This is a genomic window from Pseudomonas sp. Lb2C2 (assembly GCF_052112205.1).
GTDB lineage: Bacteria > Pseudomonadota > Gammaproteobacteria > Pseudomonadales > Pseudomonadaceae > Aquipseudomonas > Aquipseudomonas kilonensis.
Genome location: NZ_JAUTYW010000008.1, coordinates 111,944 through 227,286 on the forward strand (window position 1 = coordinate 111,944; position 115,343 = coordinate 227,286).

At 62.3% G+C, this 115,343-nt stretch carries 94 protein-coding genes and 1 pseudogene (2 of these 95 running past the window's edge); 42 read left to right on the top strand and 53 right to left on the bottom strand.

Annotated features, from left to right (window positions below):
* The 9 genes from iolD to Q7F16_RS23725 all read left to right on the top strand — a co-directional run.
* On the top strand, positions 1 to 109 hold the end of the coding sequence (iolD, locus tag Q7F16_RS23685; protein WP_409556573.1) for a 3D-(3,5/4)-trihydroxycyclohexane-1,2-dione acylhydrolase (decyclizing). 1,823 nt of this gene lie to the left of the window's left edge; only the last 109 of its 1,932 coding nucleotides appear in the window; its start codon lies beyond the left edge, outside the window; the stop codon is at positions 107 to 109.
* Between the two features lie 32 nt (positions 110 to 141).
* Positions 142 to 1,152, top strand: coding sequence for a Gfo/Idh/MocA family protein (locus Q7F16_RS23690; RefSeq protein ID WP_409556574.1), 1,011 nt, complete (start codon positions 142 to 144; stop codon positions 1,150 to 1,152).
* A 151-nt stretch (positions 1,153 to 1,303) separates the two neighbouring features.
* The gene (locus Q7F16_RS23695) at positions 1,304 to 2,356 is read left to right on the top strand and encodes a Gfo/Idh/MocA family protein (protein ID WP_409556575.1); all 1,053 of its coding nucleotides are present in this window, start codon (positions 1,304 to 1,306) and stop codon (positions 2,354 to 2,356) included.
* Positions 2,357 to 2,499: 143 nt separating this feature from the next.
* The gene (locus tag Q7F16_RS23700) at positions 2,500 to 2,652 is read left to right on the top strand and encodes a hypothetical protein (RefSeq protein WP_172436103.1); all 153 of its coding nucleotides are present in this window, start codon (positions 2,500 to 2,502) and stop codon (positions 2,650 to 2,652) included.
* Between the two features lie 51 nt (positions 2,653 to 2,703).
* Positions 2,704 to 3,630 carry a sugar ABC transporter substrate-binding protein gene (locus Q7F16_RS23705; RefSeq protein ID WP_014337876.1) on the top strand — a complete coding sequence of 309 codons (927 nt, stop codon included), beginning with the start codon at positions 2,704 to 2,706 and terminating at the stop codon, positions 3,628 to 3,630.
* 70 nt (positions 3,631 to 3,700) lie between these two features.
* Complete coding sequence (locus Q7F16_RS23710) at positions 3,701 to 5,254, top strand: sugar ABC transporter ATP-binding protein (RefSeq protein ID WP_095963240.1); 1,554 nt, start codon at positions 3,701 to 3,703, stop codon at positions 5,252 to 5,254.
* Between the two features lie 34 nt (positions 5,255 to 5,288).
* Positions 5,289 to 6,311 carry an ABC transporter permease gene (locus tag Q7F16_RS23715; RefSeq protein ID WP_014337878.1) on the top strand — a complete coding sequence of 341 codons (1,023 nt, stop codon included), beginning with the start codon at positions 5,289 to 5,291 and terminating at the stop codon, positions 6,309 to 6,311.
* Between the two features lie 470 nt (positions 6,312 to 6,781).
* On the top strand, positions 6,782 to 7,186 hold the full coding sequence (locus Q7F16_RS23720) for a TraR/DksA family transcriptional regulator (protein ID WP_003180518.1): 405 nt from the start codon (positions 6,782 to 6,784) through the stop codon (positions 7,184 to 7,186).
* A gap of 560 nt (positions 7,187 to 7,746) precedes the next feature.
* Positions 7,747 to 8,970 (top strand): methyl-accepting chemotaxis protein, encoded by a 1,224-nt coding sequence (locus Q7F16_RS23725; RefSeq protein ID WP_409556655.1) that lies wholly within the window; start codon positions 7,747 to 7,749, stop codon positions 8,968 to 8,970.
* A gap of 231 nt (positions 8,971 to 9,201) precedes the next feature.
* On the opposite strand, the gene Q7F16_RS23730 is transcribed toward Q7F16_RS23725, so the two are convergent.
* The 3 genes from Q7F16_RS23730 to Q7F16_RS23740 all read right to left on the bottom strand — a co-directional run bounded on the left by Q7F16_RS23730 (position 9,202) and on the right by Q7F16_RS23740 (position 10,124).
* Positions 9,202 to 9,438, bottom strand: a complete 237-nt coding sequence (locus tag Q7F16_RS23730) for a DUF2789 family protein (RefSeq protein ID WP_014337880.1) — start codon at positions 9,436 to 9,438, stop codon at positions 9,202 to 9,204.
* 87 nt (positions 9,439 to 9,525) lie between these two features.
* Positions 9,526 to 9,756 (bottom strand): hypothetical protein, encoded by a 231-nt coding sequence (locus tag Q7F16_RS23735; protein ID WP_003202853.1) that lies wholly within the window; start codon positions 9,754 to 9,756, stop codon positions 9,526 to 9,528.
* 131 nt (positions 9,757 to 9,887) lie between these two features.
* Positions 9,888 to 10,124, bottom strand: a complete 237-nt coding sequence (locus Q7F16_RS23740) for a hypothetical protein (protein ID WP_409556576.1) — start codon at positions 10,122 to 10,124, stop codon at positions 9,888 to 9,890.
* Between the two features lie 428 nt (positions 10,125 to 10,552).
* On the opposite strand from Q7F16_RS23740, the gene Q7F16_RS23745 reads away from it, so the two are divergent.
* From Q7F16_RS23745 to Q7F16_RS23755, 3 genes are all read left to right on the top strand, one after another.
* Positions 10,553 to 11,002: a hypothetical protein gene (locus Q7F16_RS23745; RefSeq protein WP_003202850.1), complete on the top strand. Its 450-nt coding sequence runs from the start codon at positions 10,553 to 10,555 to the stop codon at positions 11,000 to 11,002.
* Positions 11,003 to 11,188: 186 nt separating this feature from the next.
* Positions 11,189 to 12,199 (top strand): ABC transporter substrate-binding protein, encoded by a 1,011-nt coding sequence (locus tag Q7F16_RS23750; protein WP_014337882.1) that lies wholly within the window; start codon positions 11,189 to 11,191, stop codon positions 12,197 to 12,199.
* Between the two features lie 139 nt (positions 12,200 to 12,338).
* The gene (locus Q7F16_RS23755) at positions 12,339 to 12,776 is read left to right on the top strand and encodes a DUF3995 domain-containing protein (RefSeq protein WP_046063994.1); all 438 of its coding nucleotides are present in this window, start codon (positions 12,339 to 12,341) and stop codon (positions 12,774 to 12,776) included.
* A 180-nt stretch (positions 12,777 to 12,956) separates the two neighbouring features.
* Here the strand turns inward: Q7F16_RS23755 and Q7F16_RS23760 are convergent, their stop codons facing one another.
* The 7 genes from Q7F16_RS23760 to Q7F16_RS23790 form a co-directional block, all read right to left on the bottom strand.
* Positions 12,957 to 13,310, bottom strand: coding sequence for a Na+/H+ antiporter subunit G (locus tag Q7F16_RS23760; RefSeq protein ID WP_409556577.1), 354 nt, complete (start codon positions 13,308 to 13,310; stop codon positions 12,957 to 12,959).
* Positions 13,307 to 13,585: a K+/H+ antiporter subunit F gene (locus Q7F16_RS23765; RefSeq protein WP_003202841.1), complete on the bottom strand. Its 279-nt coding sequence runs from the start codon at positions 13,583 to 13,585 to the stop codon at positions 13,307 to 13,309. The genes Q7F16_RS23760 and Q7F16_RS23765 overlap by 4 nt, the downstream gene beginning before the upstream one ends.
* Positions 13,582 to 14,070, bottom strand: coding sequence for a Na+/H+ antiporter subunit E (locus Q7F16_RS23770; protein ID WP_409556578.1), 489 nt, complete (start codon positions 14,068 to 14,070; stop codon positions 13,582 to 13,584). The genes Q7F16_RS23765 and Q7F16_RS23770 overlap by 4 nt, the downstream gene beginning before the upstream one ends.
* Complete coding sequence (locus Q7F16_RS23775; protein WP_409556579.1) at positions 14,067 to 15,752, bottom strand: monovalent cation/H+ antiporter subunit D; 1,686 nt, start codon at positions 15,750 to 15,752, stop codon at positions 14,067 to 14,069. The genes Q7F16_RS23770 and Q7F16_RS23775 overlap by 4 nt, the downstream gene beginning before the upstream one ends.
* Positions 15,749 to 16,093, bottom strand: coding sequence for a Na+/H+ antiporter subunit C (locus tag Q7F16_RS23780; protein WP_003202835.1), 345 nt, complete (start codon positions 16,091 to 16,093; stop codon positions 15,749 to 15,751). Before Q7F16_RS23780 ends, Q7F16_RS23775 begins: the two co-directional genes overlap by 4 nt.
* Positions 16,093 to 19,017: a monovalent cation/H+ antiporter subunit A gene (locus Q7F16_RS23785; protein WP_409556580.1), complete on the bottom strand. Its 2,925-nt coding sequence runs from the start codon at positions 19,015 to 19,017 to the stop codon at positions 16,093 to 16,095. The genes Q7F16_RS23780 and Q7F16_RS23785 overlap by 1 nt, the downstream gene beginning before the upstream one ends.
* Positions 19,018 to 19,305: 288 nt before the next feature.
* Positions 19,306 to 20,310 (bottom strand): DMT family transporter, encoded by a 1,005-nt coding sequence (locus tag Q7F16_RS23790; protein ID WP_409556656.1) that lies wholly within the window; start codon positions 20,308 to 20,310, stop codon positions 19,306 to 19,308.
* Between the two features lie 12 nt (positions 20,311 to 20,322).
* Here Q7F16_RS23790 and Q7F16_RS23795 point away from each other — a divergent pair, with 12 nt between their 5' ends.
* The gene (locus Q7F16_RS23795) at positions 20,323 to 20,886 is read left to right on the top strand and encodes a helix-turn-helix domain-containing protein (RefSeq protein ID WP_079302325.1); all 564 of its coding nucleotides are present in this window, start codon (positions 20,323 to 20,325) and stop codon (positions 20,884 to 20,886) included.
* Positions 20,887 to 20,901: 15 nt separating this feature from the next.
* The gene (locus Q7F16_RS23800) at positions 20,902 to 22,341 is read left to right on the top strand and encodes an FAD/NAD(P)-binding protein (RefSeq protein WP_409556581.1); all 1,440 of its coding nucleotides are present in this window, start codon (positions 20,902 to 20,904) and stop codon (positions 22,339 to 22,341) included.
* 110 nt (positions 22,342 to 22,451) lie between these two features.
* On the opposite strand, the gene Q7F16_RS23805 is transcribed toward Q7F16_RS23800, so the two are convergent.
* From Q7F16_RS23805 to Q7F16_RS23825, 5 genes are all read right to left on the bottom strand, one after another.
* Complete coding sequence (locus Q7F16_RS23805) at positions 22,452 to 25,256, bottom strand: RHS repeat-associated core domain-containing protein (protein WP_409556582.1); 2,805 nt, start codon at positions 25,254 to 25,256, stop codon at positions 22,452 to 22,454.
* Between the two features lie 3 nt (positions 25,257 to 25,259).
* Positions 25,260 to 29,564 (bottom strand): SpvB/TcaC N-terminal domain-containing protein, encoded by a 4,305-nt coding sequence (locus Q7F16_RS23810; RefSeq protein ID WP_409556583.1) that lies wholly within the window; start codon positions 29,562 to 29,564, stop codon positions 25,260 to 25,262.
* Positions 29,565 to 29,718: 154 nt separating this feature from the next.
* Positions 29,719 to 30,834 carry a Gfo/Idh/MocA family protein gene (locus tag Q7F16_RS23815; protein ID WP_409556584.1) on the bottom strand — a complete coding sequence of 372 codons (1,116 nt, stop codon included), beginning with the start codon at positions 30,832 to 30,834 and terminating at the stop codon, positions 29,719 to 29,721.
* A 223-nt stretch (positions 30,835 to 31,057) separates the two neighbouring features.
* The gene (locus Q7F16_RS23820) at positions 31,058 to 31,825 is read right to left on the bottom strand and encodes an SDR family oxidoreductase (RefSeq protein ID WP_003180553.1); all 768 of its coding nucleotides are present in this window, start codon (positions 31,823 to 31,825) and stop codon (positions 31,058 to 31,060) included.
* 24 nt (positions 31,826 to 31,849) lie between these two features.
* Entirely contained in the window at positions 31,850 to 32,917 is a 1,068-nt protein-coding gene (locus Q7F16_RS23825) for a phosphotransferase family protein (protein ID WP_409556585.1), read from the bottom strand.
* 198 nt (positions 32,918 to 33,115) lie between these two features.
* On the opposite strand from Q7F16_RS23825, the gene Q7F16_RS23830 reads away from it, so the two are divergent.
* Positions 33,116 to 33,511, top strand: coding sequence for a DUF4280 domain-containing protein (locus Q7F16_RS23830; RefSeq protein WP_003202818.1), 396 nt, complete (start codon positions 33,116 to 33,118; stop codon positions 33,509 to 33,511).
* A 272-nt stretch (positions 33,512 to 33,783) separates the two neighbouring features.
* On the opposite strand, the gene Q7F16_RS23835 is transcribed toward Q7F16_RS23830, so the two are convergent.
* The 10 genes from Q7F16_RS23835 to tssB all read right to left on the bottom strand — a co-directional run bounded on the left by Q7F16_RS23835 (position 33,784) and on the right by tssB (position 45,637).
* Positions 33,784 to 34,326 (bottom strand): toxin-antitoxin system YwqK family antitoxin, encoded by a 543-nt coding sequence (locus Q7F16_RS23835; protein WP_046063985.1) that lies wholly within the window; start codon positions 34,324 to 34,326, stop codon positions 33,784 to 33,786.
* Positions 34,327 to 34,339: 13 nt separating this feature from the next.
* Entirely contained in the window at positions 34,340 to 36,349 is a 2,010-nt protein-coding gene (tssI, locus tag Q7F16_RS23840; RefSeq protein ID WP_409556586.1) for a type VI secretion system Vgr family protein, read from the bottom strand.
* Positions 36,350 to 36,360: 11 nt separating this feature from the next.
* Positions 36,361 to 36,927 (bottom strand): hypothetical protein, encoded by a 567-nt coding sequence (locus Q7F16_RS23845; RefSeq protein WP_014337900.1) that lies wholly within the window; start codon positions 36,925 to 36,927, stop codon positions 36,361 to 36,363.
* Positions 36,928 to 37,052: 125 nt separating this feature from the next.
* Positions 37,053 to 39,596, bottom strand: a complete 2,544-nt coding sequence (gene tssH, locus Q7F16_RS23850) for a type VI secretion system ATPase TssH (protein WP_409556587.1) — start codon at positions 39,594 to 39,596, stop codon at positions 37,053 to 37,055.
* Between the two features lies 1 nt (position 39,597).
* Entirely contained in the window at positions 39,598 to 40,623 is a 1,026-nt protein-coding gene (gene tssG, locus Q7F16_RS23855) for a type VI secretion system baseplate subunit TssG (RefSeq protein WP_079302319.1), read from the bottom strand.
* Positions 40,587 to 42,377 (bottom strand): type VI secretion system baseplate subunit TssF, encoded by a 1,791-nt coding sequence (tssF, locus tag Q7F16_RS23860; RefSeq protein WP_409556588.1) that lies wholly within the window; start codon positions 42,375 to 42,377, stop codon positions 40,587 to 40,589. The genes tssG and tssF overlap by 37 nt, the downstream gene beginning before the upstream one ends.
* Positions 42,361 to 42,804: a type VI secretion system baseplate subunit TssE gene (gene tssE / locus Q7F16_RS23865; RefSeq protein WP_003202805.1), complete on the bottom strand. Its 444-nt coding sequence runs from the start codon at positions 42,802 to 42,804 to the stop codon at positions 42,361 to 42,363. Before tssE ends, tssF begins: the two co-directional genes overlap by 17 nt.
* Positions 42,805 to 42,817: 13 nt before the next feature.
* Positions 42,818 to 43,315: an Hcp family type VI secretion system effector gene (locus Q7F16_RS23870; RefSeq protein ID WP_046063980.1), complete on the bottom strand. Its 498-nt coding sequence runs from the start codon at positions 43,313 to 43,315 to the stop codon at positions 42,818 to 42,820.
* Positions 43,316 to 43,564: 249 nt separating this feature from the next.
* Entirely contained in the window at positions 43,565 to 45,046 is a 1,482-nt protein-coding gene (gene tssC / locus Q7F16_RS23875) for a type VI secretion system contractile sheath large subunit (protein WP_014337906.1), read from the bottom strand.
* Between the two features lie 30 nt (positions 45,047 to 45,076).
* Positions 45,077 to 45,637, bottom strand: coding sequence for a type VI secretion system contractile sheath small subunit (tssB, locus tag Q7F16_RS23880; protein WP_014337907.1), 561 nt, complete (start codon positions 45,635 to 45,637; stop codon positions 45,077 to 45,079).
* Positions 45,638 to 45,861: 224 nt separating this feature from the next.
* Between tssB and Q7F16_RS23885 the strand changes: the two genes are divergently transcribed.
* The 5 genes from Q7F16_RS23885 (at position 45,862) to tssA (ending at position 53,390) form a co-directional block, all read left to right on the top strand.
* On the top strand, positions 45,862 to 46,311 hold the full coding sequence (locus Q7F16_RS23885; protein ID WP_014337908.1) for a hypothetical protein: 450 nt from the start codon (positions 45,862 to 45,864) through the stop codon (positions 46,309 to 46,311).
* A gap of 64 nt (positions 46,312 to 46,375) precedes the next feature.
* Positions 46,376 to 47,707, top strand: a complete 1,332-nt coding sequence (tssK, locus tag Q7F16_RS23890; protein ID WP_046063979.1) for a type VI secretion system baseplate subunit TssK — start codon at positions 46,376 to 46,378, stop codon at positions 47,705 to 47,707.
* A gap of 18 nt (positions 47,708 to 47,725) precedes the next feature.
* Entirely contained in the window at positions 47,726 to 48,490 is a 765-nt protein-coding gene (locus Q7F16_RS23895) for a DotU family type IV/VI secretion system protein (RefSeq protein ID WP_046063978.1), read from the top strand.
* Complete coding sequence (locus tag Q7F16_RS23900) at positions 48,487 to 52,311, top strand: type VI secretion system protein (protein ID WP_409556589.1); 3,825 nt, start codon at positions 48,487 to 48,489, stop codon at positions 52,309 to 52,311. Before Q7F16_RS23895 ends, Q7F16_RS23900 begins: the two co-directional genes overlap by 4 nt.
* Positions 52,308 to 53,390 (top strand): type VI secretion system protein TssA, encoded by a 1,083-nt coding sequence (gene tssA, locus Q7F16_RS23905; protein ID WP_046063976.1) that lies wholly within the window; start codon positions 52,308 to 52,310, stop codon positions 53,388 to 53,390. Before Q7F16_RS23900 ends, tssA begins: the two co-directional genes overlap by 4 nt.
* On the opposite strand, the gene Q7F16_RS23910 is transcribed toward tssA, so the two are convergent.
* Complete coding sequence (locus Q7F16_RS23910) at positions 53,387 to 54,340, bottom strand: 2-hydroxyacid dehydrogenase (protein WP_024617964.1); 954 nt, start codon at positions 54,338 to 54,340, stop codon at positions 53,387 to 53,389. The genes tssA and Q7F16_RS23910 overlap by 4 nt on opposite strands.
* 640 nt (positions 54,341 to 54,980) lie before the next feature.
* On the opposite strand from Q7F16_RS23910, the gene Q7F16_RS23915 reads away from it, so the two are divergent.
* Positions 54,981 to 56,261 carry a serine/threonine transporter gene (locus Q7F16_RS23915; protein ID WP_046063975.1) on the top strand — a complete coding sequence of 427 codons (1,281 nt, stop codon included), beginning with the start codon at positions 54,981 to 54,983 and terminating at the stop codon, positions 56,259 to 56,261.
* A 933-nt stretch (positions 56,262 to 57,194) separates the two neighbouring features.
* On the opposite strand, the gene acnB is transcribed toward Q7F16_RS23915, so the two are convergent.
* The gene (gene acnB, locus Q7F16_RS23920) at positions 57,195 to 59,804 is read right to left on the bottom strand and encodes a bifunctional aconitate hydratase 2/2-methylisocitrate dehydratase (RefSeq protein ID WP_079305615.1); all 2,610 of its coding nucleotides are present in this window, start codon (positions 59,802 to 59,804) and stop codon (positions 57,195 to 57,197) included.
* A gap of 408 nt (positions 59,805 to 60,212) precedes the next feature.
* Between acnB and Q7F16_RS23925 the strand changes: the two genes are divergently transcribed.
* Positions 60,213 to 60,683, top strand: coding sequence for a DUF1289 domain-containing protein (locus Q7F16_RS23925; RefSeq protein ID WP_003202781.1), 471 nt, complete (start codon positions 60,213 to 60,215; stop codon positions 60,681 to 60,683).
* 163 nt (positions 60,684 to 60,846) lie between these two features.
* Here the strand turns inward: Q7F16_RS23925 and Q7F16_RS23930 are convergent, their stop codons facing one another.
* Positions 60,847 to 61,710 (bottom strand): universal stress protein, encoded by an 864-nt coding sequence (locus Q7F16_RS23930; RefSeq protein ID WP_046063973.1) that lies wholly within the window; start codon positions 61,708 to 61,710, stop codon positions 60,847 to 60,849.
* Between the two features lie 178 nt (positions 61,711 to 61,888).
* Between Q7F16_RS23930 and Q7F16_RS23935 the strand changes: the two genes are divergently transcribed.
* The 3 genes from Q7F16_RS23935 to Q7F16_RS23945 all read left to right on the top strand — a co-directional run bounded on the left by Q7F16_RS23935 (position 61,889) and on the right by Q7F16_RS23945 (position 64,632).
* Positions 61,889 to 62,497, top strand: a complete 609-nt coding sequence (locus tag Q7F16_RS23935; protein ID WP_014337917.1) for a tRNA-(ms[2]io[6]A)-hydroxylase — start codon at positions 61,889 to 61,891, stop codon at positions 62,495 to 62,497.
* 140 nt (positions 62,498 to 62,637) lie between these two features.
* On the top strand, positions 62,638 to 63,345 hold the full coding sequence (locus Q7F16_RS23940; protein WP_046063972.1) for a winged helix-turn-helix domain-containing protein: 708 nt from the start codon (positions 62,638 to 62,640) through the stop codon (positions 63,343 to 63,345).
* Positions 63,346 to 64,632, top strand: coding sequence for an ATP-binding protein (locus Q7F16_RS23945; protein ID WP_046063971.1), 1,287 nt, complete (start codon positions 63,346 to 63,348; stop codon positions 64,630 to 64,632). It begins immediately after the preceding gene.
* 30 nt (positions 64,633 to 64,662) lie between these two features.
* Here the strand turns inward: Q7F16_RS23945 and Q7F16_RS23950 are convergent, their stop codons facing one another.
* The 4 genes from Q7F16_RS23950 to Q7F16_RS23965 all read right to left on the bottom strand — a co-directional run bounded on the left by Q7F16_RS23950 (position 64,663) and on the right by Q7F16_RS23965 (position 67,963).
* Positions 64,663 to 65,451 (bottom strand): MipA/OmpV family protein, encoded by a 789-nt coding sequence (locus Q7F16_RS23950; protein WP_409556590.1) that lies wholly within the window; start codon positions 65,449 to 65,451, stop codon positions 64,663 to 64,665.
* Positions 65,452 to 65,552: 101 nt separating this feature from the next.
* Positions 65,553 to 66,041, bottom strand: a complete 489-nt coding sequence (locus Q7F16_RS23955; protein WP_046063970.1) for a GFA family protein — start codon at positions 66,039 to 66,041, stop codon at positions 65,553 to 65,555.
* Between the two features lie 198 nt (positions 66,042 to 66,239).
* Entirely contained in the window at positions 66,240 to 66,857 is a 618-nt protein-coding gene (locus tag Q7F16_RS23960) for a DNA-3-methyladenine glycosylase family protein (protein ID WP_046064038.1), read from the bottom strand.
* 23 nt (positions 66,858 to 66,880) lie between these two features.
* Positions 66,881 to 67,963, bottom strand: coding sequence for a bifunctional transcriptional activator/DNA repair enzyme AdaA (locus Q7F16_RS23965; protein WP_046063969.1), 1,083 nt, complete (start codon positions 67,961 to 67,963; stop codon positions 66,881 to 66,883).
* Positions 67,964 to 68,109: 146 nt separating this feature from the next.
* Here Q7F16_RS23965 and Q7F16_RS23970 point away from each other — a divergent pair, with 146 nt between their 5' ends.
* Positions 68,110 to 68,592, top strand: coding sequence for a hypothetical protein (locus Q7F16_RS23970; RefSeq protein ID WP_046063968.1), 483 nt, complete (start codon positions 68,110 to 68,112; stop codon positions 68,590 to 68,592).
* 77 nt (positions 68,593 to 68,669) lie between these two features.
* Here Q7F16_RS23970 and Q7F16_RS23975 read toward each other — a convergent pair whose 3' ends face one another.
* Positions 68,670 to 70,124, bottom strand: a complete 1,455-nt coding sequence (locus Q7F16_RS23975) for a TrkH family potassium uptake protein (RefSeq protein WP_409556591.1) — start codon at positions 70,122 to 70,124, stop codon at positions 68,670 to 68,672.
* 174 nt (positions 70,125 to 70,298) lie between these two features.
* Between Q7F16_RS23975 and Q7F16_RS23980 the strand changes: the two genes are divergently transcribed.
* The gene (locus Q7F16_RS23980; protein ID WP_046063966.1) at positions 70,299 to 70,886 is read left to right on the top strand and encodes a LysE family translocator; all 588 of its coding nucleotides are present in this window, start codon (positions 70,299 to 70,301) and stop codon (positions 70,884 to 70,886) included.
* A gap of 179 nt (positions 70,887 to 71,065) precedes the next feature.
* Here Q7F16_RS23980 and Q7F16_RS23985 read toward each other — a convergent pair whose 3' ends face one another.
* Positions 71,066 to 71,890 carry a helix-turn-helix transcriptional regulator gene (locus tag Q7F16_RS23985; protein ID WP_046063965.1) on the bottom strand — a complete coding sequence of 275 codons (825 nt, stop codon included), beginning with the start codon at positions 71,888 to 71,890 and terminating at the stop codon, positions 71,066 to 71,068.
* Positions 71,891 to 72,028: 138 nt separating this feature from the next.
* Between Q7F16_RS23985 and Q7F16_RS23990 the strand changes: the two genes are divergently transcribed.
* Positions 72,029 to 73,003, top strand: a complete 975-nt coding sequence (locus Q7F16_RS23990; RefSeq protein WP_409556592.1) for a GGDEF domain-containing protein — start codon at positions 72,029 to 72,031, stop codon at positions 73,001 to 73,003.
* 24 nt (positions 73,004 to 73,027) lie between these two features.
* Here Q7F16_RS23990 and Q7F16_RS23995 read toward each other — a convergent pair whose 3' ends face one another.
* From Q7F16_RS23995 to Q7F16_RS24040, 10 genes are all read right to left on the bottom strand, one after another.
* Positions 73,028 to 74,371, bottom strand: a complete 1,344-nt coding sequence (locus tag Q7F16_RS23995) for a sensor histidine kinase (protein WP_409556593.1) — start codon at positions 74,369 to 74,371, stop codon at positions 73,028 to 73,030.
* A 13-nt stretch (positions 74,372 to 74,384) separates the two neighbouring features.
* On the bottom strand, positions 74,385 to 75,071 hold the full coding sequence (locus Q7F16_RS24000) for a response regulator transcription factor (RefSeq protein WP_409556594.1): 687 nt from the start codon (positions 75,069 to 75,071) through the stop codon (positions 74,385 to 74,387).
* The gene (locus Q7F16_RS24005) at positions 75,071 to 75,388 is read right to left on the bottom strand and encodes a MipA/OmpV family protein (protein WP_409556595.1); all 318 of its coding nucleotides are present in this window, start codon (positions 75,386 to 75,388) and stop codon (positions 75,071 to 75,073) included. Before Q7F16_RS24005 ends, Q7F16_RS24000 begins: the two co-directional genes overlap by 1 nt.
* 91 nt (positions 75,389 to 75,479) lie before the next feature.
* Complete coding sequence (locus Q7F16_RS24010; RefSeq protein WP_409556596.1) at positions 75,480 to 76,235, bottom strand: ABC transporter ATP-binding protein; 756 nt, start codon at positions 76,233 to 76,235, stop codon at positions 75,480 to 75,482.
* The gene (locus Q7F16_RS24015) at positions 76,229 to 77,290 is read right to left on the bottom strand and encodes a FecCD family ABC transporter permease (protein ID WP_409556597.1); all 1,062 of its coding nucleotides are present in this window, start codon (positions 77,288 to 77,290) and stop codon (positions 76,229 to 76,231) included. Before Q7F16_RS24015 ends, Q7F16_RS24010 begins: the two co-directional genes overlap by 7 nt.
* Positions 77,287 to 78,474, bottom strand: coding sequence for an ABC transporter substrate-binding protein (locus Q7F16_RS24020; RefSeq protein ID WP_409556598.1), 1,188 nt, complete (start codon positions 78,472 to 78,474; stop codon positions 77,287 to 77,289). The genes Q7F16_RS24015 and Q7F16_RS24020 overlap by 4 nt, the downstream gene beginning before the upstream one ends.
* Before the next feature lie 64 nt (positions 78,475 to 78,538).
* Positions 78,539 to 80,950 (bottom strand): TonB-dependent siderophore receptor, encoded by a 2,412-nt coding sequence (locus Q7F16_RS24025; protein ID WP_409556599.1) that lies wholly within the window; start codon positions 80,948 to 80,950, stop codon positions 78,539 to 78,541.
* 99 nt (positions 80,951 to 81,049) lie between these two features.
* Positions 81,050 to 82,027, bottom strand: a complete 978-nt coding sequence (locus tag Q7F16_RS24030; protein ID WP_409556600.1) for a FecR domain-containing protein — start codon at positions 82,025 to 82,027, stop codon at positions 81,050 to 81,052.
* The gene (locus Q7F16_RS24035; RefSeq protein ID WP_018600473.1) at positions 82,028 to 82,543 is read right to left on the bottom strand and encodes a sigma-70 family RNA polymerase sigma factor; all 516 of its coding nucleotides are present in this window, start codon (positions 82,541 to 82,543) and stop codon (positions 82,028 to 82,030) included.
* A gap of 85 nt (positions 82,544 to 82,628) precedes the next feature.
* Positions 82,629 to 83,855, bottom strand: a complete 1,227-nt coding sequence (locus tag Q7F16_RS24040) for an MFS transporter (RefSeq protein ID WP_409556601.1) — start codon at positions 83,853 to 83,855, stop codon at positions 82,629 to 82,631.
* Between the two features lie 245 nt (positions 83,856 to 84,100).
* On the opposite strand from Q7F16_RS24040, the gene Q7F16_RS24045 reads away from it, so the two are divergent.
* Complete coding sequence (locus tag Q7F16_RS24045; protein WP_409556602.1) at positions 84,101 to 86,326, top strand: TonB-dependent receptor; 2,226 nt, start codon at positions 84,101 to 84,103, stop codon at positions 86,324 to 86,326.
* 60 nt (positions 86,327 to 86,386) lie between these two features.
* On the opposite strand, the gene Q7F16_RS24050 is transcribed toward Q7F16_RS24045, so the two are convergent.
* From Q7F16_RS24050 to Q7F16_RS24065, 4 genes are all read right to left on the bottom strand, one after another.
* On the bottom strand, positions 86,387 to 86,890 hold the full coding sequence (locus Q7F16_RS24050; protein ID WP_409556603.1) for a DoxX family protein: 504 nt from the start codon (positions 86,888 to 86,890) through the stop codon (positions 86,387 to 86,389).
* 41 nt (positions 86,891 to 86,931) lie between these two features.
* Complete coding sequence (locus Q7F16_RS24055) at positions 86,932 to 87,150, bottom strand: tautomerase family protein (RefSeq protein ID WP_079304175.1); 219 nt, start codon at positions 87,148 to 87,150, stop codon at positions 86,932 to 86,934.
* A gap of 138 nt (positions 87,151 to 87,288) precedes the next feature.
* Positions 87,289 to 89,073: an IlvD/Edd family dehydratase gene (locus Q7F16_RS24060; protein WP_409556604.1), complete on the bottom strand. Its 1,785-nt coding sequence runs from the start codon at positions 89,071 to 89,073 to the stop codon at positions 87,289 to 87,291.
* Between the two features lie 49 nt (positions 89,074 to 89,122).
* Positions 89,123 to 90,304, bottom strand: coding sequence for a fumarylacetoacetate hydrolase family protein (locus tag Q7F16_RS24065; protein ID WP_409556605.1), 1,182 nt, complete (start codon positions 90,302 to 90,304; stop codon positions 89,123 to 89,125).
* 113 nt (positions 90,305 to 90,417) lie between these two features.
* Between Q7F16_RS24065 and Q7F16_RS24070 the strand changes: the two genes are divergently transcribed.
* The 4 genes from Q7F16_RS24070 (at position 90,418) to Q7F16_RS24085 (ending at position 94,642) form a co-directional block, all read left to right on the top strand.
* Positions 90,418 to 91,368, top strand: a complete 951-nt coding sequence (locus tag Q7F16_RS24070; RefSeq protein WP_409556606.1) for a LysR family transcriptional regulator — start codon at positions 90,418 to 90,420, stop codon at positions 91,366 to 91,368.
* A gap of 274 nt (positions 91,369 to 91,642) precedes the next feature.
* Complete coding sequence (locus Q7F16_RS24075) at positions 91,643 to 93,025, top strand: MFS transporter (RefSeq protein WP_409556607.1); 1,383 nt, start codon at positions 91,643 to 91,645, stop codon at positions 93,023 to 93,025.
* On the top strand, positions 93,022 to 93,762 hold the full coding sequence (locus Q7F16_RS24080) for an SDR family oxidoreductase (RefSeq protein WP_057447996.1): 741 nt from the start codon (positions 93,022 to 93,024) through the stop codon (positions 93,760 to 93,762). Before Q7F16_RS24075 ends, Q7F16_RS24080 begins: the two co-directional genes overlap by 4 nt.
* Before the next feature lie 31 nt (positions 93,763 to 93,793).
* Positions 93,794 to 94,642, top strand: coding sequence for an ureidoglycolate lyase (locus Q7F16_RS24085; protein ID WP_409556608.1), 849 nt, complete (start codon positions 93,794 to 93,796; stop codon positions 94,640 to 94,642).
* 131 nt (positions 94,643 to 94,773) lie between these two features.
* Here Q7F16_RS24085 and Q7F16_RS24090 read toward each other — a convergent pair whose 3' ends face one another.
* The 4 genes and pseudogenes from Q7F16_RS24090 to Q7F16_RS24105 all read right to left on the bottom strand — a co-directional run.
* Positions 94,774 to 97,872 (bottom strand): multidrug efflux RND transporter permease subunit, encoded by a 3,099-nt coding sequence (locus Q7F16_RS24090; protein WP_409556609.1) that lies wholly within the window; start codon positions 97,870 to 97,872, stop codon positions 94,774 to 94,776.
* A gap of 3 nt (positions 97,873 to 97,875) precedes the next feature.
* A complete protein-coding gene (locus Q7F16_RS24095; protein WP_409556610.1) occupies positions 97,876 to 99,045 on the bottom strand; it encodes an efflux RND transporter periplasmic adaptor subunit in 1,170 nt (389 codons plus the stop codon).
* A gap of 95 nt (positions 99,046 to 99,140) precedes the next feature.
* Positions 99,141 to 99,896 carry a methyl-accepting chemotaxis protein gene (locus tag Q7F16_RS24100; protein ID WP_409556657.1) on the bottom strand — a complete coding sequence of 252 codons (756 nt, stop codon included), beginning with the start codon at positions 99,894 to 99,896 and terminating at the stop codon, positions 99,141 to 99,143.
* A gap of 102 nt (positions 99,897 to 99,998) precedes the next feature.
* Positions 99,999 to 101,192 (bottom strand): annotated as a pseudogene (locus Q7F16_RS24105) (PDC sensor domain-containing protein); the annotation flags it as partial.
* 473 nt (positions 101,193 to 101,665) lie between these two features.
* Between Q7F16_RS24105 and Q7F16_RS24110 the strand changes: the two are divergent.
* The 5 genes from Q7F16_RS24110 (at position 101,666) to Q7F16_RS24130 (ending at position 109,456) form a co-directional block, all read left to right on the top strand.
* On the top strand, positions 101,666 to 103,114 hold the full coding sequence (locus tag Q7F16_RS24110; protein WP_046063953.1) for an APC family permease: 1,449 nt from the start codon (positions 101,666 to 101,668) through the stop codon (positions 103,112 to 103,114).
* An 84-nt stretch (positions 103,115 to 103,198) separates the two neighbouring features.
* Complete coding sequence (locus Q7F16_RS24115) at positions 103,199 to 104,620, top strand: aldehyde dehydrogenase family protein (protein ID WP_409556611.1); 1,422 nt, start codon at positions 103,199 to 103,201, stop codon at positions 104,618 to 104,620.
* Positions 104,621 to 104,631: 11 nt separating this feature from the next.
* Entirely contained in the window at positions 104,632 to 105,981 is a 1,350-nt protein-coding gene (locus tag Q7F16_RS24120) for an aminotransferase class III-fold pyridoxal phosphate-dependent enzyme (RefSeq protein WP_046063951.1), read from the top strand.
* Between the two features lie 82 nt (positions 105,982 to 106,063).
* Entirely contained in the window at positions 106,064 to 107,389 is a 1,326-nt protein-coding gene (locus Q7F16_RS24125; protein ID WP_409556612.1) for a hypothetical protein, read from the top strand.
* 174 nt (positions 107,390 to 107,563) lie between these two features.
* Entirely contained in the window at positions 107,564 to 109,456 is a 1,893-nt protein-coding gene (locus Q7F16_RS24130; protein ID WP_409556613.1) for a trypsin-like serine peptidase, read from the top strand.
* Positions 109,457 to 109,516: 60 nt separating this feature from the next.
* Here Q7F16_RS24130 and Q7F16_RS24135 read toward each other — a convergent pair whose 3' ends face one another.
* The gene (locus Q7F16_RS24135; RefSeq protein WP_046063948.1) at positions 109,517 to 110,251 is read right to left on the bottom strand and encodes an IclR family transcriptional regulator; all 735 of its coding nucleotides are present in this window, start codon (positions 110,249 to 110,251) and stop codon (positions 109,517 to 109,519) included.
* Positions 110,252 to 110,526: 275 nt separating this feature from the next.
* On the opposite strand from Q7F16_RS24135, the gene Q7F16_RS24140 reads away from it, so the two are divergent.
* The 4 genes in view from Q7F16_RS24140 to Q7F16_RS24155 are tightly spaced (at most 26 nt apart) and all read left to right on the top strand, a layout consistent with a single transcriptional unit that may run on beyond the window.
* Entirely contained in the window at positions 110,527 to 112,068 is a 1,542-nt protein-coding gene (locus Q7F16_RS24140) for an acetolactate synthase large subunit (protein WP_409556614.1), read from the top strand.
* Between the two features lie 10 nt (positions 112,069 to 112,078).
* Positions 112,079 to 113,569 carry an aldehyde dehydrogenase family protein gene (locus tag Q7F16_RS24145; protein ID WP_079304203.1) on the top strand — a complete coding sequence of 497 codons (1,491 nt, stop codon included), beginning with the start codon at positions 112,079 to 112,081 and terminating at the stop codon, positions 113,567 to 113,569.
* A 26-nt stretch (positions 113,570 to 113,595) separates the two neighbouring features.
* Positions 113,596 to 114,390: an SDR family NAD(P)-dependent oxidoreductase gene (locus tag Q7F16_RS24150; RefSeq protein WP_046063945.1), complete on the top strand. Its 795-nt coding sequence runs from the start codon at positions 113,596 to 113,598 to the stop codon at positions 114,388 to 114,390.
* Between the two features lie 12 nt (positions 114,391 to 114,402).
* Positions 114,403 to 115,343, top strand: the 5' portion of a protein-coding gene (locus tag Q7F16_RS24155; RefSeq protein ID WP_046063944.1) for a VPS10 domain-containing protein. The gene runs 100 nt beyond the window's last position; the window shows 941 of its 1,041 coding nt (coding positions 1-941); the start codon lies at positions 114,403 to 114,405; its stop codon lies beyond the right edge, outside the window.

Genomic DNA, 115,343 nt, shown 5'->3' on the forward strand with positions numbered 1-115,343 from the left:
GTACCTGTCGTGGTGGCGGGTCGGCGTGGCGCAAGTCTCCACCAGCGCCCGCACCGACGCCGTCGCCAAGACCCTCAATGAACGACTGGCCAAGGCCCGTCAATACTGATTGCCCCCAACACTACGAAAGGAGTTCTCTACATGTCTTTGAAGCTGGGCGTCATCGGCACCGGGGCCATCGGCCAGGACCATATCCGTCGTTGCAGCCAGACCTTGCTCAACAGCCAGGTGGTGGCGGTGACCGACATCAACCTGCAACAAGCGGCCAAGGTCGTTGCCGATCTGAAGTTGACCGCCGAGGTCTACCCCGACGGTCATGCATTGATCAAGGCGCCGGACGTGGAAGCGATCCTCGTCACCTCCTGGGGCCCGAGCCACGAAGAATTCGTGCTGGCGGCGATTGCGGCGGGCAAACCGGTGTTCTGTGAAAAGCCCCTGGCGGTCACGGCCGAAGGTTGCCGCAAGATCGTCGAGGCTGAAATCGCCCACGGCAAGCGCCTGGTGCAGGTCGGCTTCATGCGCCCTTACGATGAAGGCTATCGCGCGCTCAAGGCGGTGATCGACAGCGGCCAGATCGGCGAACCGCTGATGCTGCACTGCGCTCACCGCAACCCGAGCGTAGGCGAAAACTACAAGACCGACATGGCGATCACCGACACCTTGATCCATGAGCTGGATGTGTTGCGCTGGCTGCTGGCCGATGACTATGTGTCGGTGCAGGTGGTGTTTCCGCGCAAGACCAGCAAGGCCCTGGCCCACTTGCGCGACCCGCAGATCGTCCTGCTGGAAACCGCCCGGGGCACGCGCATCGACGTGGAAGTGTTCGTCAACTGCCAGTACGGCTACGACATCCAATGCGAAGTGGTGGGGGAGACCGGCATCGCCAAGCTCCCGGAACCGTCCCAGGTGCAATTGCGCAGTGGCGCCAAGTTGTCCAATGCGATCCTGATGGACTGGAAGGACCGTTTCATCGCGGCCTACGACGTCGAATTGCAGGCCTTCATCGACGGCGTGCGCGCCGGGCAGGTGGGCGGGCCGTCGGCCTGGGACGGCTTCGCCGCAGCGGTGGCGGCGGATGCCTGTGTGGCAGCGCAGCAGAGTGGGCAGATCGTCAAGATCGAACTGCCTGAGCGGCCGCGTTTCTACGGCTAACCACATTCCCCTGTGGGTATGCAGTCAAATTGTGGGAGCTTGCTCGCGATAGCGGTGGGTCAGTCAACATAATCCAGGCTGATCCGACGCCATCGCGAGCAAGCTCGCTCCCACAAGGGGACGTTTATCCAATGACTTTCAAGGAGCTTTCATGCGAATCGGACTAGTCGGCTACGGCAAGGGCGGGCGGTTCTTTCACGCGCCGCTGATCAGCAGTCTGCCCGGGGCTACGTTCGTCGGCGTGGTGACCCGGTCTGCCGAGCGGCGCCAGCAACTGGCGATTGATTATCCGCACGTTCAAGCCTTTGACTCCCTCGAACAATTGGTCGCAGCGGGCGTCGATGCGGTGGTGGTGTCCACGCCGCTGGACGGTCGCCCGGAGGTGGTGATGCAAGCCATCGACCTCGGCGTGGCGGTGGTCAGCGACAAGCCTTTTGCCTGGGATGCAGCACAGGCCGAAGCGATGGTGATGGCCGCCGAACAACACAACGTGCCGTTGAGCGTGTACCAGAACCGTCGCTGGGATTCGGATTTCCTGACCCTGCGCAAGCTGCTGGTGTCCGGCGCCCTGGGGCAGGTCATTCGTTTTGAATCCAGCGTCGAGCGCTATTCGCCGACCTCGGTCGGCAAAGGCAGCGGTGGCGGGTTCCTGCGCGACTTGGGCAGCCACCTGGTGGACCAGGCGCTGCAACTGTTCGGGCCGGTGGAGCGGGTCTACGCCGAGCTGGACTACCGCCAACCCGGCCAGGCGTTCGACAACGGCTTCTTCATGTCCTTGACCCATGCTAGCGGCGTGATTTCCCACTTGAGCGGCAATTGCGTGCAAAACGCAGCGCGCCCGCGCTTTCGGGTCAACGGCACCCAGGGCTGCTATACCGTCGACGGCCTGGACGGGCAAGAAGCCCAGGCGCTGGCGGGCCTGAGCCCGGCGACCGAGGGCGAACGCTGGGGGGCTGAAGAACATCGGCGCTGGGGCTGGTTCGAACACGGCACCGAGCGCGAGCGGGTGACCTCGGAGCGTGGCTGCTGGCTGGCGTTCTACCAACACCTGCAAACCGCGTTGCAGGGAGCTGGCCCGTTGCCGGTGGAGGCCCGTGATGCACTGGCGACCACACGTATCCTCGACGCTGCCCGGCAGAGTGCCGAGCAGGGCGAAGTGGTGCGGTTGTCCACGCCTGTCGGTCATGGAATAAAAAACGAATAAAATTCTAAAATGAGTTGATATGGAAAATATTTTCCAATAAAGTCGATTCCAGGTTACCGACAATCCTGTCTGTCTCCCCGCCAAGCCAGCCTTGAACGGATGACAGACGAAACAAAAACAAGAAACACAGCTAGGTACCGTCGATGAAAACCTTCAGCCGCTCTGCGTTTCACCTGCCACATCTGCTGCGCCTGTCTGCAGTCCTTCCCCTGTTCGAATCCCTGTGTATCCAGCGCAAGGGCGCCGTGGTGTGTTGCATGCCCGGCGCGCCCATCGTGCGCTTGCCCCGTTCCTGATCCGTCACGCCTTATCCATAAAACCAACAAAAAAGTGGAGAAAGACCGTTCATGAAGACCAAGACCCGTATCGCCTCGCTGGCCCTGTCGTTGATGCTCACCAGCGGCGCTGCCCTGGCGGACCTGAAGATCGGCGTCAGCATGTCCCAGTTCGATGACACCTGGTTGACGTACCTGCGCGAGTCCATGGACAAGAAAGCCAAGTCCCTGCCAGACGGCGTCACCCTGCAGTTCGAAGACGCGCGCAGTGACGTGGTCAAGCAACTGAGCCAGGTGGAAAGCTTCATCAGCCAGAAGGTCGACGCGCTCATCGTCAACCCGGTGGATACCGCCGCGACCCAGCGCATCACCAAGGCCGCCGTGGCCGCCGGTATCCCACTGGTGTACGTCAACCGCCGTCCGGATGATCCGAAGTTGCCAGAAGGCGTGGTCACCGTGGCCTCCGATGACCTGGAAGCCGGCCGCATGCAGATGCAATACCTGGCCGACAAGATGGGCGGCAAGGGCGACATCGTGATCCTGCTGGGCGACCTCGCCAATAACTCCACCACCAACCGCACCAAGGGCGTCAAAGAGGTGCTGGCCAAATACCCTGACATCAAGATCGAGCAGGAGCAGACCGGCATCTGGTCCCGTGACAAGGGCATGACCCTGGTCAACGACTGGCTGACCCAGGGCCGCGACTTCCAGGCCGTGGTGTCCAACAACGACGAGATGGCCATCGGCGCTGCCATGGCCCTCAAACAGGCGGGCACCAAGAAGGGTAGCGTGTTGATTGCCGGGGTCGATGGCACGCCGGACGGCTTGAACGCCATCAAGAAAGGCGACATGGCGGTCTCGGTGTTCCAGGACGCCAAGGGCCAGGCCGACGGCTCGATCGACACAGCGGTGAAAATGGTCAAGAAACAGCCGGTGGAGCAGGCCGTGTGGGTGCCGTATCGCCTGATCACGCCGGAAAACGTCGACCAGTTCAAGTGACGTTCCACCATCACAACAACAATAAGCAGGCAAGGTTGCAACGCCGACCTTGCCGAGGGAGTACCTGATCATGTTCGCTTCAGCGACTGCTTCGAGCGCCCCGGCGATGGCTTTCCCGCCGGACGTATTACTTGATGAGCCGTACCTGCTGGAAGTCGTCAATGTCAGCAAGGGCTTTCCCGGCGTGGTGGCCCTGTCCGATGTTCAATTGCGGGTACGCCCCGGTTCCGTATTGGCCCTGATGGGCGAGAACGGTGCGGGTAAATCCACCTTGATGAAGATTGTCGCCGGTATCTACCAGCCGGACGCCGGCGAACTGCGCTTGCGCGGCAAACCGGTAAAATTCGACACACCCCTGGCGGCCCTGCAGGCCGGCATCGCGATGATCCATCAGGAACTGAACCTGATGCCCCACATGAGCATCGCCGAGAACATCTGGATCGGCCGCGAGCAGCTCAACGGCCTGCACATGGTCGACCATGGCGAAATGCATCGCTGCACTGCCCGGCTGTTGGAGCGCCTGCGCATCAACCTCGACCCCGAGGAGCAAGTGGGCAACCTGAGCATCGCCGAGCGGCAGATGGTCGAAATTGCCAAGGCCGTGTCCTATGACTCCGACATCCTGATCATGGACGAGCCGACCTCGGCCATTACCGAGACCGAAGTCGCCCATCTCTTCTCGATCATTGCCGACCTCAAGTCCCAGGGGAAAGGCATCATCTACATCACCCACAAGATGAACGAAGTGTTCGCCATCGCTGATGAAGTGGCGGTGTTTCGCGACGGCGCCTACATCGGCCTGCAACGGGCCGACAGCATGGACGGCGACAGCCTGATTTCGATGATGGTCGGGCGCGAACTGAGCCAGTTGTTCCCGGTGCGCGAGCAACCCATCGGTGAATTGGTGCTGTCGGTGCGCGACCTGAGCCTGGACGGCATCTTCAAAGGCGTGTCCTTCGACCTGCATGCCGGGGAGATCCTGGGCATCGCCGGGTTGATGGGCTCGGGCCGGACCAACGTGGCCGAGGCGATTTTCGGCGTGACCCCGAGTACCGGCGGCGAAATCCTGCTGGACGGCCAACCGGTGCGCATCAGCGACCCGCACATGGCCATCGAGAAAGGCTTCGCGCTGTTGACCGAGGACCGCAAGCTCAGTGGCCTGTTCCCGTGCCTGTCGGTGCTGGAGAACATGGAGATGGCCGTGCTGCCCCATTACGTGGGCAACGGCTTCATCCAGCAGAAAGCCCTGCGCGCCTTGTGTGAGGACATGTGCAAGAAGCTGCGGGTCAAGACCCCGTCGCTGGAGCAGTGCATCGACACTTTGTCTGGCGGCAACCAGCAGAAAGCGCTGTTGGCCCGCTGGCTGATGACCAACCCGCGGATCCTGATCCTCGATGAACCGACCCGCGGCATCGACGTCGGCGCCAAGGCCGAGATCTATCGGCTGATTGCCTTCCTCGCCAGCGAAGGCATGGCAGTGATCATGATTTCCTCGGAACTGCCGGAGGTATTGGGCATGAGCGACCGAGTCATGGTGATGCATGAAGGTGACCTGATGGGCACCCTCGACCGCAGCGAAGCGACCCAGGAACGAGTGATGCAACTGGCTTCGGGCTTGTCCTGATGCTCGTCAGTCCAGACAAAAAAGGTAAGTGGTTATGAACGCGATACTGGAAAACAAACCCGCGGCGGCACCGGCCAGGACGCGGCGGCGGCTGCCGACGGAACTGAGTATCTTCCTGGTGCTGATCGGCATCGGCCTGGTGTTCGAAATGTTCGGCTGGATCATGCGCGACCAGAGTTTCCTGATGAACTCCCAGCGCCTGGTGCTGATGATCCTGCAAGTGTCGATCATCGGCCTGCTGGCCATCGGCGTGACCCAGGTGATCATCACCACCGGCATCGATTTGTCGTCCGGCTCGGTGCTGGCGCTGTCGGCGATGATTGCCGCCAGCCTGGCCCAGACCTCGGACTTCGCCCGGGCGGTGTTTCCCTCCTTGACGGACTTGCCGGTGTGGATACCGGTGGTGGCGGGGCTCGGGGTAGGGCTGCTGGCCGGGGCGATCAACGGCAGCATCATCGCCATTACCGGTATTCCACCGTTCATTGCCACCCTCGGCATGATGGTCTCGGCCCGTGGCCTGGCGCGCTACTACACCGAAGGCCAACCGGTGAGCATGCTGTCCGATTCCTATACCGCCATTGGGCATGGCGCGATGCCGGTGATCATCTTCCTGGTGGTAGCAGTGATCTTCCACATCGCCCTGCGCTACACCAAGTATGGCAAGTACACCTACGCCATCGGCGGCAACATGCAGGCGGCGCGTACCTCGGGCATCAACGTCAAGCGCCACCTGGTGATCGTCTACAGCATCGCCGGGTTGCTGGCGGGGTTGGCCGGCGTGGTGGCCTCGGCGCGGGCGGCGACCGGGCAGGCGGGCATGGGCATGTCCTATGAACTGGACGCGATTGCCGCGGCCGTGATCGGCGGCACCAGCCTGGCAGGCGGGGTGGGGCGCATTACCGGCACCGTGATCGGCGCGCTGATCCTTGGGGTGATGGCCAGCGGCTTTACCTTCGTCGGTGTCGATGCCTATATCCAGGACATCATCAAAGGGTTGATCATTGTGGTGGCGGTGGTCATCGACCAGTACCGCAACAAGCGCAAACTCAAGCGCTGATCCCCGGGAAGTTGTGACAAAGCGCCACGCCTGACTCGCGTGGCGTTGCCATTTGTCTTCTTAATACAGCTATTGCACCGAATTTCTTGTTATAAACGCACTCCGATGACTGCCAAAAGCCTGTCAGAGAACATTTGAAGGGGTTGTCGGACATTTTCCCTATGTTTTCAGTTGCTGAGGCCTCGACTCGGCCTTAGACTGCCGCCCCTCGTAAATTGAGTGCCGGGTGGCGCTTGGAAAAGACGGCGCCTTCCTGATGAGCGCGGCAGCTTAGGGTTTGTACGAGAAGTCGCCGAGCGGCGATCAGGCAAGGCGAAAACAGGCGAGGAAGCGCAGTTGACTGGTTGTCAATGAGCATTCCGAGCCTGTTTTCAACGCAGCCTGATCGTCGCGCAGGCACTTATCGTACAAAGCCTAGTGCGGGACGCTCCATAATTCGCCTTAATGCACGTTTTTTTATAGAGATATCAATGACAAAGGAAAAGTTGCTGGCCATGCCGGCGGATGACTACATGAATGCCGAGCAGCTGGCTTTCTTCACCAAGCTGTTGCAGAACATGAAAGTCGAAACCCACGAGCGCATCGAACAGAACCGAATCGCCATTGAGAGCCTGGACACCCCGGCTGACCCGGCGGACGCTGCTTCCGTAGAAGAAGAGCGTACCTGGCTGGTCAATGCCATCGATCGCGACCAGCGCATGCTGCCTCAGTTGGAGCAAGCCCTGGACCGCATCAACGACGACAGCTTCGGCTGGTGCGACGACAGTGGCGAGGCTATTGGCCTCAAACGCCTGCTGATCAGCCCGACCACCAAGTACTGCATCGAAGCCCAGGAACGTCACGAACAGATCGACAAGCACCAGCGTCAGGCCTGATTCGCGTTTTCCAACAAAAGATCGCGACCTTTTGACGAAGGCCGCGATCTTTTGCTTTCGCCCGTGCTCGTTCGTCTACTCCCGTTGATCTGCTGCAAGAACGCGACTAATGGACCATGGATAATGGCTCTGTAGTGGCGTTTAATGCGCTCATAACAACGAGAGTGTGGGTGACGAACATGGCGACAGACGGAACGCTGACGGGTGCGGTGCCGGCCTCGGTACCTGAGACAAAAAGCACGGCGCGCTGGCTGACGCCGACCTTGCAGAGTCTCGCCCTGGCATTGCTGTTGTGCGGCATGGCCCTGGGCGGCTGGTCGCTGTACCTGGGCCTGCCGCTGGTCATGCTCATCGTCTGGTTGCCGCGCCTGCGTTCGCGCGTGACGGCGGCGCCCGCACCCGCGACCGACACATTGGCCGAGCTGACCCGCGATCTGTCCTACACCACCAGCCATAACGCGCTGTCAGCGGCCGGTGTCGCCTATTCGGTCAAGCAACTGGCCGGCAAGGTCCAGTCCCAACTCGACGCGGCGGCGCAGATCGTCAGCAATGCCGAATCGATGATCGCTACCGAGCAAGCCACTTCGCAACTCAGCCAGCAAGCCCTGGGCGCCGCCAGCGAGGCTCATCGCAGCAGTGTGGCCGGGCGCAGCGAGCTGGTGGAATCCATCAGCCGCATGCACCAGCTCAGCCAGCGCGCAAACGACAGCCGCGAGTTGATCGAGGCCTTGAGCGTGCGCAGCGATGAAATCCAGCGGGTCAGCCTGGTGATCCAATCGATCGCCAGCCAGACCAACCTGCTGGCGCTGAACGCGGCCATCGAGGCGGCACGGGCCGGTGAGCATGGCCGTGGGTTCGCGGTGGTGGCCGATGAAGTCCGTGGCCTGGCCGGGCGCACGGCTGCGGCGACCGGCGAGGTCGGGGTGATGGTGGCCGATATCCAGCAGCGCACCGCCCAGGTGGTGGAGCAGATCCGTCAACTGGCCGCTGACCTGGACATTGGCGTGCAGCAGGTCGAGCACACCGGCCAGCATCTGGAAAACATCGCCCGGCTCGCCGCCGGCGTCGAAACCCAGGTCAGCGCCATCGCCGAAGGCACCGACACCAATCGCGAACAACTCGATAGCCTGTTCCACGCCATCGAGCAGATGCGCAGCGACCTGTCCATCAGTGACCAGCAGACCCAGCGCCTGGCCGAGGCGGCGGTGCAAATGGAAGGCCAGGCCGAAACCATCAGCGAACGCCTGGCCGAGGTGGGCCTCGACGATTATCACCAACGGGTCTACGACCTGGCGCGCGAAGGGGCGAGCCAGATCGCTGCGCAGTTCGAAGCCGATATCGAGCAGGGCCGTGTCAGCCTGGAGGACCTGTTCGACCGCAACTACCAGCCGATCCCCAATACCCAGCCAGCCAAATTCCAGACCCGTTTCGACCGCTACACCGACCAGGTACTGCCGGCGATCCAAGAGCCTTTGCTTGCCCGGCATGAGGGCCTGGTGTTTGCGATTGCCTGCACCCAGCAGGGCTACGTGCCGACCCATAACAAGGTCTTCAGCCAGCCGCTGACCGGCGATCCCCAGGTGGACACGCTGAACAATCGCACCAAGCGCAAATTCTCCGATCGCACCGGGATCCGCTGCGGCAGCCACCAGCAGCCGGTGCTGCTCCAGACCTACACCCGCGACACGGGTGAGTTGATGCACGATCTCTCGGTCCCGATCATGCTCAAGGGGCGTCACTGGGGTGGTTTGCGCCTGGGCTACAAACCCGAGAAGCCGCGCTAGGCCTGATTACAGGTGGTGGGATTTTCAGCCCACCACAATCCCTGGTGATTGAGTTTTCCAGCCAGCCACAACCCTGTGGCGAGGGAGCTTGCTCCCGCTGGGCTGCGCAGCAGCCCCAAAAGGCTGAACCCCATCAACCTGACCCACCAAGGTGACAGGTCTCAGGGCTGCTTCGCACCCCAGCGGGAGCAAGCTCCCTCGCCACAAAAGCGATGGTGTATTTAGTCCATTCTATTTGCCGTCGTGCAGGCGCACGTTCAGTTGATCCACCAGCACCGCCTCTTCGCCGTCGGCGAGCAGCCATTCCCGGAGCAGGTCTTTCTGCTGGTTCGACCAGAAATCGGCCTCCACCAGCTTGATCTCCGGGGCCAGCGGGTGGGCGATGATGAAGTCGTCAATGGCCTTGTCGTCGGAGGGCAGGCCCAGTTGGTCGAACAGGGTCTTGAGTTCGTGGGAAGGTTGTTCCATGGGAGTCTCCTTTGGGTGGGGCGCCGTCGTGACGCCTCGGTGCTTCCCTTTATCTGAGGCAAGCGCTCATCAGGAGTTCGATCGGGCTCAGGCTTTCAAGGCCCCTTCATCCACGGCGGCCTTCAACGCCTTGGCCGCTTCCCTGGCGGCCTCGGCAGCGATCTCCGCGGTCTTGAACCAGCGATCCTTCTCCACTTGGTGGCAACTGACGGTGGTCAAGGGTGGCTTGGCGCGCATAACGATGACGGCCTGGAACTCGCCTTCGACTTCTCTGGCTTCGCCCCGGATAAAAAATTCGCCGATATCAAATTCCGTCACGTCGCGCCTTCTCCTCGAAGTCATGCTATGGGTGCGCGATCCGTCGATGGGCGACGGCTTCGCTGGGCGGGCAGTATGGCAGCAGTTGCCCGTCGGCGGCTGAGTTAAGTCATGGACGGGCATATATAGGCTCAGGCGCTGCGTTCGAGACGCCTGGCCAGGTAGCAGGCTTCGTTATGGTCGGTTCGGAAACCTCTTACACGTCCGGTCGATGTTTCCTCAATGTGAAAAAAACACTTGCCGGCCAAAACGACTCGATAACGCGGTTGTATCAACGAAATGGGCAGGTAATCGCTCCCGTCAAAGGTGTCATCTGTATCAACGATGCAAGGGGCAATGGGGTGGGGCAGGGTCGTGAAAGTGGCCATGTGAATTCCTTTTCTATGGTTTACCGACGAATTGTCGGGTACTTCGAGTAGTCTCCACGCCATCGGCTGCTCTAGAATCGGCAGTGTCGTGTGGACGGTTGCGCCTATCTAAAGCAATTTTTTTTGGGCTCGATGTCAGAAAAATGCTTTTTTAAGTGAGAAATTTCCCTAAAGTTAGTAGTCCCATCTTTTCCGATGCTCAGAGTGGCTTTTTCCTTCAGCCTCTGGCGACCCCCCGGGAAAGACGGCGAGAGCGGCAACCTTTAGTCTGCTCTCGGCCCGGGACAGGGCGCTCCGTTCACTTCGAACTTCAGTTACAGGTCCATTACGACACTACAGTCGGTACGGGTTCTCGTGGTCCGTCCTTTGTGCAGGGCGGGCCTTTTTCAAATGATGGGGATGTTTCCTTGGCAGTAAGTAATCTCGACATGCATGCGTTATTCGTACTTGGTGACCTGCGGGCAAAACTGGTCAAACTCTTCCAGTCACGTTTCGTCTACATCACCGAGCAGACCGCCGAAGGTATCTATGTCGCCGAAATCGACACCGAGTCGGCCCTGGTGGTCGATGACAAGCCCAGGCTGGAGCTCAAGGTCGGTGATCATTTTCGCGCGGCGGTATTGCCCAGCCGCGAAGGTGGCAAGTTTGAAATCCGCTTTCGCGAAATCAAGCTGACGGTCTATGGCCTTGGCGATTACGCTTTCGTCACGACCCCCGGTGGTCAGGCAATTTTGTTCAAGGAAGGCCACAGCGTGGTGACCGTGTTTGCGGCCAACGAACAATTGCAAGAAGGCTTGACCAAGACCCTGAAGGCGGTCACCGCCAAGGCCGCCAAGTGGCGCAAGGGCGAGTTGGTGACCTTCAAGGCCAGCGAGTGACCGCTTCAGGGACGGTGAAAAGCGCGTAGGCAGCGGGCTTGCCGGGGCTGTGCGCCCAAACCGCTGACCGTTTCGCAAGATCTCGCTGGAACCTCGGCTACAGTCAATTGACTGAACTATTCAGGGCTTGCGTTCGGTTACGCAGGGCCGTTCAGCTATTGCTGTATCTGGCATGAGGTGCAAAGCATGAAACGAGTTCGACAGTGGCTGGCTGCCTGGGCCACCTTTGCGGTGTTGGTTTCACCCCTTCCGACGTCGGCCGCCACAGCGCCGATCCACTTTGCCGACTTGAACTGGGAAAGTGGCAGCCTGATCACCGATATCCTGCGGATCATCGTCGAAAAAGGCTACGGGTTGCAGACCGATACATTGCCGGGTACCACCATTACCCTGGAAACCGCCCTGGCCAATAACGACATCCAGGTGATCGGCGAGGAGTGGGCCGGCCGCAGCCCGGTGTGGGTCAAGGCCGAGGCCGAAGGCAAGGTGATCGCCCTGGGCGATACGGTCAAAGGCGCGACGGAAGGTTGGTGGGTGCCCGAATACGTCATCAAGGGCGACCCGGCCAAGGGCATCAAGCCCCTGGCGCCGGACCTGCGCAGTGTAGAAGACCTGGCGCGCTACAAGCATGTGTTCAAGGACCCGGAGAGCCCCGACAAGGGTCGCTTCCTCAACAGCCCCATTGGCTGGACCTCCGAGGTGGTCAACAAACAGAAGCTCAAGGCGTATGGCCTGTCTGACAGCTACGTGAATTTTCGCAGCGGTTCGGGGGCGGCGCTGGATGCGGAAATCAGCTCGACGATCCGCCGGGGCAAGCCGATCCTGTTTTATTACTGGTCGCCCACGCCACTGCTCGGGCGCTTCAAGCTGGTGCAGTTGCAAGAGCCGCCGTTCGATGCCGAGGCCTGGAAAACCCTGACCGACGCCGATAACCCCAACCCGAAGCCGACCCGCTCACTGGCCTCGAAACTGTCGATTGGCGTCTCCGCGCCGTTCCAGAAGCAATACCCGGACATTGCCGAGTTCTTCAGCAAGGTCGATTTGCCCATCGAACCGTTGAACAAGGCCCTGGCCGACATGAGCGAGAAGCGCACGCCCCCCCGTGAAGCTGCCGAGGCGTTCCTCAAGGCCCATCCGCAGGTCTGGCAGGCCTGGTTGCCCAAGGAGGTCGCCGACAAGGTCTCTGCCGGTCTGTAGGGCGGCGCGCGTGCCGGCAGGTTGAACTCTTGATCCTGGGCAATGAGTCATTCGCTGGAAACTGGCAACCTGCGCCCGTCCAGCGAAATGCCAAATTCGAGCTAGGATGATTGTTCAACCTTTTTCAGGAGGCTGGCGAATGACGCTTTTATTGGCTCGGTCGCTGGTCGCAGTTTTTGCGACCATCAGCTTGATTCATATGTATTGGGCCCTGGGTGGGCGGTGGGCGGCCAAGGCTGTGGTGCCTCAGGTGCCGGTGAAGCAGGGGGAGGCGCTGCGACCGGCGTTCGATCCGTCGGGCTGGCTGACCTTGCTGGTGGCCCTGGCGCTGCTGATGGTTGCGCTGCTGGTGTGCCTGCGAGTGGGCCTGCTGGCGCAGCCGGTCACTCATCGGGCGTTGCAGTGGCTGATCAGCGCGATTGCCTTGCTGATGTTCGCCCGGGCCATTGGCGAGTCGGAGCTGGTGGGTTTCTTCAAGGAGGTCAAGGACTCGACCTTTGCCAGGCTCGACACCTGGGTCTACTCGCCGCTGTGCGTGGTGCTTGGGGCAGGGTTGCTGGCGGTGGCCTGGGCCTGAGCCTCTAACGGTGAACGCAACTGTGGCGAGGGAGCTTGCTCCCGCTGGAGGGCGCAGCCCTCCCAAAAAGCTGAGCACAAGTCAGCCTGACACACCGAGGTAACAGGTCTCAGGGCTGCTGCGCAGCCCAGCGGGAGCAAGCTCCCTCGCCACAAAAGCTGTACCGGCTGGAGATATCGGTCAGTCGTTTCGGCGACTGCTCACTTCCGCCGGCACATCATCCCCGGCCATGCGCTTGCGGAACAAGGCTGCCCTGGCCAGGAGCAGGGTGGTCACCGGGACGGTGATGGACAGCAGGATCGGGATCAGCCAGGCATGCAACACCGGCCCGGACTTGAGCGCCGAAAAATACACGATCGAAGCCAGTGCCACGCACCAGGCGCCCAGTGTGGATGCCAGGGCCGGAGGGTGCATGCGCTGGAAATAATCCTTCAGCCGCACCAGGCCGATCGCTCCGGCCAGGGCGAAGAGACTGCCGAGCACCAGCAGGATCACCACTGGGATCTCGACCCACATCGACAGTTCGCCGCTCATTCGATCACCTCGCCACGCAACAGGAACTTGGCCAAGGCAAACGAGCCGACGAAGCCGAACAGGGCGATCAGCAGCGCCGCCTCGAAATAGGTGTCACTGGCATAACGGATGCCCAGCACCAACATCATCAGCATCGCCACGATGTACAGGTAGTCCAGGGCCAATACCCGATCCTGCGCCGAAGGCCCCTTGAACAGCCGCCACAGGGTCAACACCATCGCCAGGGAGAACAGGAACAGGCTCAACAGGATCGCATTGGACAGCAAGGGGCTCATTGGAAAATCTCCATCAACGGGCGCTCGTAGGTGGCCTTGAAATGCGCGATGAATGACGCCTCGTCTTGCAGATCGAACACGTGCATCAGCAGGATGCTGCGGTCCAGGGCCAGTTCCGACCAGACTGTCCCCGGGATCACCGTGGTGATCATCGACAACGCGGCCAGGCCGTTGGCGTCGTGCAGGTCCAGCGGCACCTTGATGAACTGCGAGCGAGGCGGGCGGCGTCCGGCGTTCAGCACCCCCCAGGCCACTGCCACGTTGGACACCAGCACATCACGGCCCACCAGCAGGAACAAGCGCAACACCACCCACGGCCGGCGGATACGGATGGGCCGTGGGCGCAACGGGCGCATCATCAACGGGGCCAGGAAACCCAGTAACGCGCCTAGCAGCAGATGGCCGGCGCTGAGGGACACGTTCAACACCAGCCACAGCAACCACAGCGCCAGGGACAACCACGGGGCGGGAAACAGGCGCTTCATGGTTGCACCTCCCGCAATGCGGTGCGGGTCTCGGGGTTGGGCACGGCGCGGGTGGCGAGTACCGACATCACGTAATGTTCCGGGTTGTTCAGCGCATCGGCAGCGGATTGGGTGTAGCGCAGCAACGGTTCGGCCTTGAAAGTCAGGGCAATGCCCAGGCCCAGCAGCAGGATGATCGGCAGGCATTCGAACGGCCGCAGCAACGGCGATGGGCGTTCCTGGGGCGTCCAGAAACGTTGGATGCCCAGGCGTGAAAAGGCAATCAGCGAGGCCAGCCCCGACAGGATCAACAACGCCAACAAGCCCCACGCCTGATTCGACAGCGGTGCCCCGGCGCTGGCGCCGAGCCCCTGGGGATTGAGCAGGGCGCTGAGCAGGCTCAGCTTGCCGATGAACCCCGACAGCGGCGGCATGCCGATAATCAACAGCGCACAGAAGATAAAGCTCAAGCCAAGGAAGGCCATGGTCCAGGGAATCACCTGCCCGACCACGGCTTTTTGCTCGTCATCGAGGTTGATGCCCTTGGGCGGCTGCAAGGATTCCAGCGGTCGCGGCAACGTGTCGAAGTCGTCGTCCAGGGACAGTTCATTGGCTGAGCGCGAACGTTCGATCAGCTCGGCCAGCAAGAACAGCGCGCACAGTGCCAGGGTCGAACTGACCAGGTAAAACAGCGCCGCGCCCACCAGGTTGGGTTGGGCGAAGCCGATGGCCGACAACAGGATCCCGGCCGAGACCAGGATGCTCAGGCTGGCCATGCGCTCCAGCCGTTGGGCCGCGAGAATGGCAATGGCGGCGCAGACGATCGTTGCCATGCCGCCATAGACCAGCCAGTCGGCGCCGAAATACGCCGAGGCGCCGGCCTGGCCGGAGAACAGCAACGTCCACAGACGCAGGATCGTGTAGACGCCAACCTTGGTCATGATCGCAAACAGCGCCGCCACCGGTGCGCTGGCGGCGCTATAGGCTGGCACCAGCCAGAAGTTCAGCGGCCACATCCCGGCCTTGGCCAGGAACGCCACCGCAAGGATGCCTGCCCCGGCGTGCAGCAAGCCGCGGTCGGCCTCTGGCACCAGCGGGATTTTCAGGGCCAGGTCGGCCATGTTCAACGTGCCGGTGACGCCATAGATCAGCGCTGCGCCGATCAGGAACAACGACGAGGCCAGCAGATTGATGGAAATGTAGTGCAGGCCCGACGACACCCGCGCCCGGCCCGACCCGTGCAGCATCAAGCCGTAGGAGGCCGCCAGCAGCACTTCGAAGAACACGAACAGGTTGAACAGATCCGCCGTCAGGAAGGCGCCGTAGAGGCCCATCAGCTGGATCTGGAACAGCGCATGGAAACTCGCCCCGGCGCGGTCCCAACGGGCCATGGCGAAGAGCAGGGCGCTGACGCCGATGATGCCGGTGAGTACCAGCATCAGCGCCGACAGGCGATCGACCACCAGGACAATGCCGAACGGCGCCTGCCAGTTGCCGGGCAGGTACACACCAATGGACGCGGGCAGGGCCTGGTCCTGGGTCCAGTACAGCAACAGCACGGCGATGCCCAGGCCCAGCAGGCTGGAAAGCAGATTGATCCGTGCCTTGAGCGGGCGGTGTTTCTCGCCCAGCATCAGCATCAACGCGGCGGTCAGCAGCGGCAGCAGGATGGGCGCGGCGATCAGGTGGGGCGTCAATATCATTCCTTGGGCTCCCGACCGTCCACGTGGTCGGTGCCGGTCAGGCCCCGGGACGCCAGCAGCACCACCAGGAACAGCGCGGTCATGGCGAAGCTGATCACGATGGCGGTCAGCACCAGTGCCTGGGGCAGCGGGTCGGTGTAGTGCAGCAGGTCCTGGGGCACGCCGTCCTTGATGATCGGCTCCTTGCCGATGAACAGGCTGCCCATGCTGAAGATGAACAGGTTGACGCCGTAGGACAGCAGGCACAGGCCCATGACCACCTGGAAGGTCCGTGGCCGCAACACCAGCCAGACACCGGAGGCGGCCAGTACGCCGATTGCGATTGCGATGACTTCTTCCATCAGGCGGTGGCTCCTTTGACGGGGGCGACGGGTTTGGCTTGCAGGCCTGGCTTATGGGCCCGTACCGACTGGTGCGCCAGGGCGGTGAGGATCAACAGGGTGGAACCGACCACCACGGCGTACACGCCGATGTCGAAGAACAGCGCGCTGGCGACATGGAGATCACCCAGTAGCGGTAATTCGAAATGCCAGGTGTGGGTGGTCAGGAACGGATAACCCACGGCCATCGATCCCAGGCCCGTGGCGGTGGCGAACAACAGCCCGGTGCCCATCCAGCGCAGCGGCCGCAGGCTCATTTGCGCCTCGACCCACTGGGTGCCGGCCACCATGTATTGCAGGATGAACGCCACCGACATCACCAGCCCGGCCACGAAGCCGCCACCGGGTTGATTGTGGCCGCGCATGAACAGGTAGAACGACACCACCAGGGCAACCGGTAGCAGCAGGCGCACCAGCACCGACGGCACCATCATGAAGCCCAATGCGGTGTCGCTGGCATGGCGCGGGTTGACCAGGTCGGTGACCACGTCCGGCGCCAGCAGGCGCTGTTGTGCTGGCAACTGCATGCTTTCCTTCGGTGGGCGGAAACGCCGCAGCAGGGCGAACACCGCCAGGGCCACCGCCACCAGCACGGTGATTTCCCCGAGGGTGTCGAAGCCCCGGAAGTCCACCAGCATCACGTTCACCACATTGCTGCCGCCACCTTCGGGCAGGGCACGGCTCAAGTAGAACGAAGAGATGTCGTTAGGCGTCTGGCGCGTGAGCATCGCATAGGACAACAGCGCCATGCCGCCGCCGACGGCGATGGACAGCAGCAAGTCCCGCAGGCGCCGGATACGCGCGCGCCGCTCGCTGTTGGGCAGCGGCGAGACGTCCTCGATCCGCCGTGGCAGCCAGCGCAGGCCCAGCAGGATCAGCACGGTGGTAACCACTTCCACCACCAGTTGCGTCAAGGCCAGGTCGGGGGCGGAGAACCAGACGAAGGTCACGCAGGTCATCAGGCCGCAGACGCTGACCATGGTCAGGGCCGCGAGCCGGTGGTACTTGGCCTGCCAGGCCGCGCCCAGGGCACAGGCGATCGCCAGCAGCCACAGGGTGACGAAGACGATGGAACCGGGGATCTTCGGCCGGTCGCCCCAGACCAGCGTGCTGTGCAGCATCGGGATCAGCCCGGCCAATACCGCCGCCAGCACCAGGAAAAAAAGTTGGGCTTGCAGGCGCCGGGTACTGATCTTGCGCTCCAACCGCCGGCCCTGGCGCATCATCAGTACCAGGCAGCGCTCGAACAAGCGCTTGCCGCTGAGCCGGCCAATGAACGGCGGGTGCTTGATGTGCCCTTGCCGGAGCTGTTTGCGCAGCAACAGGTACAGGACGATGCCGCCGGACATGGCCACCAGGCTCATGATCATCGGTGCGTTCAGGCCGTGCCAGATCGCCAGGCTGTAGTCGGGCAGTGTGCCGCCCACCACCGGCAACGCGGCGGCCGCGAGCAACGAGCCGACCACCTGGGCCGGAAAAATCCCCACCAACAGGCAGGTGAACACCAACAGTTCCACCGGCGCGCGCATCCAGCGCGGTGGTTCGTGGGGGGTATGGGGCAGGTCGGTGGCGGTGGGGCCGAAGAACACATCCACGGTGAACCGCAGGGAGTAGGCGACGCTGAAGGTCCCGGCGATGGTGGCGATGATCGGCAGCGCCAGCTCGACCCAGGCCGTGGCGGAAATGAACACGGTCTCGGCGAAGAACATTTCCTTGGACAGGAAACCATTGAGCAGCGGTACCCCGGCCATCGCCGCGCTGGCGACCATGGCCAGGGTCGCGGTGAACGGAATCAGCCGCACCAGGCCGCTGAGCTTGCGAATGTCCCGGGTGCCGCTTTCGTGGTCGATGATCCCGGCGGCCATGAACAGCGACGCCTTGAATGTGGCGTGGTTGAGGATATGGAACACCGCCGCCACGGCCGCCAGTGGACTGTTCAGGCCCAGCAGCAGGGTGATCAGCCCGAGGTGACTGATGGTGGAGTAGGCCAGCAGGCCCTTGAGGTCGTTCTGGAACATCGCGCAGTAGGCGCCCAGCAGCAACGTACAGGCCCCCGCGCCGCCGACGATGTAGAACCACTCTTCGCTGCCCGACAGCGACGGCCATAACCGCGCCAGCAGGAACACCCCGGCCTTGACCATGGTGGCCGAGTGTAGATACGCCGACACCGGCGTGGGGGCGGCCATGGCATGGGGCAGCCAGAAGTGGAACGGAAACTGGGCGCTTTTGCTCAAGGCGCCGATCAGGATCAGTGGTAACAGGATGGGGTAGAGGGCATGGGCACGGATCAGGTCGCCGGCGGCCAGGACCTTGTCCAGCTCATAGCTGCCCACCACATGGCCGAGCAGCATCACCCCGGCCAATAGGCAAAGCCCGCCGGCGCCGGTCACCATCAACGCCATGTAGGCACCGCGTCGAGCGTCGGCGCGGTGGTGCCAGTAGCCGATCAGCAGGAACGAGAACAGGCTGGTCAGTTCCCAGAAAAACACCATCTGGATCAGGTTGCCGGAGATCACCAGTCCGAGCATGGCGCCCATGAACGCCAGGAAAAATGCGAAGAAACGCGGCACCGGATCATCCGGCGACATGTAGTAGCGGGCGTACAGCGACACCAGCGTGCCGATGCCCAGCACCAGCAACGAAAACAGCCAGGCGAAGCCGTCCAGGCGTAATACGAAATCCAGGCCCAGGCTGGGCAACCAGGTGTAGTGCTCACGGATCACGCCGCCGTCGGCGATCTGCGGGTACAGCAAGGCCACCTGAACCGTGCCGGCCAGGGCGACGAGGCCGGCCAGCAGTGATTCGGCGTTACGGGCGTTATGCGGCAGCAGCGCCGCGACACAGCTGCCGATGAAGGGCAAAAGCAATAGAACTATCAGTGACATAGGCTTCTATTCGGCGGGAGGTTGTGAGGGATCATACGTGGCGTATTCCCGATCACCAACCGTGAGGGTGTCGCAGAATCCTACAAGGTAGGTGGAGTTTTCTGACTTTGCGCCATACACATCACCCGTGGCGAGGGAGCTTGCTCCCGCTGGGCTGCGCAGCAGCCCCAAAAACCAGGCAACTCGGTGTGCCAGGAAGATTGAGTTAACTGATTTAGGGCCGCTGCGCGCCCCAGCGGGAGCAAGCTCCCTCGCCACAGGTTCCATCACCATTGCAGGTGACCGGCCTCACTGCTCGCGCTCAAGCGCCTCATCCACCTCGACAACACCTTTGCCGCGGGTCTTCAGCTCACTGACGATCACCGCCGCCACGATCAGTGCCGCGCCGAACAAGGCAATCGCCGGCAACCGCTCGCCCGCCAGGCGCCCGGCGATGCCGGCCCACACTGGCTCACCGGCATAGATCAGCGTGGCGCGGGTCGGCGAGACGCTTTTCTGTGCCCAGTTCATCGCCACCTGGATCGCTGCGCTGGCGGCGCCCAAGCCCACGGCGCTGACCAGCAGCAACATGGAAAAATCCGGAATCTTTTCCTGGGTCGGCACCACCATCAGGAAGGCCAGCACCGCCGTGCTTGCCAGTTGCACCACGGTCACCCGGCGCACATCGACCTGGCCGGCATAGGCGCTGATCAGGATGATTTCGGCGGCAATCGCGATGGCGCTGATCAACGTGGCGATTTCACCGGGGCTGAAGTTCAGCGAGGCCCCGGCCGGCCCCGACACCAGCATCAGCCCGGTAAACGCCAGCATGATGCCGATGCTCGGCATCAAGCCCGGTCGACGGCCCAACACCAGCCATTGCAGCAACGGCACGAATGGCACGTAGAGCGCGGTGATGAACGCCGATTGGCTGCTGGGGATGGTTTGCAGGCCGACGGTCTGCAGGCCGTAGCCGAGCATGATCGCCACACCGATAAAGCACCCGGCCTTGAGTTCTAAGAAGGTCAGGTCCCGCAGATGCCGCCAGGAAAACAGCGCGACAAACGCGGCCGCGGCGGCAAAGCGCAGGCCGACGAAAAACATCGGCCCGCTGACCGTCATGGCATGCTGCACCAAGAGGAACGTCCCGCCCCAGATCATGGTAATCAGCACCAGCACGCATTCGGCCTTGCTGAACCTTGAGAAACGGGAAGAAACTTGCGGGGAGTTCACCGATGCCATGACCTTGCGCGCCACTTGAGGCGGACGCACAATGCGCCCGAAGTTGGGCAGTATAATGCGCAACCCAGCCATGTGAGCAATATAGTGCACAAAGAATCCGGCCAGCGGGCGTCCGTCCTGCAACACGTCAGCCAGAACGTCCGTCGTCTGCGGCATGCCGCCGAGCTCAGCCAGACGGCGCTGGCCGAGCTGTCGGGGGTCAGCCGGCGGATGCTGGTCGCCATCGAGGCGGGCGAAAAGAATGTCAGCCTGACCACTCTGGACCGGGTCGCCGAAGCCCTCGACGTGGCCTTCAGCGACTTGATCCAGGCCCCCGACGCCCGCGACCCGAGCCGCATCAACGAACTGGCCTGGGCCGGGACCATTGCCGGCAGCAAAGCCATTTTGCTCGCCAAGGCCACCGCCAGCCGTGAGGTCGAACTCTGGGAGTGGCGCCTGGAGCCCGGCGAGCATTACCCTTCAGAGCCCGACGCCGACGGTTGGAGCGAGCAGCTCTATGTCTTCGAGGGCTGCCTGACCCTGCTGTTGGGCAGCGAGGAGCGCCGGATTGGCGCCGGTGAGTTCTTCATGTTCGCCAGCAACCAGCCCCATGCCTATCGCAACGATGGCCCGGTGGCGGCGAGATTCGTACGCAACGTAGTGATTTGATTCCTGGAGAGCGGTATGGACACAGCGCTGGAGCGACATGAGCAGGGCATCACCCGGGAGGCCGATATCCTGATCATCGGCGGCGGCCTGAGCGGTGCCATGCTCGCCGCGCAGCTGCTGCGCCTGCCGGGCCGGCGTGAGGTGCTGATTGTCGAACCGCGCAGTGAACTGGGCCGGGGCGAGGCCTACAGTGCCGTGGAGCTGGGGCACACCTTGAACGGCAACGCCGCGCGGATGAGCGTCGACCCGGACAACGCCGATGACCTGACTCAATGGCTCACTGCGTTCATCGAAGCCGGCGGCTGGCCCGAGTCGGATCAGCAGCACGTGCCGATCAGCGAGTTGTTCCCGCCCCGGGGGATGTTTGGCCTCTATGTGCAGCAACGGCTGGCCGAGGCCCGTGAGTTGGGCGCACGAAACGGTTCGACCGCCGAGCACGTGCGTGGGGAGGCCGTGGACCTGCGGGTTGCTGACGATGCCGTAATGCTGACGCTGGATGACGGCCAGGTCCTGCGCGGGCGTTTCGCGGTACTGGCCACCGGCATGTTCCCGGCGGCGCGCACCCCGCAAACCGAATCCAGCGGCTTGAATGCCGCGGCCCTGGACCCTTGGGATGTGGCTGCGATGCGCCAGCTCGATCCGCAGTCCACGGTGCTGATCATCGGCTCGGGACTGACGATGGTCGATGCCGTCGTGTCCCTGGAGCAGGCCGGGCACCGTGGGCCGATCGAAGTCTTTTCCCGCCATGGTTTGTTGCCCCATGTGCGCCGCCAACCACCTGCCTGGGTGGATTTTCTCGCCGACGATCACAGCCTGCGGTCGCCACGCCAGTTGATGCGGGCCCTGCGCGAGCAATGCCGTCAGGCCAAGGCCCAAGGCGTCGATTGGCAGGCTCCGTTGGACACGGTGCGCGCGCACATCGGGCGCTTGTGGAACCAAGCCAGCGATGTGCAACGCCGGCAGTTCGTCCGCCATGTACGGCCATGGTGGGAGAGCCATCACCATCGTTCGCCACCGCTGAGCGCCGAACTGGTGGCACGTTTGCACGAAGAAGGGCGGTTGCGGATTCAGGCAGCGTCATTCAAAGGATTGGCAGCGTCTGCCGATGGATTGGTGGCCATTAGCGTTCGCCGACGGGGCGAGGCTGAACTGGAAGTGGTGCAGGGCGCCGCGCTGATCAACTCCAGCGGCATTGAATATGATTGGCGCCGGGTTGCACGGCCGTTGCCGAAACAGCTATTGGCCCGTGGACTGATCCAGCCCGGGCCGCTGGCCCTGGGCATTGCTGCGCGTGCTGACGGTGCGGTGTTGGATGCCAAAGGCGAGCCTGCCGATCACCTGTTCGCCATGGGCCCGCCACTGCGGGGGATGTGGTGGGAAAGCACCGCCGTGACTGATGTGGCGAGCCAGGCCAAGGCGTTGGCGGGGCGGTTGGTTGGTGCAGCTTCAAGGTAAAGTTGAAGGTGGCCCCATGAGCACAATGAAGGGGCGAAAGTTTTCTTACGGAGCCCACCACCTTGCCGTGCATGACCCGCAGTAAACTGCGGGTACCCAATCCGCGGGAACTAGAAAGGCATAAAATAACCCCGTGCGTTTAATGCACGATTTTTCTCCGCTGTAGTCATCTGTTCGTGAGCGGCAAACCGACTGCTAGGCAGTAGACGTTGCACAGCAGGTAAGAGATTTGTTTGATGTAGGTCAGCCGCCGGCATATAGTGACCACTAAAATTAGTCCAGGACTCAAGCCTCCCCTCATCGAGAACAATATCCCCAGCATATAACACGTCTTCTCTGAGTGAAATTGAAGTGTGTCCCTGAATTTGGAATTGCTCTTCCGTAGTCGGCGAATCATGGGGGGCACCAGCCCAGATGCGCCCTGGATCATCGGTCAGTACAACATAGTGGAACGATCCATGTGGGGCTGGTACCGGGCCCTTCGCTACGGCGGGTGAAAAGTAGTATTTATTCTCTGACATTAGCCTTAATTCAAATATCTGTGTCGGCTCAGCCGCTTTCTGCTCCAAGGGATTGCGCACTTTCAGAGTTTTCATGGCAAAACGGTTTCTGAAAATAAGATTAAAATTGTCCAGATGGAAGTCGCTCAACTGTAGCGATTGGGCGACGTTTGTATTTAGCTCCCTTTCCCGTTGCGACGGACTTTGTGTCGCTGATGCCACAGGCCTCGTCCAGACTTTTCCTCGTTTATATGCGTTTTCAGCAGAACTTGGATGTGGGGACGCAATAGTCTGATGGCCGACTGCAGACGTTGGAATTGAAGTACCTAGGTGTGAAAGATTTCCAGGCGTTGTATCAGGAATCCTTCGAGCTAAGTTTATTGGGCGTGCGGGAACAACGGGGGGGATATCTGGAGCAGATTTTCGCATTAAGCCATCGAGGTCGACATTGACCAGCGGATTATTCCTGACCATTTGATAGAAATTCAACCCATCCACATCGCCAGCCGGATCCGGATTAACCCACCGCTGCAACCAACTCGCGTAATACCTGAACCCATAATAATAAAGCCCCGTCGCATCCCGCTCTTTCCCTGAATAACGCACCGTCTTGTAACTCGCTTCCACCTCACTGCGCCCGGCAAACCAGGCCGTGCCGCCATAGGGGTGATAGGTCTCCTGGCTGATCACCTCGGCCTCGCTATCCAATTCCAGGCTGCTAGAACCCAGATGGTCGGTCAGGTTGTAGCGGTACTGATCGTTGGAGATGCCGGCAGGCGGTGCCGTTTCCCAGTGCAGCACCTGCATCGCGCTGCGCCCGGCTTGCACGCAGATCACTTGCAACACTTCGCCAGTGCCTGTGTGGGTGCGGATTTCCAGGCCCGGCAAATAACGAACTTCCGAGACCAGCGAACGGGCGTTGGTGTGGCTGGTGCGGACCTTGCGCCGTCGCATCCCATCAATGCCGTAGAGGTACAGTTCGCGATCATCGTTGGCACCTTCGCGCTCAACCGGTCGTACCTCGCGCAGTTGGTTGCGTAAGTCCCAACTCATCGTTTGCCCCAGTTGCAACTCCAGCAGGTTGCCGTTGCCATCAAACGCCGCGGCGATTTCCTCTTCAGTCGGTGGTCGGTCATTCTGTTCCGCTAGACAACGGTTGCTGTGGCGCGCTGCCGTCAGCTTGCGGCTGTGATTTTGTGGGCCGACATGGACCAGTTCAAGCAAGTTACCGGCAGCGTCATAGTGGTAGGTTTGCTGATAGTTGGCGACGGCGCCCGGATCGTCGAAGCGATTGAATGCCGGCCCTCGGTTGGCGCTGCCAGCCTCCCAGCCGGTTGCCTTGATCAACTGATAGAGGCTGTCGTAGTCATAGCGGTTGATAGGTTCAACCCGCTGGTTGGCGAAATAGCGAATCGGTAGGGCCGCGTCTTCAATGCTCAGCACATTACCGACTGGATCGTAGGCGTAACGCAGGTCTTGCAGCGCTTGAGTTCCGCGTCGAGCCTCAAGCTGCAGCAAGCGACCGTCTTCGGGACGATAGGTCAGCGTGCTGATCACCCCATTGCCAGCGGTTTCCTGTTCAACCTGGCCGTAGGCGTTGTAGGCGAGGGCGCTGACCAGGGTTTGCGCGGTGGCTTGAGCGCTGAGTTGCAGGTGGGTGGCGAACAATTGGCCGTCAACGGTGTGGTCGAACGATTGCCGATTGCCCTTGGCATCGGTCTGTTCCAGCACATCGCCCAGCGGGTTGAAGTGCGTCACGCTGGTTGCAGCTTGTTCCACCGGTTCCAGCAACGCATCGCGCTCCGACAGCCCCGGCGGCCAATCCGGTATTTCCAGCGAACGCAAAAAGCGCTGGGTCTGTTCCAGCACTCCACCGGTCAGGGCATATTCGTCCAATGTCTGGGTGCCCACTGGATCGTCGTGCCGGATCAACTGCCCGCATTGGTTGTGTCCGGTAAATTCGGTCTCCGCACCAGCGTACTCATAGCGTTCGGAGCAACGCGCGATTTCGCCTTCGCCCTGCTCGAAAATGGCCAGCGGGCGTAGCAGATCGTCGTATTCGATCCGTCGTTCAGTGGCGCGGCTGTCCCAGGTTAGAACCAATTGATCCCCATCACCAAACAAGTTGATCCGCTCACCGGCATCGACACTGATCGAAGCCAGCACCTTACCTGACAGCGAATAACGATTGAGCAGGTTGGCGGGCGCACCTACTGCGCTGAGCGCCCAAAGCCTGGGATCCCATTGCTCAATCAGGCGCCCCATTGCGTCATAGGCGGTGCGGTTGATGCGCTCTTCAGCTTCTGCTGTTCCCACGCAGCGGCAATAAGCGACTGAACGCGCCGTCAGGCTGCGGGGGTCAATGACCGTCAGCGTCGGAGTGTGGGTGTGAAGCCCTTGCACAAGAGCTGACATGGCCTATGTTGACTCCTCCAACGTATCGTTTTCGTCTTCGCCAATCTCATACCACCCCAGATACCGCTGGCGGCGCCAATAGCCCATGGCGGTGACGGTCAGGGTAGGGCGGCCCAAGGGGTCGTAGAACTGCTGGTCGCAATAACCGAAGCGACGAAACGATTCATCGTTGATGTAGCGATGGCCGTCGGCGAAGTACGGCCGGTAGACGCGCACCGCCAGGCCCTTGTTGTTGTATTCCACACGTTCGCTGACCCGCCAGCGCTCGGCGGCCGGTGCCGTCACCGGCTGGTCGCCGTCGAGCACCAGGCTGCCGTCGTCCGCGATCTGGTAGGCCGTGCCCGGTTCGACCTTCTGCTTGCTCTGCAAGGCCCGGCCAAAGCCGTCCCAGCACTGCACGGCGATACGGATCTTGCGAGCCGGATTGTCCGGGGGCTGTGGGTAGTGGTCGGCTTGCAGGACCGCCGTGTGGACCGGCTCACGACGCTGCATCCAACTGAAGGCATCGCGAAAACAGGCGCTGGCGGCGCCTTGCACGGCCGCCCCCGGGGCGGCGATGGCTTCGGCGGGCGAACGGGTAAACGGCAAGTAATTCTCCAGCGAATCGAAACCTACGTTCTCGCCGCGTTCGGTCCCGTGGAAACTGTTGGCCAACAGCTCGCCAAAACCGTCGTAGCGGGCCTCCTGGATGTTCTGGTTCGGATCGACAATGCGCCGGGGCAACAGGAACCGATAATCCGTGTCGGCCACATGGGTGTTGCAACCGTCAGCCGTAGTGACACTGATCGGCAGGCAGTAATAGGGATCGAAGCTGATGTCCGTCGGTCCCTGGCTTTCGGTGGCTTGAGCGCGGATCAGCCGATAGAAACCGTCCAGCCCGGCGTAGGTCATGAACCCCCGGCGGGTCGACCACAACACCCTGTCGGGTTCCGCTGGCAGCACGGCGGCCAGGGGGCGATAACCGAGCCCGGGCAGTTTGTCCGCCAGCTCTTCGGGACTCAGCACCGGTGCATATGCCTGCAACGCTACCTCATCCAGTTCGGCGGACTCAAGGTAGTCGGCCAAGGCCTCGAAGCTGGCCTGTCCTGCCGGTAACGTCTGGCCCGCCTGTTGATAGCGTTGCTCGGACAGTTGTGCCAGGACCCGCGGGAAGTCATCGCTGGGTGGTGCATTGAGACAGTCGAACATCGCCTCATGGGAAATGTCCTCCGGGCCGAGCACCGTCTTCGACAGCACCAACGCATTGCCCCGGGACAGGTAGGGCAGACCCAGGCGCCAGGTCTGTGGGTCATCATCCAGATGAATAAATTGGGCGCGGTTTTCACTCAGGTAGTAGTAGCGCTGGGCATCATCGTGGGCGGCACGCCACCAGGTTTGTTCATGGGGGTCGCTGAACGGTGGCGCGTCGTCGATGTTTTTGCGCCGGGCATAGTCGATCGTCACCTCATGGGTGACCCCGCCATAACGGTCCCAGGCCAGGCTGATGTGATGCTGGCACCGCGGGTCATCAGGCTGGCGTTCATAGGTCCAGGCAATGGACTCCAGTTCCAGCGGCTGCATACGGCAATAGGGTTGGTGCTCGTCTCGTCGTTGCCACAGACGCACGGCATAACGCGATTGCTGCACCGAATAGGGCCAGGCCTGCAATGGGTTGGCGGTGTCGAGACCGAACACCTCGACCCGCAGCGGCCAGCCGGCCAGGGCGTAGGCCATGTCGTGCAAGGTCGTGGCATCAGCGTCGCCGATTATCTCGTCCGGAGCATCGTCTTGCGGCGCCAGCAGCAGGGCCCTGCCCAGGGGTTGGGCCGCGCTGTCGGAGCGGTCGTAGTCCAAGCCTGGCAGATCGGGCACGCGTCCGGTGTGGAACCAGCTCTTGCGCAGCACCGGCGCGGTAAAGTCCGCGCTGTCGGCCGTGACTTCGCTGTCGGTCTGCAGCACCAGGCCAAAGCCTCGGAACTCGCGCTCCTGCCCATCGTAGAAACCCTGGCGGTAGGCAAAGTGCTGGGTCAGCAGATTGCCGGTGATTTCATCCCGTTGGGTCTGTCGGGCGGCCAGCGGCATCGGGAACGGCACATGGCTGGCAACCTCCAGGCCCGCTGTCAGCAACGTCTGTTTTTCATCCAGCCATTCCTGGGCCGAACTGCGATAGATCACTTCGCCCGCTGCGCCCATATTGTTTTGGGTGCGGTGCAGCAGATACGGCTTGGCCTGAACGAAATCGCAGCGCCAGTGCCGGGGTTTCATATGGGGGATGGTCAACACCAGGCTGGAACAACCGAGCCCTTGCAGGTCGGCGGTGCTGACCTGGCACAGCCGGTCATACCGCACGCCTGGCGGCCAGGGTAGGCGCCGTGGGCTGCTTTCAAAACCCATGCCGGTGCGATTCATGAATATCTCGGCATGCTCGCTGGTCAGATAGATCAGGTCCGCCGCGCCGGAGCCGTCCAGGTCGGCGAGCAATACCCGCGAAGCGTCGAAGGATTCGTAGGTATAAGGCAGGCTCCCTAAGCGAAACCCCGGGTCGAAACGACCGTGGCCGCGGTTGGGCCAGCAGACGATTTCGTTGTGGCGAATACGCACCAGATGCTGTTGGCCACTGCCCAGCACATCGCTGAACGCCACCAGTTCGGTCTGCGCCTGACTCAGTAGCGGGAGGCGATCTTCGGGGGCGGTTTCTAGGCGGTGCGGCACATCCGCGGCTGTGGCAAAGCCGTCTTCGCGACGATTGGCATACAACCGCACGCTGCGCGGGCCGATCAAGGCCAGGTCGGACAAGCCGCCGCCCATCAAGTCGGCCAGTTGGCTTTGTGGGTGGAAGAACTCCACGGGGAAGGCGGCGAAGGTGACGAAATTCGACCAACTGCGATCCGGGTTGAGGGTGAAAAAGCCGCTCACGCCGGGTTGCGCCATCACCCAATCCAGCCGGCCATCGCCGGTGAGGTCCATCAGCGACTGACGCATCGGCTTGCGGCTGTCCATCACCGGAATGGCTTCCAGTCGCCGCCACTCACCGTAGACCACCTCGTCGGGCGTTTGCACCGGCTGTGCCCGTAGCGGCTCGCGGTAGTACCAGGCTTTGTCACTGCGATAGAGCACACCTGGAATACCCTCGCCATACAGGTCGACCAACTGGTACTGCTGGCCATCGTTGAGGCCGGGCATGGCGTCGAATGGTTGATACTCACTGTCGTCGGTTTCAAACGTCGAACAGGTGAACTCCACCGGTGGACGCGACTCGATTTGCCCTTGCTCGTCGTAACCTTGCAGATGTGCGGCAGACAGCAGGTTGTAGCCCAGTTCGGTCGTGCGATATTCCAGCCGCAAGCGTTGCACCAGCAGCGGTTCGCTGCCCAGTTCGGCGAAATGGTGGAACATCAGCACTTGCCGGCACAGGCGCAGGTTGCCCAGCAGGAAACCGTAGCCGTAGGTCGAGAAAGGATCGCTGCGCACCGGCCACTCGCCGGTTGCTGTGTAGGCCGGGATTTCGTCCAGTGCCGTGGTGCGTTCGCCGTAGTCGAAGATCAGGTCGAAGTGCCACTGTGCGTGCTCCAACTGCTCCGGCACCCAGTGGTAGAGGTGGGCGTTTGCCTCGGCATTGCCATAGCGCACCCGGCTCAGGTAGCACTGGGCGCGAAAATCGCGTGGTGTATCAGCGGGCATTCCGGCGTGATCTTCGCCGGCGTACTCATAGAGGATGTGTTCACCATGGGCGTTCAGGCTTTCCTCCAGCAGCCACTCGCCGACGCGCAGGGCATCTTCCAGGTCGGTGCTGCGTGATGAAGGGGTGAAACCGTACAGGTGCAGGCTGCCGTCGGCCCCGTGAATCAACCAGAAACCCGGATAGTCCTGTGCCGAACGCCAGTGCTCGATACGTTCGAACGCTCCTTCGATACGAGGAAAATAACGGGCCACCTGATAGTCGATACCCAGGTCCAGGCCTCGATAGGTACGCACGGTTCTGCGAATGATCGTCCCGGCGGCGTCGCGCTCCGGCATCCAGGCCATGCCGTCGGGGCCGAGCATGACATCGTCATCGGTGTAATCCGGTACCCCCTTGCTCGTCCGCCGTGCCACACAGCCTAGCGATAGTACCCAGCCGATCCCGAACAGGCTGTTGCCCACGCTACTGCCGTAACCGAGCCGCAGGGTCGGGGCGAAACCGCGTCCGGGTGAGATCGGCAGTGGCAAGTCGCAGGACGCCTTGCCGGTTGAGCCGACCTCGCCCCAGCCTTTGCCGATGCTCTGGATGGCGCCACCGCCCTTGGGCAACGAAGGTGGCGTGATGCTCAAGCGTTCCGGTTGATCCATCGCCAGGCTCCGAGCGGGTGTGCAGGGAGCTAATTTGGCGCGAATCAAAGGCCCCATCCACTGTCAGAGCTGACAGTTTTCTAGTGCTTAATGAAATAAGAACACGGTGCAAGAGGCATTTTTTGTTTGCACTGGGGGGCGCTGAAGTGGGAGGTTATCGCTCCCTGACCTTGACCCAACGCTCCTCCCGAGCCGCCACACGAATCGCCGCCGCCAGCCGCTCCACTTCCCAGGCCTCTTCGAAGTCCGTCCCGCTGCCGCTTTCGCCGGCAAGCGTCATGATCAGTTCCCGGACTTCCAGGGTCTTCAGTTCGTTGTACCCCAACTGGTGCCCGGCGGCCGGGCTGAACGCGGCATAACCGGGCAAATCCGGGCCGGCCAGCAGGCGCTGGAAACCCGCCTGGCCGACGCGACACAGGCGCAGTTCATTCAGCCGTTCCTGATCGAACGCCAGGGTGCCGAGGGTGCCGCTGATCTCGAAGCTCAGGTGGTTCTTGTAGCCGTGCTTGAGCCAACTGCTGCTCACCGTGCCTCGGGCGCCATTGGCGAAACGCAGCAGCGCGTGGACCTGGTCGTCCACCGCGATGGCACGTTGTTCGGTATTGCCCGCGCTGGCAGGGCGTTGGTTGTGCACGGTCTGGCTGTCGGCGCACACCGCTTCGACATCGCCCAACAAGTGCCGGGCCATGGCCAGCAAGTGGCTGCCCAGGTCCGCCAGTGCACCGCCGGCGTGGGCCGCTTCGCAGCGCCATGACCACGGCGAAGCGGGGTCGGCCATGAAGTCTTCGCTGAATTCGCCCTGGAAACTGATGATCTGTCCCAGTTCACCGCGTTGGATCATGTCCCGCGCCCGTTGAATGATGGGGTTGTGCTGGTAGTTGTAGCCGACCCGCGTCACTACTCCGGCTGCCTTGGCCGCCTGACGCATCTGCTCGGCCTGTTCCAGGGACACTGCCAGGGGCTTTTCACAATAGACCGGCTTGCCCGCCGCCAACGCCGCCATGGCCATCGGGAAGTGCAGGTGGTTGGGGGTGGTGATGGCGATCAGGTTGACCTTCGGGTCGTCGATCAGTTGTTGCCAGTCGCTGTGGGCCGTCTCGAACCCCCAGCTGTGGGCGCATTGCCGGGCACGCTGCGGATCGGCGTCGGCCAGGGCCGCCAGTTTCAGGTTCAGGGGGAGGTCGAACACCGCCTTGGCATTGTGGAACGCCAAGGCATGGGCACGGCCCATGAAGCCGGTGCCAATCAGACCGATGCCGAGATCACGCATGAGAAAGAGCCCTTTGAGTTTTTATTTTCAGAAGGGCTATTTATGGAATAAATATTCGCTAATTGCAAATATTGGAATAAATATTCATTCTCTGTGTGATCACCATAGTCCCTGTGGGAGCGAGCTTGCTCGCGATAGCGCCGCATCAGTCGCACAAGTACTGGCTGACCCACCGCTATCGCGAGCAAGCTCGCTCCCACAGAGTCTGTCATGGGGCTCACTGTCAGGACAGGAACCCACCATCCACATTCAACGCCACACCCGTGGTGTAGCTCGACGCATCGCTGGCCAGGTACAACACCGCGCCGGCCATTTCGCTTGGGTCGGCCACGCGCTTGAGGGGGATCTGCGCCAGGGCGGTCTTCAGGATGGCGTCGTTCTTGACCAGTGCCGAGGCGAACTTGGTGTCGGTCAGGCCTGGCAACAGGGCGTTGCAACGGATGCCGAACTGCGCGCATTCCTTGGCGAAGACCTTGGTCATGTTGATCACCGCGGCCTTGGTCACCGAGTAGATGCCCTGGAAGATCCCCGGCGAGATGCCGTTGATCGACGCCACGTTGATGATGCTGCCGCCGCCGTTCTCGCGCATCAGCTTGCCGGCTTCCACCGACATGAAGAAGTAGCCGCGGATGTTCACGTCCACGGTTTTCTGGAACGCACCCAGGTCGGTGTCCAGGACATTGCAGAATTGCGGGTTGGTGGCGGCGTTGTTGACCAGGATGTCCAGGCGTCCGAACTGTTCGCGGATACCGGCGAACACCTGGCTGATCTGCTCCATTTCACCGATGTGGCAGGCGATGGCGGTGGCCTTTCCGCCAGCGGCGATGATGGCGTCGGCCACGTGCTGGCAACCGTCGAGCTTGCGGCTGGAAACGATCACATGGGCGCCTTGCTGGGCCAGCAGTTTGGCGATGGCTTCGCCGATGCCGCGGCTGGCGCCGGAAACGAAGGCGATTTTACCGTCGAGGTCGAACAACTGGGTCTTGGACATGCTGTTTCCTTGTTATAGGTGCGCTCAGAGCGTGGATTTGTCGATGACCTGCAGGCTCATCTGCTCCAGCAGTTTGTTCATCTGAACGAACTGCGCGAAGCGTTTGTCCTGGGTCTGGCCGTGGAAGAAGCGGTAGTAGATCTGCTGGACGATGCCGGCCAGGCGGAACAGGCCGTAGGTGTAGTAGAAGTCGAAGTTGTCGATGCGGATCCCGGCGCGCTCGGCGTAGTAATCGACGAACTCGCGGCGGGTCAGCATGCCGGGGGCATGGCTTGGCTGACGGCGCATCAGCTGGACGGGGGCCGGGTCTGCGGCTTCGATCCAGTAGGCGAGGCTGTTGCCCAAATCCATCAACGGATCGCCGATCGTGGTCAGTTCCCAGTCCAGCACGCCGATGATCTGCATCGGGTTCTCTGGGTCGAGGATCACGTTGTCGAAGCGGTAGTCGTTGTGGACGATGCTCGAAGTGGGGTGGTCGGCCGGCATCTTGTCGTTGAGCCAGGCCTTGACCGCTTCCCACTTCGGCGCATCGGGCGTCAGGGCTTTTTCGTAGCGGTCGCTCCAGCCGCGGATCTGCCGGGCCACGTAGCCTTCGGGCTTGCCCAGGTCGGCCAGGCCGCAAGCTTTGTAGTCGACACGGTGCAGCTCGACGAGCCGGTCGATGAAGCTCTTGCACAGCGCTTCGGTGCGGGCGGCGTCGAAACCCAGTTCCGGCGGCAGGTCGGAGCGCAGGATGATGCCCTTGACCCGTTCCATCACATAGAACTCGGCGCCCATCACTGACTCGTCGGTGCAGTGCACGTAGGCTTTGGGGCAGTACGGGAAACCTTCGCGCAATTGATTGAGGATGCGAAACTCACGGCCCATGTCGTGGGCGGACTTGGCCTTGTGGCCGAACGGCGGCCGGCGCAGGACGAATTCCTGCTCGGGGTATTCCAGCAGGTAGGTCAGGTTCGACGCGCCACCGGGAAACTGGCTGATCTGCGGCACGCCGGTCAGGCCGGGAATGTGGGCCTTGAGGTACGGGTCGATCAGGTTGGCATCGAGTTCTTCACCGTCGCGCACGCGGGTGGACTGATCAGTAAACGCCATGCTTATCCCTTCTGCTTATTTTGGAGGCCATCGATCATTGGCTAATCTAATGGCGCGTGGGAGGCGTCACAAGCACGCCAGGGTCTTATAGGTTAGCGTGTTGCCGGATAATCAGCGGGCTTGATGCATGGCGGCGTGCGCGTCGGGTAGCGGCGAGCTAAGGTTTCGGGATCTGTCGCTTTCAAAGGAGCAACCACGATGGGATGCCCGCAAGTCTGTGGCACCGCGACCTTGCAATGCAGCTTCGGCGCAGCCCCGGCGGTGCTCAATGTGCTGCCGGTCAATCGCCTGCTGACCGGCGGGATGCCGGCAGCGAATATCATGGATCACATCCCGCTGGTGAACATCACCACGTTCGGCATGTGCATGAGCCTGGCGAATCCGACCGTGGCCGCCGCCACCGCTGCGGCACTCGGCGTGCTGACCCCCATGCCCTGCATCCCGGCCACCGCCGCCCCCTGGATCCCCGGCGGCGCCCCGACCCTGTTGCTGGGCAACATGCCGGCCATCGATGCCAACAGCACCTTGATGTGTACCTGGGCCGGGGTGATCAAGATCGTTGTGCCAGGGCAGGTGCAGATGCTCATCCCCTGATCGGCAATCTTGCAGGCATTGCACAGACCCCTGTGGGAGCGAGCTTGCTCGCGATAGCGGTGGGTCAGTTTGCGGTGATGTTGACTGTGACGCCGTCATCGCGAGCAAGCTCGCTCCCACAGGGGACTATGAGTGACCACAAAATCTGCGACAACCTCGAAAACACTGTGGGAGCGAGCCTGCTCGCGATAGCAGTGGATCAGTTGGTGGTGATGTTGGATGTGCCGGCGTCATCGCGAGCAAGCTCGCTCCCACAGGGGGGAAGACAATAGTCAGGCCTGCGCCGGATCGTTCCAGCGCCTGAACCACCAGCGCACCCGGGAGATCGGTTTGCCTTCGGCGTCCAGTGGCCGGCCGTCTTCGGCGTAGGCCTGGGCTGGTTCCAGCAGTTGGCCGTTGAGGTAGCGGGCTTCGACCGCCGGGTTGCCGTTGGCGTGCAGGCGGCGATAGCGGCCGTCGCGCACGCCGTCGCGATAGACCTCGGCTTCGGCCAGTTGCCCGTCGGGGAAGTAGTTGTTCGCCTCACCGTGCAGCAACCCGCGCCTGTACGTGGCCTGGCGTTGCAATCCGCCTTCGGCCGCGTAGAAGCTCGCGACACCCTGCAACTTGCCTTTCACGAACGGCAACACCGCCGAGACCTTGCCATTGGGGTGATACAGGGTGCTGGTGCCTTGCAGTTCACCTTGGCTGTAGTTGAGTTTTGCTTGCGGGCGTTGGGCTTCTTCGATTTGCAGCGGGCCGTCGAGCTGACCATCGACCAGTTGCCCGCTCAGTTGGCTGTCACCACGCTCCAGATCGAGTTTTTTCGAGGCCATCGGTGGGCTCCTGTCAGTTGACCTTCACCAGGCCGCCCTTGATGGTCAGCATGCCGCCGCCGTCCACGGTCTGTTCGGCCGCCGCCTTGTTCACCAGGCTGATGCCGGCGTCGTTGGTCAGGGTGGTGCCGGCCTTGTTTTCCAGCGACGTACCGGCCTGGTTGCTCAGGGCCGTGCCGGCTTTCTGGCTGATGGACGTGCTGGCCTGGGCGGCCAGGTCGGCGCCGCTCTTGATCGCGAAGCTACCGCCACTTTGCAGGGTCAGGGTGCCGCTGACCTTGATGGTCAGGTTGCCGTCCACCGTCAGGCTGTAGTTGCCGGTGACCTTATGATCGTAATTGCCGCCGGTGCTGTGGCTCTGGTCCGAGCCCACGGTGACGGTGCGGGTGTCCTTCACATCGAGGCTGTCGCTGCCGGTCTGGATGGTCACGCTGCGCTTGCCTTTCTCCAGGGTCACGGTTTCGTCGCCGTCCTTTACCGTGCGGGTACGGGCGTTCTGCACCGTGAGGGTTTCGTCGTGGCCGACGGTGGCGGTGGTGTCGTTGAGCACGTTGATGTTGAAGTCTTTCTGGGCTTGGAGAAACACCTCTTCGGCGTCCTTCTTGTCTTCGAAGCGCAACTCATTGAAACCACCACCGCCCTTGGACGAATTGGTCTTGATCCCGGACTGGGTCTGGTTCGCCGGTAGCGCGTAGGGCAGGGCATTGTCGCCGTTGTAGACGCAGCCGGTGACCAGCGGCCGATCCGGGTCGCCGTCGATGAAGGTCACGATGACTTCCTGGCCGATGCGCGGTACGAACTGCATGCCGAAGCCCTTGCCGCTCCAGGGCAAGACCACACGGACCCAGCACGATGAGGTCTCGTCGTTCTTGCCGGTGCGGTCCCAGGGGAACTGCAATTTGATCCGGCCATATTCGTCGGTCCAGATTTCTTCGCCGGCCTTGCCCACCACCAGCGCCGTCTGGGTGTGCATGCGCGGTTTTGGCGTGAGGCGGGCCGGTCGATAGACCGTGGCCTTGGGGATCGCTTCGAAGCGGTTGCGATAGCTGTCATGACTGGCTTCATGGCTGACCGCCGTCACGACCCAATCGATATTCAGCGTCGAGTCTTCATGGCCGGCGAGGGTGAACCAATACCCTGGCACCAGCCAGCGGCAGTCGCTTTCGCCGACGAAGCGTTTCTCCTGGCTGCGCAGGCCATCCACTCGCTGTTTGGTCAGCGCATCGCCCTGGGCCTTGGCGGTATAGCTGCCTGGATGTTCGTACACCGAGCTCGGCCCGGCCACGGCTTCGGCCTGGCTGTAGAGCGATGTCGTCGGCGTGGTGAACTCATAATCGGTCGCCTGGTAAACCCCGGCCACCGCTTGCAGGCACACTTGCCCGGAGCGGATGCCGTGCAGTTCCCGCTCACCCATTTTCTGCCCGAGATAATTCACCGTCGGCCCGTTGGGGATGGGCGCGAAGGCATCGTTGCTGTCGGCCAGTACCAGGGTGTGCGTGCCTGCTTCATGGGTGAAGAACCAGAAAATCCCGTCCTCTTCCATCAGGCGCGAGACGAAGGCCAGGTCGGTTTCGCCGTATTGCACGCAGTACTCGCGCGGGCTGTAGCTGCCGGTGAGCTTGAGCTGGAAGTCGGTGAAACCGTGGCCCTTGAAAATCGTGGTGACGATGTCCGAGGTGGCAAGGTTCTGGAACACACGGTTGTTGCTGGCCAGGCTCAGCCACCAGAGCCAGGGCCGGAGTAAAAGCTGATAGCGCTCGGCGGTGGCGTCGGCAGGAAGCTGGCGGATCTCGGCCACCAGCCAGTCCAGCGGACGCAGCAAGGCGTCCTTGTGCAGCGTGGTGGTCACGTGGCTGGCGACGGCTGTCGTGAGGTCCAGCGAGGCGCCGTCGTTGATGCCGTTGAGGATGTGCGAACCCAGGGCGTTGAGGCGTTCTTCGCCGGACAGCGATTCAGGGTACAGCGCCGACAGCGAGGTGGCGGTGAGTGATAGCGTGGTGTTGCTGTCGGTGGAGCGGGGCATTGAATGGCCTGCTACTGGTAATTCAATTCATGGATTACTTTATTGGCGTTTCCATTCTGGTAGTAGAAGTGCCACTTCGAAGTGAATGGCCAGTAGGTGGCGACATACTCGCCCCACAGGACGGCTTCGGCCCACGGCCCTCCATGGGTATACGGGACCGCCCGCTGGATGGCGGGAACATTGTATTTGTCCGACGGCAGCAGCCAGGAAACGTTGGTGCCATAGCGGAAAAGGTCATCCTGGGAGAAGACCGGATTCTGATTGCCCGTGGTGTATAGGTTGTAGTGTCGAACCCTGATGAACCCGCCGAAGTTCTGGATTCCCACGCAACAGCCTGTCAGGTTGGCAGTGAGGAACAGGAGTGGGTCGTTGCCCGTCGGGGTCGCAGGGAGGTCGACATAGAGTCCCGCGTCAGGATTCCACGGCAGGTAGTAGGCACGATGGGCGTTTCCATCTGCCAACGCCAGCAAGTCTCGATCGATATCAAGGCGCAGGTCAAAGCTGACGATGCCTGCGTGAGTATTGGCGAAGGTGGGACAAAGATGGCGCTTTTCCAGTTCAAGTCTTGCCTTCAGCATGGCAATGTCCTTCCATTGGTCATGAGTAAATACACGGTGAAAAACGCCACTTCACCGCCCGCAGCCCATGGCGGGCTTGACGTGCAAAGACGAGGGCGAACGGTACGCCAGAAGCCCGGGGCAAGTCATTCCAACACCCACTCCGCCAACTTTCCCGTCACCTGGGTCATCAACACATTCTCGACGTCCCGTGCCCCCGCCGCGCTGCACTTGGCCAACACAGCCTTGACGATCCCCGCATCGAACTCGAACTGCTTGCCGGTCGCGGCCTTGTAGCGCCCGCGCAATTTTTCCAGCTTCGCCAGCACAATCCCCTCCAGCGTCGCTTCATCCAGCGGCCGGTACGCCACCACGGTCATGCGTGCCAGAAATGCCGGACGGAACGCTTGCAGCAGCACCTTGTGCAAGGCTTCGTTGAAGGCGTCGCTGCCCAGTTGCGCGCTAGGCGTATCCAGCAATAGCTCGGCGCCGACGTTGCTGGTGGCGAGCATCACGGTGTTCTTGAAGTCCACCACCAGGCCGGTGCCGTCTTCCATCAGGCCTTTGTCGAAGACGTTGTAGAAAGCTTCAAGCACATCCGGGTGGGCCTTTTCGATTTCATCCAGCAGCACCACCGAATAGGGTTTGCGCCGTACCGCTTCGGTGAGCACACCGCCGCTGCCGTAGCCGACGTAGCCGGGAGGGGCGCCTTTGAGTTGGCTGACGGTGTGGGCTTCCTGGTACTCCGAGAGGTTGATGCTGATCAGGTTGCGCTCACCGCCGTACAAGGCGTCGGCCAGGGCGTAGGCGGTTTCGGTCTTGCCCACGCCGGTGGGGCCCACCAGCAGGAACACGCCAACCGGCTTCTGTGGGTCGGTGAGGCCGGCGCGGTAGGCTTGCAGGCGTTGGGCGATGGTGTTCAGCGCGGTGCTCTGGCCCATGACCCGCTGGCCCATGCGCTGGCCGAGGGTACGCACGGCGTGGGCTTCGTCGGCGAGCATCTTGCCGACCGGGATGCCGGTCCAGCCGGCAATCACGGCGGCGACGGTCTTGCTGTCCACCTGTTCGGGCACCAGCGGATCGTCCTGGCGAATGGCATCCAGGCCCGCCTCCAGGCGCAGCAGTTCGGCGGCCAGGTGGTCGATGCGGTTATCGATCTCGGTGTCGGCTTTTTCACCGTCGGCGCGTTCGCTCAGGGCAAGCAGTTCGCGCCGGGTGTCGAGCAGTTCGCGCACGGCTTCGCGCTCTTCGCCCCAGCGGGTTTCCAGTTCGCGGATGGCTTGCACGTTGCTGGTCGATTCGCCTTCGAGCAGGGTGATGCGCTCGCGGTGATCGAGCCCGGTCGCCTGTTCCCGGCGCAGGCGTTCGACCTCATCCTTGAGGCTGTTCTGCCGATGGCGCAGGCTTTCCAGCGGCGGCGGTACGTCGTGCTGGCCGAGGGCGACCCGGGCGCAGGCGGTGTCGAGCACGCTGATGGCCTTGTCCGGCAACTGTCGCCCGGAGATGTAGCGGTGGGACAGCTTCACTGCCTCGTGGATGGCCGCGTCCAGCACCTGCACGCCGTGGTGCTGTTCCAGTTTGCTCGCCACGCCGCGGAGCATTTCCACGGCGGTGAGTTCGTCCGGTTCTTCGACCTGCACCAGTTGGAAGCGGCGGGCCAGGGCCGGGTCTTTCTCGAAATATTTTTTGTATTCCAGCCAGGTGGTGGCGGCCAGGGTGCGCAGTTCGCCCCGGGCCAGGGCCGGCTTGAGCAGGTTGGCCGCGTCGCTGCCGCCTTCCGCACCGCCGGCACCGATCAGCGTATGGGCTTCGTCGATGAACAGGATGATCGGTTTTTCGGCGCTGCGTACCGCGTCGATCACGCCTTTGAGGCGTTGTTCGAACTCACCTTTGACGCCGGCACCGGCCTGCAACAGGCCCAGGTCGAGGACGCGCAGGGTGACTTCCTGCAACGACGGCGGCACATCCCCGGCGGCGATACGCAGGGCCAGGCCTTCCACCACCGCAGTCTTGCCGACGCCCGGCGCGCCGACCAGGATCGGGTTGTTCTGCCGGCGGCGGAGCAGGATGTCGATGCACTGGCGGATTTCGCCGTCGCGGCCAACAATGGGGTCGATGCGCCCGGCCCGGGCGTCGGCGGTCAGGTCCTGGGTGTACTGGTCCAGCACCGGGTCCTGTTTCAGGGGAGGCTCGCCGGGTTTGGCCGGGCGAACGCCACCGACATGTTCACGGGAGCTTTCGGTCCATTCCAATAGGTGGGCGCGCAGGGCGTCGCGGGGGATGCGCAGCAACGACGAGGCGCTGTTGAGCAGCAGGCTGCGGCGCTCATCACGGTCCAGCAGCGCCAGCAGCAACAGCCCGGAGCGGATGCTGTCCAGGCCCAGCACACTGGCCTGGACCACGGCGTCTTCCAACAGGCCGATGGTTTGTGCCGACAAGGCGGGCGTGCGGGTGCTGCCGGATTTGAACAGGTCCAGGGCCTTGTTGGTTTCCGTCGCCACCGCGTCACGCTCCAGCCCGAAGCGCGGCAGCAGGCAGGCAAAGTCGCCGCCCTCGATGTCGAGCAATTCCAACAGCAGGTGTTCGATTTCCACATAGTGATGGCTGCGCTGCATGCAGCGTTGCGCGGCCCGTTCCAGGGCGCGGCGGTTGTCCGGGTTGAGGCGTCCGATCAGGCTGGCCAGTTCCATTTCAGGCAATCTCCGGCTGACGAAGACGGGTTTCGATCCGTTGCACGGCGAGGGTTGGCTGGCGTTGCAGGCCACCGTTCCAGTTCAGCCGTGGCGCTGCCTGGCGGTCCAGTTGCAGTGGGCCGGCGCCACGGATCAGCAGTATCAGGGTGCAATCCAGATCGGGGCCGAAGTACAGGGCGTAGAGACTGGCGAGCAGCGGATGGGTTTCGCCGTTGGGCAGCAGTTCGCTGGCCTGGCCCGTGGTCAGCGGGCCGAGGGTCAGGCGCACGCCGGCATGTTCGTCCCAGACGTGTGTACCGGCCACCGCGTTGCGGCCCAGGCACAGGTTGCGCCCGCCTGGTTGCAAGCGGCTGCGGCTGGCCGGCGGGATTTCACGCCAGCCACCTTCGTAGGCGTTCAGCTCCACAGGCAGCCCGAACTGTTCGCGGACAATCGCCGCGAACCCGTCCAGGGAGCGCCGGCCATCGGCGTACAGCGCGGTGCAGGCCAGTACCGCCGAGTCGGGTGCGGCCTGGCGCTCCTGCAAGGCCTTGGGCAGCAGGCCGGTCAACGCCCGCAGTTGCGCGTGTACGGCGGACGATCCCGGGGCAGTGAAACCCAAGGCGATGCGATGTTTGCGCATCACCTTGTAAAGCAGGCTGAGCAGGCGATGCTGGAACAGGTCGAGGAATTCCGCCGGGGCATGATCCTTCGCCCGTGCCCGTTGTTGCAGCCATTCCTGGTAGGCGTAGGGCAACGGGCCGTCGGGGCCGCCGAGGCCGAAGATCGGCGTGGTCAGGGTTGGCGGCAGGCCGGGTTCCTGGCCCAGGCTTTCCACTTCGCTGGCGGCGAACAGCGGCGTCAAGGGCCCGCGCAGACGCAAGGCTTCGGCGTGCGGCGCGGTGCCGCTGCCCAGGGGCTCGGCCTGGGGGTGTTCACGTTCGAGCAACAGCAGGGCCTGGAGCCATTCGAATCGTTGCGGGTCGCGCCGCAGTCGCTCGCTCAGGTTCAGAGCACCAGGGGTTTGCCGGCTTGGGGTTGCCATGTCTTCACCTCCTTGTCGGACTGGACCAGCACGGTGCGCACGAAGCGATTGGTGGTGGCATAAAGGGAAAAGAATTGCGCCAGTACCCCGGAGAACAGCACGGCGCTGCTGCCGACAAAGTGTTGCGGGTCCAGTTGCAGGCGCACCTCCAACCCATTTCGCCAGCCGCGCCAGGCGTCTTCACCGACATGGGCGATGACCCGGTCGCAGCCCAGTCCCGATACCCCTTCGATCTGGCGATGGGCGCTGGCCTCGTCCCGCAGGTTGTGCAATTGGAGAATCTCGCGCAATGCGTCCAACGCCTGGGGGCCTTCGACCAGCGACAAATGGTTGAGGGTCAATTGCGACACCAGCCGCCAGCGCGATTCGCCGTCCAGGCGCGGCAGGCTTTGCGGGCTGGGTGGGTTGCGCAGGCGTGCCCAGGCCACCGGCCCCGGACGTTCGAAACCCAGCGGCGTGCCGGCCGGCAGGCTCTGGGCCAGATGACGGTTGGTGCACAGCAGTTCGGCGGTGAGGCTGTAGTCGCGGGTGTCGGCCAGCGGGTCGAACTGGGTGTCCACCAGGCTGACCATCAAGTCGGTGCCCAGTCGGTTCGGGCTCATGCCACTGACCCGTCGCGCATGCCAATAACAGGTTTGGTCGCTGCCATGCTGGCTGCCGTAATAGGCCTGCACTTTGCGCACGCCCTGGCTGGACATGGCGCGCATGCCACGGATGCTGTGGATCTCGACGCTGTTTTCCCGATGACTGTCGGCCACCAACCGGTACTCGCTGCGGGTGCCATCCGGGCGCAGCGGCTCGGAAGTCCTGGGAAACAGGTTGATCACCGGCGTGCAGCCCAGGGCTATGTCGCTGGCCTGGAGCGGCAGGCGGCTGGTGGGAGGGCGGTCAAAAACGATGTACAGGTACAACGACGGGCCGTCGCTGGTGGCGCCGGCCAGTGGCAGATCGAAGAAGCCGAACTTATCCGGGAAGGCAAAGTACTCGGCCAGCAGGCGCATGCCCGGATGCACACCGTCTTCATCCGGCAACAAGACCTGGTCACTGGCGAAGCCGACGATCTGTGGCAAGCCCTTCAGTGGCTCCGGCACGCTGCCCGGCGCACCGGCCAGGACCTCGATGGCGTGCGCGCCCAGCAAATCGTACAGCCCGGCGTTGATGATCGGTGACGCCGCCAGGTGTACCCGCAACGAGTCGATTCCCAGCGTCGACCACTGGCTTTCGCCCAGGCACCGCAGCTCCAGGCGCAAGGCCGAGCGGGCCCGGACCACTCCGGTCAGCGCCTGGGCTTCGTCGCTGCCCAGCAGCAATGCCTCGCTGATTGCCACCGGCCACAAATGCACGGCGGCGGTGGTCCGAAAATGAATGCTCTGGCCTTTGTCCGTGGTGACGAACAACGGTGTGTCGCGGGGCAGTGGGTAGCCCTCGTTCAAGTTGCCTTTGCTGGGGTCGGGTTCGAACTGCACGATGGCGCACGACGGCAAGGGCCGCATGGCCAACGGGTAAAGCTGTTCGAGCAGGGCATCGCTGAACTCGGCGTAGTCGTCGTCCAGCCGGCGTTGCAAGCGTGCGGCCAGCAGGGCGAACCCTTCCAACAGGCGCTCGACGTGCGGGTCGGGGCATTCGCCGGGGGACAACTCCAGGCGCCGGGCGACCTTGGGGTAGCGCTCGGCGAACAGGCTCCCGGCGTGCCGCAACCAGGTCAGTTCGCGTTGGTAATAGTCCAACAGTTGCGGGTCAATCGAGTCGCTCATGTCGTACCTCAAGGCCGTCGCCGGCGTGCTCGATGACAAAGGCCACGGGCCAGGCATGCAGGTCGCCGCGAAGCTCGCCCAGCAGTCGTATGCACAGTTGCTGCGGATGGCCAGGCACCGGGCAGACCTCGACCTCGCCCAGGCGCAGGCGAGGTTCGAAGTGGGTGATGGCCTGGCGGATTTCCCGGGTCAGTTGGCGCCGGTCATCGCTGCGCTGCTGTTGCAGCGCGGTCCAGTCGGCGATGCCGTAGTCCAGGATGCTCGGCGGTTCGGTCAACGCCCGTGGGCCGCGTCGGGTATTGAACAGGCGCGACAGTTCGGCATGCACCGAGTCTTGCAACGCCTGCCGGTCGAACGCCCGCCCGGTATCGTTCGCCGGGCTGGCCAGGCGTTCGAACAGGGGTGGGCGCAGCCCGAAGCCAGCCATGGGCGCGGTTTCCCTACTTGGTCATTTTGTTGGCGGCCAGGTCCCAGGTCGTGCCCGCCGTGCCTTCCTTGGTGCCGTCGTCTTTCTGCGCGGTGAGCTCCCATTTGATCTTGGTGAAGTTCAGCGACAGGGTTTCCACCGGTTTGCCGCCGGTGCCGCCGCTGACACTGACGTTGGACAGCACGACGTTGGTCAGGGTGTAGATGATGAACGGCATGAGTTTGCCGCTGCCCTCGGCGGCATTGCGGCCAATGGTGATGACGGCTTGCGGGATCGGCTTGCCGGCGCAGCAATACTCATTGAGGGTGGGGGTGGAGCTGTCGACGAATTTAGTCAGGGTGAACTCGCCGATATGGGGCCGGCCGGAGGTGCGCTCCGAGTTGCTGACGTCGTTGGTGACCTGCATCGCCACGTTGTGGCTGTAGGACATGACCTCGATCTTGTCCGTGAAACCCTCCAGCAGGCTGTCGCCCTTGATGTCGCCGCCGAGGTCGAGAATGATTGCATCCATTGTGTGGAACTCCTGAAGAAGACGAATGAGGTAGTGTCCGGTACCGATGAATTAACCTGTGGCCAAGGCGCTTGCTGTGGCTAGAAAGCTTTAAAGCTTTTTGTGGCGAGGGAGCTTGCTCCCGCTGGACTGCGCAGCAGTCCCAAAAAACAGGGCCGCTTCGCGCTGGAGCGCCAGCCCGGCCCAGCGGGAGCAAGCTCCCTCGCCACAAAAGCTCTCCAGCCACAGAGCCACAGAGCCACACCGTGGTCAGGCAGCTACCGGCGGCGGCAGGGTCGCCACCAGGCGGATCGAGGCGGTCAGCTCCTCCAGCTGGAAGTGTGGCCGCAGGAACACCGTGGCCTTGTAGGCGCCTGGCTTGCCGGCCACTTCCGTCACGTCCACCCGTGCTTCGCGCAACGGGTACTGCGCCTTGATCTCTTGCGGCGCGTTGTCGTTGATCAGCACATAGTCGGCGATCCAGTTGTTGAGGTAGGTCTGCACGTTGTCGCGGGTCATGAAACTGCCGACCTTGTCACGCATGATCACCTTCAGGTAATGGGCGAAGCGCGAGGCCGCGAGCACATACGGCAACATCGCCGAGATCCGCGCGTTGGCGTTGGCCTCGTTGGTGTTGTAGAGCTTGGCCTTGTTGGTGGTCTGGCCGCCGAAGAACACCGCCACGTCGCTGTTTTTCTTGTGGCACAGGGAGATGAAGCCCAGGTCGTTGAGTTCTTTTTCGCGGCGGTCGGTGATCGCCACTTCGGTCGGGCATTTGAGCGACAGGTCTCCGGAACTGGTGCGGAACGTATGGGCCGGCAGGCCTTCGACCGCGCCACCGCCCTCGGCCCCGCGAATGGCTGCGCACCAGCCATATTTGGCAAAGGCTTCGGTGATGCGTTGCGCCAGGGTCCAGGCGGCGTTGCCCCACAGGTATTTGCTGTGGTCGGTGCCGTTGACGTCTTCGACGTAGTTGATGCCTTCCACCGGCAGCGTGTCCGGGCCGTACGGCAGGCGCAGCAGGAAGTGCGGCAGCACCAGGGACACGTAGCGCGAGTCTTCGCTTTCACGGAAGGCGCGCCACTTGATCAGCTCCTGGCTTTCGAAAATCTTCGACAGATCCCTGGGTATCGCCAGTTCGGTGAAGCTGGTCATGTCGAACAAACGCGGGCTGGCCGCGGCAATGAACGGGGCGTGCGCGGCGGCGGCGACATTCGAGAGTTTTTCCAGCAGGCCGATGTCCTGGGGATGCCGGCCAAAGGTGTAGTCACCCACCAGCAGGCTGAATGGGTGTCCGCCGAAGGTGCCGTATTCTTCCTCGTAGATCTTCTTGAACAGCGCGCTCTGGTCGAATTCGACGGCTTTTTCCAGGTCGTTCTGCAGTTCTTTCTGGGTGACGTTGAGCAGGCGCAATTTGAGCCGGGTGCTGGTCTCGGTGTTCTGCACCAGCAGGTGCAGGCCGCGCCAGGAGGCTTCGAGTTTCTGCAGGTCAGGGTGGTGCAGCACTTCGTTGAGCTGGGCGCTGATCAACTGGTCGATCTGGCTGATGCGGTCGTTGATCATCGCCACGGTGTCCTTGTCGATGGCCATGCCTTCGTCGAGGACCTGGGTGGCGAATTCGGCCAGCATGTCGCGGGCGTAGTCTTGCTGGCTGTCGTCGTGGGCCATGCGGCCCTCGGCGATGATCTTGTCCAGCAGGGACAGGGTCTGGGTCGTGCTCTCGCTGGTTTGAGCGCTGGATGAAGCAGGCATGGCGTTATCTCCCTTGAATGATGCGCGCGATCAGGCCTGTGGTTCGGCCGGGGCAGGGTCATCGTTGGCGGCCACGGCGGGCAGCTCTGGCGGTACGTCCTGGGGGCGCGCCGACTTGATTTCCTGAAGGCCTTCGGTGTTGGCGATCACGTCGCGCAGCAGCTTGTCCAGGTCGTCGTTGCCATCGAGTTTGGTCAACAGGTCCCGCAGGCGTTGGCGCGCTTCGAACAACCGGCGCAGCGGCGTGACCTGCTCCACGACCTTGACCGGGTCGAAGTCGTCGATGTGATGGAAGTTGAGTTCGATGTTGAGCTTGCTGTCGTCGCCGCTGAGGGTGTTGTTCACCTGGAGCGTGGCGCGGGGGGAGATGGACGCGAGTACCTCGTTGAAATTATCCCGATCGATTTCCGTGAAGCGCCGCTCGTTGAGCTTGGGCAGCGGCTCCAGTGGCTTGCCTGAGAGGTCGGCCAGAATGCCGACCACCAGTGGCAATTCTTTTTTCTCGATGGCATTGCCGATTTCCACGTCATAGGTGATCTGGACGCGGGGAGGACGGACTCTGTCGAGCTTGTGCTGGGTACTTTCTGCCATGGCGGCCGACTCCGATGCATGTGTGGGCGCAATGCATCGGGAGTCCCGCTCATCGCATTCCCTTGCTGATCCGCAGGTTGCAAATGGACGGCAGAAAACCTGTCATTCCCTTGACGAACCTGGTGCATTCAACCGTGTGGGTCGAACTACCCAAGACGCTAGAACAGGTCTATAAAAAAGCAAGCAAAAACAATTTTTGACCGCTGAGAAAAGGAAGATTCATTTTGCGTGGGTTTTTTTTCGGATTTTTTTTGAGCCTGGCGCTCACCGGTTGCTCGCTTTTTGCGCCCAGTGTCGACCTGGACAGCCTGACCCTGGACGTCGCGCCGAGGGCCAATGACGACACGCCGATCGCGGTGGATTTCATCGCGGTGAACGACCCGGACCTGCTCAAGCAGCTGTCGGGCATCACCGCCAGCCAGTGGTTCGCCGAGCGCGAACAGTTCCAGCGCGACTATCGTCAACTCATGTCGGTGTGGGGGCTGGAGCTGGTCCCTGGGCAATTCATCGACCGCCAACCCTTCCCGTTGGAGGGCCGGCGCGCCGCTGGACTTTTGGTCTTCGCCAGCTATAACACTCCCGGAGCCCACCGGCTTCGGCTGGACGATCAGCGCAAGGCCTGGCTGAAGTTCGACAGTCGCGAGATGACCCTCGTGAATGATGGGGCTCGCTGACAGCCAGCCTTGAGTGACCGCGGGCCGCCATGCGCGGCGACATTGGGATGTCGAAGGGAGTCGTATGAGTCTGTTACCTGACGCGGTGTGCTGGCATGAGGGCATGCAATTGCTGCCCCAGCATTTTCAATTGCAAGGGCTGCGTGCCGAGGCGCTGGCCGCGTATTTTGCCGGGGCCTGCAACCCTTGGTTCTGGGGCGTAAGCCAACTGGAAGTCGACCCTTCGGCCCTCAGCGCCGGCCAGGTGCGGCTGCTGCAACTGCAAGGCACCTTGCCGGACGGCTTGCCGGTCAACCTGCAGGCCGGCGTCGGGCCGACCTTGGAGCTGGACATCGGTGAGGCGATCGACAAGACCGACGACGCCACCGTGACGGTGTACCTGGCCGTCAGCCCGCTGTGGCGCGCCGGGCAATTGGTGCCGCTCAAGGGGCGCCTGCAATCGGTGGTCGGCGAGGCGTTGCCAGACCTCACCAGCGGTGCATTTCCCGAGTCGATCACCGTCTGGCGACCCAACCCGAGGCTGTGCACGCAACTGAGCAAGGCCGATTCGATCTGCCTGCCGCTGTTGCGCATACGCAAGGAGGGCGGTGGTTTCTGGCGTGTGCCCTACACCCCACCGACGCCGATCCTGTTGCCGGAATCGGCCCTCGGTCGACGGGTCGCCGGGGTGTGCGCCCGGGCCCGGGAAAAATGCATGTTTCTCGCCGGTCGCTTGCGTCAGGCCCAGGCGGCTGGCAACCAGGACGATGCCATGGAGATCCGCCGGCAGTTGACCGCCTTGTGGGCGCGCTTGCCGGAAGTCGAAGGGGCGCTGAACACCCGGGTGGCCACGCCCCAGGCGCTCTACGGTTTGCTGCTGGGGCTGGCTGGAAGCTGGTCGGCCCTCGATCCGCTGGCGGGCGTCCCGGCCTTCGCGCCGCTTGACTTCCTCGAATTGCAGCGCGGCTATGAGCCGTTGCTCGACTGGCTGGAAACCACCCTGGAACTGGTTCGCGCCGGCTATCGCAGCCTGGCCTTCGAGCGCGATGAGCAGGTCTTCTCGATCCAGTTGCCTGACGACGAGCCGGAGCAACGCCTGGTTATCGGCCTGCGCATGCCCAACGGCGCCAGTGAGCAGGCCGCGGCCGATTGGTTGCGCGGGGCGATCATCGCGTCGGCGCGGCACATCCCGCTGCTCAGCCGACAACGCATGAGCGGTCTGCCCCACCAGGCCATGAGCCGCAACGAACAGGTGGCCTACAGCGTGGGCGAGGACACCCGTTTGTTTGTGGTGGCCGCCAGCGGGCAATGGTTCGACGCGCAATTGCCGCTGCACATCGTGGCGCCGGCATCGGCCCAGGCCAGCAGCCCGTGGCAAGTGGTGTTGTTCGTGGCGCAAGCCAGTGAAAGTGCCTGATCGCAAAAGGGGAGTCGTATGCCTGATGGAAGTGGCGGGGCGGTTCGGAGTCTGCATGAGGCGCCGCTGAGCAGCGCTTTTCGCCAGGCCTGGCTGAAGTGGTCCCAGGAGTGGCAAGACTTGCCCAAGGACAGCGACCCTGCGGTATTGGTCAATCGGGTGGTGGAGTTCTCCGGGCGCAGCGCCCAGCGTCTGTGGCGGGTGGCCTTCGCCACCGTCGGCGATGCAGCGACCGAGCAAGTCAAGGCGCTGGTCTACGCCTTCGTGGCGCTGGTGGACGAAACCTTGCTGTTCAGCCCCTGGCCCGGACAACTGGCGTGGCAGCAGCACCCCCTCGAGTCACGCATGTATGCCAGCCGCCAGGCCGGCGAGCGCTTGCCGGCGGCGATCAAGAAACTGCTGGACGAGCAGATGCCTGGCACCCGCGACCTGGCGAATGTCTACCTGCAATGCCTGATCCTCGGGTTCCAGGGGCGATTGCGTGGCGAGCCGGGCCAGGTCCAGCATGCCAAGTGGCGCGTGGCGCTGTTCACCTTCGCCTGGCAACACGACCCTGATTACGTCGACGTCAGCCAGCGCCTGGCGCTGTCTTCGGCGACGCCGCCAGTGCGCATGCCAGTGCAGCAATCGCTGCCGGACGGCTTTCGCCTGGGGCTGGCGATCCTGGCGATGGTGTTGCTGCTGACCGGCTTGGGGCAGGTGTTCTGGCGTGACATCCGTTCGGAGCTCGAACCGGTGTTGCAACTGAACGAGTCGGCGGTGGTTCAGGAGCTGGATTCATGAGCCCCCTGAGCATCGTTGCCCTGGTGGTGCTCGCCATCGTCGTGGTGCTGTTGATCGCGGCCCTGATCTGGTGGCTGCGGACCCAGGGCGGGGCGGCGATCCGCAGTTTCTATGGGGCGGTGCGCCGCATGGAACAGGAGCAGGGCACCCGGGACCGCTATCAGATGCCCTGGCTGATGATGCTCGGCAACGAAAGCGACGGCGCCCAGTTGTGCGCCCAGTGGCGCTTGCAACCGACCGACAAGGCCGCCTGGTTCGGGCGCTGGTTTTCCGATGCCGAGGGCTCGGTGCTGGTGGTGCCCCAGGCGTTGTTCCTGCCCGATGAAGGCATGAACCGGCAACGGGGCAATTGGTGGCGTCTGTTGGGGCTGATGTTGCGCTTGCGCAGCAAGCGACCATTGGATGCGGTGATCTGGACGGTGCCGTTCAGCACCCTCGATGACATTGAACACACCACCGAACTGAGCCTCAAGGTCCGGCGATGCTTTATCGACCTGTTGCAACGGTTCGGCCTCAGCCTGCCGGTGTACGTGGTGATCACCGGGATGGAAGAACTGCCCGGGGTCCAGGAACTGGTCAGCGCGCTGCCCGCCGAGGCGCGTGAATCGATGCTGGGCTGGTCCTCGCCCTATTTGCCGGATGCGGCCTGGCAGTCGCAGTGGAGTGACCAGGCCCTGGACCAGGTCAACGCGGCGCTGTCGCAGTCGATCATCGAGATCGGTGCGCTGTCGGGGCAATTGGGCAGCGATCTTTATGGGTTGCCGGAGCGCTTCGAAGGCTTGCGACGGGCCTTGCAGATCCTGCTGGAGCCGGTGTTCCAGGGCAATGCCCAAGGCGAAGCACCGCGTTGTCGCGGGGTGTATTTCACTGCCAGCCAGGCGCCGGTTGTCAGCGGTGATGGTTTGACCGCCGCCGACAGTGCCCAGCGGCAAACCGTGTTCGCCCGGCAATTGTGGTCACGACGGCTGGTGGCTGAGCGTGGCCTGGCCCAGCCTGTGCCGCGGCTGTTGCGCCTGCGCCAGCGCGGGCATCGGTTGGTCGGCGCGGTGGCGTTGGTGGTGGGCCTGGTCTGGTTGGGTGGCATGGTCTGGGTCTGGCACGATTCGGTGGAACAAGCCGAAGGGCTGTCGCGGTTGATCCTCAGCACCCATAAGAACCATCTCGTGGTAGACCCTGACGAACCGCAGCTGGAACCGACCCGACACAACGTGCAGAACTACTGGAACATGTTGGAAAAGGCCCCGAGCTGGCGCTTCGTCTCGGTGGTCTTTCCTACGTCGTGGTTCTCTTCCGTGGACACGCAGCTGGAGAATGGGTTGCGCCTGACTGCTCGTCACCATTGGATATTGCCTCTGCGGGACCTGCTCAATTCCGACCTGGAACAGCTCAAATCCATCCGCAACACCGAGCGGCGGGGCAATGTGGAGAACGAAGACCCGGCGCAGTGGCAGAGCTACGTGAAAGCCAAGGAACTGGTGGAGCTCGCGGTACGCCTTGAGCAGCACAACCAGATGTTCAGCCAGGTGGTGAACGATCCCAAGGCACCGCTGGACGAACTGGTGCAACTGAGCAACACCGCCTTGTCCCTGGGTCTCAACACCGGCACCTTGAGCCGGCCACGGTTCTATAACCGGGTGCTGTTCGATGCCCAGAACAGCGATTTGAAAGGGCTGGACCTGAACGCCGCGCGCCCGGTGATCTCCGATAATTTCACCGGCTTGATGCAGCGCTGGCTGGACCATTACTTCCTGGCGGACAACTTCGTGCGTCAGGCCGGTTACCTCAAGCTGCACCTGCAACGGCTGGAGGCTGGCAGTGGCAATTCGTTGAGCGAACTCGAGGACCTGATGGCGCTGATCGACGATTTGCAGACGCTGGTCAGCCTGACCAATTCGGCTTGGGGCCGGGGCAAGGGCCAGGACCTGGTACCCGGCTACAGCCAGATGCTGGACAAGGTCAGCCACAGCACGTTGTTGGGGCCGGATATCGAGCAGGACCTGGAGAGCCAGGCGGCGAAACTCCAGCAGAGCTTTCGTGACCAGTGGATCGTCCAGACCGGTTCACGGGACAATCTGCTGGTGCAGCAGGGCAGTGGCCTGCTGGTCTTGCAAGACCATGTCACGGCGCTGGACGGTGCGGTGCAGGCGTTGTTCAAGCGTGATTTCGTGGCGTTGGCCATGCAGAAGGATCCGTCGGGCAACAACCCCGATTCGATGGGCCAGGGCGATGGCAGCGAGGATTTCAGCGTCGCGCTGAACTACTTCGCCAGCTACAAGAGCTATGCCAATGAAGAAATGCCGCGCATTCCGCCGGATTACCGTGATGCGCTGATGCAGGCCGCTGAAGGCGCTGCGGCCCGGGCCATGTGGTTGAGCCTGGATGAAAGCGACGAGGCGTTGCCTGGCATGGGCTTCAATGTGCAAACGACCCAGGCCGTTGCGCTGCAAAAAGCCTTCATGGACGTGCACCGTAGCGACCTGGCGATTCGTTTCCAACGTCTGCTCAATCGCCGGGCACTGGCGCAACTCAAGAGAGGCCTGGACGAAATCGATGCCCAGCCGCTGTTCAGCCAGCGGGCCGATGTCCAGCGCTGGGACGGTTCGAAGAACTTCGGCTTGCAACTCTACGGTGCCAGCGATCCACAGGACCTGAAGCTGAACCTGGCCCAGCAATTCGGCGCGATGCTGCAGATCGCCGAGCAGCGAATGCCGGCGCTGGAATGGTTGATCGTCCAGCAGGACAACCTGTCGGCCCTGGAACATGACCAGGTGGCACGCTTCATGGCCCTCAACGATGAATTGCTCAAGTACAAGAACCAGAACCCGGCCAGCTCGGCGGCCCAACTGGAACAATTGGTGAGCCGGGACTTTATCGCCATGGACACCACTTCCTGCGCGCAGATCTTGCAGACCTCCAGCCTGCCCGGCGGACGCGGTGACCTGGCCCTGCGCACCGTCGCGTTGCAGCAGGGCGCCTTGCAACGTTGCTTGTACCTGCAACAGAACCAGGCCGCGGCCGCCTGGAATGACCTGGCCAACTATTTCAATCAATACCTGGCCGGGCGCTTTCCGTTTTCCCAGGACGTGCGGGCCAGCGATGCCGACCCGGCGCGGGTCCAGCATTTGCTGGAGCTGATCGACACGCGCCTGCCCCTGGCCCAGGCCGGGCTGACGTTGAGCCAGACACCTGACCGGCTGGCGGCCGAGGATTTCCTCAACCGTTTGAAACAGGCTGGTACCTGGCTCGGGCCGCTGTTCGTGCGCGACAAGAGTGGCATCCTTGGGGTGGAAATGGACGTGCGCTGGCGCACCGATCGCGATGAAGAACGCGGCGCCGACCAGGTGATCGCCTGGAGCCTGGACGCCGGCAACCAACAGATCAGCTACCCCGGCGGCGGCCAGCCGAACCTGCGCTGGATGGTCGGCCAGCCCGTGCGCCTGACCTTGCGTTGGGCCCGCAACGGCTACCAGCGTCCGGCCAACGACCCGCTGCAACCGAACCTGGTGGTGCGCGACCTGGAGGCCGGCTGGGAGTACCAGGGGCCTTGGTCATTGCTGCGCCTGATGCGCTCGCAGGTGGCGAGTCAGCGCCAGCCGAATGTCGACTACACAGATTTTCCCCTGGCCTTGCAACTGCCGGTGACCGCCCAGACCCAGGCCCGCACGGCGCAGCAAACGTTGATGTTCATGCGTCTGTCGTTGATGAGCCAGGGCTCCAAGCTGCCCCTGTCGATCCCGCCGCTGCCGACGCGGGCGCCCCGTTCACCTTTCATGGCGACCGCATCGAGCCCCGCCATTGCCACTCGTGAGGAGGGCCTGTGAGCTTGCCGATATCGCCTTTGCCTGAGCTGGTCAGCCAGTTGCTCGAGCCGATCAGCGCCGAATCGCCCTGTGGCCCGGACCTGCGCTACGAACCGGAATATGACCAGTTGCGCGAATTGCGCCGGGAGGACGACACCAGCCTGCCCACCGGTGTGTGGCAGTCTTCGATCAAGCGCGCCCTGTGGCCAGACCTGGAACGGCTCGCGACCACGTTGCTGCTTGAACGCAGCAAGGACCTGATGATCAGCGCCTGGCTGGGGGAGGCCTGGCTGCATATGGCTGGGCTGGAAGGGTTGCCGGGCAGCCTGGCGCTGGTGGCAGGGCTGTGTGAGCGCTATCCGGAGCAGTTGCACCCCCAGGCCGAGGAAGGCGACCAGTCATGGCGGGTGATCCCCCTGGAGTGGTTGGCCCGTCGCTACAGCGAAGTGCTGCTGACGCGGGTGCCGTTGTTCGACGGCCGGGAACAGGCCTTCGCCGCTTTCTGCCTGGACGACTGGCAACGCTTGCAGCGCCAGCAAGTGTTGGTCAACGACAGCAAGAACGCCAAGGCCTCGGCCGAAGCGGCGCGCAACGATCAAAAGAAGCTCAGCGAACTGATTCGCAACACACCCTTGTCGTTCTGGTTGCATCGCCAGGGCAGCCTGATGTTGAGCCTGCAACATCTGCAACGGCTCGAAGCCTGGAGCGACGCTTACCTGGGCAACCTGGCCCCGGGCTACAAATCCCTGCAGGACGTGATGCAGGCCTTGTTGGCACTGGTAGAGGAGTTCATCGCGATGCACCCACAGCAACCCACCGTCGCGCCGGTGCAAACGTCCCCGGCGACCACGACGTCGACGTCCCAGCCGCAGACGGCACCTGCCCAGGTCTTCCAGGAACCGGCCAATCGTGAAGAGGCCTACCGACAGTTACTGGTCATCGCCGGTTACCTGGCCCGCACCGAACCCCACAGCCCGGTGCCCTACCTGATCCGACGCGGCGTGGAGTGGGGTAACAAGCCGTTGAGCGAGTTGCTGGGGGAACTGATCAGTGCCGATGCCGAATCCCGGCGCTTGTGGACGTTATTGGGCGTCCTCTAACGCTCCTCGTCGGGCCACGGTACTGGCGTCAACACCGGTTTGCCGGAAAAGAACGCGGTCAGGTTCTGGCCCACCAGCTCTACCATTGCGCGGGTCGCTTCTGGCGACAGGCCGGCCACGTGGGGTGTGAGGACGACGTTGGGCAGGTTTTTCAGCGCCTGCGGCACCTCGGGCTCGTGATCGAACACATCCAGGGCCGCTCCGGCAATTCGCCGGTGCTCCAGGGCGCTGATCAGATCGGCGGTAGCAACCACGCTGGCCCTGGCGACGTTCACCAGAAATCCTTTGGGGCCGAGCGCATCGAGGGTCTGCTTGTTGATCAATTGCCGGGTATCCAGGCCGCCTGGCGTGGCGACGATCAGGAAGTCCGAAACCCGCGCCAGTTCCGTGGGAGTGGCGCAGAAGGTGTAGGGCACGTCATTGCGCACCCGCCGATTGTGATAGCTGATACTCATGTCAAAGCCCAGGGCGGCCCGCTTGGCGATTGCCATGCCCACCGCGCCAAGGCCCAACACGCCCAGCCGCTTACCCGCCAGGGAAGGGCGCGCAACCCTTGGCCATTCGCCCCGCCGCAGGGCGGCATCGGAGTGGGGTATGTCGCGCACCAGCGCCAGCAACAGCGCCATGGCATGGTCGGCCACCGACGACGCGTTGACCCCGGCGCCGTTGGTGACCACGATGCCCCGATGGCGCGCGGCCTGCAGGTCTACTTGTTCGTAACCGGCACCGATCACGCAGATGATTTTCAGGTTGGGCAGGGCGGCGATCTCTTCCTCCGTCAGGCCCAGGGGGCCGCGGGTCAGCACTGCGCTGAAGCGTTCACCGTGTTCGAAAATCGCCGTCTTGCGTTCGGCAGGCGTGGGCGCCAATTCCAGGTGGTAACCCTGCTTCTCGAGAATCGGCAGGCATTCATTGACGGTTTCAACCAGTACCAGAACGGTTGCGGTCATGCTGGGCTCCTGTGGGCGCTGGGGCGATTTCACGTATTCAACCTGATTGTAGGAGCCGGGGGCAGGGGGGCTTGGCTTTTTATGTGCATTTCGGTCGTAGTAGTGAGTACATATCCATTTCTGCGGTAACGGCTGCTTAGGGTTCCGCCCTGACGGCGGGTCACTTTTGGAAGAGCGCTGTACGGACCGGACACATGGTTAACGGGGCGCCGAGATCAACGTCCACCGCGAGGCGGCCTAGTAGCCGACCTGGCTCTTCCGGTCGTACACCCATCAGATCTGTTTGAGCAGGACCTGTGGGAGCAAAGCTTGCTCGCGAGGCGGCCTGACAGCCGGCCTGGCTCTGGTGGATCTACTTTGATCCAACTGTGGGAGCGAGCTTGCTCGCGAAGGCGGCGGTACATTCAGCGCTGATGCAAGCTGACCCACCGCTATCGCGAGCAAGCTCGTTCCCACAAGGAATGCAGGGATAATTCTATGGCAGCGATCTGATATGCATAACCGCTCCTCAGCTAAGTCTTTGCTTCTGCTCACTAATCCCGGACAATCGCGCCCCTGTTTCGGCCAGGGCGCTGCCTGTCGGGTTTTTCCGACTCGTCCCGGCCGGGTGCATGTGACCGGAATACGGAGATCCGCCCGGATGAATGATCAGGCCAATAGCGTCGAAGAACGCTTTGAAACGACAGTCCCAGCCGCCCTCAGCCAGTGGAGTCGCCAGGACACCACGTGGATGCTGGGCCTGTTTGGCACCGCCATCGGTGCAGGTACTCTGTTTTTACCCATCAATGCGGGCCTGGGCGGCTTCTGGCCGTTGCTGATCCTGGCGGTGCTGGCGTTCCCCATGACGTTCTATGCCCACCGGGGCCTGACCCGTTTTGTGTTGTCCGGTCGCGACGGCGCGGACATCACCGAAGTGGTGGAAGAACATTTCGGCCTCAAGGCTGGTGCGCTGATCACGCTGTTGTACTTCTTTGCCATTTTCCCGATCCTGCTGATCTACAGCGTGGCGTTGACCAACACGGTGGGCAGTTTCCTGGAGCATCAGTTGCATATCCAGCCGCCTCCTCGGGCTGTGTTGTCCCTGGTGCTGATCCTGGGCTTGCTGGCGGTGGTCCGCTGCGGCGAGCAGGCGATCGTCAAGGCCATGAGCTTGATGGTCTATCCGTTCATCGTTGCACTGCTGTTCCTGGCGGTGTTCCTGATTCCCCACTGGAGCGGCGGCATCCTGACCACGGCGTCGACGCCGCCTGAACCTTCGGCGCTGCTGCATACCTTGTGGCTGGCGATCCCGGTGATGGTGTTCTCGTTCAACCACTCGCCGATCATCTCGGCCTTTGCGGTGGACCAGAAACGGCGCTACGGCGGCAACGCCGAGGAACGCAGTTCGCAGATCCTGTCGCGCGCCCATGTGCTGATGGTGGTGATGGTGCTGTTCTTCGTGTTCAGCTGCGTGCTGACCCTGACCCCGGCGCAACTGGCCGAAGCCAAGGCGCAGAACCTGTCGATCCTGTCGTACCTGGCTAACCATTTCAGCAACCCGACTATCGCCTTTGCCGCGCCGTTGATTGCGTTTGTCGCCATCTCCAAGTCGTTCCTGGGGCACTACATCGGCGCCAGCGAAGGCCTCAAGGGCTTGATCGTCAAGAGCGGTCGGCGCCCGGCGCCCAAGACCCTGGACCGGCTCACCGCGGCGTTCATGCTGGTGGTGTGCTGGATCGTCGCTACCCTTAACCCGAGCATTCTGGGCATGATCGAAACCCTGGGCGGGCCGGTCATCGCAGCTATCCTGTTCCTGATGCCGATGTATGCCATTCGCAAAGTTCCGGCCATGGCCCGATATCGTGGCCAGGCTTCGAATGTCTTCGTTGCGTTGGTGGGTTTGGTGGCGATTACGGCGTTGGTTTACTCCCTCTTGGCTTAGGCCTTTATTGAGGGGCGAGGTTGGTGTGTATATCCGTTTTTGCGGTAACGGCGGCTTAGGGTTCCGCCTTTACGGCGGGTCACTTTTGAGAAGCGCAAAAGTAACCAAAACGCTTCAGCCCCACCACTTGGCACCTCGCCTAGGCTCGGTGTGCCCTCACTCCGGCATTGCTCCGTGGGCCCGCCGCGAAGGGCCATCCATGGCCCAGCGCGGCTATCCCGGCATCCATGCCGGGATGCCCACTGCGCAATGCCTGCGTTCGGCCAGCGTGGTTAACGGGGCGCCGAGATCAACGTCCACCGCGAGGCGGCCTAACGGCCGACCTGATTTAGGGTGATCGCGTTTCTCCTGTGGGAGCGGGCTTGCTCGCGAAGGCGGTGTGCCAGTTTGCGGTGAGGTTCGATGTGCTGGCCTCATCGCGAGCAAGCTCGCTCCCACAGTTGGATCAAAGTAGAGCCGCCAGAAAAAGGCCGGCTGTTAGGCCGCCTCGCGAGCAAGCTTTGCTCCCACAGATCTGATGGGTGTACGAGCAGGAGAGCCAGGTCGGCTACTAGGCCGCCTCGGCGTGGATGTTGATCTGGACGCCCCGTTAAACCACGCTGGCCGAACGCAGGCATTGCGCAGTGGGCATCCCGGCATGGATGCCGGGATAGCCGCGCTGGGCCATGGATGGCCCTTCGCGGCGGGCCCACGGAGCAATGCCGGAGTGAGGGCATGCCGAGCCTAGGCGAGGCACCGAGTGGTGGGGCAAGAGCGTTTTGCTTACTTTTGCGCTTTTCAAAAGTGAGCCGCCGTCAGGGCGGAACCCTAAGCAGCCGTTACCGCAGCAACGGATATGTCCCCAAAAAAAGGCACTTCCCCTCAAATAGACAGGCATAAAAAAACGCCGCCCCTCGCAAGAAGGGCGGCGTTTTCAGTCGGGCGTTTTAAGCTTTAGGCTTGAACGACCGGGATGTTGGCGTTTGCAGCCGCTTCACGGAACTCGGCGATCTGGTCGAAGCTCAGGTAGCGGTACACGTCCGCAGCCATGCTGTCGATCTTGCCAGCGTATTCCATGTACTCCTCGACGGTCGGCAGGCGACCCAGGATCGAAGCAACGGACGCCAGTTCGGCCGAAGCCAGGTAGACGTTCGCGCCGTCACCCAGACGGTTCGGGAAGTTACGAGTCGAAGTCGACACCACGGTGGAGTTCGGCTCGACGCGTGCCTGGTTACCCATGCACAGCGAGCAGCCTGGCATTTCCATCCGTGCACCGGCCTTGCCGTAGATGCCGTAGTAGCCTTCTTCGGTGAGCTGGTGAGCGTCCATCTTGGTCGGCGGCGACAGCCACAGACGGGTTGGCAGCTGGCCCTTGACCTGCTCCAGCAGCTTACCGGCAGCGCGGAAGTGACCGATGTTGGTCATGCACGAACCGATGAACACTTCGTCGATCTTCTCGCCAGCAACGCTGGACAGCAGACGGGCGTCGTCCGGATCGTTTGGTGCGCAGAGCACAGGCTCGCTGATGTCGGCCAGGTCGATTTCGATGACTTCGGCGTATTCGGCGTCGGCATCGGCTTCCATCAGTTGCGGGTTGGCGATCCAGGCTTCCATCGCTTGGGCGCGACGTTCCAGGGTACGTGCATCACCGTAGCCTTCGCCGATCATCCAGCGCAGCAGGGTGACGTTGGATTGCAGGTACTCGGTGATCGACTCTTTCGACAGCTTGATGGTGCAACCGGCAGCCGAGCGTTCGGCCGAGGCGTCGGACAGTTCGAAAGCCTGTTCCAAGGTCAAGCCTTCCAGGCCTTCGATTTCCAGGATGCGGCCGGAGAAGGCGTTTTTCTTGCCTTTCTTCTCGACGGTCAACAGACCGTTCTGGATGGCGAAGTACGGAATGGCATGAACCAGGTCACGCAGGGTGATGCCAGGTTTCATTTTGCCTTTGAAACGCACCAGGATCGATTCCGGCATGTCCAGCGGCATGACGCCGGTGGCAGCGGCGAACGCGACCAGGCCGGAACCGGCCGGGAACGAGATGCCCATCGGGAAACGGGTGTGCGAGTCACCACCGGTACCCACGGTGTCTGGCAGCAGCATGCGGTTCAGCCACGAGTGGATGATGCCGTCGCCCGGACGCAGGGAAACGCCGCCGCGGGTCATGATGAAGTCAGGCAGGGTGTGGTGGGTGGTCACGTCGATCGGCTTTGGATAGGCCGCGGTGTGGCAGAAGGACTGCATCACCAGGTCAGCCGAGAAGCCCAGGCACGCCAGGTCTTTCAGTTCGTCACGGGTCATTGGACCGGTGGTGTCCTGGGAGCCCACGGTGGTCATTTTCGGTTCGCAGTAGGTACCAGGACGGACGCCTTGGCCTTCTGCCAGACCGCAAGCCTTGCCGACCATCTTCTGCGCCAGGGTGAAACCCTTGGTGCTTTCAGCGGGTGCTTCAGGCTTCTTGAACAGGTCGAACGCTGGCAGGCCCAGCTCGGCGCGAGCCTTCTCGGTCAGGCCACGGCCAATGATCAGCGGAATACGGCCGCCGGCACGGACTTCGTCCAACAGGACCGGGGTCTTCATTTCGAAGGTGGTCAGGACTTCATCGGTACCGTGCTTGCAGACTTTGCCGGCATGCGGGTACAGGTCGATCACGTCGCCCATGTTCATGTTCGAAACGTCGAACTCGATAGGCAGTGCGCCGGCATCTTCCATGGTGTTGTAGAAGATCGGAGCGATTTTGCTGCCGAAGCAGAAACCACCGGCGCGCTTGTTTGGAACGAAAGGAACGTCGTCGCCGAAGAACCACAGCACCGAGTTGGTTGCCGATTTACGCGAGGAACCGGTACCGACCACGTCACCGACGTAGGCGATCGGGAAACCCTGGCCGCGCATTTCCTCGATCTGCTTCATCGGGCCGGTCTTGCCTTGCTCGTCCGGAACGATGCCGTCACGGGCCATTTTCAGCATGGCCAGGGCGTGCAGCGGGATGTCCGGGCGGGACCAGGCGTCCGGGGCAGGGGACAGGTCGTCGGTGTTGGTTTCGCCGGTGACCTTGAACACCCGCAGGCTGATCTTGTCGGCCAGCACCGGGCGGTTCTTGAACCACTCGCCGTCGGCCCAGGATTGCAGCACGGCCTGGGCGTGAGCGTTGCCGTTCTTGGCTTTTTCAGCCACGTCGTGGAAGGCATCGAACATCAGCAGGGTGTGCTTGAGTTCCTTGGCGGCTACCGGCGCCAGTTCGGCGTCGTCCAGCAGTTCCACCAGGGTCACGATGTTGTAGCCGCCCTGCATGGTGCCGAGCAGTTCAACGGCGCGCTTCTTGTCCAGCAGAGGGGATTGGGCCTGGCCCTTGGCCAGGGCGGACAGGAAGCCGGCCTTGACGTAGGCAGCCTCGTCGACTCCAGGCGGAACGCGATTGGTGATCAGGTCAACGAGGAAAGCTTCTTCGCCAGCCGGAGGATTTTTCAGCAGCTCGATCAGGCCTGCGGTTTGTTCGGCGTTAAGCGGCTGGGGAACGATACCCAGGGCTGCACGCTCTTCGATATGTTTGCGGTAGGCTTCAAGCACAGTTATTACCCTCATCAGTGGTCCCAAATGGGTGTCCGGGACGCTCATCCAGGAACCCACGGTACTCATGCGCGTCGGCGGCTTTTTGAGCCACCACGCCAGAGTTTCCGCACGTTCCTCACAGAAGCTGCTTTCAAAGTTTTACGCCTGCAGAACGGGGAGCTGATGAGGGTTGGCGTTGGGCTTTCCCCGCTGGAAAGACCCTTCGCCAACACCGCTCTGAAGGAACGACTGTGCTCGTGACGCTTTGAAAACAGCTTCTAACGGACATTGGCGCCTTAAAAGGCTGGCTGATTCTACGGGAAAAAAAAATTAAAGGTAAGTTGGGCCTGGAAGTTTGAGGGGTGATCAATCTTAGACAAAGGGCTAACATGCCGACCTGTCCTGCTTTTGCGTGTGCGTTTCCTTATGCCCAACCAGCTCATCAAGACCCCCTGCGTCGGCCTTTGCTCCACTGTCTACGGTGACCTGGTGTGCCGTGGCTGCAAGCGGTTCCACCATGAAGTGATTCACTGGAACGGCTACAACGAGGACGAGAAACGCGCGGTGTGGATGCGGCTCGAGCAGCTGTTGGTGCAGGTGATGGTGGCCAAGTTGGAGGTTTTCGACCCGGTATTGCTGCGCCAGCAACTGGAGTCGCGCAAGATCCGCTTTGTGCCGCACCAGTCGGAATATTGCTGGGCCTATCAGTTGATCGCCCGGGGCGCGCGGGTGATCAACAACCTGGAGGCCTACGGCATGGTGCTGATGCCGGAGTTTCGCGACTGGGATCTGCCGGATCTGCGCGATGCCATTGATCGGGAGTTTTTCCTTCTGTCCGAAGCCCATTACCAGCGCTATATCGCGCCGGGGTTCCTGAAAGACGCGATTGGCGGCTGACAGGCCGAGAGCTTTTGTGGCGAGGGAGCTTGCTCCCGCTCGGCTGCGCAGCAGACGCCTGGATTTTTCAGAACCAGAAACTTTTAAGATCAAGAGCGAGGGTCGCTTCGCAACCCAGCGGGAGCAAGCTCCCTCGCCACAAGAGCCTATAGCCAGGGTCTGTTTATTCCTTGACCGCCAACTCCACCAGATGGTCCTCGACCTCCTGCGGCTTGAGCACCAGCACGTCGCTTTCCAGCGTGTCGAGCACGGCTTCGGCGGTGTTGCCGATCAGCACCCCGGACAACCCCGAGCGGGCCACGGTGCCGATCACTGTCACCGCCGCCTGCAGTCTGCGCGCCATGTACGGAATCAAGACGTCCGCCGGACCTTCTTCAACGTGCAGGTGCTGGTCATCGATGTCGAATTCGGCCTGGAACGCCCGGCATTGTTCGCGATAACGGGCCTCGATGGTCTCCTTGAGCTGGAACGTCGGGTCGGCGGACGAGAGCATCGGCGAGGGGTGGGCGCTGATCACATGCAGGTGCGCCTTGGCGAGGAGGGCGATGTCATAGCCATGATCGATGATGGTGGTGTGCAGGTGGCGATGCTCGCCATCGGCATTGCCTACGTCGACGGCCGCCAGGATCACCTTGTCTTTCCAGGAGCCGGCGGTTTTCACCAGCAGCACCGGGGTTGGGCAATGGCGTAGCAGCTTCCAGTCCGCCGGGGTCAGCAGGGCTTTTTTCAGTGGGCTGTCGGGGAAGTGCTGTTTGATCACCAGCCCGCAACCTTCAGCCTGCTGCACATCAATGATGGTTTCGTGGAGGCTTTCATTCCAGGCCTGCTCGGTGGTGACGCTGTAGCCGTCGGCCAGCAGTGCGGCCTTCAGCACGCCGAGCAGGCCGGCATGGTCATGCTTTTTGTCGCACACCAGCAGATGCAGGTGGGCCTGGGTCACCCCGGCGATCAGTTTGGCGCGCTTGAGCGCCAGGCTTTCCGAATGTTCGGGCTCAATAACCACCAGGATGCTGCGAATGGCTTGCATGATCGGCGTTCTCCTGCAATGAAAAGGCTGGCGTTGCTCAACTATAGTTGTTGTGAGGCAGTCTAGTTGTTGTGGATGAGTCTTCGACTTGATGCATATCAACGGCGGTGGCTGGTGGTCTGGGGGCAGGCCGGTATAATCGGCGCCCTTCGCTCGACTACCTTTTCCCGTGAGCCCCATGAATCTTCCCGAAATTCACGAATTCCTTGGTTGCCGCACCCCCGATGCCTGGGTCCAGGCCGCACTGGCGGATCAGGAAACGATGCTGATCGACCACAAGAACTGCGAATTCAAGGCGGCCAGCACCGCCCTGAGCCTGATCGCCAAATACCATTCCCACGTCGATCTGATCAATCTGATGTCACGTCTGGCCCGGGAAGAGCTGGTGCATCACGAGCAGGTCATGCGCTTGATGAAAAAGCGCAAGATCGGTTTGCGCCAGCTCTCCGCCGGGCGTTATGCCTCGGGGCTGCGCAAGGTGGTACGCAGTCACGAACCGGTCAAGTTGGTGGACACTCTGGTGGTCGGCGCCTTCATCGAGGCCCGCAGTTGCGAGCGTTTCGAGGCCCTGGTGCCGCATCTGGACGAGGAACTGGGCAAGTTCTATTTCGGCTTGCTGAAAAGCGAAGCCCGGCATTTCCAGGGTTACCTGAAACTGGCTTACCAGTATGGCGATGCCAAGGACATTGCCCAGGTGATCGACAAGGTCCGTGACGCCGAGCGGGAACTGATCGAATCACCGGATGTGGAGTTTCGGTTTCACAGTGGTGTGCCGATTTCGGCCTGAATTGTTAAAAACTCTTAAAAACATGAAACTTCGTTGAAAACCGGCCCATGAGGCCGGTTTTTGCTGTCTGCATTACCCGTCCCGTGGTCGGTTGGCGCCATAATGCGGCCACTTCAATTATGGGTTGGCAGGCGGTTGTTATGGATAACCTGGGTTCGGGCAAAGTGTTGCTGGTGGAGGATGACGAAAGGCTCGCCGGGCTGATCGCGCACTTCCTCTCTCAACATGGCTTCGAGGTGCGTATCGAGCACCGAGGCGACCTGGCGCTGGCGGCGTTTCTGGCATTCGAGCCCAAAGTGGTGGTGCTCGACTTGATGCTGCCGGGGCAGAGTGGGTTGCAGGTGTGCCGTGGGATCCGCAACGTCGCCGATACCCCGATCGTGATCCTGACGGCCAAGGAAGATGACGTCGACCATATCCTCGGCCTGGAATCCGGTGCTGACGACTATGTGATCAAGCCCATCAAGCCTGCGGTACTCCTGGCCCGCCTGCGGGCGCTGCAACGTCGGCAATTGCCAGATACCACCGTGCGCGGTGCCCTTGAGTTCGGACGATTATCCATCGACCGCAGCAGTCGGGAGGTGCGCCTGGCCGGTGACTTGGTCGAGCTGACCACCATGGAGTTCGAGCTGTTGTGGCTGCTGGCAAGCGCGGCAGGCAAGATCCTGTCGCGCGATGACATTCTCAACCGCATGCGTGGCATTGCCTTCGATGGTCTCAACCGTGGCGTCGATGTCTATGTCAGCAAGCTGCGGGCCAAGCTCAACGACAATCCCCGGGAGCCGATGCGGATCAAAACTGTCTGGGGCAAGGGTTACCTGTTCAATCCGTTTGGGTGGGAGCTGTAGATGCTGCGGTTATTCCTGGGGTTGTTCCTGGTCATGACAATTGGCTTGGTGCTGGCGTTGCAAACGGTTGATCGCACCTTCGATGCGCTTCTTGACGGTGAGATGCAGCATTACAACCAAGAGGCGGTTCGTGGTCAGGCCTGGTCATTGGTCGAGCAACTGCGCGGCCTGGACGGTTCGGCCCGGGAGCGACAATTGGAAACCGTGCGGCCTCACTACGGCTTGGGCCTGGCCTTGGTCGAGCGCGATCAGGTGGCCCTGACCCCTCAGGAGCAAGCCGAGTTGGCCCAGGGGCGTGTGGTGATGCGTGAGCAGTACACACAGTTCATCTCGCGCATTGACGACGGTTCGCAGCTACTGAGCATCAAGCTGCCGGCAGAGCCGAGCCTGATGCCGTTCTATATCGCCGTGGCCTACCTGATGATCGCGATCATGATCGGTTTCGTGCTGTTCTTCTGGGTACGACCTCACTGGCGCGACCTGGAGAAACTGCGCCTGGCGGCCGAGCGCTTTGGCGGCAACGATCTGTCGGTGCGTATTCAGCTGTCCAAGCGTTCGAACATTCGCGACCTGGCCGAGCATTTCAACTTGATGGCGGCGCGCATCGAGGGCCTGATCGCCAATCAACGCGAGCTCACCAATGCGGTGTCCCATGAGCTGCGCACGCCCATTGCACGCTTGTCGTTTGAACTGGATCAACTCAAGCAGCAGCCCGATCCGAGTCAGAACCGCGAGTTGATTGACGACATGTACGCCGATCTCGGCGAGCTGGAAGAAATGGTCTCCGAGCTGCTGACTTATGCCAGCCTTGAGCAGGGCGCCACGGTGATTGTCCGTGAGGACATCCAGGCGCGCGATTGGCTCGACAGCGTGGTGGGCAGTGTGGCGTTGGAGGCGGAGGCCGCCGGGGTACAGCTATTGATTTGCGAGTGTCCGGTCGAGGTGGTTCGTATTGAGCCACGCTTCATGGCTCGTGCGGTGATCAATTTGCTGCGCAATGCCATTCGCTACGCTGATGAGCGAGTGCAGGTGTCATTGACGCGTGCGGGTGATCATTATGAAGTGCGGGTCAACGACGACGGGCCGGGTGTGCCGCTGGACGGTCGGGAGAAGATCTTCGAGCCGTTCGCGCGCCTGGACGCCAGCCGCGACCGTCGCACCGGGGGTTTTGGCCTGGGCCTGGCGCTGGTGCGACGGGTGTCGCAATCTCATCGCGGCCACGTGGAAGTGACGGACTCGCCCTGGGGCGGAGCATCGTTTCGCCTGACCTGGGCGCACCTTGATTAGATCGGGCGCATTGGCGAGGGAGCCTTCTCTTCAGAAGGAATAAACCACCTGTCCGACCAACGACGCTTGCATCCGTCGCTCCACAATCGGACTGCGGGCTGCGTCGCCGGCCAGGTACTGCACGGCCAGCACCGTCGATACGCTCCACTGTTCGTCGAGCGGTAATGACCAGGTCAAGTCCGCCCCGCGACTCACCAGCCCGCCATGGGTGTCGTGGGCCCGGAACTGACTGCGCGAAGCCTGGGCGGCGCTGACGCCATACCAGGTACGGACATAGTCGCCGTCGCCAAACTGACTGTTGAGGCTGCCCATGAGCTTGCCATGGCTTCCCTCGTAAAGCGGCATGCTGATGCTCAGTTTCAGCCGGTTCCAGGCGGAGCCGGTATCACGGTTGTCGTCATCTTCTTCCAGCGCATGTTCGAAGCTGGCCTCAAGGACGATAGGCCCCATTTGATAGGTCCCATCCAGCCCCAGCACCGGCCTGGACTTGATCGAGCCCATGCCGTTGAGTTCATCCGAGCCTTTGAACCCGCGCTTGCGATCCTTGCGCACATCGCTGGCACCGATGTACACGCGCAAACCGAAGTCCTCTTCGTCAAACGCCCAGCCCACGCCCTTGTCGGTATCGAGAAAAACGCCATAGGGGCTGACGATCTTCGCGCCCAACAGTGGCGCCACGACGCGTTCGTCACTGCCACTGTAACGGGGCACGCTGGCGGCGCCGGCCCGCAAGCTGTAACGCCAGTCTTCGGCTTGCGATGAGTCGCAGAGCAGAAGCAGGCCACATGAAGTCAACGACAGACACAGCGAACGGAACATGGGAGCACCCGGATGGAAGTTGGATGCGCCCATGCTAGGCAGTTGCCGACGGGCAATCTTTGACAGTTTTGTCGGGAAATTGTCAAAGAGTGTGAAGCGACCTAACGACTCAAATCCAGGCGTTCATGCCACTGGGCAATGGATTCCTCAGGATAAAAGTCGAACTGCTGGTCGCCGGGATGCGCCTCGACTTCCACCCACGGTGCCTTGGAGCCGAGCATCAGGTGGGTGTGCTCCGGCGGTACCGGCAGCGGTGTGTCGATGGCCGAGGCAAACGGGTGAACCAGGTCCGGCCATTCGGGGCTGAACAGCCATAGCCCTGAACCGCACAGGGCACAGAAGTGCCGTTCGGCACTGCTGCGGCGGGCGCGTTTATCGTCTTCGTCCTTGAGTCGCGCATGGTAGATCGAGATGTGCTTGCGACCGCGCACTTTCAGGCTTCGGGCATCGCCCCCCAGGTTGATCGCAAAGCCGCCACCGCCCTGGGTCTTGCGACAGATCGAGCAGTAGCAGCGCTGGTAAGGATAGGGGTGGGCACTGTCGAGGGTGAACGACACCGCGCCGCAGTGGCAGGATCCTTCTAATTGCATGGGGAACCTCCAGTGGGATTGGAAATGACTCAGTACAGCCTAGACAGTTTGTGTCTTGACAGTTGAATTGAAGGTGACCATGCGACCGCCTTCGCGAGCAAGCTCGCTCCCACAGGGGATTTTCTGTGTAGATACAATTTGTGGACACTGAAGATCAACTGTGGGAGCGAGCTTGCTCGCGATGAACGATGACACGGTCTAGCGGCCGGGCACCCGCCACAAATACCACGCCGCCACAGTCCGATAAGGGCTCCAGGCCAGGCCGATCTCAACCATCTGCCTGCGGCTGGGCTGTTGCGCCAAGCCCTTGAGCCGTCGATAGCCTTCGCGTACGCCAAAGTCATCGGCCGGCAGGATGTCTGGTCGCTCCAGGCTGTAGATCAGCAGCATCTCCACGGTCCAGCGTCCGACGCCACGCAAGCTGATCAGGCGCTCGATCAATGCTTCGTCCTCCATCGCCCGCGCTGTGGCGTAATCCGGCACGATGGCGTCCAGCGTCGCCTGGGCGATGCCCTGGATAGTCGCGATCTTGCCGGCGGAAAATCCGCAGCTGCGCAGTTGCGCAAAGTCCGTTGCCAGTATCTGCTCAGGCCTGGGAAACGAGCCCGGCGTGAACAACGCCAGCAGCCGACCCAGAATCGCATCGCCTGCCTTGGCGTGCAGTTGCTGGTAGGCAATCGCCCGCACCAAGGCTTCATAGGGATCGCGGGCCGGCTTGGGCTGCAGCAGGCAAGGTCCGATCGTCTCGACGTGACGTCGCCAGTCTTCATCGAGGCTTGCCAGCAAGGCGCTGGCGTCGTGGTAGGGCACAGGCATCAGGTGTTCGTTCTCCAGGGCGTTCAAAACGCCAGGGGCAGCGAAACCTGCACGGCGGCTTTTTCCAGCCGCAGCAGAAACGCCTTGCGCGGTTGTCCGCCACCATAGCCGGTCAACGAGCCATCCGCGCCGATCACCCGGTGGCAGGGAATGACGATGGCCAGGCGATTCTGCCCGTTGGCCAGGCCCACGGCGCGGCTGGCACCAGGGCTGCCGAGGGCCGTGGCGACGCCACCATAGCTGCGGGTTTCGCCGTAGGGGATCTTTTGCAGTTCAGCCCAGACCCGCCCGGCGAAGGCGCTGCCAGGCATGTGCAACGGGACGTTGAAGACTGTGAGTTTGCCGGCGAAATACTCGGCCAGTTCGGTTTCGATCTGCTGCAAATGAGCGTTGTGCCCCGGCGCAACGGTGTAGCCGTAGCGTTGCTGCAGCTCTTCCAGCTCCTTGGTCAGGGCCGGACGGTCGAGGAACTCCAGCAGCACCAGGCCCCGTCGTTCGGCCATGGCCAGCATGGGACCCAGCGGTGTGGTCAGGCGGGTGAACAGCAAGGGTTCGCTGAGGGCAGCGCGACCCGGGGTGATGTGGAAGGATTTCACGAAGGCCTCACGAAACCCGCTCAACGATTCATAGCCGGAATCGAACGCGGCATTATCGATGGACGTGCCGTCCTTGATGCCGCCCAGGGCAATGCCCAGGCGGCGGGTACGTAGGTAGGCGTGAAAGGTCATGCCGAAATGTTGCTTGAACCAGCGCCGCAATTTCAGCGGTTCGATGCCTTGCTCCAGCAGAAGGGCGTCGGTCCAGCGCAGGTCGGGTTCGGCGTCCACGGTTTTGAGCAGGGCCTGGATCCAGTCGGGTGCGATGGCGGCGGCGTCCAGCGGCTTGCAGCGCAGACAAGCCCGGTAGCCGGCCGACATGGCTTCGTCGGCATGGGCGAAGAACTCCACGTTCTCCGGCTTCGGCTTGCGCGCGGTACAACTGGGGCGGCAGAAAATGCCGGTGGTCTTGACCGCAGTGAAGAACACCCCCTCGTAGGCGGTGTCTCGTTCGAGCATGGCGCGGACCATCTCGGCATGGGGCGGGAGCAGCGAGTCGTGTAGGTTCATGGGGCTGAGCATAGAACCGTGCCCGGGACGACTCCACCGAAAAATCGACAGGGAATTCTCCGGGCACTTGGTCGGATGCTCACGAACAAAAGTGGAACCTTTGAGTCTTAAAGGTTCAACCGTTGTTTTTGTCTTTCGGAGACATCATGTCCAAACATAAGAAATCCCTCATTGCCGTTGCTGTCTGTGCCTTGGCCCTTGGTGCCTCGGCCTTGCTGCCTGCCGACCTGTCGCCTATCGGTTCGAGCTATGCCGCAGGCAATGGCGGCGGCGGTGGTGGTGGCAATGGTGGGGGTGGCGGTCACGGTGGAGGAAACGGCGGCGGCCACGGTGGTGGCATCGGCGGAGGGCAGGGCAATGGCAAGTCCAGTGACTCCAGCGGCCTTGGCAAAGGACTGGCCAGCGACCATGTCGGCACCCGCACCCGCGATCATGGCCTGAGCGGCAAGCACACTGGCACTACCCGCACCGATCGCACCAGCAAGTCCTCGCTGACTTCGACCATCGCCAAGGACCGTGATACACGCGGCCTGACCAAGGCGTCGGCGATATCCACCGCTACCCCAGGTACCCACAACACCAAGGGCCTGACCAACGCGACCAGCTCTTCGATCAAGAACGACCGCTGATCGCTTGAAAAAAAGCCGCGACGCCTGTTCAGGGCGTCGCGGCTTTTTGTTTGTCTGTTTCGCCTTGCCCGAAGTCGTCAATACTTCCAGAACACCGGCGTGAACAACACCAGTACCGTCAGGATTTCCAGTCGCCCCAGCAGCATGCCAATGGTCAGCAGCCATTTGGCCGAATCCGGCAGCGTCGAGAAGTTGCCCGCCGGCCCGATGATCGTACCCAGTCCGGGACCGACGTTGCACACGGCGGTGGCCGCGCCGGTCAAGGCTGTTGTCCAGTCCAGGCCGATCAGCGCCAGCCCCAGGGCGATAGCGCCGATGGTGATGGTGAAGAAAAACGAAAACGTCAGCAGCGAGCGGACGATCTCTTCGTCGATGGGGTGGTTGTTGTATTTTTTTCGGATCACCGCCCTGGGGTGGATCAGTTGTTTCAGGCTGCCCATGAGCAGCGCCCCGGCGACTTGAAAGCGAAAGATTTTCAACCCGCCGGCCGTGGATCCCGAACAGCCGCCAACGAACGTCAAGTAAAAGAACAGCAACAGGGCGAAACTGCCCCACAACGTGTAGTCACCCAACGCCACGCCGGTGGTTGTGACGACAGAGGTAACGTTGACGGCCACGATGCGGACCGCGTCCCACCACTCATGGTCGCTGTTCAGGCTCAGCCAGGTACCCACCACGAGCCAGGTAATGACCAGAAATCCGATGAACCCCCGAACTTGTTGATCCTTGAGCAACGCGCGCCTGTTTCCCCGCAGTGTCGCTACATACAGCGTAAAGGGTAGCGATCCGGCCATCATGACAACGACTGATACCCAATGAATAGCCGGTTGAGGCCAGTGCGCCAGGGACGCATCGGAGGTTGAGAAGCCCCCGGTGGAAATCAACGACATTGCATGGTTGATCGCCTCGAAGGGCGTCATGCCGGCCAACCACAAGGCCAGGGTGGCGAGGGCGGTCAATCCGATATAGATCCACAGGATGTAGTTCGCCGCGACATGGGAGCGCGGTGTGACTTTCTCCGACCAATCCGATGATTCGGTCTGGAACAGCCGCATGCCGCCGACCCGCAGCAGCGGCAGGATCGCCACGGCCATGCCGATGAAGCCGATCCCACCGAGCCAATGCAACATCGAACGCCAGATCAGCAGGCCGGGAGACGCTGTGTCCAGCCCGGTCAGAATGGTCGAGCCTGTGGTCGTGATGCCGGACATCGTTTCAAAAAAAGCGTCGGTGTAACTGATGTGTTGGATAAACACCATCGGCAGAGCGGCGAAGGCACACACGAACACCCAGCTGGCGGTTGTCAGCAAGTACATTTCCCTGGGGCGCATCTGGACATGTTCCGGTCGTCCACGGGCGACCAGCGCGATACCACAGACGAAGGTAATCAGGCTCGACCAGAGAAACGCCGACAAGTCATCGTTGCGCTCGTAGAGCATCAGCGTGAACAGCGGAATCGCCATGCTGATCGCCAGGGTAATCAGGAAAATGCCGAGGATGAAACCGATGAGACGCAGAACCGCAATGGACATGAATAACGCCTGATTCAATGAGCCGCACAGTATCGATTTGGTGAATCGACCCGCGCGTAAAGTTTGCGTAAAAAAATGAGCGGTCGCGCTCGTCGACAAGGCAGTTTTCTTCAATACCACCAGAGCCGGGCCCACTACCTTGGGGGCTCTTTCCTAGAATGAAGAAGATAAGTGATGAGCTTGATACTTTCCATGGCCACTTTTGCTTTGGTGGCTTCCATTACACCCGGTCCGGTCAATATCGTTGCCCTCAGCTCCGGGGCCCGATACGGGTTTCGTGCCACCCTGCGCCATGTCGCCGGGGCCACCCTCGGGTTTGTCCTGTTGCTGGTGCTGATGGGGCTGGGCTTGCATGAAGTGTTGCAGCGCTGGCCTGGTCTCACACGAGTGGTGCAATTGGGCGGCGTGGCGTTCCTGTTGTTCATGGCCTGGAAACTGGCGATGGATAATGGGCACCTGGGCGGCGAAGACGAGGGGCGGGCGCCTTCGATGTTCTATGGCGCGCTGATGCAATGGCTCAATCCCAAGGCGTGGCTGGCCTGCGTGGCTGGGATGGGGGCATTCGTGGCCGATGGCGAGGCGCGGCTGGTGTGGCAGTTTGCGGCGATCTACCTGGTGATCTGCTACGTCTCGGTGGGTTGCTGGGCCTACGCCGGGAGTTTTCTGCGCACCTGGCTGGGTAATCCGGCGACCATGCGCCTGTTCAATCGGGCGATGGCGGTGTTGTTGGTGGCCAGTGCGGTGTATTTATTGTTGCCGTGAGCAGAAATGGCGGCAATCCGGGCTTTTGAGACGAGTGCTGTTGTGGCGAGGGAGCTTGCTCCCGCTCGACTGCGCAGCAGTCGCCCAGAATCGAGGGCTACTGCGTAGCCCAGCGGGAGCAAGCTCCCTCGCCACAGAGGTCCACCTGTTTTTGGTCCAAACAAGGTGGGGGGACAGTATCAACCGCGATATTGCCCGGGCGTAGCCGCCAGGTGTTGCTTGAAGGCGCGCTGGAAATGCGCCTGGTCGGCAAACCCGCTGTCCAGGGCCACGTCGGCGATCAACTTGCCTTCACGCAATTGGTGCCGGGCAAACTGGATCCGGCGGTTGACCAGGAAGGCGTGGGGCGTCATCCCGTAATGGCGCTTGAAGGCTCGGCTCAGGTAGGACGGCGACAGTTGCGCGGCGATGCAGATGTCTTCGAGCTTCAAGGCTTCGCTGCAATGGTCGTGGATGAATTGTGCTGCACGCATCAGCCCTGGATGGCTGCCCCGGTCTGGACGTCCGGCAGGGTTGAGCCGTTGTTGCAGGTCAATGAAAAACGCCTCGGCGGCGGCGTGCTTGTGGGCGGTGTCCAGTTGCTCGTCCACCAATTGCTCATACAGCCGTCCCAACGCGGCAAACAGTTCCGCGTCGCGGCTGTGCGTGGTGGCGAAGCCCTGGAAATCCAGGTTTTCGTCAAAGCCGATACGGCGCTGCAGGTCCCTGAGCCACAGGGTGTCGACGTACAACATCACGTAGGACCACGGCTGATCGTCGATCGGGTTGCACGCATGGACGTCGCCGGGGTTCATCAGCACCACCGTGCCGCTCTCCACCTGGAAGTTCGAGCGTTCGTGAAGATAGGTGCTGCGCCCGGCGGTGATCGCGCCGATGGAAAAGTGGTCATGGGAATGGCGCGAGTAGCAGACCTTGCGCCCATCGCCGATGGCCCGGGCTTCGATGAAGGGCAGGGCCGCGTCGCGCCAGAAGCGTGGGGCGTCGTCATGGGGGGCGTGCTTCATCGGTCAGCGTCCTCGTCTTGAACCTTGAGTGGCAGTGTATTAGCCCTGGCAGGTAAATGCCCGTTGGATTTAGCCGTTCGGTTTGAATGGCAGGGGTCCTGGACTAGACTTCGTGAAGTCCTGCCAATGGAGTTCCCGATGCTTGTGCCACGCAAACCGGACGACGAAGCCGCTCGCCTCAAGAATCTGCACTCGCTCAAGCTGTTGGATACCGCACCCGAAGAGCGGTTTGACCGCCTGACCCGCCTTGCCCGACGTCTGTTTGACGTGCCCATCGCGTTGGTGTCGCTGGTAGACGCCAACCGGCAATGGTTCAAGTCCAGCGCGGGCCTGGACGCCAGCGAAACTCCGCGGGAGATTTCCTTCTGTGGGCACGCGATTTTGCAGGACCAGATCCTGGAGATCTGCGACGCGGAACAGGACGAGCGCTTCCACGACAACCCCCTGGTCACGGACAGGCCTGGCATTCGCTTCTACGCCGGGCATCCGCTGGGGCTGGAGGACGGCAGCAAGCTTGGCACGTTGTGCCTGCTCGACACCCGGCCACGCAAACTCAATGACGAAGAGCGCGAACTGCTGCGCGATCTGGCGCGCATGGCCGAGCAGGAAATGGTCGCGGTGCAGATGGCGAGCATGGACGAGCTGACGCTGTTATCCAATCGGCGCGGCTTCAGGACGTTGGCCCAGCATGCGTTGAATGTATGTGATCGCCTGTCGCGACCGGCGACGTTGCTGTTCTTCGACCTCAACGACTTCAAGCCGATCAATGATCGTTATGGACATGCCGAGGGTGACAGCGCGCTGAAAACCTTCGCCGATGTGCTGCGTATCGCCTTTCGCGAAAGTGACGTGATCGGGCGCCTGGGCGGTGATGAATTCGTGGCGCTGCTCACCGGTTCTTCCCATGTCGAGACAGCGGTAATCATGGTGCGGCTCAAGGAAATCCTCGATGAGCGCAATGCGATGTTGCAGCGAGGCTATGACATTCGTTTCAGTGTTGGCCAGATTGAGTACGACGCCGAGCGCCATCAGTCGATCGACACGCTGCTGGCTGACGCAGATACGGCGATGTATGCGCAGAAGCAGGCGCTTCGTCGCCATCGCCCAGTGTGATGCCGTGACGGCCCACCCTGGGCCTCAATCGCTGTGGGGGGCAGACCCCCGTCGGGACAATTGAAGTACTAAACCAGGCTCTGCTCTCTTGGCTGAGAGCGTCCAGCCATGGGCCTGGGCGATTTCCTGGCAGATCGTCAAGCCCAGGCCGGCGCCATGGTCGCGGCGATGGGGCCCGCGCCAGAAACGAACGAACAGGTGTGGCAGTTGCTCCCGATCCACCCCGGGGCCCCAGTCGCGTACGCTCAGGTTGTCCTTGCCAATTTCCACTCGCACCTCAGTGCCTTGAGGGGCGTGTTGGATGGCGTTTTCCAGCAGGTTCTTCAACAAGGTGAAGAGGGCGCTGCGATCCGCCTGCCATGGGTCAGCAGCGATAGGGGCCTGGGCCAGCACCAGACGTACGTCGACGGCTTCGGCCATGCGCTGCAAATAGTCGGTGGCCTCCCTCGCGACATCTGCCAGTTCGACCTCGGCAAATAGATAGTTCTGGGCCTCACTGGCTTCGGTCAGGAGCAGCAGTTGCTGGACTTGACGGGTCATGTGGGCGACGTCGTTGAGCAGCGCGTTGCGGTCGTGGCTGTCTTCCATCAATTCGATTTGCGCGCGTATCAGCGCCAGCGGTGTCTTGAGCTCGTGCGCCGCGGTTGCCAGAAATTCCTGCTGGATCCGGTAGCCATTTTCCAGGCGCTGGAGGACCCGATTGAAACTGTCCACCAGTGGCACGACTTCGGACGGGATGCTGCTGACCTGCAAGCGTGAATGCAGGGAGCGAGGCGAGATGGCCGCGGCCGATTCGGACACCTCGCGCAAGGGCTTGAGCGTATAGCCCACGGTGATATAGGCGCAGGCGGCAAAGACGAAGAGCATCACCAGGCTGAACAGGACGATGCCGGCCCCCATGAATGGCAACGCGAATGCGCCGTGGAAGAGGTCCATCAGCCGTTCGCTGACGGCAAGCTGCAGGAACCAGGTCTTGCCGTCGTGTTCGACCGGCGCGGTGGCGCCATACATCAGAATGCCCTCGCGCTTGAACTTGAACGGTTCGTGCTCTGAAGGGCGCACCGCGGTGCTTGCAGGCCAGAAGGTTGTATCGGTGGACGTCAGGACCACGTTTGCCGAGGTGTCCAGCACGCGGTATCCGATGTCCTGCTGCATGCTTTCATAGGTCCAGACTCGATCGGCCTCGCTGCGGTCGAATCCGACCGGGCGTCCAGCAGGATCGAACTGGAGTTTTTGCGCCAACTCCTGGGTGCGCTCGGTTATGTTCATGACCAGCAGGATGTCGCTCTGTGAGGTGACGAGGGCCAGGGCCATCAACACGATCAGCAGGATGCTCAACGCCACGCCGGCAATATAAGCCAGCAGCACCTTGAATCTGAGACTACTCAGCCACGTCGACCTGGCGCAGCGCATAACCAAGACCTCGCAGGTTGACAATGCGTTGGTGGGAGCCGATGGCAAGCAGCTTGCGGCGGATACGGTGAAGGGCCACGTCCAGGGCGTTCGGCGTGACCGCCTCGCTCAAGCCCCAGCCTGCTGCCTCTATCGTCTGACGGCGGACGATCTCCCCAGGTTTGCGCAACAGCAGCAACATGATCTGCATTTCCGCCGGTGCCAGGGCAATGCTTTGATTGGCGCAGCACATGCTGCCGGTGTCGGGCTGCAGGCTCAGGTCGCCATGGCTGGGCGCCAGTGGGCGACAGTCCACGGGGCGTCGCAACAACGCTCGCACGCGCGCGACCATTTCATCCATGGCGAACGGCTTGGGCAGATAGTCATCCGCGCCAGCATCGAGCCCCTGTACCCGATCATGCAGGGCATCCCGTGCCGTGAGCACCAGGCAAGGTATGCCAAGCCCGGCGCTGCGCAGACGCTTCAACAAGACGAGCCCGTCGCCGTCCGGCAAGCCGCGATCGAGGATCAGCGCCTGGTAGGGCACACGCTGGATGGCCGTCCACGCGCCATCCATGCGGTTGATCACATCGACGGCGATCCCCGCATTCGCCAGGCCCGTGCAAACCAGGTGCGCCAATCGTTCGTGGTCCTCGACCAGCAGAATGCGGCTCATCAGAAGCGGTACAGGTCGCCGAACAGCGCGCTGTTTTCGGTAGAACTGTCTGCCTGCGGACTGCCCTTGATCTCACGGGCGAGGCGCGTCGCCTTGATAGCGAGGAGCAGAGAGTGGTGCTGATCGAACATGTCGTTTCCCCGGAGGCCAAATTCGCTATTGAGGGCAGGCTTGCCCTCATAGGCCGCGCGATCGATGCGGGCCTCACTGTCGCGCACGCCAAAATAATAATCGACGTTTTTTTTGTCCTGCCACATCGCCGTGACTTGGAGCGTGAGCGTGATGGGTTCGCCGAGCGCATGCCTATCGTCGAGCACGTTCTCTTACCGGATACTTACCGATATCTGCCGAAGGCTTGATCTTAGGTCCCGGCAGCCCGGGCCTTTGGCGAAAGGCCCGGATGTGTGCTCAAACGATATCGTCGATCAGGATGTGGTGCTGTCCGCGGCTGCATCGTTCGATCCGCGCCTCGACCTTGTAGACCTTGCGCAGCATCGACTCGGTAATCACCTCAGCGCTCGGGCCGCTGCCCTGGGCGGTGCCGTCGGCAATCACCAGCACCTGGTCGGCGAAGCGCAGCGCCTGGTTCAGGTCATGGGTGGCGATGAACACAATGACTTCGCGCTTGCGCGCCAGGGCACGCATGAAGCCCAGCACCTGGACCTGCCGGTGCATGTCCAGGGCGCTGGTCGGTTCATCCATCAGCAGGATTTCCGGTTCGCGCACCAGGGTCTGGGCGATCGACACCAGTTGCTGCTGCCCGCCGCTGAGCTCACCGAGGTTGCGGAACGATAATTCGGTGATGCCCAGCGCGGCGAGAATGTCGTCCACCAACTTCAGCTCATCATCATGGACGACCCAGCCCGGCGTGAGCTGCTTGCGCGCCAGCAGAACCGACTCGTACACCGTCAGCCGGGCGCTGGCGTTCAAGCCCTGGGGCATGTAGCTAATGCCTTGCGGCCCCTTTTTCGAACCCTGCAAGAGCACCTGTCCAGGACCTTCGATCAATCCGGCCATGCGTTTGAACAAGGTGGATTTACCCGCCGCGTTGGGGCCGACCACCGCCACCACCTGACCGCCGACAAAGGCTGCCGTGGTGACGCCATGAATGATCGTGCGCTGGCCGTAGCGGGCACCGAGGTTCTCCAGCTGGATCGTTACCATGAGTTTTTCTTCCCGCCGAGAATCAAGGAAATGAAGAAGGGCACGCCGATCAGCGACGTGACCACGCCGATGGGGAAAATGGCGCCGGGGATCAGGGTTTTGCTGATCACCGAACTGGCGGACAGAATCAATGCACCGGTCAACAAAGACGCTGGCAGGAAGAACCGCTGGTCTTCACCGATCAGCATTCGCGCGATGTGCGGGCCGACCAGGCCGATGAAGCCGATGGTGCCGACAAAGGCCACCGGGAACGAGGCGAGCAGGCTGACCATGATCAGCGTTTGAAAGCGCAGGCTGCGCACGTTGATGCCGAAACTCGCGGCCTTGTCATCCCCCAGGCGCAGCGCGGTCAAAGCCCAGGCGCGGCGGGCGAAAATCGGCAGGGTGACCAGGATCACCAGGCAGATCACCCCGAGCTTGGGCCAGGTGGCTTTGGTCAGGCTGCCCATCGTCCAGAACACTACGGCGGCCACGGCTTGTTCGGTGGCGAAGAATTGCACCAGTGCCAACAGCGCGTTGAAGGTGAACACCAGGGCGATGCCGAGCAGCACGATGGTCTCGGCGCTGACACCGCGGCGCAGGCTCAGGAAGTGGATCAGCAAGGCCGACAGCATGGCCATGATGAACGCATTCACCGGCACCATGTACTGTGCCGCCAGCGGGAACAGGGCCACGCCAAACGCCAGCCCCATGGCCGCACCGAAACTGGCGGCGGCGGAAATTCCCAGGGTGAACGGGCTGGCCAGCGGGTTGTTGAGGATCGTCTGCATCTGCGCGCCGGCCAGCGACAACGCGGCGCCGACCGCAACGGCCATCAGCGCCACGGGCAAACGGATGTCCCACATCACCACACGCACCTGGGGCGATGCGCTGTCTGGCGAAAACAACGCGCCCAGCACTTCGTCGAGGCTGTAGCGCGCCGGCCCGAGGGCCAGATCCAGCAGGACGCTGCAGATCAGCAGCAGCGCGAGCCCACCGAGGATGAGGCGCTTGCGCAGCACCAGGCGCCGGTAGGTGTCACGTTGAACCACCAGGGTTTCGTTCAGCGAGCTCATGGCGTGACCTCTGCCGGGCGCAGGCTGACGGCGTAGCCCGGCTCATAAGGTACCGGCAAGAACTGCTCATGCAATTGGCGGAACGCGGCATCCGGATCCAGGTCGGCAAACAACGTCGGGTGAAACCATTTGGCCAATTGCTGAATGGCCACGAACTGATAGGGGCTGTTGTAGAACTGGTGCCAAATGGCGTGGAAAGCCTGGTCGTCCTGGGCCTTGATGCCGGCATAAGCCGGTCGCTGGGTGTACCACGCGAGTTTTTTCCTGGCTTGGGCCATGTCCGCACCCGGGCCGACGCCGACCCAATGGCCACCGGGAGCAAAGGCTTCCCAGTTGGCACTGGTGATCACCACCTGCGCCGGGTTGGCGACCACCACTTGCTCGGCATTCAACTGGCCGAACGTGGTGGGGATGATGCCTTTGGCGATGTTTTCGCCACCGGCCATTTCGACGAACAGGCCGAAATTCTCGTTGCCGAAGCTCAGGCAGCAATCATCGGTGTAGCCGCCGATGCGCTCGATGAAGACCTTTGGCCGGGCGGGGTGGTGCGCTTCAATGACGTCGGTGACACGCCGAATCTGTTGGTTACGAAACTCGATGAAGGCCTCGGCACGGGCTTGTTTGCCGAACAGTTGGCCGAACAGGCGCATGGTCGGCTCGGTATTTTTCATCGGGTTGTTGCGAAAGTCGACGTAGACCACCGGGATGCCCAAGGCATCGAGCTTTTCGATGTAGCGCGCGTCCTCGGTGGCGTGCTGGGCTTCGATATTGAGAATGATCACATCCGGACGCTGGGAGATCGCCTGCTCGATGTCAAAGGTGCCGTCCTCGAACCCGCCAAAGGTCGGGATCCTGGCGATGTCGGGAAAGTTGCGCAGGTAGGCGCCGTAGGTGTCCGGATCGGACTGGATCAGGTCCTTGCGCCAACCGACGATACGTTCGATGGGGTTTTGTGTGTCCAGCGCCGCGACCAGGTACAGCTGGCGGCCTTCGCCGAGGATGACCCGTCGAACGGGAAGATGAACCTTGACCTGGCGCCCGAGCAGGTCGGTCACGGTGCCCAGGGCTGGATCCGCATCGGCGGCAAGCGCAGGGCGTGGCGTCAGGGAAAGAAATGACACACCGAGCAGCCCGGCGAACAGCAGTGCGGTGAGGGTGTGACGGCGGCGAAAAACGGTAACCATGGTTCATGCCTTTACAAAAGCCGGACCGGACAACGGCGCACGGCGCCGCTGCGGAGCGGGCGTTTCAGAAATCAACGGTGGCGGACAACAGCAGCGTGCGCGGTGCGCCTTGGGAGAACGCGCCATAGGACGCGACACCTGACCAATACGCGCGGTCGAACACGTTCTGCACCGTGGCGCGAAAGGTCGTGGGCCGCTCGGCAATGCGCGTGGCATAGCGGGCGCCGACATCGAAGCGGGTCCAGGCATCCAGTGCCTGGGTATTGGCTTGGTCGACGTATTGGCGGGCGGTGTAGATTGCGCCACTGGTCAGTGTCAGCCCCTCGATGCCCGGGGTGTCCCACTCGGCCCAGAGATTGGCCTGGACCTTGGGGACGCCCACCGGTCTGTTGCCGCGATTGGTGGCCACGCCGGTCTTGGTCAGTTCCCCATCGAGCAGCGTCACGCCGCCGAGCAGGCGTGTGCCCCGGGCTATCTCGCCCGACAGGTTCAGTTCCACGCCACGGTTGCGTTGCTCGCCCTGGACCGAAAACACCCCGGACGATAATTCGCCGCTGGGCTTCTTGATCTGGAACAGCGCCAGGGTGGCCATGAAGCTGTCGTAGTCGACCTTGACCCCGATCTCTTGCTGGCGGGAAATGTACGGTGAGGAAACTTCCCCGGCGTTGGTGGCGGCGGACGGCGCGATGTCGCCCTTGCTCAGGCCTTCAACGTAGTTGTAGTACAGCGAGACATGGTCCCAGGGCTTGGCGACGATACCGAGCAGTGGCGTGGTTTTGCTTTGGTCGTAGGACGGGGTGACGACGGCGGTGTTGTAGTTGTCCGACTGGATGTTCTGCTGGCGCAGGCCGAGGGTGACTTGCAGGCGTTCGTCGAACACCGACAAGGTGTCGGCCAGGGCGACGCCCGACAGTTCGCTCGCGGAGACTTTCGGCGTACGGGGCTCTGCGAGGCTGGGCCGGGGTTGGTCAATCGGGTGGTAGATGTTCGAAAGGACGGCGGGGCCGGAAATAATCCCCCGGGACAATTCATCGCGATAACGGCTGACTTGCAGTACCGCGCGGTGGCTGACCGGTCCGGTGTCGAAGCCCAGGCGCGCGCCGGCGTCGACGGTGTAGCGCTGGACTTTGAATTTGTAATAACCGGGCTCTGATGACGTATCGCCAGCGGCGTTGATGAGGGTCGGGGTCTGGTCGGACATGCGCTCGACCTCGGATTTTCCGCCGCCGGCGTGGGCAAACAGGGTCAGGTGATCGCTGAGGTCATACTCACCGCCCAGCAACGCCGATTTGTCCCGGGCTTCGGAGCGTCCCCAGTCCTGGCTGACGCTGGTGCGTCCGTTGGCGGCGGAAGGAATCTGCACGTTGGGGGCGATCAGGAAGGGCCGTGATGCGGCGTCGAATGTTTCCTTCTGGTTGATCAGGTCCAGGGTGGTGCGCAGGCGATCCCCTTGGTAATCCAAGGAGATGGCGCTGGTGCCGACCGCTCGGGACTGCTTGTCGATGGCCGTGTCACCCTGTTGGAGGCTGCTGTTGATCCTGATCCCGAACCGGCGTTCGTCACCAAAACGCCGACTGACGTCGAGGTGGCCGCCCAGTTGCGAGTCCATGGCATAGCGGCTGGTGAATCGGGTCAGGTCCTCGTCGAGGGCGCGCTTGGGGACCACGTTGATCACACCGCCCACGGCGCTGTTGGGCGACATGCCATACAACAGGGCGCCAGGGCCCTTGACCAGTTCGATACGCTCGGCGTACTCGGTGAACACCCGGTAATTGGACGCTACGCCGTACACACCGTCGAAGGCCAATTCACCGAGATTGCCTTCCCCCACTGGAAAACCTCGGATGAAGAACGAGTCGACAATGCCGCCCGCCTGGCCGGTGGAGCGCACCGAAGAATCGCGCTCCAGCACGTCGCCCACGGTGACCGCTTGTTGATCCTTGATCATTGTCGAGGTGTAGCTGCTGACGCTGAAAGGCGCGTCCATCACGTCGGTATTGCCCAGCAGGCCAAGGCGTGCGCCGCGGGCGACCTGGTCGCCGGAGTAGCTGGGCGGCAGGCTGGTGCTGCGTCTGCCGGCGGCATCGACGGTGATCGCCGGCAAGGACACCTGGCGCAGCACCAGTGTGTAACTGCCATCGTCACGTGCAACCATCTCCACGCCGCTGTCGGCCAGCAGGCGTGTGAGTGCTTGCGCTGCGGTGTAGATGCCGGAAAGTCCCGGGCTGACCAGGCCTTCGGTGATCGAGGGCTGGAACGACAAGGCAATGCCAGCGGTGATCGCAAAGCTCGACAGGGCGGCGCCGAGCGGCCCGGGGGCGATGTCATAGGTTCGGGGGGCGATGGCTTCCAGTTGCACAGGCACGGCGGCCAAGGCGAACGATCCGATGAGCGTGTTCAAGGCAAGGCTCAACAGCACACTGCGAATGACGGGCTTGGACAGACGATCCGGACGCAGGGGCCGTGCAACGAGCATGGATGGATGACCCTATGGACGAGATGAAATGGTTATTCCTTTCTTTGCCAGTCGAGATCAAAAAAAGTATCACCTGCGCAGCAACTATTTTCTGTGGGGTCAGGCTGGGGTGAGCGTCAGCCAGTAACCGCTCAAGTGGCCGGTGACGAGAACCGGGTAGGTCTGGACCAGCATGTTGAGCGTGCGCTGGGTGTCGCTGATAGGAAACGCACCGGAAACACGCAGCTCGGCGATGGCCGGGTCACAGCGCACGAAGCCTCGGCGATAGCGCGCCAACTCGGCGACGAAATCCGCCAGGCGCATCTTGTCGGCCATCAGCATGCCTTGGGTCCAGGCGCCGACGTTGCGATCTGTCGGGGTCAACCGACCAAAGGCCTGGGACGAGAAGTCAGTGCGCTGCCCGGCGTTGACAATGATCGGCGCGGCCTGGCGAGCATCGGCCAGTTCAATCCGCACAGCGCCTTCGAGTACCGCCAGATGGGTGCGCGATTGCTGTTCGCGAACGGTGAACCGCGTGCCCAGGGCCTGCATCCGACCCTCGCGGGTACTGACCAGGAAGGGACGGGCCTGTGACGAAGGATCCGGTGCGGTCTGGACCAGGATTTCCCCTTCGCGCACCTGGATGAGCCGCTGGTGGGTGTCGAACAGGACGTCGATGGCCGTGCCGGTATTGAGGGTGATGTGAGAACCGTCGGCCAGCGTCAACTCACGACGCTCACCAACGGCGGTGCGGTAGTCGGCGGACCATTGCTGCGATTGCGCCAGTTTCCAGCTGCCCCAACCGGCGGGAACGACTGCCAGCAGCAGCGCCAGTTTGCCGAGGGCCGCGCGCCGTTCGGGACTGCTCGGGCGGTCCAGCGCCGACATCGCCAACGAGCGTGGCAAACCGCCGAGCTTGTTTTGCAACATCTGCGCGCGGGACCAGGCGCGGCCGCGCTCGGGGCTGCTGACTCTCCAGCACTCCCATTCGGCGCGCTCGCTGTCGCTGAGGTCGCGTTCACTCAAGCGCATCAGCCACTCGGCGGCTTCTTCGAGGACCTTGGGGTCGAGCGGTGGCTCATGGCGACGGGTGAGCATTCAGTCCACCAGCATCAGGCACTGCACGAACGCCTGCTTCATGTAGCGTTTGACCGTGATCAGCGAGACGTTCAACTGCTGGGCGATGTCGTCGTATTTCAGGCCGCCGATCTGCGACAGCAGGAATGCCCGTTTGACCGGCGCAGGAAGGGTGTCGAGCATGGCGTCGATGTCGTGAAGGGTTTCCAGCACCAGGAAACGCAATTCGGGGGACGGCACTTCCTGGGCCGGCAAATGCGCGAGCGCCTCCAGGTAGGCTCGTTCCAGGGCCTTGCGCTGATACCAGTTGACGAGGATGCCCTTGGCCACGCAGCTCAAGTAGGCCCGGGGTTGGTCGATGGCGGTGACTTGCGAGGCAAGAATGCGCGTGAAGGTGTCCTGCGCCAGGTCCGCCGCATCCATGGCGTTGCCGAGTTTTTTCTTCAGCGTGGCGTACAGCCAGCCATGATGACCAGCGTACAGCGCTTCGATCACGCGCAGATGATTGTCGTTGTTCGCGGGCAGGGTTTCGCTCATGGCTGCAGCTTTTTGCAATTGAGAAGTATTCCCAATGCTAATGGACAACTTGCCCGCGACGCAAGCGACATTCAGCAACCCTGTTTCAGCTATGCGGAAGGCTCGCGGGCCTGTAACGCAATGCGATGACGGGGATCAGCGCCAGCACATAGGCCAGGCAAACGAACAGGTAGGTGTATTGCAACCCGTAGACCTGGCTGAGCAATCCACCGATCGAAATGCCCGCGATCGAAGCGAATTGCGTGGTGCCCTGGGCAATGCCCAGCACGTGGCCTTGTCGTGAGCTGTCGGCGGATTTCGAGATGAGGGCCATCAGCACTGGCGTGGTGGCACCCAGCAGCACGCCCCAGATGAAGTAGGCAATGACAAATACGATGACATTGCGCGTGACTCCCGCCAGGGCGGTCAGGGCGATACAGCCGAGCACGATGTAGAGGATGCGCTGCAAGGTTTGCTGCTGGGTACGGTGCTCGAAATAGCGCGACCAGGCCGTGGCCGACAGAATGAAACCCAGCGCCAGCAAGCCGTAGCACAGGCCGACGAGCGAGTTGCTGACGTCGAATACCGCGCTCACATACAAGGCGAATGACGTTTGCGGCAGCATCCGCGCCAACAGCAGAATGCCCATGACGCATAACAACGACAGCAACGGCGATCCTCGCCAGATACTGTCGGTACGGCTCGTCGCTGCCGGGGCCTGTCTGGCCGGGACTTTCTTCACGGGTGGTACATCCGGCAAGGTCACGGCGGCCACCACTGTGCACACTGCGCACAACGCCGAGGCGGTGAGGTTGATCCAGAAGAACGTCGCGTAGTCGAGGATCAGCCCACCGACTACTGCGCCGAGCAATGAGCCGACATTGGTGGATATTTGCAGGATCGCGAACAGCCGCGCTCGCCGCGACGGGGCTTCGATACTGACGCCGTAGGCCTGCGCCGGGGCGATGTATCCGGCAAAGGCGCCCTGCAAGAAACGCAGGACCAGAATGATCCAGATATCGCTGCACAGCGCCAGGCCGAGCTGGGTCAGCGACAAGCCTGCCAGGGCGCGGATCATCATCCACTTATGGCCGTAGCGATCACCGATACGGCCCCAAAAGGCGCTGGTCAGCATGATGCCCAGCATCGGCCCGACATACACGGCAATGCTGGCGAAGCTGAAAACCGACGCCGAGGACGTCAGCCCGCGCAGGTGAACCGGCCAGAATGGCCCGCTCATTTCCATCGCGCCCATGGAGATGAGCTGGATCGCGAACAGAAGATAAATCAGGACTCTGACGTTCGAACCCTGGACGACACCGGTGTGGGACATGATCAGCCTCGGTGGTTAAACGCCAGCAAGCGGGTAGGGCAGCGTGCGCTGCAGGCGATGACAGGGTCGGCAAGATGCCCGGCTGCGAGAGAGGTTGCAAGGTGTCGATACCGCAGCAGCGTCGGTATGCGTGAGTGCTTTGGCGCAGCCTGAAAAAATAAAACCCGGGAGGTGATACTTTTCCGCAGGTCGACTGGCAATAGGAGTGATTACCATTTTCTCTCGTTGGAAAGGATCCTTAAGCCATGTCTGTTGCACGTCGACCTTGTGGTGAGTCTGCGTTATCCGTCGCGATTCGTACCGCCACGCTGAGTTTCGTTCTGGTCGCAGGAAGCGCCACCGCCTGGGCAGCAACCCCCGGGCAGGAGCCCGCTGCCGATAAAATCTCGAACGCTGCGGTGATCGGCAACGGGCAAGGCTTGACCCTCGATGCGACCACTATCACCGGTACCGGCAACAACCCAGGCGCACTGCCACCCGTGTTGGCCGGTGGTCAAGTGGCGCGCGGTGCACGCTTGGGGATGATGGGCAACAAGGACGTGATGGACACACCGTTCAGCGTGACCAGCTACACCGCCAAGACCCTGGCCGACCTGCAAACCGTGACCGTGGCCGATGCCTTGCAGCGAGACCCTTCGGTGCGCTCGACGGGCCAGGTGGGCGGCATCGTCGACTCGTTTTTCATTCGCGGTTTTCCAATCGGCGAGGGTAACCTCGGCGAGCTGGCCTACGATGGCGTATACGGCGTGGCGCCCAACTACCGGGTGTTTACCGACTACGCCGAACGGGTCGAAGTGCTCAAGGGGCCGGGCGCGCTGATGTACGGAATTTCTCCGAACAGTGGTGTGGGCGGGGTGATCAATATCGTCCCCAAGCGTCCGTTGGACGAAGACCTGACTCGTTTTACCGGCAGCTACGCGTCGGATTCCCAAGTGGGCGGGCATCTGGATCTCAGCCGTCGATTCGGCTCGGAAAACCAGTTCGGCGTGCGTTTCAACGGCAGTCTTCAAGGCGGCGACACGGCCGTCGATGACCAGGAACGCGAAGTCAATATCGGGGCGATCGCCTTCGATTATCGAGGCGAGCGCTTGCGCTTGAACCTCGACTTCATCAGCCAGAAGGAAAACTTCGACGGCGCCTCGCGACCATTCACCGTCGCGCCCGGCGTTGAGATTCCGTCTGCCCCCAATGGCCGTACCAACACGTCGCAGAAATGGGGCTGGTCGGACACCAAGGAGCAGTCGGCCTTGCTCGGTGGTGAATACGACCTGACGGACGCGGTCACGGTGTTTGCCCACGCCGGCGGCGGTCGGTCGGACGTCAAGCGGATGTCCGACCAGGTGCCCAGAATTCTCAACAGTGCCGGTGATACCAGCAACACGCCCGGGTACTACAAATTCAACGTGGACCGCTCCACCGCCGACGTGGGGATCCGCGGGGTGTTCGACACTGGCCCGGTCACCCACACGACCACCTTGATGGCGACCACGTATCAGGATGAACTGTCCCGCGGCATCACCAACGGGCCCGAGATCCGTTCGAACATTTATCACCCGGTGGACGTGCCCAAGCCTGCCATCAATGCGCCCAAGGTGCTGCGCATTTCCGAGTCGCAGTTGTCCGGCTTCGCCTTGACCGACACCTTGTCGGTACTGGATGACCGTCTGCAATTGACCCTGGGGCTGCGCCGGCAAAACATCGAATCGCGCAATTACAATGCCGCCGGCTCGGTCAGTTCCCGTTATGACGACAGCGCCACCACGCCGATGCTCGGCGTGGTGGTCAAGCCCTGGGAGGACGTGTCGCTCTACTACAACTATGTCGAGGGGCTGAGTAAAGGTGACGTCGCGCCAGGTAACGCGAGCAATGCCGGCGAAACGTTTGCACCTTACGAATCCAAGCAGCACGAAATTGGTGTCAAGTATGAGCACGGCACCTTCATGACTACCCTGGCGCTGTTCCAGATCGAGAAGCCCAGTGGTGAAATCGGTGCGGGCGATGTTTTCTCGGTGCAGGCAGAACAGCGCAACCGTGGCGTGGAATTGAGCGTGTTCGGTGAAGTGGCCCCCGGCACACGCTTGATGGGCGGCGTGACATTGCTCGATGGCGAGCTGACGGATTCCGCCACCGCGGCCAACCGTGGCAATAAACCGGTGGGCGTGCCTGAGGTACAAGCCAACCTGTGGGCTGAATGGGACACCCCCTGGGTGGAGGGCTTTACCCTCACCAGCGGTGCGATTTACACCGGCAGCCAATACGTGAACCAGGCCAACACCCAGGAGTTGGATGCCTGGACTCGCTTCGATGCGGGTGCTCGCTACGCCACCAAGATCGAAGGTCGGCCGACGACGTTCAGGGCCACGGTCCAGAACGTCTTTGACCGCGAATACTGGTCGGGTGTCGCCTCTTACGGTGCCTTTTCCCCAGGCTCGCCGCGTACCCTGCAGTTGTCGGCCACGGTCGATTTCTGAGAGTAGGGCAAGGGTGGTTCAAACAAAGGGCCACCCACGCTCGTATCCTCCAAGCCATTTCTATCGCAGGCGCGTGCCCCAGCGCGCCTCCAATGAATAGACTCCGCCGCCGCGCGCGACGACGTAGAGAGCAAGAAATCCCATCAGCACCGGAAACTCGATGCCTCGATCTATCCAGGGCCATGTCGGCCCCAGCGCGTAGCTGATGGCAACCATCTCAATGGCGATCAGCAGGGCGACGAGTCGCGTGCCGAGCCCCATCGCCAGCATGAGCGCGCCGACCGTCTCCAGGAGCATGACCAGGAAGGCAAGCTGTGCAGCGAAAGGCAGTCCCATCACGTTCTGGATGAGGTTGATCGACGCGCTCATTGGATCAGCCATCGAACCGTGGGCGGTGCGCAGAACCTTCGGCAAGCCGTGGGTAAACAGGACCACGGCGAAGATGGTCCGCAGCACGGCGTACAGGTAAGGTTCGAAGCGGGCGACGCCGTGTCCACAGCGCAGCGCAGCGATGATAGGTCTTGAGTTGTCATGGGGAATCCTTGGCAGGGTTGCTTGAAGCACTGTGCATGACGTCGATAGGTCTTTCGAATACTCCGAAGGCGCTATTGTCCTTTGGCAGGCAGTCCCATCTTCGCCAGCGTCAGCGTTTCATCACCGCGCCCCCATCCGCCGTCTGCCACCTCTTCGACCAGCACCATGGTGAACGGACGGACTCCCTCGCCGAAGTACTCGACGAACATTTCTGTGGTGCGATGGATGATTTCTTCTTTGCGAGCGTGGTCCAGGATCCCTTCGGGGAATTTGTAGTTGGCAAATGGCATGGATCGACTCCGTGGGTGTGAGAAAGATGCGGCAGGGCGAAGACCCCTGGCGCGCATCTTTCTCCTTTCCGCCCTTGGAATAAATCCCTCTGGGTTGGCATCAGCATTCAACGTACGTGAACAATCGGCCGTCTGGACTCAGTGCGAATGACGCGGCTCACCGCTACGTGCAATCACGCGCAGATGCAACGTCGCCGGCTCCAGGCAGCCCCCCGTGGACAGCTGTCCCACCAGTTGCCGATACAGCTCCTGCCAAGGCGTTTGTGACGGCGGAATGTTCGGCGTCCACTCAAGCCGGCGCTGGGCCATCTCGGCGTCGTCGATCAGCAGGTTCACGGTGCGGGTATTGAGGTCCACTTTCAGCCGGTCGTTGGTTTTCAGCAACGCCAGGCCGCCGCCCACGGCCGCTTCCGGGGACATGTTGAGGATCGACGGGCTCGCCGATGTGCCGCTCTGGCGGCCGTCGCCGAGGCAGGGCAGGGAGTCGATGCCTTGTTTGATCAGCGCAGCTGGAGGGGCCATGTTCACCACTTCGGCGCTGCCGGGGTAGCCCACGGTGCCAACGCCACGGATCACCAGGATGCAGCGCTCGTCGATGTCCAGCGCCGGGTCGTCGATCCGCGCGTGGTAATCCTCGGGTCCTTCGAACACGATGGCCCGGGCTTCAAAGCTATTCTCGGCGCCGGGCTCGGACAGGTAGGTCTTGCGAAACGCTTCGCCCACCACCGACATCTTCATGATCGCGCTGTCGAAGAAGTTGCCGCTGAGCACGATGAAACCGGCGCGGTGCTTGAGCGGGGTGTCGAAGGGGTGGATCACGTCGGTGTTGCTGGTCAGGCTGTTGCTGACGATTTCGCCGATGGTCTTGCCGCTGACCGTGGCGCAGTCTTCGTGCAGGCGCCCGGCTTTTTGCAGTTCATGCATGACCGATGGCACGCCGCCGGCCCGATGGAACCCTTCGCCCAGGTACTTGCCCGCCGGCATGCAATTGACCAGCAGCGGCACGTCCTCGCCAATCCGTTGCCAGTCATCCAGGCTCAGCTCGACGCCCATGTGTCGGGCGATGGCGATCAGGTGCGGTGGGCAATTGCTCGAAGCACCCAGGGCCGAGGCGACGGCGATGGCGTTCTCGAAGGCCTGGCGGGTCATGATCTGTGACGGGCGTATGTCTTGCAGCACCAGGTCGCAGATGCGCTTGCCGGTGGCATAAGCCATTTGCCCGCGCTCGCGATAGGGCGCCGGGATACTCGCGCATCCGGGCAGTGACATACCCAGGGCTTCGGCCAGGGCGTTCATCGACAAGGCGGTGCCCATGGTGTTGCAGTGTCCCACCGACGGCGATGCCGCAGTGGTCATTTCCATGAAGCCTTCGTAGTCGATCTCGCCGGCGGCCATCAGGTTGCGCGCATGCCAGAGCACGGTGCCGGAACCGATCAGTTCGCCCTTGTGGTGGCCGTCGAGCATCGGCCCGCCGGACAGGACAATGGCCGGCAGGTCGGTGGTCGCCGCCGCCATCAGGCAGGCCGGGGTGGTCTTGTCGCAGCCGGTGGTGAGCACCACGCCGTCCAATGGGTAACCGTGAAGAATCTCCACCAGCCCCAGGTAGGCCAGGTTGCGGTCCAGTGCTGCGGTGGGGCGCCGTGATTGTTCGGCGATCGGGTGCACCGGGAATTCCATGGGAATGCCACCGGCATCACGAATACCGGCCTTGACCCGTTGGGCCAGTTCCAGGTGATGACGGTTGCAGGGCGTCAGGTCGCTGCCGGTCTGGGCGATGCCGATGATCGGGCGTCCCGACTGCAGCTCTTCGCGGGTCATGCCGTAGTTCATGTAGCGTTCGACATACAGGGCGGTCATGTCCGCGTGGGCCGGGTCATTGAACCACTGCTCGCTGCGCAGGCGGCGTTTTGGCGTGTCACTCATGATTCATTTCTCTCTTGTAATTGGATGAATCGGTCACGGTCGTGGCGTTTTAGCGCTCCAGCAGTCCTCGGGCGGCGAGGTTACGCAGCAAGGCGCTGACACCAAAGGTCCAGGGGGTGGCATCGCAGCTGTGCGTCACCTGGTTATGCAGGCTGCCGAGCAACGGGCTGCTGATGCTGACCACGTCACCGCGTTTGTGGGTGAAACCGCTGCCGGCATGGTCACGGTCTTCGGTGGGGGCGAACAGGGTACCGAGAAACAGCACAAACCCGTCCGGATATTGGTGGTTGGCGTTGAGCGTCTGGCCCGCCAGGTCCTGCGGGTCGCGGCTGATCTGGTTCATGGAGCTGGAGCCGTGCAGGCGGTAGCCATCCTCGCCGTGTATCTGGAGATCGACCACGCATTCCCGTACATCATCCAGGCTGAAGTGTTCGTCAAACAGGCGAATGAACGGCCCGATGGCGCAGGAGGCGTTGTTGTCCTTGGCCTTGCTCAGCAACAGCGCACTGCGGCCTTCGATGTCCCGCAGGTTGACGTCGTTGCCCAGAGTGGCGCCGTGGATCTGGCCCCGGCTGTTCACCGCCAGCACCACTTCCGGTTCCGGGTTGTTCCATTGCGATATCGGATGAATGCCGATGCGGCTGCCGCTGCCCACGGCAGCCAGGACCGGAGCCTTGGTGAAGATTTCCGCATCCGGGCCGATGCCGACCTCCAGGTACTGCGACCACATGCCCTGCTCGATGAGCAAGTCCTTCAGGCGCATGGCTTGCTCGGAGCCCGGCACGATCGTGCGCAAGTTGTCGCCGATCACGCTGTGCACCGTGGCGCGTACGGCTTCGGCCTTCGCCGCGTCGCCGCCGGCCTGTTCCTCGATCACACGCTCGATCATGCTGGCAGCGAAGGTCACGCCGGCGGCCTTGATCACTTGCAAGTCCAGTGGCGGCAACAGCGACGGTTTGTTCGGGTCGGCATCAGGGCCGGTGTTGGCTAGCAGGGCTTCGACACTGGCAATGAAGGTGCCGGGCGTCTGTCGCACGGCGGCCAGCGGCGATTCGGTTTCCAGCAGATCGCTCAATGTCGCAAAACGATCCGAGAGATCGAACACACCGTCGCTGCGCAACGCAATGGGCGAAGGCCCGGCGATTCGGCCTGGCACCCAGGCACGACCAATCAGGGTTCCGGTCACGCCATCGACGGGCAGGGTGTTCTCGGGAGTAAGCAGTAGCGACATGGCAAGTCTTCCTGTTCGTAAAGCCTTCACGCTAGGGTGGCCGCTCGATAAACTCCAATGAGATATATTCAGTATTTGATAACGTCGGGTTATCGCCGGCCTGAGGAATAGCCATGTCAGATCTGTCCTTTTCCAGCTTCTGTGGCTGGCTCAAATTCCGCCACTTGCTGCTGATCGACACGTTGGGGCGCACCCGCAACATGCATCTGGCGGCGCAGCAGATGAACCTCAGCCAGCCGGCCATCAGCAAGATGCTCAAGGAAATCGAAAGCCTGCTCGGCTTTGCCTTGTTCGAGCGGTTGCCACGGAGCATGCCGCCTACGGCCTTGGGCGAACACGTACTGCGGTATGCGCAGATTGCCTTGAATGATGCGCGCTCGTTCGTCGAGCAAATCAGCAGCTTGCGCGAGGGAGGCCACGGTTTTCTCAAGGTCGGCGGGATCTTTGCCGCCACTGCGGTGGCTTTGCCCGAGGCGATCCTGCAGATCAAGCAGCGCTGGCCGTTGCTGTCGATTGAAGTGGTGGAGCAGACCAGTAACCACCTGATGGAGATGCTTGAAGAGAAGACGCTTGACCTGGCGGTGGCCCGTTTTACCGATCAAAGCCAGCAGCAGCGCTATGACTTCCAGCCGTTGGCCCCGGAACCGTTCTGCATCGTGGTCAACTATCGCCATCCATTGGCTGGCGCGGGTCCGGTCTCCTTGCAGCAGTTGGTGGACTTGCCGTGGATTCTCTATCCGGTCGGCACGCCGATTCGCGCACGCATGGAGCTGGCCTTCGCCGAGGCCGGGGTGGGAATGCCGCGCAACACCATCGACACCATTTCCATGCAGACCTTCCTCCAGGTGCTGCAACGCGGGCCCATGATCGGCATGCTGCCCAATGCGATGGTCGATCCGCTGCTCGAAAGCGGCCAGCTCAAGACCCTCGATACCCCGTTGCACCTGGTGCCGCAGGACTACGGCATCCTCACGCGCAAGGATGAGCCGTTGGTGGGCGCGGCGCTGGAGTTTGCCGAGATCCTCAAGGACAACGCCCGCCTGTCCGCCATGCAGCCTGCTTAAGGGCAGCATGAATCTGTGGGAGCAAGGCTTGCCCGCGATGCAGGCGCCTCGTTTCCCCTCAGACCGCGTCGTCTTCATCGCGGGCAAGCCTTGCTCCCACAGATGACTCGCTACAGGTTCCATGGACTTGAGGATTAGTTGATAACTGCCCGTTATCAACTAATCCAAAAATGCCATTGGGAAAGAATCGCTCCCCGACAGTAGAGTCCTCGTTCAATCGCCGGATGATTCGCTCATTCGACGTGACCCAATAAAAACAATCAGGGGTTACCTCATGCAAACCATCTCCGAGCAGTTGCCCGCCCAGGCTCCCGCCTGCGAGCTCGATTTTGAAGACCGGACCTACCGCAAGGTCATCTGGCGCATCCTTCCGGTCCTGCTGCTGTGCTACATGGCGGCGTACCTCGATCGAGTGAACATCGGGTTCGCCAAGCTCGACATGCTCAACGAGCTGCAATTCAGCAACACCGTATATGCCTTGGGCGCCAGTATGTTTTTCTGGGGCTATTTCCTCTTCGAAGTCCCCAGCAACCTGTTGCTGCATCGCTTTGGCGCACGGTTCTGGATCGCCCGGATCATGCTCAGTTGGGCGGTGATTTCCATGGCCGTGGCCTACACCGTGCCGCTGGCGGCTTTCTTCCACATCGAATCGAGCACGATGTTCTATGTGCTGCGTTTCCTGTTGGGCATTTGCGAAGCCGGCTTCTTCCCTGGCGTGATCCTCTACCTCAACTACTGGTTCCCGACCCACCGGCAGAGCCGGGTGATGTCCGGGTTCCTGCTGGCGTTGCCGGTCAGCCTGACCTTGGGCGGGATACTCTCTGGTTGGCTGATGAACAGCATGCAAGGGGTGCATGGCCTGTCTGGCTGGCAATGGATGTTGCTCATCGAAGGCATTCCTTCGATCATCATGGCGTTCGTGGTGATCGTCTGCCTGGCCGACAACATCGACAAAGCCAAATGGCTGTCTGTCGCGGAAAAAGCCCTGCTCAAGGCCAATCTGCAAACCGACAACCAGGGCAAGGCCACGCGCTTGAGTGAAGTGTTCTTCAACCCTCGGGTGTGGTTGCTGGTGTTGATCCTGCTGACCTTCAACACCGGCTTCTATGGCCTGGCGTTCTGGATGCCGTCGATCATCAAGAGCACCGGCATCACCAACAGCTTGCACATCGGTTTGCTGACCGCCATTCCATATTCGGTGGCAGTGGTGGCGATGCTGCTCAACGCCCGACACTCCAACCGCACCGGCGAGCGGCGCCTGCATGCGGCGATCCCAGCCTTCATTGGCGGCGTCGGCCTGATCCTCAGTGCGTTCTTTGCGGATAACCTGGTGCTGTCGGTCTTGTTCCTCAGTGTCTCCGCCTCGGGGATCCTCAGCCTGATGCCGATCTTTTGGACCTTGCCGGGCACCGTGCTGTCGGGCGTCGCCGCCGCAGCTGGCATTGGCATGATCAACGCCATCGGCAACCTGTCGGGCTTCACCGGTTCGATGATCACCGCCGTGGCGGAAACGCTTACGGGCAACATCAATAACGGCACCTACGTACTGGCTTTGTGTCTTTTGGTCAGCGGTGGACTGATCCTGGCCATTCCCGCCTCGATGCTCGGCAGGACAGCCAAGCACGCCACTACGGCAGCGCAACTGGAGACCGCATGAACCTACAAAACAAGCGCGTACTGGTGACGGCAGCGGGGCAGGGCATTGGCTTGGCCAGCGCCATAGCCTTCGCCCGGGCCGGTGCCGAGGTGTTCGCCACTGACATCGATATCCAGGCACTGGCGGGGATCGAAGGGATCACCGCCATGACCCTGGACGTCACGTCGCCCGCTGCCATCAGCGCCGCCTGCGACCGCATCGGTGGGCTTGATGTGCTGTTCAACTGCGCAGGCTTTGTGCACAGCGGCAACATTCTCGACTGCGACGAAGCCGCCTGGACACGCTCGATGGACCTCAATGTCACGGCCATGTACCGGATGATCCATGCGTTCCTGCCGGGCATGCTGGCCCGTGGCGGCGGTTCGATCATCAACATGTCGTCGGTGGCCTCCAGCGTCAAGGGCGTGCCCAATCGCTTCGCCTATGCCACCAGCAAGGCCGCGGTGGTGGGCCTGACCAAGGCTGTCGCCATCGACTTCGTCAGCCAGGGCATCCGCTGCAACGCGATCTGTCCGGGCACCGTGGATTCACCCTCGTTGCGCCAGCGCATCGCTGACCAGGCCGCGCAGCAGGGCGTCGATGAGGCGCAGGTCTACCGGCAATTTCTCGACCGCCAGCCCATGGGCCGCATCGGCCACACTGAGGAGATCGCGCAGTTGGCGTTGTACCTGGGCAGTGATGCGTCCGCCTACACCACGGGTGCCATCCACATCATCGACGGTGGCATGAGCATCTGAACCCCGGTCTTCACTTGAGCAGGAGCACGACATGAAACTATTGCGCTACGGCGAAAAAGGCTCGGAAAAACCCGGGCTGTTGGATGCCGACAATCAGATCCGCGACCTCTCGGGCCATGTGCCGGACATCGCCGGGCAGGTCCTCGGCCCGGACAGCCTGGCAGCGCTCGCCGCCCTCGACCCGCGCAGCCTGCCGATCGTGGCCGGCCAGCCACGGATCGGTGCCTGTGTCGGACAGGTCGGTAAATTCATCTGCATTGGCTTGAACTACGCCGACCATGCGGCCGAGTCGAACATGGAGGTGCCCAAAGAGCCGATCATCTTCAACAAGTGGACCAGTGCCATCTGCGGGCCGAACGACGACATCCAGATCCCGCGCGGTTCGCTCAAGACCGACTGGGAAGTCGAGCTGGGCGTAGTCATCGGCAAAGGCGGGCGCTACATCGACGAAGCCAATGCCATGGAGCATGTCGCCGGCTACTGCGTCATCAACGATGTGTCCGAGCGCGAGTGGCAGCTGGAGCGCGGCGGCACCTGGGACAAGGGCAAGGGCTTCGACACCTTCGGCCCCCTCGGGCCGTGGCTGGTGACCCGGGACGAAATCGCCGACCCGCATACGTTGGACCTGTGGCTGGAGGTCGACGGACACCGCTATCAGAACGGCAATACCCGAACGCTGATCTTCAGTGTGCCGCAACTGATTGCCTATCTGAGCCGCTGCATGAGCCTGCAACCGGGGGATGTGATCTCCACCGGCACGCCGCCTGGCGTCGGCTTGGGCATCCAGCCCAACCCGGTGTTCCTGCGGCCGGGCCAAACCATGCGCCTGGGAATCGAGGGCTTGGGCGAACAGCGCCAGGTCACGGTGCAGGCGGACTGAGGGCAGGGCTCGCTGCCGCTATCGCGAGCAAGCTCGCTCCCACAGTTGAACTTCGACAGGCACAAAATTCATGTGCCCCATAGGCCCCTGTGGGAGCGAGCTTGCTCGCGATAGCGGTGGGTCAGTTTGCATCATCCCTTGGGATCAACACGCCTGACACGCTTCATCACCACCACAAAAAACACCGGCACAAACACCACCGCCAGCGTGGCGCTGATCATCCCGCCGATCACCCCGGTGCCGATGGCCTGCTGGCTTGCCGAACTGGCGCCCGTGGCAATCGCCAGCGGTACCACCCCAAGGATGAAGGCCAGCGAGGTCATGATGATCGGCCGCAGGCGCAGGCGTGCCGCCTGGAGCGTGGCGTCGATCAGGTCGTGGCCTTCATCGTACAGGCTCTTGGCGAACTCGATGATCAGGATCGCATTCTTAGCCGACAGGCCGATGATGGTGATCAGCCCGATCTTGAAGAACACATCGTTAGGCATGCCGCGCAACGACACAGCCAATACCGCGCCGAGCACACCCAGCGGCACCACCAGCAACACCGAGGTCGGGATCGACCAACTCTCGTACTGCGCCGCCAGGCACAGGAACACCACCAGCAGCGACAGGCCCAACAGGATGGGCGCCTGGCTGCCGGACAAGCGTTCCTGCAACGACAACCCCGTCCATTCCTGGCCCAGGCCCGTCGGCCCCAGGGCCACCAGCCGTTCGATTTCGGCCATGGCTTGCCCGGTGCTGTAGCCCGGTGCCGGTTCACCGGAAATGCTCACCGCCGGATAGCCGTTATAGCGGGTCAATTGCGCCGGCCCCTGGGTCCAGCGGGCCTGGACGAAGGCTGACAACGGGACCATTTTTCCGCTGTTGTTGCGCACATGGATCTTCAGCAAGTCTTCGACCTGGCTGCGCTGGTCGCCCTCGGCCTGGACCACCACCCGTTGCATACGTCCCTGGTTGGGGAAGTCGTTGATGTAGGTCGAACCCACCGCCGTGGACAACACGCTGCCGACGTCGGCAAAGGAAATGCCCAGGGCATTGGCCTGCTTGCGGTCGACCTCCAATTGCACCTGCGGTGCCTCCGCCAAGGCGCTTTCGCGCACATTCATCAGCATCGGGCTTTTGTCGGCGGCGGCGAGCAATTCGCTGCGGGCCTGCATCAAGGTGGCATGGCCGAGGCCGCCACGGTCCTGCAAACGGAACTCGAAACCGCTGGAAGTGCCCAGGCCGTCCACCGGCGGCGGTAGCACCGAGAACGCCATGGCGTCCTTGATCTGGCTCAGCGCCAGGTTGGCACGGTCGGCGATGGACGCCGCCGAATCATCGGCGCCGCGTTGCGACCAGTCCTTGAGGGTGGTGAAGGCCAGGGCCGCATTCTGCCCGCTGCCGGAAAAGCTGAAACCGAGAATGATCGTGCTGTCACCGACTCCCGGTTCACCGGCGTTGTGGGCTTCGATCTGCTCCACCACCTGCACCGTCCGGTTTTTGCTGGCACCCGGTGGCAGCTGGATGTCGGTGATGGTATAGCCCTGGTCCTCCACCGGCAGGAACGAGGAGGGCAGGCGACTGAACAGCAGGCCCATGCCCACCAGCAACACGCCGTAGATCAGCAGATAACGGCCGCTGCGTTTTACCGCATAGGCCACCCAACCTTGATAGCGCTCGCCGAATCGGTCGAAACCACGGTTGAACAGGCCGAAGAAACCGGTCTTGGCGTGGTGATCACCTTTGGCGACCGGTTTGAGCAAGGTCGCACAAAGTGCCGGGGTCAAGGTCAGTGCCAGAAAAGCCGAGAACAGGATCGAGGTCGCCATCGACAGCGAGAACTGCTGGTAGATCACCCCCACCGAGCCCTGCATGAAGGCCATCGGAATGAACACCGCCACCAGCACCAGGGTGATGCCGATGATCGCTCCGGTGATCTGCCCCATGGCCTTGCGCGTGGCCTCCTTGGGCGACAAGCCTTCCTGGGCCATGATCCGCTCGACGTTCTCCACCACCACGATGGCATCGTCCACCAGAATGCCGATGGCCAGCACCATGCCGAACATCGTCAGCACGTTGATCGAAAACCCCAGCGCGAGCATCGTCGCGAAGGTGCCCATCAGCGCCACCGGCACCACCAACGTCGGGATCAGGGTGTAGCGAATGTTCTGCAGGAACAGGAACATCACCGCGAACACCAGCAACATCGCCTCGCCGAGGGTGTAGATCACCTTGGTGATCGAGACCTTGACGAACGGCGACGTGTCATAGGGAATCTTGTACTCCACGCCGGCCGGGAAGTAGCGCGACAGCTCGTCCATCTTGTTGCGCACCAGGGTCGCGGTGTTCAAGGCGTTGGCGCCCGGCGACAGTTGCACCGCCACGGCAGTGGACGGCTTGCCGTTCAGGCGCGTGGAAAACTGGTATTCCTGGCTGCCGATTTCCACCCGTGCCACGTCGGCGATGCGCACCGTCGAGCCATCGGGGTTGGCCTTGAGCACAATGTCGGCGAACTCCTGCGGCGTGTTGAGCTGGCCTTTGACGACGATGGTCGCGGTGATTTCCTGGGTGCTGCGGCTCGGCAAATCGCCCAGGCTGCCGGCCGACACCTGGGCGTTCTGCGCCACGATGGCGGCATTGACGTCGGCCGGGGTCAGGTTGAAGCCGACGAGTTTCTGCGGGTCGATCCAGATCCGCATGGCCCGTTCGGCCCCGTACAACTGGGCCTTGCCGACACCGTCCAGGCGCTTGATCTCGTTCATTACGTTGCGCGCCAGGTAGTCGCTGAGGGCCACGTCGTCGAGCTTGCCGTCGCTGGAGGTGAGGGTGATCAGCAGCAGGAAGCCGGCGGAGACTTTGTCCACTTGCAAGCCTTGCTGGGTCACCGCTTGCGGCAGGCGCGACTCGACGGCCTTGAGGCGGTTCTGCACGTCGACTTGGGCCAGTTCCGGGTTGGTGCCGGGTTGGAAGGTCGCGGTGATGGTGGCGCTGCCCAGGCTGCTTTGGGATTCGAAATACAGCAGGTTGTCGGTGCCGTTCAGCTCTTCCTCGATCAGGCTGACCACGCTTTCGTCGACGGTTTGCGCCGAAGCACCCGGGTAGACGGTGTAGATCTCGATTTGTGGCGGGGCCACGACCGGGTATTGCGCCACCGGCAGTTGCGGGATGGCCAGGATACCGGCCAACAGGATGAACAGCGCGACGACCCAGGCGAACACTGGACGGTCGATGAAGAACTGCGGCATGGCTTAGTGTCCTGCCTGTGGCCCGGGAACCTGGGCGAGGGGAAGTGGGGTGTCATCGACCTGGACCTGCTCACCGGGACGGGCGTGTTGCAGGCCTTCGATGACGATGCGGTCGCCGGGTTTCAAACCTTGCGTGACGACCCAGCGATCGTTTTGCGCGACGCCCAGTTGCACCGGTTGCTGGCTGACCTTCTGCTCGGCGTCCAGCAGCAGCACCTGGGCGACCCCGGCGCTGTCGCGCAGGATCGCCCGCTGTGGCACGGTGATGCCTTGGCTGTTGACCGCTTGTTCGAGGCGCACGCGGATGAAACTGCCCGGCAGCAGGTCCAGGTCGGGGTTGGGGAATTCGCTGCGCAGGGTGATCTGGCCGGTGCTCGGGTCGACGCTGAGGTCGGTGAACAGCAATTTGCCGGGCAGTGGATAGGGGCTGCCCTCGTCCTGAATCAACGTGGCCTTGGCCTGGTCCTGGCCGACCGCTTGCAAAAGCCCTGCGCGAAAGGCGCGGCGCAGGTCGTTGAGTTCGCGGGTCGACTGCGTGAGGTCGGCGTGGATCGGGTCCAGTTGCTGGATCAACGCCAACGGCGTGCTTTCGTTCTGCCCGACCAGGGCGCCTTCCGTCACCAGGGCGCGACCGATCCGTCCGGAAATCGGCGCGGTCACCGTGGCGTACCCCAGGTTCAGTTTCGCTCGTTCCACCGCGGCCTTGCTGGCAGCGACGTCAGCGGCGGTCTGGCGCACGCTGGCCCGGGCGTTGTCGTAATCCTGGCCACTGATCGCCTTGTCATCGATCAACTGGGCGTAACGTTGTGCCTGCAAGCGGGCCTGGAACGCATTGGCCTCGGCCTTGCGCAACGCCGCCTCGGCACTGTCCAGGTCGGCCTTGAATGGTGCCGGATCGATGCGAAACAGCACCTCGCCCTGTTTGACGTCGCGGCCTTCACGAAACACTTGCTGCAAGACCACGCCGGCCACCCGCGCCCGAACTTCGGCCACCCGCGGCGCGGCGATCCGACCACTCAGCTCGTTGCTGATCGACAGTGGCCGGGCCTGGACGGTTTCGACGCGCACGCTTGCCGGCGGAGCGGATGCCTCTGGGGTCGAGGCGCTATCACAGCCACTGAGCAGCAGTGCCCCGACCAACAGGCCCAGTGTGACGAAAGGAATCTTGGACATGGTGCTTCCCCAATATTGAGCCGCCCATGGTAGGGGGCGAGGCCAACGACAGGGGTGAAGCTTTGTAGGGGGGATGTGAAATTGTGTAATGGCCCCTAAATCCGAAAGTGACCTACCAGTTGCTGTTGATGATTGGCCATTGCACGCAACGAGTGGCTCGCCTGCGAGGCTTCTTCCATGCGGCTGGTCAAGGTTTCACTGATCCCGCGAATGTCGCTGACGCGGTGGCTGATGTCTTCTACGACAGCGCTTTGCTCCAGGGCGGCACTGGCAATCTGCTGGTTCATGTGTTCGATCACCTCCACTGCGTCGGTGATGCGCTGCAGTGCCGCCTGGGTCTTGTCGACGTGCGCGACGCTGTCCCTGGCCAGCTCGCGGCTCAATTGGGTGCTGTGCACGACCTCCTGGCTCAACTGTTGTAACGCTTCGATCACCGTGCGTATCTGCTCGACCGAGTTCTGGGTGTTGCTGGCCAAATGGCGAACTTCGTCAGCCACCACCGCGAAGCCGCGCCCCTGTTCACCCGCCCTGGCGGCTTCGATGGCGGCATTCAAGGCCAGCAGGTTGGTCTGCTGGGCAATGGCGCAGATCACGTCCAGCACCTGGCCGATGTGTTGACTGTTGCCGGCCAGCGCCTGCACTTGCTCAAGCGTGGTCTCCAGGCGCCGGTCCAGGCTGTCGATGCTGGTGACCGCGTTGGCGAACAGTTCACGCCCCGATCGGCTGGCGCTTTCGGCGACGGTGGCGGCATCGGCCGCCTGGTGGGAATGGCGGGCCACTTCCTGGGCACTGGTGCTCATTTCATGCAAGGCCGTTGCCGCCAGTTCGACTTCCCGGTACTGCGTGTGCATGCCCGCGCTGACTTCCCGGGCCACCTGAGCCGACGTGTCGGCGGTGTTGCGGGTGTCCAGGGAGGCTTGCTGGATATCGCGGATGATGGGCTGCAATTTGTCGAGAAAGCGATTGAAGCCCTTCGCCAGTAGGCCCAATTCATCGTGGCGGTCGTTGGGCAGGCGCTGGGTGAGATCGCCGTCGCCGTCGACAATCGCATCGAGCATATGCGCCACCCGCAGCAGCGGCCGGGTCACGCCGTAAGCGGTGAGCCAGATGAGCAACAGGCCCAAGCCGGCAGCCAGCAAGCCGAGGCTGAGGTTGAACCAGTTGGCCTGGCGATGCTTGTCGTCCAACTGTGCCTGCATGTGCAGGGCCGGTGCTTGCACAAGTGCTTCGGGCACGCGTATCTGCAATTGCCAGGGGGGATTGTCGGGGACGGTTTGCACGGCTTGTCGAGCGTCGACGGAGGTGCCGTCAACCGCGCCGCTATGGCCGGCAACTTGCCCTGACGGGGAAAGAATGTTGATCTCGCTGTGGCCAGGATACAGGTCGTTGGCAAGGCTGGCGGCGAGTTGCTGGAGGGTATCGAGGCTGATGTCCATGCCCACCACGCCGATGACTTTGCCCTGGTCCAGCAACGGTATGGAGATGCTGCTCATCAACGTCTTCTGGCCTTCGACCTCGATCGCGTAGGGCTCTGTCACGCAGGTGCGCCCCAGGGTCTGCGGGCAGACGTACCAGGCGTTGGCCGGCTCGCTGCCCGGTGGTGCGGTGTTGGCGCTGATCTGCGCTTCGCTGAGCACCTCCTGAACCAGTTGTCCGGGTTCGCTTTGCGACCAATACAGGGCAAAGCGACCTTTTTCATTGCCGGCCAGATCGCGTTGGCCAGTGAAACCGACGTCTTCACCGACCAGCGCGTCGGGAAGCAGTACCACGTAGAAGCCGAGGACTTTTTCGCGGTTCTGAAGGGTTTGGCGGGTCGCGGCGATCAGGTCCCGGCGTAGTTGCCCAGGCGTCAGTCGCCCGCTCCACGCTTGGGCGCGCAGTTGCAAGACCTGCTGGGCAAAACCTTCCCCATAGATCGCCGTTTCGCTGAAAAAGCGTTCTACCCGTTGACCATGGGCCATGGCCTGCGCCTGCAGGCCTTCCAGGGCCGAGCGCCCCAGCAGTTGACTGCTTTGCTGCTTGAGCAGTGTTGCGCCTTGCTGGTTCTGATACAGGGAAGCGCTGGTCAATGCCCCGACGACGGCGAGCAAGCACAGGCCACTCAAGAGCGTGATCCGCCATTGGATAGAGAGACGAGCGAAGAACATGCTGAAGTTTCCTGCGCTTAGGGGTTTTTATTGTTTTGGGCCCAGCACTGTTTGAAGAACGGGCGAGGCTATCTTGCGGCAGGAAGCGCCTGCCGGTTATCCCGAATCGGCAGCCGTTGTGCCCCGGCATTGGGCAATGCGGCTCCGCCAAGAAAACACAAAACCTGTGGCGAGGGAGCTTGCTCCCGCTGGGCCGCGAAGCGGCCCCTCTTCTCTGGGCCTGCTGCGCAGTCCAGCGGGAGCAAGCTCCCTCGCCACAGGATGTCGTCGGTCTTAAATGAATAGCACTTCTGCATTGGGCTGACCTGTTTTGGGGCGCCGCTTTGGATGCTGCCGTTTTGGGATAGCGAAGGGTTTTGGCAAGGGCCTAGGATCGAATCCAGCGTGCAAGCAGAACAATAAGCTTTTGGATGTCGGCGAAGCTGGCGTCTGCGATCCAGCAACAACTGCCTCATACAATAAGGTCAAGAACAATGAGTGTATCTTTCCCGATCAGCAGTTCGACGGAGTTGAAGCGCGGCGCCTTGGGTGTCGGTTTCATCATCTTCTTTGTGATTTCAGCGGCGAGCCCCTTGAGCGTCATCGCCGGCGGTTTCCCCATTGGCATCATGCTGGGCAACGGCGCTGGCACACCGGCATTGCTGCTCCTGGCCTTGCTGGTGTTACTGGCGTTCTCGGCGGGCTACACCGCCATGTCCCGCCACATGACCAACGCCGGTGGGTTCTATGCCTTCACCTCCCGCGGCCTGGGTGGCCTGGCCGGCGGGGCGGCGGGGGTGCTGGCGATGTTTGCCTACAACATTCTCCAGGTCGGCCTGTATGGCATGTTCGGCGGCGTGGTCAGCGGCACGATGGCCAGCGTCTTTGGCCTGGACTTGCCTTGGTGGACCTATTCGCTCCTGGCAATGGCGAGCATCGCGATTCTTGGTTATCGCAAGATTGACCTGTCGGCCCGGGTGCTGTCGGTGGTGGTCATTGCCGAGTACCTGGCGATCCTGACGCTGGATTTCGCCATTCTCAAAACCGGTGGCGACAGTGGCATCAATCTCGATTCGTTCGATCGCAGCCATGTGTTCAGCGGCACGCCGTCCATCGGCTTGCTGTTCTGCTTCGCGGCGTTCATCGGATTTGAGGCCACCACCATCTACGGCGAGGAGGCGAGGAATCCGCATCGCACGATTCCCATCGCCACCTACAGCTCGGTGCTGTTGATCGGTGGTTTCTATGCCCTGTCGGTCTGGGCGATGGTGATCGGCGTCGGGGCCGACAAGATCGTGCCGACCCTGCAGGCGCTCCAGGATCCGACCACGTTCATCTACGGCATGTCCGATCACTTTGTCGGCCCGCACCTGACCCAGATCATCCGCGTGCTGTTCATGGTCAGCATCTACGCCGGGCTGCTGGCGTTCCACAATGCCGCGGCGCGTTATTTCTATGCCATCGGCCGTGACGGTTTGCTGCACAGCCGGCTGGGCACCACCCATCGCGTGCACCAGAGTCCGCACATGGGCTCGGTCCTGCAAAGCCTGATCGCGGCGGTGGTGGTGCTGATCTTCGCCGCGCTGGACGCCGATCCGATCCTTCAGCTGTTCGCCTGGTTTTCCAACCTGGCCACGCTGTGCGTGATCCTGCTCATGGCGCTGACCTCCGCGGCGGTGTTTGTCTATTTCCGCGCTCACCCGGAGCTGAAGCTGGGGCTCTGGCGCGGTCGGATTCTGCCGGTCTTTTCGTGCCTGGCATTGCTGGTGGTCCTGGCCCTTGCGGTGATTCATTTCGACGTGCTGACCGGCGCCAGCCAGCTCCTGTCCTATGGCCTATGCGCGGTGATTCCCGCCGCGCTGATCGTCGGTGTATTCCTCGCCGCTCGATTGCGCAAGGCATCGCCCGAGCGATTCATGGCGCTGGGAAGCCACAAGCTCTAAGGCGTCACGCACAACGTCAATCCACCCAGAAAACAAGTCCGCTGTCGTTCGGGACGGTTCGTCAGCGCGTGAAAGGAAGGTTCTATGCACGATTATCAAATGCTCATCAATGGAGCTCGGGTCGACGGTGAAAACGGGCACTTTGATGTGCTCAATCCGGCGACCGGTACGGTGTTCGCTCGATGCGCGGCCGGTTCCCTGGCCCAGCTGGACCTTGCCGTCGAAGCGGCGCAGTCGGCCTTTGTCGAGTGGCGACACAGCACCCATGAAGATCGCCGCCAGCGCCTGCTGAGCATCGCTACCGATCTCGAGCAGGAAGCCGAGGCGTTGGCCCGGCTCATTGTCCTGGAACAAGGCAAGCCACTGGAATTGGCGTTCTCCGAAGTGATGGGCGCGGTGGCCTGGACGCGCTATGCCGCCGAGCAGCAGATTCCCGTGGAGTTGGTGGAAGAAACCCCGACCCAGCGTATCGAACTGCACCGCAAGCCGTTGGGCGTGGTCGCGTCGATCACGCCTTGGAATTGGCCGTTCATGATCGCTGTCTGGCACATCATGCCGGCGTTGCGGGCCGGTAACTGCGTGATCAGCAAACCGTCAAGCCTGACCCCCTTGAGCACCCTGCGCCTGGTGGAAGTCATCGCTCGCCACGTGCCTCGGGGCGTGATCAATGGCGTGACTGGTGAGCAAGGGTTCGGCAGTGCGATCACCTCCCACTCAGGTATCCAGAAGATTGTCTTCACCGGCTCCACCGCCACCGGCCAAAGCGTAATGCGCGGCGCCGCCGGCAACCTCAAGCGCCTGACCCTGGAACTGGGCGGCAACGATGCCGCCATCGTGCTGCCAGGCACCTCGGTCGAGGCGGTCGCCGAAGATATTTTCCAGGCTGCATTCCTGAACATGGGGCAGACCTGCGCCGCCCTCAAGCGTTTGTACATCCACCAATCCCAGTACGAGGCCTTTGCCGAGGCCCTGACTCTGATCGCCCGGCGTCAGGTGGTGGGTGACGGCCTGGCGCCCGGGGTCACGTTTGGCCCGGTGCAGAACCTTGAACAGCTGGCACTGGTAGAGGAGCTGGTGGCGGATGCCCGTGCCCAGGGGGCGCGTGTGTTGTGTGGCGGTGCTCGCCTGGACCGTCCGGGCTTTTTCTACCCGCCGACGCTGGTCGCCGATGTGACCGATGGGCAGCGCCTGGTGGATGAGGAACAGTTCGGCCCGGTGTTGCCGCTGATTGCCTACCAGGATGTCGAGGATGTCCTGCGTCGCGCCAATGCTGGCGACATGGGCCTGGGTGGATCGGTCTGGGGACGCGACAGCGAGCAGGCACAGGCCCTGGCCAGTCGCCTGGAATGTGGCATGGCCTGGGTCAACTGCCATGCGCAGATCCAGCCGAACACGCCGTTTGGCGGCAGCAAGATGTCCGGGTTCGGCGTCGAGTTCGGCCTTGAAGGGTTGTTGGAGTTCACCGGCCAGCAACTGCTGTACGTACGCAAGCGTGAAACAGAGTGAGGAGTGCAACCATGTACGAGCAATACAAGACAGCACAAAAAAAATTCTGGCACCCGATGAGTTCTTCGGCGCCAGCCAACCGGTCCAAGACGTTGATCATCGCCCGTGGCGACGGTAACTACATCACCGATATCGAAGGCCATCGCATGCTCGATGGTGTCGGCGGTTTGTGGAACGTGAACGTGGGCCATAACCGGGCTTCAGTGAAGGCGGCCATTGCCGCGCAGCTGGACGAACTGGCCTATTACCAGACCTTCGACGGCATCGCCCATCCGCGGGTGTTCGACCTGGCCGAGCGGCTGACGTCGATGTTCGCCCAGGAAAACATGACCCGGGTGTTGTTCAGCTCAGGCGGTTCCGATGCGGTCGAGACGGCCCTGAAAATGGCCCGCCAATACTGGATCGCCAGCGGCGAACCAGGGCGCACGCGCTTTCTGTCATTGCGCAATGGTTACCATGGCGTGCACGTGGGCGGCACCTCGGTGGGCGGCAACGGCGTGTATCACTACAACCACGGGCCGCTGCTGGCTGGCTGTCATCTGCTCGACACGCCGTGGCTGTACCGCAACCCCTGGGACTGCCGCGATCCGGAAGAACTGACCGCCCACTGCATTCGTCAGTTGGAAGACCAGATCGCACTGCTCGGCCCGCAGACCATTGCCGCGCTGATCGCCGAACCGGTGCAAGGCGCCGGCGGCGTGATCGTGCCGCCGGCGTACTACTGGAAGAGGCTGCGCGAAGTCTGCGACCGCCACGGCATCCTGTTGATCGCCGATGAAGTGGTGACGGGCTTCGGCCGCACCGGCTGCATGCTCGGCAGTCGTGGCTGGGGTGTCGCCCCCGACGTGCTGTGCCTGGCCAAGGGCATCACCGCCGGTTACATCCCCATGGGCGCCACGGTCTTCAACCAGCGCATGGTCGATGCCATCGAGAACGGCCCGGGCTTCAGCAACGTCATCATGCACGGCTACACCTACAGCGGGCACCCGACCGCCTGTGCGGCGGCCCTGGCGGTGCTGGACATCGTCGAGGCCGAGGATTTGCCGGGCAACGCCGGGAAGGTCGGTGCCCAGTTGCTGGAGCAACTGCAACCGCTGACCGAACGTTATGCCGTGGTGGGCGAAGTGCGCGGCAAGGGCTTGATGATCGCCGTGGACCTGGTGGCGGACAAGGCCACGCGCGAGCCGCTTGACCCTGCTACGGGCCTGGCCTCGCGTATTGCCGAGCAGGCGCGCCTGGCCGGCGTATTGATGCGCCCGATAGGCAACAAAATCGTGATGTCGCCGCCGCTGACCCTCACGTACGACGAGGCCGCCATGATGGTCGGCGCATTGGACAGCGCGCTCGCCGACTGCCGTTAGCCCGACCAGCCGGTGCCGCTTGCGGTGCCGGCTCCTGCATATAAAAACAGCCTATAAGGGCGCACCACAAGGAGCTCCAGCCATGCGAAATCTATCGCGTATGGAATTTTTCGGCAGTGGCCTTGCCTGTACGCTGGCGCTTTGCGCTGCGAGTCAGGTCCAGGCCTATGAGTTGTATGCCGATGACGACACTCATCTCAACGCCGACATGCTGGCCGTGTTCGGCCATTTCAACAGCCGCAAGAACTACGACGGCAGGCCAGGTGGTTCAACCTGGCGCGAAGGCTTCATCAAGTATGGCGTCAGCGGCGACCAGGGCCTGGCCGGCCATGGCACCGCCTACGGGGCGTTCAGCCTGGTCAGTTCCGCCACCTGGGGCGATGGCGACGCGGCCGGCAATACGCTGGGCAGCGAGCGCACGACGAAGATTGAAGACGCTTACCTGGGTTGGCGTTCCGCCGATCTGTTCCCCGTACTGGGACAGGACGGTGTCGATATCTCCGGCGGCCGCCAGGTGGTCAAGCTGGGCAGGGGATTTTTGATCAACGATGACGGGCCGAACCTGGGCAAAGGGCCTGCCGATGGTCGCTTGAATCGCGGTGGCGCCTATTACCTGGCTGCCCGACACGCGTTCGATCAAACCGCGGTATTACGTCTGGGCGGGCAGGATGGACTGCATGGCAGTGTGGTGTGGCTCAAGTCCGATAACCGCGCCCAGGCCGAAACCGAACTGGCCGCTGGCACGCTTGATTACACCGCCAAGGCGGGCACGTTGGGACTGACCTGGATACATGGTCTTGACGTGAACGAGCAGTGGGCCAGCGATTTCCAGAAGCAACGCAAGGACATGGACGTCTACAGCATTCGTGGTGAAGGCGACGCGGGCATCGAGAACGCCAGCCTGGCATTCGAATACGCCTGGCAGGACAAGGACGCCGGCCCGCAGAAGGCCTGGTACGCCGAGGCCGGCTACACCTTTGCCGATCTGGCCTGGGCGCCCAAGCTGACGTATCGCTACACCCGCTATTCCCAGAAGTGGGACTCGTTGTTCACCGGGCAGAGCACGGGTTATGGCACCTGGTTCCAGGGTGAAGTAGCGGGCAATTATGCCGGGCCCTTCAACAGCAACACGGGCATTCATCATGTCGGCCTGACAGCCACGCCGTTGGAGAATCTGACCCTCGGTGCGTTGTACTTCGATTACAACACCGTGCGTAAGGACAGCGCCCTGAACCTCGATGCCCGTGAGCTGGATCTGTATGCCGAGTGGGCGGTGAACGAGCACTTGATCATCACGCCGCTGATAGGCCTCTACAAGCCGGATCGGGATGCAACGACCGGGGGCAATCAAGTGGCGGGCAATGGCACCAACGTGTACAGCCAGGTGACGGTGGCCGTTCCATTCTGAAGCCAGGTTAAACCGGTGGCGAGGGAGCAAGTTCCCTCGCCACCGGGACAATGTCCGGCCAGCCCGACCATCCGTCTGCAAGCTGCTCATACCTGTCAGATCCGACAGTAGGCAGCGAATACGTTCCACGTCATAAATCGCTCCATCGCCCCTCACGCGACCGGAGTGCCCGCCATGCTGACCCTACCGAAAAAAACGTCCGTGCCGCTGGCCATGCGGTGGGCTGTGTGTAGGTTGATGCTGGCCTTTGGGTTGGTATTGGGCGCAGGGTCGGCGGTCGCAGCCATGCAGCCACCGACTTCCACCCCGATTACTCCGGGGCAAATCATTGGGGAGAGCCAGTTCGAGAAGGCTCGGTGCGTACAGGCGTCGGATCCGGCAAAGTACCAACGCTCACGCGCGGTGGGCAGGATTTATACCGGGCGCAGCTATGGGACTGCGTGGAGGGTGGGGCCTGGAAACCTTGCGCTCACCAACCTGCATGTCGTTGGTGAGAACCCGGATCCGGCTCGGATGGTCGTGGAGTTCGATTATGAGGAGCCCAGTTGCGACTCCGATGCTGTACGGCCTCCTGTTCGGGTACCGGTCGAGCGGGTCGTGGCCTCCCATGCATGGGAGGACTTCGCGCTCCTTGCCTTGGATCAGGATGTGGTCGACAGCGGCGTGTTGGATACCTTCGGCTATCTGGGCTTGGATACCCGTATCTCGGCGGTCGGCGACCCGGTCTACGTTGTGGGGCATCCCTGGGCTGGGCCGAAGCGGATCTCGCGCCTTCACGATGACGGGCACCCCTGCTGGGTTACTGAAGTGCAAAACAACGGCCTCACTGATTTCGCAAAATACAATTGCGATACCGAGTCAGGTTCTTCCGGATCGCCCGTGATCGACGCGGGGACCAATACGGTAATTGCCCTGAACTTTGGCTTCAGTTCGGGACACAACGCCGGCGTGCAGGTAAGTAGCATCTGGCCCCGTATCGCGCAGTATTTCGGTGGCAGGTTGCCCGAGGGCAGTATCCCGGTGGAACAGCCGACCGTGCCAGTGGCCAAGCCCGGAGCGGTTGGCGTTCAGGTGCCGGTGCGAGTGACGCAGGTGGACGGGGAATCCCCGGTGGGAGGGGCGCCCGGTGAGCAGCTGTATTACCACGCCCCTGCACACACCACAGTCACCGACGTGTCCTGCCAGAGCGGAACCACCCGATGGATCGCCGAGGACGGCAACGCCGCGTCATGCACCATGCCAAGCGCAGCAAACTGGACCACAACACAGTCGGTGACGCTTCGCGTGGATGACACTGCCCCCGATGGCCAAATCGCCGACGGCCGGGCACGGCTACTGTCCGACGCAGGACAAACCCGCGGAGGAACCAGCATCGTCCTGAACGTGATGTCGCTGGGGCCAGGCGAGGTGGCGTCGCTACAGGTGCAAGCTGGGAATTTTCAGACGGCCGCGGTGGACAGCGGGTTCACGGAGCCGTTGACGGCGCGCGCGAAAGACTCGCTGGACGCGGTTGTTGTGGGTGCTGATGTCACTTTCGCGGTCATCGATGAAAGTACGACAGGGACGCGGTTCGACGGGGGCGATCAGACACTGATCGTGCAAACGAACGCCGAGGGTGATGCAACGTCGCCGACGCTGGTCGCCGGCTCCAGGGCGGGCACGTTGCAGGTGACCGCCACCTCTAACGATAGGATGGCCACGTTCCATTTGAGGGTGGTGTCGGAGGAAGGAGACCCGACGGATGATGTGGAGTATCTGCTCCTGATAGATGGGAATGGACAGCTCGCGCCGGAGGGGGCCGAGTTCACCCATCCGCTCACGGCGCGGACATCGAATCAGGACAGGGATCCAGTGGAGGGTGCCTGGGTTGTCTACACGATCACCGATGATGGTGGGACAGGGACCCGATTCGTCGGGGCCGATCAGGCACCGACGGTGACGACCAACAGCAGTGGTGATGCAGTGTCGCCGAAGCTAGTTGCTGGCAACGCATCTGGTTTCGTGACGGTGACCGCGACCTCCAATGGCAAGGCGTTGACGTTCGTCTTGGTGGTGATTCCGAGTTGAGAGGTTGATCAAGCTGGGCGCTGGATAACGTCAATGCATGTTAGCCGCCATCACATCGGTTCAGTGCATTCTCTCGGCAATCCGTCGGGTGGTGTCCATCACCATTTCAACCACGGTTTCCTGGCGCAGCAGTTTGAAGCTGTCGGTGCTGCCGACGGCTGAAAGGCTGCCTACCACCTCGTCGAGCCCGGGGTTGATGATCGGCGCGGCGATGCCGGTGAGCCCCAGGTTGAGTTCATCGTGAGTCAGGCAATAGCCGTCCTTGCGGATCTTTTTCGCCGCTTTGGAAAAACTGGCCCAGTCATAGCCGTTGTCGGGGTCATTGGCCATGTGTTCTTCGAACAGGCGTTGCAGGCGTCGCCCCTTCTGGAAGGCGATCAGCACCTTGGATTGCGCACCGCGAAAAAACGGCAGTGGCTGGCCGCGACCGAATGCGAACTGGTAGGTGTTATCGGGTTCGGCGATGTAGGTGTTGATGATGTGGCCGTCATAGAAAACGCTGGCGAACACCGCCAGGCCAGTGGCGTCGGACAGCTGGTGCATCAACTCGCGGCCCGCCACGAGGATCGGATCGTATTGGCGCATCATCCAGTCGAGTTCAATGATGCGCGGCCCCAGGCCGTAGCTGCCGGCATCCACCCGGACCAGCAGGCCCGCATCACACAAATCCTTGACGTAGCGGTACACGGTCGCCCGTGACAGGCCCATGCGCTCGGCGATGGTGTCGGGGTCGATCTTCAGCGTTGCCGGGCCGAACAGGTCCAGAACACTCAGCATTTTGCTCAGACTGCTCATCTCGCTCCTAAAGGGGGGAATGGCGCGTAGGTGGTCGTTGGGTGAGCACTATAGGTAGGTGCGCCGATGATGAAAAGCCCGCTCGCTCGGCGAACAGGGCGTTGCCACGATACGCCAGCGCTTGAGAAAAACAAACTGATTGAAGGCTTTATTCTCGTCGTAATTTTGCATAAATCTCAAAATAAGAGCTTTTGTGTGTAAAAAATACTTGAGTGGAGGGTTTTTCTATGTGATAAATCTCAGCCACTGCAAACGCTCGATCAAGAGGGCTGGAAATGAATGGTGCGCAACTGATAGTGAAAGCGGCGGTGGCGAGCGGTATCGAATACTGCTTCGCCAATCCCGGAACGACTGAAATTCCCCTGGTGGCAGCCATGGCCAGTGCGCCAGCCCTCAAGCCGGTGTTGTCCTTGTTCGAAGGGGTGTGCACCGGTGCTGCGGACGGCTATGGCCGGATTGCCGGCAAGCCGGCGATGACCCTGACTCACCTGGGACCAGGCTTTGCCAATGGCATTGCCAACCTGCACAACGCGCGTCGCGCCAACACCCCGATCGTCAACGTCATCGGCGATCACGCGTCATGGCACGTCAATTACGATCCGCCGCTGGCCAGTGATATCCAGGCGCTGGCCGGGAGTGTTTCCGGATGGGTGCGCACATCGCGCACCGCATCGGGTGTCGGCGAAGATTTCCAAGAGGCAGTGCGTGCCGCCTGGCAAGCCAAAGGACAGATCGCCAGCCTGATTCTGCCGATGGACCTGCAAGCCAACACGGTGCTGCACGAGAAAGCCTTCACGGCATTGCAGGCTCCGGTTCGACGTTTTGCCGGTGACCGGATCGAGTCGGTCGCCCAGGCCCTGCGTGATGGCCAGCGCCTGGTGTTTATCGTGGGCGATCAAGGCTTGTCCGTCGCTGGACTCGAAGCGGCGGGGCGCCTGGCGCAACTGCCGGGCGTGCGCCTGTTCGCCGAAACCTTTCCGCGCCTGAGTTATCGCGGCGGTGGTTTGCCTGACCTGGATCGCCTGCCGTACTTCCCCGAAGTCGCCATTGAAATTCTTGACCAATACGACGCGGTGGTGTGCGCCGGCGTGCCGGAGCCGATCAGTTATTTCGGCTACGAAGGCATCGCTTCTCGCCTGGCCGAACGTGAACGCCTGCTCTGCCTGGCGGAAGTAGGGGACGATGTTGCCGGCGCACTCACTGCGCTTGCCGATGCGCTTGAAGCGCCGGCTTATGTGCCAACGCCAACCGGTATCGAACTGCCGCCAAGCGAAGCTACGTTGACACCGCAGTCCGTGGGTCAGGTGCTGGCTGCGTCGCTGCCGGACGATTGCATCGTTTCGGTGGAAGGCGGGACGTGCGGTTATCCATTCTTCACCGCCTCGGCCCATGCCGCACGGCATCGGGTCTTGACCAACACCGGTGGGGCCATCGGCCAGGGCATCCCGGTGGGTTTTGGCGCCGCCATGGCCGAGCGCGGCAACCGCGTGTTCTGCCTGCAATCGGACGGCAGTGCCCAGTACACCATCCAGACCTTGTGGAGCATCGCCCGCGAGCAGCTGCCGGTGGTGATCCTGATCGCGGCCAACCATCGCTACGCCATTTTGCAGAACGAGTTGCGCCGCTTCGGCATGACCGAGCTGGGCCCCGAAGCCCTGAGCCTGACGGTGCTGGACCGTCCACGCATCGATTGGAAGGCCTTGGCCAAGGGCTACGGCTTGCCGGCCAGCACCGTGCACACCAATGGTGAGTTGCAACGCGCCCTGGCCAACGCCAAGGCCGATGGCGGCCCTTGCCTGATTGAAATGGCGCTGTGAAGGAGCGGATATGAACCCGATTCAATTGTTACCTGCCGTCGAGAAGTTCCTGTCGCAACCGGGTCGGCTGTTTATCGGTGGGACTTGGCAGGACGCCGCCAATGGTCGTCGGTTTGCCGTGGAAAACCCGGCCACTGAACACACCCTGGCGGAAGTCGCCGAAGGCGGCGAACGCGACGTGGATGCCGCCGTCGCTGCCGCCCGCGCGGCCTTCACCGGGCCCTGGGCGCAGCACTCACCGGCCCAGCGCGGGTTGTTGCTGTTTCGCCTGGCGGAACTGCTCGACCAGCATCGCGAAGAGCTGGCGCAACTGATCACCCTGGAAAACGGCAAGCCGATCGCCGCGGCCCGTGGGGAGGCGGCCAGTGCGGCCAATATCATTCGTTATTTCGCCGGCTGGCCGACCAAGATCGAAGGCAGCACGCTGCCGGTATCGCCCTCCAGCGGCGCACCGATGCTCAACTACACCTTGCGCGAGCCGGTGGGCGTCTGCGCCTTGATCGTGCCATGGAACTTCCCGCTGACCATGTGCGTGTGGAAGCTTGGCCCGGCGCTGGCGACCGGTTGCGTCGCGGTGCTCAAGCCCGCCGAGCAGACGCCCCTGGTTGCGATTCGCCTGGTGCAGTTGATCGAGGCCGCCGGTTTCCCGGCTGGGGTGGTCAACCTGCTCACCGGCCTCGGCGTGCATACCGGCGCACCGCTGGCCCAGCACCCGGACGTGGACAAGATCGCCTTCACCGGCTCGACCCAGGTGGGCCGGCTGATCGCCCAGGCGGCCACCGGCAACATGAAAAAGGTCTCGCTGGAATTGGGTGGCAAGTCCCCCAACATCATCCTGCCGGACGCCGATATCGTTCGTGCCGCCAAGGGCGCCGCCGACGGCATTTTCTACAACCAGGGGCAGGTCTGCACCGCCGGATCGCGTCTGTACGTGCATGCCAGCGTTCTCGATCAGGTGCTTGAAGAACTCCAGCGCCACGCCGCCGCCCATGTGTTGGGGCCAGGCCTGGATCCGGCAAGCAGCATGGGCCCGCTGGTCTCGGCCCGGCAACTGGGCACGGTGCGTGGCTACCTGCAACGGGGCCAGGAAGAAGGCGCCGAGCTGATCTGCGGCGGTGACCGGCCGGCCCACCTGGAGCGCGGCCACTTTATCCGGCCCAGCGTGTTTCTCGATCGCGCCGAACGCGCCTGTGTCGCCCGGGAAGAAATCTTCGGCCCGGTGCTGACCGTTATGAGCTGGACCGAGATCGATGAACTGGTGCTGCGCGCCAATGATTCGCCCTATGGCCTGGCCGCCGGTCTCTGGACCCGTGACTTGCGTTCCGCCCATCGCGTGGCTGCCCAGTTGAAGGCCGGCTCGGTGTGGATCAACTGCTGGAACGTCGTCGACCCAGCCTCGCCATTTGGTGGCTACAAGCAATCCGGCTGGGGCCGGGAAATGGGTAAGAACGTGATCGATGCCTACACCGAAACCAAAAGTGTCTTCGTCGATCTCGCCTGAGCCGAACAATCACAAGAGGAACTGCTATGGATCTGGAATTACAAGGCCGCGTGGCGATCGTCACCGGCGGTGGCATGGGCATCGGCAAGGAAGTCGCGCGCTTTCTGTCCCAGGAAGGTTGCAAGGTGGTGATCTGCGCGCGGCGTATGGAGTTTCTCCAGCAAGCCGCCGAGGAAATCACCGCAGAGACCGGCAACGAGGTGCTGCCGCTGTTCTGTGACACCAACCAGATGTCGGCGGTGTCCGACATGGTCGAGGCTGCCCACAAGCACTTTGGCCGCATCGACATCCTGGTCAACGGCGCCGCGGCCCCGTCCGGTGTGGTGCGCAACGACATCGAGCATGCCGGCGACGACGAATTGCTCTCGGACCTCAACACCAAAGTGATTGGCTATTTCCGTTGCGCCAAGGCCGTGACCCCGCACATGAAGGCCGGCGGCTTCGGTCGCATCATCAATATCGGTGGCCTGACCGGGCGTGGCAGCAAGGTCCTCTCGGGCATGCGCAACCTGGCCATCGCCCACATGACCAAGACGCTTTCCGACCAACTGGGCCCAGCCGGCATCACGGTCAATCTGATCCACCCCGGCGTCGTGGACACCCCGCACATCCAGGAGCTCTACGAGCGCGAAGGGATCAAGCAGGGCAAGACGCCCGAGCAGGTGGAGCAGGGCTACATCGATGCAACGCCGATCCGACGCACCCTGGCACCCATCGAAATGGGCTGGCTGATCGGTTTCCTCGCATCCCCCAAGGCCGGTGCGGTGACTGGGGAATCCATTGGCATCGATGGCGGCTTGACCCGCGGCATCTTCATTTGAGGAGCAGCAGTGATGAGTAACGGAACCCTTTTGGTCGCCACCGTAGGGCAGGCGGTGATCCGCAGCGCCGACGATGGCCGTACCTGGCACCGCCTGGGCCTGGGCCAGGACCTGGAATTCGACGCGATCACCCGCTCCCTGAGTTTCCATCCGGGGACGCCTGAGGTGATCTATGCCGGCACCGATGTCGGCCTGTGCATCAGCCGTGATACCGGCGGCCATTGGCAGCGGGTGGATTCGCCATTCAACGGCCAGACCGTCTGGAAGGTGGCGGTGGACCCGCAAGATGCACAGCGCATTTTCGTCGGCACCGGTGCGCCGTCGCGCGCCGTGCTGTGGCGCACCCTCGACGGTGGTCAGCACTGGGAACGTGCCCCGGTGGAGATCCCGGAGTTCTGCGACGGCGTCAGTCGTCCGCGCTTGCTGGCCTTCGCCTACGACCCGACCGATCGCAACCAGCTCTGGTTCGGCCTGGAAGAGGGTGGGTTGTTCCACAGCCGTGACGGTGGCGATAGCTGGACCCGTGTCGATGACCGCCTGCTGTGGGACTACAACTCGGACGTGCACAACATCGTGGTCCTGCCCAACCATGGGCAGAAGGTCATCGTGGTGGTGTGCGTCAACGCCGTGTATCGCAGCCTCGACGAGGGGCAGACCTGGACCGGCATCGTCGCCCGGGAAACCTTCGGCCTGTACTACGTGCGCGCCATGAATGCAGCGCTGGGCAGCGAGGATACGCTCTACCTGAGCATTTCCGACGGCACCCCAGGCACGACCAGCAAGGTGCTGGTCTCCCGGGATGCCGCCCTCGGTTGGGAAGTGCTGCCGCTGCCGCAACAGCCCAACTCCTGTGTCTGGGCGATTGCCTTGAACCCCGCCGACCCTCGCCAGATCGTCGCCGGCACCAAGTACGGGCATCTGTTCACCTCCGAGAACGGCGGTGACGGCTGGCA

Bases quoted from the DNA above. Each gene is read 5' to 3' on its own strand.
- Q7F16_RS23690 (WP_409556574.1), top strand. From the start codon at position 142: ATGTCTTTGAAGCTGGGCGTCATCGGCACCGGGGCCATCGGCCAGGAC.
- Q7F16_RS23695 (WP_409556575.1), top strand. From the start codon at position 1,304: ATGCGAATCGGACTAGTCGGCTACGGCAAGGGCGGGCGGTTCTTTCAC.
- Q7F16_RS23700 (WP_172436103.1), top strand. From the start codon at position 2,500: ATGAAAACCTTCAGCCGCTCTGCGTTTCACCTGCCACATCTGCTGCGC.
- Q7F16_RS23705 (WP_014337876.1), top strand. From the start codon at position 2,704: ATGAAGACCAAGACCCGTATCGCCTCGCTGGCCCTGTCGTTGATGCTC.
- Q7F16_RS23710 (WP_095963240.1), top strand. From the start codon at position 3,701: ATGTTCGCTTCAGCGACTGCTTCGAGCGCCCCGGCGATGGCTTTCCCG.
- Q7F16_RS23715 (WP_014337878.1), top strand. From the start codon at position 5,289: ATGAACGCGATACTGGAAAACAAACCCGCGGCGGCACCGGCCAGGACG.
- Q7F16_RS23720 (WP_003180518.1), top strand. From the start codon at position 6,782: ATGACAAAGGAAAAGTTGCTGGCCATGCCGGCGGATGACTACATGAAT.
- Q7F16_RS23725 (WP_409556655.1), top strand. From the start codon at position 7,747: ATGATCGCTACCGAGCAAGCCACTTCGCAACTCAGCCAGCAAGCCCTG.
- Q7F16_RS23730 (WP_014337880.1), bottom strand. From the start codon at position 9,438: ATGGAACAACCTTCCCACGAACTCAAGACCCTGTTCGACCAACTGGGC.
- Q7F16_RS23740 (WP_409556576.1), bottom strand. From the start codon at position 10,124: ATGGCCACTTTCACGACCCTGCCCCACCCCATTGCCCCTTGCATCGTT.
- Q7F16_RS23745 (WP_003202850.1), top strand. From the start codon at position 10,553: ATGCATGCGTTATTCGTACTTGGTGACCTGCGGGCAAAACTGGTCAAA.
- Q7F16_RS23750 (WP_014337882.1), top strand. From the start codon at position 11,189: ATGAAACGAGTTCGACAGTGGCTGGCTGCCTGGGCCACCTTTGCGGTG.
- Q7F16_RS23755 (WP_046063994.1), top strand. From the start codon at position 12,339: ATGACGCTTTTATTGGCTCGGTCGCTGGTCGCAGTTTTTGCGACCATC.
- Q7F16_RS23760 (WP_409556577.1), bottom strand. From the start codon at position 13,310: ATGAGCGGCGAACTGTCGATGTGGGTCGAGATCCCAGTGGTGATCCTG.
- Q7F16_RS23765 (WP_003202841.1), bottom strand. From the start codon at position 13,585: ATGAGCCCCTTGCTGTCCAATGCGATCCTGTTGAGCCTGTTCCTGTTC.
- Q7F16_RS23770 (WP_409556578.1), bottom strand. From the start codon at position 14,070: ATGAAGCGCCTGTTTCCCGCCCCGTGGTTGTCCCTGGCGCTGTGGTTG.
- Q7F16_RS23775 (WP_409556579.1), bottom strand. From the start codon at position 15,752: ATGATATTGACGCCCCACCTGATCGCCGCGCCCATCCTGCTGCCGCTG.
- Q7F16_RS23780 (WP_003202835.1), bottom strand. From the start codon at position 16,093: ATGGAAGAAGTCATCGCAATCGCAATCGGCGTACTGGCCGCCTCCGGT.
- Q7F16_RS23785 (WP_409556580.1), bottom strand. From the start codon at position 19,017: ATGTCACTGATAGTTCTATTGCTTTTGCCCTTCATCGGCAGCTGTGTC.
- Q7F16_RS23790 (WP_409556656.1), bottom strand. From the start codon at position 20,310: ATGGCTGGGTTGCGCATTATACTGCCCAACTTCGGGCGCATTGTGCGT.
- Q7F16_RS23800 (WP_409556581.1), top strand. From the start codon at position 20,902: ATGGACACAGCGCTGGAGCGACATGAGCAGGGCATCACCCGGGAGGCC.
- Q7F16_RS23805 (WP_409556582.1), bottom strand. From the start codon at position 25,256: ATGTCAGCTCTTGTGCAAGGGCTTCACACCCACACTCCGACGCTGACG.
- Q7F16_RS23810 (WP_409556583.1), bottom strand. From the start codon at position 29,564: ATGGATCAACCGGAACGCTTGAGCATCACGCCACCTTCGTTGCCCAAG.
- Q7F16_RS23815 (WP_409556584.1), bottom strand. From the start codon at position 30,834: ATGCGTGATCTCGGCATCGGTCTGATTGGCACCGGCTTCATGGGCCGT.
- Q7F16_RS23820 (WP_003180553.1), bottom strand. From the start codon at position 31,825: ATGTCCAAGACCCAGTTGTTCGACCTCGACGGTAAAATCGCCTTCGTT.
- Q7F16_RS23825 (WP_409556585.1), bottom strand. From the start codon at position 32,917: ATGGCGTTTACTGATCAGTCCACCCGCGTGCGCGACGGTGAAGAACTC.
- Q7F16_RS23830 (WP_003202818.1), top strand. From the start codon at position 33,116: ATGGGATGCCCGCAAGTCTGTGGCACCGCGACCTTGCAATGCAGCTTC.
- Q7F16_RS23835 (WP_046063985.1), bottom strand. From the start codon at position 34,326: ATGGCCTCGAAAAAACTCGATCTGGAGCGTGGTGACAGCCAACTGAGC.
- tssI (WP_409556586.1), bottom strand. From the start codon at position 36,349: ATGCCCCGCTCCACCGACAGCAACACCACGCTATCACTCACCGCCACC.
- Q7F16_RS23845 (WP_014337900.1), bottom strand. From the start codon at position 36,927: ATGCTGAAGGCAAGACTTGAACTGGAAAAGCGCCATCTTTGTCCCACC.
- tssH (WP_409556587.1), bottom strand. From the start codon at position 39,596: ATGGAACTGGCCAGCCTGATCGGACGCCTCAACCCGGACAACCGCCGC.
- tssG (WP_079302319.1), bottom strand. From the start codon at position 40,623: ATGGCAACCCCAAGCCGGCAAACCCCTGGTGCTCTGAACCTGAGCGAG.
- tssF (WP_409556588.1), bottom strand. From the start codon at position 42,377: ATGAGCGACTCGATTGACCCGCAACTGTTGGACTATTACCAACGCGAA.
- tssE (WP_003202805.1), bottom strand. From the start codon at position 42,804: ATGGCTGGCTTCGGGCTGCGCCCACCCCTGTTCGAACGCCTGGCCAGC.
- Q7F16_RS23870 (WP_046063980.1), bottom strand. From the start codon at position 43,315: ATGGATGCAATCATTCTCGACCTCGGCGGCGACATCAAGGGCGACAGC.
- tssC (WP_014337906.1), bottom strand. From the start codon at position 45,046: ATGCCTGCTTCATCCAGCGCTCAAACCAGCGAGAGCACGACCCAGACC.
- tssB (WP_014337907.1), bottom strand. From the start codon at position 45,637: ATGGCAGAAAGTACCCAGCACAAGCTCGACAGAGTCCGTCCTCCCCGC.
- tssK (WP_046063979.1), top strand. From the start codon at position 46,376: ATGAGTCTGTTACCTGACGCGGTGTGCTGGCATGAGGGCATGCAATTG.
- Q7F16_RS23895 (WP_046063978.1), top strand. From the start codon at position 47,726: ATGCCTGATGGAAGTGGCGGGGCGGTTCGGAGTCTGCATGAGGCGCCG.
- Q7F16_RS23900 (WP_409556589.1), top strand. From the start codon at position 48,487: ATGAGCCCCCTGAGCATCGTTGCCCTGGTGGTGCTCGCCATCGTCGTG.
- Q7F16_RS23910 (WP_024617964.1), bottom strand. From the start codon at position 54,340: ATGACCGCAACCGTTCTGGTACTGGTTGAAACCGTCAATGAATGCCTG.
- Q7F16_RS23915 (WP_046063975.1), top strand. From the start codon at position 54,981: ATGAATGATCAGGCCAATAGCGTCGAAGAACGCTTTGAAACGACAGTC.
- Q7F16_RS23925 (WP_003202781.1), top strand. From the start codon at position 60,213: ATGCCCAACCAGCTCATCAAGACCCCCTGCGTCGGCCTTTGCTCCACT.
- Q7F16_RS23930 (WP_046063973.1), bottom strand. From the start codon at position 61,710: ATGCAAGCCATTCGCAGCATCCTGGTGGTTATTGAGCCCGAACATTCG.
- Q7F16_RS23935 (WP_014337917.1), top strand. From the start codon at position 61,889: ATGAATCTTCCCGAAATTCACGAATTCCTTGGTTGCCGCACCCCCGAT.
- Q7F16_RS23940 (WP_046063972.1), top strand. From the start codon at position 62,638: ATGGATAACCTGGGTTCGGGCAAAGTGTTGCTGGTGGAGGATGACGAA.
- Q7F16_RS23945 (WP_046063971.1), top strand. From the start codon at position 63,346: ATGCTGCGGTTATTCCTGGGGTTGTTCCTGGTCATGACAATTGGCTTG.
- Q7F16_RS23950 (WP_409556590.1), bottom strand. From the start codon at position 65,451: ATGTTCCGTTCGCTGTGTCTGTCGTTGACTTCATGTGGCCTGCTTCTG.
- Q7F16_RS23955 (WP_046063970.1), bottom strand. From the start codon at position 66,041: ATGCAATTAGAAGGATCCTGCCACTGCGGCGCGGTGTCGTTCACCCTC.
- Q7F16_RS23960 (WP_046064038.1), bottom strand. From the start codon at position 66,857: ATGCCTGTGCCCTACCACGACGCCAGCGCCTTGCTGGCAAGCCTCGAT.
- Q7F16_RS23965 (WP_046063969.1), bottom strand. From the start codon at position 67,963: ATGAACCTACACGACTCGCTGCTCCCGCCCCATGCCGAGATGGTCCGC.
- Q7F16_RS23970 (WP_046063968.1), top strand. From the start codon at position 68,110: ATGTCCAAACATAAGAAATCCCTCATTGCCGTTGCTGTCTGTGCCTTG.
- Q7F16_RS23975 (WP_409556591.1), bottom strand. From the start codon at position 70,124: ATGTCCATTGCGGTTCTGCGTCTCATCGGTTTCATCCTCGGCATTTTC.
- Q7F16_RS23980 (WP_046063966.1), top strand. From the start codon at position 70,299: ATGAGCTTGATACTTTCCATGGCCACTTTTGCTTTGGTGGCTTCCATT.
- Q7F16_RS23985 (WP_046063965.1), bottom strand. From the start codon at position 71,890: ATGAAGCACGCCCCCCATGACGACGCCCCACGCTTCTGGCGCGACGCG.
- Q7F16_RS23990 (WP_409556592.1), top strand. From the start codon at position 72,029: ATGCTTGTGCCACGCAAACCGGACGACGAAGCCGCTCGCCTCAAGAAT.
- Q7F16_RS24000 (WP_409556594.1), bottom strand. From the start codon at position 75,071: ATGAGCCGCATTCTGCTGGTCGAGGACCACGAACGATTGGCGCACCTG.
- Q7F16_RS24010 (WP_409556596.1), bottom strand. From the start codon at position 76,235: ATGGTAACGATCCAGCTGGAGAACCTCGGTGCCCGCTACGGCCAGCGC.
- Q7F16_RS24015 (WP_409556597.1), bottom strand. From the start codon at position 77,290: ATGAGCTCGCTGAACGAAACCCTGGTGGTTCAACGTGACACCTACCGG.
- Q7F16_RS24020 (WP_409556598.1), bottom strand. From the start codon at position 78,474: ATGGTTACCGTTTTTCGCCGCCGTCACACCCTCACCGCACTGCTGTTC.
- Q7F16_RS24025 (WP_409556599.1), bottom strand. From the start codon at position 80,950: ATGCTCGTTGCACGGCCCCTGCGTCCGGATCGTCTGTCCAAGCCCGTC.
- Q7F16_RS24030 (WP_409556600.1), bottom strand. From the start codon at position 82,027: ATGCTCACCCGTCGCCATGAGCCACCGCTCGACCCCAAGGTCCTCGAA.
- Q7F16_RS24035 (WP_018600473.1), bottom strand. From the start codon at position 82,543: ATGAGCGAAACCCTGCCCGCGAACAACGACAATCATCTGCGCGTGATC.
- Q7F16_RS24040 (WP_409556601.1), bottom strand. From the start codon at position 83,855: ATGTCCCACACCGGTGTCGTCCAGGGTTCGAACGTCAGAGTCCTGATT.
- Q7F16_RS24045 (WP_409556602.1), top strand. From the start codon at position 84,101: ATGTCTGTTGCACGTCGACCTTGTGGTGAGTCTGCGTTATCCGTCGCG.
- Q7F16_RS24055 (WP_079304175.1), bottom strand. From the start codon at position 87,150: ATGCCATTTGCCAACTACAAATTCCCCGAAGGGATCCTGGACCACGCT.
- Q7F16_RS24060 (WP_409556604.1), bottom strand. From the start codon at position 89,073: ATGAGTGACACGCCAAAACGCCGCCTGCGCAGCGAGCAGTGGTTCAAT.
- Q7F16_RS24065 (WP_409556605.1), bottom strand. From the start codon at position 90,304: ATGTCGCTACTGCTTACTCCCGAGAACACCCTGCCCGTCGATGGCGTG.
- Q7F16_RS24070 (WP_409556606.1), top strand. From the start codon at position 90,418: ATGTCAGATCTGTCCTTTTCCAGCTTCTGTGGCTGGCTCAAATTCCGC.
- Q7F16_RS24075 (WP_409556607.1), top strand. From the start codon at position 91,643: ATGCAAACCATCTCCGAGCAGTTGCCCGCCCAGGCTCCCGCCTGCGAG.
- Q7F16_RS24080 (WP_057447996.1), top strand. From the start codon at position 93,022: ATGAACCTACAAAACAAGCGCGTACTGGTGACGGCAGCGGGGCAGGGC.
- Q7F16_RS24085 (WP_409556608.1), top strand. From the start codon at position 93,794: ATGAAACTATTGCGCTACGGCGAAAAAGGCTCGGAAAAACCCGGGCTG.
- Q7F16_RS24090 (WP_409556609.1), bottom strand. From the start codon at position 97,872: ATGCCGCAGTTCTTCATCGACCGTCCAGTGTTCGCCTGGGTCGTCGCG.
- Q7F16_RS24095 (WP_409556610.1), bottom strand. From the start codon at position 99,045: ATGTCCAAGATTCCTTTCGTCACACTGGGCCTGTTGGTCGGGGCACTG.
- Q7F16_RS24100 (WP_409556657.1), bottom strand. From the start codon at position 99,896: ATGCACACGCAGTACCGGGAAGTCGAACTGGCGGCAACGGCCTTGCAT.
- Q7F16_RS24110 (WP_046063953.1), top strand. From the start codon at position 101,666: ATGAGTGTATCTTTCCCGATCAGCAGTTCGACGGAGTTGAAGCGCGGC.
- Q7F16_RS24115 (WP_409556611.1), top strand. From the start codon at position 103,199: ATGCACGATTATCAAATGCTCATCAATGGAGCTCGGGTCGACGGTGAA.
- Q7F16_RS24120 (WP_046063951.1), top strand. From the start codon at position 104,632: ATGTACGAGCAATACAAGACAGCACAAAAAAAATTCTGGCACCCGATG.
- Q7F16_RS24125 (WP_409556612.1), top strand. From the start codon at position 106,064: ATGCGAAATCTATCGCGTATGGAATTTTTCGGCAGTGGCCTTGCCTGT.
- Q7F16_RS24130 (WP_409556613.1), top strand. From the start codon at position 107,564: ATGCTGACCCTACCGAAAAAAACGTCCGTGCCGCTGGCCATGCGGTGG.
- Q7F16_RS24135 (WP_046063948.1), bottom strand. From the start codon at position 110,251: ATGAGCAGTCTGAGCAAAATGCTGAGTGTTCTGGACCTGTTCGGCCCG.
- Q7F16_RS24140 (WP_409556614.1), top strand. From the start codon at position 110,527: ATGAATGGTGCGCAACTGATAGTGAAAGCGGCGGTGGCGAGCGGTATC.
- Q7F16_RS24145 (WP_079304203.1), top strand. From the start codon at position 112,079: ATGAACCCGATTCAATTGTTACCTGCCGTCGAGAAGTTCCTGTCGCAA.
- Q7F16_RS24150 (WP_046063945.1), top strand. From the start codon at position 113,596: ATGGATCTGGAATTACAAGGCCGCGTGGCGATCGTCACCGGCGGTGGC.